Source organism: Myxococcales bacterium (assembly GCA_016706225.1).
Taxonomy (GTDB): Bacteria; Myxococcota_A; Polyangia; order Polyangiales; family Polyangiaceae; genus JADJKB01.
Genome location: JADJKB010000021.1, coordinates 1084047 through 1199389, shown reverse-complemented (window position 1 = coordinate 1199389; position 115343 = coordinate 1084047). Strand labels below are relative to the sequence as shown.

91 protein-coding genes and 2 pseudogenes (2 of these 93 cut by a window edge) are annotated in these 115343 nt (G+C 67.0%); 51 read left to right on the top strand and 42 right to left on the bottom strand.

Translation table 11 applies throughout. The features are described from left to right. The 6 genes from IPI67_30010 to IPI67_29985 all read left to right on the top strand — a co-directional run. Nucleotides 1-2766 carry the 3' portion of a trypsin-like serine protease gene (locus IPI67_30010; protein ID MBK7584427.1) on the top strand. 228 nt of this gene lie to the left of the window's left edge, so 2766 of the gene's 2994 nt are visible here — the last part of the coding sequence; its start codon lies off the left edge, out of view; the stop codon is at nt 2764-2766. Beyond that, entirely contained in the window at nt 2763-4208 is a 1446-nt protein-coding gene (locus IPI67_30005) for a hypothetical protein (protein ID MBK7584426.1), read from the top strand. Before IPI67_30010 ends, IPI67_30005 begins: the two co-directional genes overlap by 4 nt. 1341 nt (nt 4209-5549) lie before the next feature. Then, complete coding sequence (locus IPI67_30000) at nt 5550-8444, top strand: thrombospondin type 3 repeat-containing protein (GenBank protein MBK7584425.1); 2895 nt, start codon at nt 5550-5552, stop codon at nt 8442-8444. Continuing rightward, a complete protein-coding gene (locus tag IPI67_29995; GenBank protein ID MBK7584424.1) occupies nt 8429-9913 on the top strand; it encodes a hypothetical protein in 1485 nt (494 codons plus the stop codon). Before IPI67_30000 ends, IPI67_29995 begins: the two co-directional genes overlap by 16 nt. Nucleotides 9914-9920: 7 nt before the next feature. Then, nucleotides 9921-10583 (top strand): hypothetical protein, encoded by a 663-nt coding sequence (locus tag IPI67_29990; protein MBK7584423.1) that lies wholly within the window; start codon nt 9921-9923, stop codon nt 10581-10583. 431 nt (nt 10584-11014) lie between these two features. Beyond that, nucleotides 11015-11245 (top strand): DUF559 domain-containing protein, encoded by a 231-nt coding sequence (locus tag IPI67_29985; GenBank protein ID MBK7584422.1) that lies wholly within the window; start codon nt 11015-11017, stop codon nt 11243-11245. A 159-nt stretch (nt 11246-11404) separates the two neighbouring features. Here the strand turns inward: IPI67_29985 and IPI67_29980 are convergent, their stop codons facing one another. The 5 genes from IPI67_29980 to IPI67_29960 all read right to left on the bottom strand — a co-directional run bounded on the left by IPI67_29980 (nt 11405) and on the right by IPI67_29960 (nt 16041). Then, on the bottom strand, nt 11405-13069 hold the full coding sequence (locus IPI67_29980; protein ID MBK7584421.1) for a L,D-transpeptidase: 1665 nt from the start codon (nt 13067-13069) through the stop codon (nt 11405-11407). A gap of 68 nt (nt 13070-13137) precedes the next feature. Further along, nucleotides 13138-13713: a hypothetical protein gene (locus IPI67_29975; GenBank protein MBK7584420.1), complete on the bottom strand. Its 576-nt coding sequence runs from the start codon at nt 13711-13713 to the stop codon at nt 13138-13140. A 157-nt stretch (nt 13714-13870) separates the two neighbouring features. Further along, entirely contained in the window at nt 13871-14248 is a 378-nt protein-coding gene (locus IPI67_29970; GenBank protein ID MBK7584419.1) for a VOC family protein, read from the bottom strand. A gap of 79 nt (nt 14249-14327) precedes the next feature. Further along, complete coding sequence (locus IPI67_29965; protein MBK7584418.1) at nt 14328-14732, bottom strand: hypothetical protein; 405 nt, start codon at nt 14730-14732, stop codon at nt 14328-14330. A gap of 58 nt (nt 14733-14790) precedes the next feature. Next, a complete protein-coding gene (locus IPI67_29960) occupies nt 14791-16041 on the bottom strand; it encodes an SIR2 family protein (protein ID MBK7584417.1) in 1251 nt (416 codons plus the stop codon). 856 nt (nt 16042-16897) lie between these two features. On the opposite strand from IPI67_29960, the gene IPI67_29955 reads away from it, so the two are divergent. After that, nucleotides 16898-17383: a hypothetical protein gene (locus IPI67_29955; protein MBK7584416.1), complete on the top strand. Its 486-nt coding sequence runs from the start codon at nt 16898-16900 to the stop codon at nt 17381-17383. After that, a complete protein-coding gene (locus tag IPI67_29950) occupies nt 17380-17532 on the top strand; it encodes a hypothetical protein (GenBank protein ID MBK7584415.1) in 153 nt (50 codons plus the stop codon). The genes IPI67_29955 and IPI67_29950 overlap by 4 nt, the downstream gene beginning before the upstream one ends. Before the next feature lie 49 nt (nt 17533-17581). On the opposite strand, the gene IPI67_29945 is transcribed toward IPI67_29950, so the two are convergent. The 9 genes and pseudogenes from IPI67_29945 to IPI67_29905 form a co-directional block, all read right to left on the bottom strand. Beyond that, nucleotides 17582-19471, bottom strand: a complete 1890-nt coding sequence (locus tag IPI67_29945; protein MBK7584414.1) for a PAS domain S-box protein — start codon at nt 19469-19471, stop codon at nt 17582-17584. Between the two features lie 241 nt (nt 19472-19712). Next, nucleotides 19713-20000 (bottom strand): annotated as a pseudogene (locus tag IPI67_29940) (response regulator). 30 nt (nt 20001-20030) lie between these two features. After that, complete coding sequence (locus IPI67_29935; GenBank protein MBK7584413.1) at nt 20031-20567, bottom strand: response regulator; 537 nt, start codon at nt 20565-20567, stop codon at nt 20031-20033. A gap of 20 nt (nt 20568-20587) precedes the next feature. Next, nucleotides 20588-20800, bottom strand: a complete 213-nt coding sequence (locus tag IPI67_29930; GenBank protein MBK7584412.1) for a response regulator — start codon at nt 20798-20800, stop codon at nt 20588-20590. A gap of 242 nt (nt 20801-21042) precedes the next feature. Then, nucleotides 21043-21639 carry a hypothetical protein gene (locus IPI67_29925; GenBank protein MBK7584411.1) on the bottom strand — a complete coding sequence of 199 codons (597 nt, stop codon included), beginning with the start codon at nt 21637-21639 and terminating at the stop codon, nt 21043-21045. After that, entirely contained in the window at nt 21636-22913 is a 1278-nt protein-coding gene (locus tag IPI67_29920) for a PAS domain S-box protein (protein MBK7584410.1), read from the bottom strand. Before IPI67_29920 ends, IPI67_29925 begins: the two co-directional genes overlap by 4 nt. Before the next feature lie 518 nt (nt 22914-23431). Beyond that, on the bottom strand, nt 23432-23665 hold the full coding sequence (locus IPI67_29915; GenBank protein ID MBK7584409.1) for a hypothetical protein: 234 nt from the start codon (nt 23663-23665) through the stop codon (nt 23432-23434). Beyond that, a complete protein-coding gene (locus IPI67_29910; GenBank protein ID MBK7584408.1) occupies nt 23662-24639 on the bottom strand; it encodes a hypothetical protein in 978 nt (325 codons plus the stop codon). The genes IPI67_29915 and IPI67_29910 overlap by 4 nt, the downstream gene beginning before the upstream one ends. 419 nt (nt 24640-25058) lie before the next feature. Continuing rightward, entirely contained in the window at nt 25059-26009 is a 951-nt protein-coding gene (locus tag IPI67_29905) for an adenylate/guanylate cyclase domain-containing protein (GenBank protein ID MBK7584407.1), read from the bottom strand. Between the two features lie 508 nt (nt 26010-26517). On the opposite strand from IPI67_29905, the gene IPI67_29900 reads away from it, so the two are divergent. Then, on the top strand, nt 26518-29046 hold the full coding sequence (locus tag IPI67_29900) for an ATP-dependent Clp protease ATP-binding subunit (protein MBK7584406.1): 2529 nt from the start codon (nt 26518-26520) through the stop codon (nt 29044-29046). 9 nt (nt 29047-29055) lie between these two features. On the opposite strand, the gene IPI67_29895 is transcribed toward IPI67_29900, so the two are convergent. Beyond that, nucleotides 29056-30498 (bottom strand): diguanylate cyclase, encoded by a 1443-nt coding sequence (locus IPI67_29895; GenBank protein ID MBK7584405.1) that lies wholly within the window; start codon nt 30496-30498, stop codon nt 29056-29058. Further along, complete coding sequence (locus tag IPI67_29890) at nt 30495-30908, bottom strand: cupin (protein ID MBK7584404.1); 414 nt, start codon at nt 30906-30908, stop codon at nt 30495-30497. Before IPI67_29890 ends, IPI67_29895 begins: the two co-directional genes overlap by 4 nt. A 26-nt stretch (nt 30909-30934) precedes the next feature. Here IPI67_29890 and IPI67_29885 point away from each other — a divergent pair, with 26 nt between their 5' ends. Further along, nucleotides 30935-31786: a patatin-like phospholipase family protein gene (locus IPI67_29885; GenBank protein ID MBK7584403.1), complete on the top strand. Its 852-nt coding sequence runs from the start codon at nt 30935-30937 to the stop codon at nt 31784-31786. Between the two features lie 110 nt (nt 31787-31896). Beyond that, nucleotides 31897-33546, top strand: a complete 1650-nt coding sequence (locus IPI67_29880) for a metallophosphoesterase (GenBank protein MBK7584402.1) — start codon at nt 31897-31899, stop codon at nt 33544-33546. 1 nt (nt 33547) lies between these two features. Here IPI67_29880 and IPI67_29875 read toward each other — a convergent pair whose 3' ends face one another. Beyond that, nucleotides 33548-33823, bottom strand: a complete 276-nt coding sequence (locus IPI67_29875; protein MBK7584401.1) for a hypothetical protein — start codon at nt 33821-33823, stop codon at nt 33548-33550. A 121-nt stretch (nt 33824-33944) separates the two neighbouring features. Between IPI67_29875 and IPI67_29870 the strand changes: the two genes are divergently transcribed. Beyond that, on the top strand, nt 33945-35408 hold the full coding sequence (locus IPI67_29870) for a protein kinase (protein MBK7584400.1): 1464 nt from the start codon (nt 33945-33947) through the stop codon (nt 35406-35408). Between the two features lie 814 nt (nt 35409-36222). Here IPI67_29870 and IPI67_29865 read toward each other — a convergent pair. Next, nucleotides 36223-37626, bottom strand: a complete 1404-nt coding sequence (locus IPI67_29865; GenBank protein ID MBK7584399.1) for a sigma 54-interacting transcriptional regulator — start codon at nt 37624-37626, stop codon at nt 36223-36225. Between the two features lie 186 nt (nt 37627-37812). On the opposite strand from IPI67_29865, the pseudogene IPI67_29860 reads away from it, so the two are divergent. The 3 genes and pseudogenes from IPI67_29860 to IPI67_29850 all read left to right on the top strand — a co-directional run bounded on the left by IPI67_29860 (nt 37813) and on the right by IPI67_29850 (nt 40703). Beyond that, nucleotides 37813-38091 (top strand): annotated as a pseudogene (locus IPI67_29860) (hypothetical protein). Nucleotides 38092-38588: 497 nt separating this feature from the next. Next, complete coding sequence (locus IPI67_29855; GenBank protein ID MBK7584398.1) at nt 38589-39626, top strand: 2-dehydropantoate 2-reductase; 1038 nt, start codon at nt 38589-38591, stop codon at nt 39624-39626. A 48-nt stretch (nt 39627-39674) separates the two neighbouring features. After that, nucleotides 39675-40703, top strand: coding sequence for an aldo/keto reductase (locus IPI67_29850; GenBank protein MBK7584397.1), 1029 nt, complete (start codon nt 39675-39677; stop codon nt 40701-40703). 22 nt (nt 40704-40725) lie between these two features. Here IPI67_29850 and IPI67_29845 read toward each other — a convergent pair whose 3' ends face one another. Both IPI67_29845 and IPI67_29840 read right to left on the bottom strand, forming a co-directional pair. Next, on the bottom strand, nt 40726-41550 hold the full coding sequence (locus IPI67_29845) for a hypothetical protein (protein ID MBK7584396.1): 825 nt from the start codon (nt 41548-41550) through the stop codon (nt 40726-40728). A gap of 148 nt (nt 41551-41698) precedes the next feature. Then, nucleotides 41699-42751 carry a hypothetical protein gene (locus tag IPI67_29840; protein MBK7584395.1) on the bottom strand — a complete coding sequence of 351 codons (1053 nt, stop codon included), beginning with the start codon at nt 42749-42751 and terminating at the stop codon, nt 41699-41701. A gap of 305 nt (nt 42752-43056) precedes the next feature. On the opposite strand from IPI67_29840, the gene IPI67_29835 reads away from it, so the two are divergent. Together IPI67_29835 and IPI67_29830 are read left to right on the top strand one after the other, a co-directional pair. Beyond that, nucleotides 43057-45558 (top strand): hypothetical protein, encoded by a 2502-nt coding sequence (locus tag IPI67_29835; GenBank protein ID MBK7584394.1) that lies wholly within the window; start codon nt 43057-43059, stop codon nt 45556-45558. 110 nt (nt 45559-45668) lie between these two features. Further along, the gene (locus IPI67_29830; protein MBK7584393.1) at nt 45669-47060 is read left to right on the top strand and encodes a sigma-54-dependent Fis family transcriptional regulator; all 1392 of its coding nucleotides are present in this window, start codon (nt 45669-45671) and stop codon (nt 47058-47060) included. 30 nt (nt 47061-47090) lie between these two features. Here the strand turns inward: IPI67_29830 and IPI67_29825 are convergent, their stop codons facing one another. The 3 genes from IPI67_29825 to IPI67_29815 all read right to left on the bottom strand — a co-directional run bounded on the left by IPI67_29825 (nt 47091) and on the right by IPI67_29815 (nt 51329). After that, the gene (locus IPI67_29825) at nt 47091-48233 is read right to left on the bottom strand and encodes a VWA domain-containing protein (GenBank protein MBK7584392.1); all 1143 of its coding nucleotides are present in this window, start codon (nt 48231-48233) and stop codon (nt 47091-47093) included. A gap of 154 nt (nt 48234-48387) precedes the next feature. Continuing rightward, nucleotides 48388-49728: a beta-galactosidase gene (locus IPI67_29820; protein MBK7584391.1), complete on the bottom strand. Its 1341-nt coding sequence runs from the start codon at nt 49726-49728 to the stop codon at nt 48388-48390. A gap of 50 nt (nt 49729-49778) precedes the next feature. After that, the gene (locus IPI67_29815; GenBank protein ID MBK7584390.1) at nt 49779-51329 is read right to left on the bottom strand and encodes a hypothetical protein; all 1551 of its coding nucleotides are present in this window, start codon (nt 51327-51329) and stop codon (nt 49779-49781) included. 89 nt (nt 51330-51418) lie between these two features. Between IPI67_29815 and IPI67_29810 the strand changes: the two genes are divergently transcribed. The 4 genes from IPI67_29810 to IPI67_29795 all read left to right on the top strand — a co-directional run bounded on the left by IPI67_29810 (nt 51419) and on the right by IPI67_29795 (nt 55632). Next, the gene (locus IPI67_29810) at nt 51419-52648 is read left to right on the top strand and encodes a metallophosphoesterase (protein ID MBK7584389.1); all 1230 of its coding nucleotides are present in this window, start codon (nt 51419-51421) and stop codon (nt 52646-52648) included. Nucleotides 52649-52761: 113 nt separating this feature from the next. Beyond that, a complete protein-coding gene (locus tag IPI67_29805) occupies nt 52762-54264 on the top strand; it encodes a tetratricopeptide repeat protein (protein ID MBK7584388.1) in 1503 nt (500 codons plus the stop codon). A gap of 44 nt (nt 54265-54308) precedes the next feature. After that, complete coding sequence (locus IPI67_29800; protein MBK7584387.1) at nt 54309-55043, top strand: hypothetical protein; 735 nt, start codon at nt 54309-54311, stop codon at nt 55041-55043. Nucleotides 55044-55299: 256 nt separating this feature from the next. Beyond that, the gene (locus tag IPI67_29795; GenBank protein MBK7584386.1) at nt 55300-55632 is read left to right on the top strand and encodes a hypothetical protein; all 333 of its coding nucleotides are present in this window, start codon (nt 55300-55302) and stop codon (nt 55630-55632) included. A gap of 134 nt (nt 55633-55766) precedes the next feature. On the opposite strand, the gene IPI67_29790 is transcribed toward IPI67_29795, so the two are convergent. Together IPI67_29790 and IPI67_29785 are read right to left on the bottom strand one after the other, a co-directional pair. Further along, a complete protein-coding gene (locus tag IPI67_29790; protein MBK7584385.1) occupies nt 55767-56753 on the bottom strand; it encodes a hypothetical protein in 987 nt (328 codons plus the stop codon). Nucleotides 56754-56790: 37 nt separating this feature from the next. Beyond that, a complete protein-coding gene (locus IPI67_29785; protein ID MBK7584384.1) occupies nt 56791-58254 on the bottom strand; it encodes a hypothetical protein in 1464 nt (487 codons plus the stop codon). A 56-nt stretch (nt 58255-58310) separates the two neighbouring features. On the opposite strand from IPI67_29785, the gene IPI67_29780 reads away from it, so the two are divergent. After that, entirely contained in the window at nt 58311-59384 is a 1074-nt protein-coding gene (locus IPI67_29780; protein ID MBK7584383.1) for a hypothetical protein, read from the top strand. A 31-nt stretch (nt 59385-59415) separates the two neighbouring features. Then, entirely contained in the window at nt 59416-59838 is a 423-nt protein-coding gene (locus tag IPI67_29775) for a MerC domain-containing protein (GenBank protein MBK7584382.1), read from the top strand. A gap of 22 nt (nt 59839-59860) precedes the next feature. Here IPI67_29775 and IPI67_29770 read toward each other — a convergent pair whose 3' ends face one another. Continuing rightward, entirely contained in the window at nt 59861-62425 is a 2565-nt protein-coding gene (locus IPI67_29770) for a hypothetical protein (GenBank protein ID MBK7584381.1), read from the bottom strand. Nucleotides 62426-62744: 319 nt separating this feature from the next. On the opposite strand from IPI67_29770, the gene folK reads away from it, so the two are divergent. The 7 genes from folK to glmS all read left to right on the top strand — a co-directional run bounded on the left by folK (nt 62745) and on the right by glmS (nt 70413). After that, on the top strand, nt 62745-63290 hold the full coding sequence (gene folK / locus IPI67_29765) for a 2-amino-4-hydroxy-6-hydroxymethyldihydropteridine diphosphokinase (protein ID MBK7584380.1): 546 nt from the start codon (nt 62745-62747) through the stop codon (nt 63288-63290). A 154-nt stretch (nt 63291-63444) separates the two neighbouring features. Next, on the top strand, nt 63445-63912 hold the full coding sequence (locus IPI67_29760; protein ID MBK7584379.1) for an ATP synthase F0 subunit B: 468 nt from the start codon (nt 63445-63447) through the stop codon (nt 63910-63912). Further along, a complete protein-coding gene (locus IPI67_29755; protein ID MBK7584378.1) occupies nt 63912-64676 on the top strand; it encodes an ATP synthase F0 subunit B in 765 nt (254 codons plus the stop codon). Before IPI67_29760 ends, IPI67_29755 begins: the two co-directional genes overlap by 1 nt. Continuing rightward, nucleotides 64673-65215, top strand: a complete 543-nt coding sequence (atpH, locus tag IPI67_29750) for an ATP synthase F1 subunit delta (protein MBK7584377.1) — start codon at nt 64673-64675, stop codon at nt 65213-65215. Before IPI67_29755 ends, atpH begins: the two co-directional genes overlap by 4 nt. Nucleotides 65216-65912: 697 nt before the next feature. Further along, entirely contained in the window at nt 65913-67595 is a 1683-nt protein-coding gene (locus IPI67_29745) for a F0F1 ATP synthase subunit alpha (protein MBK7584376.1), read from the top strand. Between the two features lie 9 nt (nt 67596-67604). Beyond that, on the top strand, nt 67605-68513 hold the full coding sequence (gene atpG, locus IPI67_29740; protein MBK7584375.1) for an ATP synthase F1 subunit gamma: 909 nt from the start codon (nt 67605-67607) through the stop codon (nt 68511-68513). A 67-nt stretch (nt 68514-68580) separates the two neighbouring features. Beyond that, a complete protein-coding gene (gene glmS / locus IPI67_29735) occupies nt 68581-70413 on the top strand; it encodes a glutamine--fructose-6-phosphate transaminase (isomerizing) (protein ID MBK7584374.1) in 1833 nt (610 codons plus the stop codon). A gap of 33 nt (nt 70414-70446) precedes the next feature. Here glmS and IPI67_29730 read toward each other — a convergent pair whose 3' ends face one another. Further along, nucleotides 70447-71490: a hypothetical protein gene (locus IPI67_29730; GenBank protein ID MBK7584373.1), complete on the bottom strand. Its 1044-nt coding sequence runs from the start codon at nt 71488-71490 to the stop codon at nt 70447-70449. 152 nt (nt 71491-71642) lie between these two features. On the opposite strand from IPI67_29730, the gene IPI67_29725 reads away from it, so the two are divergent. Continuing rightward, a complete protein-coding gene (locus IPI67_29725; protein MBK7584372.1) occupies nt 71643-73163 on the top strand; it encodes a serine/threonine protein kinase in 1521 nt (506 codons plus the stop codon). Between the two features lie 27 nt (nt 73164-73190). Here IPI67_29725 and IPI67_29720 read toward each other — a convergent pair whose 3' ends face one another. After that, nucleotides 73191-74834 (bottom strand): hypothetical protein, encoded by a 1644-nt coding sequence (locus tag IPI67_29720; protein ID MBK7584371.1) that lies wholly within the window; start codon nt 74832-74834, stop codon nt 73191-73193. Between the two features lie 20 nt (nt 74835-74854). Between IPI67_29720 and IPI67_29715 the strand changes: the two genes are divergently transcribed. The 3 genes from IPI67_29715 to IPI67_29705 all read left to right on the top strand — a co-directional run bounded on the left by IPI67_29715 (nt 74855) and on the right by IPI67_29705 (nt 77844). Further along, complete coding sequence (locus tag IPI67_29715) at nt 74855-75604, top strand: hypothetical protein (protein MBK7584370.1); 750 nt, start codon at nt 74855-74857, stop codon at nt 75602-75604. A gap of 40 nt (nt 75605-75644) precedes the next feature. Next, a complete protein-coding gene (locus IPI67_29710; protein ID MBK7584369.1) occupies nt 75645-76415 on the top strand; it encodes a hypothetical protein in 771 nt (256 codons plus the stop codon). Between the two features lie 169 nt (nt 76416-76584). Beyond that, nucleotides 76585-77844, top strand: a complete 1260-nt coding sequence (locus IPI67_29705; GenBank protein MBK7584368.1) for a beta-lactamase family protein — start codon at nt 76585-76587, stop codon at nt 77842-77844. A gap of 78 nt (nt 77845-77922) precedes the next feature. On the opposite strand, the gene IPI67_29700 is transcribed toward IPI67_29705, so the two are convergent. Then, nucleotides 77923-78117 (bottom strand): hypothetical protein, encoded by a 195-nt coding sequence (locus tag IPI67_29700; protein MBK7584367.1) that lies wholly within the window; start codon nt 78115-78117, stop codon nt 77923-77925. A 123-nt stretch (nt 78118-78240) separates the two neighbouring features. Here IPI67_29700 and IPI67_29695 point away from each other — a divergent pair, with 123 nt between their 5' ends. The 5 genes from IPI67_29695 (at nt 78241) to IPI67_29675 (ending at nt 82307) form a co-directional block, all read left to right on the top strand. After that, nucleotides 78241-80082, top strand: a complete 1842-nt coding sequence (locus IPI67_29695) for an IgGFc-binding protein (protein ID MBK7584366.1) — start codon at nt 78241-78243, stop codon at nt 80080-80082. Nucleotides 80083-80166: 84 nt separating this feature from the next. Further along, the gene (locus tag IPI67_29690; protein MBK7584365.1) at nt 80167-80442 is read left to right on the top strand and encodes a hypothetical protein; all 276 of its coding nucleotides are present in this window, start codon (nt 80167-80169) and stop codon (nt 80440-80442) included. Between the two features lie 221 nt (nt 80443-80663). Next, entirely contained in the window at nt 80664-81179 is a 516-nt protein-coding gene (locus tag IPI67_29685) for a DUF1993 domain-containing protein (GenBank protein ID MBK7584364.1), read from the top strand. A gap of 32 nt (nt 81180-81211) precedes the next feature. Continuing rightward, entirely contained in the window at nt 81212-81481 is a 270-nt protein-coding gene (locus tag IPI67_29680; protein ID MBK7584363.1) for a YtxH domain-containing protein, read from the top strand. A 58-nt stretch (nt 81482-81539) separates the two neighbouring features. Then, nucleotides 81540-82307 (top strand): 3-hydroxyacyl-CoA dehydrogenase, encoded by a 768-nt coding sequence (locus tag IPI67_29675; protein ID MBK7584362.1) that lies wholly within the window; start codon nt 81540-81542, stop codon nt 82305-82307. 71 nt (nt 82308-82378) lie between these two features. Here the strand turns inward: IPI67_29675 and IPI67_29670 are convergent, their stop codons facing one another. Further along, nucleotides 82379-83698, bottom strand: coding sequence for a hypothetical protein (locus IPI67_29670; protein ID MBK7584361.1), 1320 nt, complete (start codon nt 83696-83698; stop codon nt 82379-82381). After that, nucleotides 83695-85065, bottom strand: a complete 1371-nt coding sequence (locus tag IPI67_29665) for a hypothetical protein (GenBank protein ID MBK7584360.1) — start codon at nt 85063-85065, stop codon at nt 83695-83697. The genes IPI67_29670 and IPI67_29665 overlap by 4 nt, the downstream gene beginning before the upstream one ends. A gap of 131 nt (nt 85066-85196) precedes the next feature. Here IPI67_29665 and IPI67_29660 point away from each other — a divergent pair, with 131 nt between their 5' ends. From IPI67_29660 to IPI67_29645, 4 genes are read left to right on the top strand one after another with little or no spacing between them, the layout of a single operon-like run. Then, nucleotides 85197-85862, top strand: a complete 666-nt coding sequence (locus IPI67_29660; protein MBK7584359.1) for an outer membrane beta-barrel domain-containing protein — start codon at nt 85197-85199, stop codon at nt 85860-85862. Nucleotides 85863-85906: 44 nt separating this feature from the next. Next, a complete protein-coding gene (gene gpmA / locus IPI67_29655; protein ID MBK7584358.1) occupies nt 85907-86650 on the top strand; it encodes a 2,3-diphosphoglycerate-dependent phosphoglycerate mutase in 744 nt (247 codons plus the stop codon). Beyond that, complete coding sequence (locus tag IPI67_29650) at nt 86647-87168, top strand: GAF domain-containing protein (GenBank protein MBK7584357.1); 522 nt, start codon at nt 86647-86649, stop codon at nt 87166-87168. Before gpmA ends, IPI67_29650 begins: the two co-directional genes overlap by 4 nt. 53 nt (nt 87169-87221) lie before the next feature. After that, nucleotides 87222-87782, top strand: coding sequence for a hypothetical protein (locus tag IPI67_29645; GenBank protein MBK7584356.1), 561 nt, complete (start codon nt 87222-87224; stop codon nt 87780-87782). 84 nt (nt 87783-87866) lie between these two features. Here the strand turns inward: IPI67_29645 and IPI67_29640 are convergent, their stop codons facing one another. From IPI67_29640 to IPI67_29625, 4 genes are all read right to left on the bottom strand, one after another. Next, nucleotides 87867-89651 (bottom strand): DUF2330 domain-containing protein, encoded by a 1785-nt coding sequence (locus IPI67_29640; GenBank protein ID MBK7584355.1) that lies wholly within the window; start codon nt 89649-89651, stop codon nt 87867-87869. A 15-nt stretch (nt 89652-89666) separates the two neighbouring features. Next, nucleotides 89667-91430 (bottom strand): DUF2330 domain-containing protein, encoded by a 1764-nt coding sequence (locus IPI67_29635; GenBank protein ID MBK7584354.1) that lies wholly within the window; start codon nt 91428-91430, stop codon nt 89667-89669. A gap of 136 nt (nt 91431-91566) precedes the next feature. Continuing rightward, nucleotides 91567-92190, bottom strand: coding sequence for a hypothetical protein (locus IPI67_29630; GenBank protein ID MBK7584353.1), 624 nt, complete (start codon nt 92188-92190; stop codon nt 91567-91569). Next, complete coding sequence (locus IPI67_29625; protein MBK7584352.1) at nt 92190-93182, bottom strand: hypothetical protein; 993 nt, start codon at nt 93180-93182, stop codon at nt 92190-92192. Before IPI67_29625 ends, IPI67_29630 begins: the two co-directional genes overlap by 1 nt. 281 nt (nt 93183-93463) lie before the next feature. On the opposite strand from IPI67_29625, the gene IPI67_29620 reads away from it, so the two are divergent. Both IPI67_29620 and IPI67_29615 read left to right on the top strand, forming a co-directional pair. After that, nucleotides 93464-94228: a hypothetical protein gene (locus IPI67_29620; GenBank protein MBK7584351.1), complete on the top strand. Its 765-nt coding sequence runs from the start codon at nt 93464-93466 to the stop codon at nt 94226-94228. Continuing rightward, entirely contained in the window at nt 94228-96444 is a 2217-nt protein-coding gene (locus tag IPI67_29615; GenBank protein MBK7584350.1) for a hypothetical protein, read from the top strand. Before IPI67_29620 ends, IPI67_29615 begins: the two co-directional genes overlap by 1 nt. Nucleotides 96445-96465: 21 nt before the next feature. Here the strand turns inward: IPI67_29615 and IPI67_29610 are convergent, their stop codons facing one another. From IPI67_29610 to IPI67_29600, 3 genes are read right to left on the bottom strand one after another with little or no spacing between them, the layout of a single operon-like run. After that, complete coding sequence (locus IPI67_29610; GenBank protein MBK7584349.1) at nt 96466-96837, bottom strand: hypothetical protein; 372 nt, start codon at nt 96835-96837, stop codon at nt 96466-96468. Between the two features lie 3 nt (nt 96838-96840). After that, entirely contained in the window at nt 96841-98238 is a 1398-nt protein-coding gene (locus IPI67_29605) for a VWA domain-containing protein (GenBank protein MBK7584348.1), read from the bottom strand. Nucleotides 98239-98291: 53 nt separating this feature from the next. Beyond that, nucleotides 98292-99245, bottom strand: coding sequence for a hypothetical protein (locus IPI67_29600; GenBank protein ID MBK7584347.1), 954 nt, complete (start codon nt 99243-99245; stop codon nt 98292-98294). A 213-nt stretch (nt 99246-99458) separates the two neighbouring features. Between IPI67_29600 and IPI67_29595 the strand changes: the two genes are divergently transcribed. Further along, nucleotides 99459-101852 (top strand): hypothetical protein, encoded by a 2394-nt coding sequence (locus tag IPI67_29595; protein ID MBK7584346.1) that lies wholly within the window; start codon nt 99459-99461, stop codon nt 101850-101852. A 63-nt stretch (nt 101853-101915) separates the two neighbouring features. On the opposite strand, the gene IPI67_29590 is transcribed toward IPI67_29595, so the two are convergent. Continuing rightward, nucleotides 101916-102986 carry a radical SAM protein gene (locus tag IPI67_29590; protein ID MBK7584345.1) on the bottom strand — a complete coding sequence of 357 codons (1071 nt, stop codon included), beginning with the start codon at nt 102984-102986 and terminating at the stop codon, nt 101916-101918. A 146-nt stretch (nt 102987-103132) separates the two neighbouring features. On the opposite strand from IPI67_29590, the gene IPI67_29585 reads away from it, so the two are divergent. Beyond that, nucleotides 103133-103540, top strand: coding sequence for a nuclear transport factor 2 family protein (locus tag IPI67_29585; protein MBK7584344.1), 408 nt, complete (start codon nt 103133-103135; stop codon nt 103538-103540). A gap of 69 nt (nt 103541-103609) precedes the next feature. On the opposite strand, the gene IPI67_29580 is transcribed toward IPI67_29585, so the two are convergent. The 3 genes from IPI67_29580 to IPI67_29570 form a co-directional block, all read right to left on the bottom strand. Beyond that, a complete protein-coding gene (locus IPI67_29580; protein ID MBK7584343.1) occupies nt 103610-105397 on the bottom strand; it encodes a hypothetical protein in 1788 nt (595 codons plus the stop codon). Between the two features lie 120 nt (nt 105398-105517). Beyond that, nucleotides 105518-106222, bottom strand: coding sequence for a hypothetical protein (locus IPI67_29575; protein ID MBK7584342.1), 705 nt, complete (start codon nt 106220-106222; stop codon nt 105518-105520). Nucleotides 106223-106386: 164 nt separating this feature from the next. Further along, a complete protein-coding gene (locus IPI67_29570) occupies nt 106387-108351 on the bottom strand; it encodes a VWA domain-containing protein (protein MBK7584341.1) in 1965 nt (654 codons plus the stop codon). Nucleotides 108352-108438: 87 nt separating this feature from the next. Here IPI67_29570 and IPI67_29565 point away from each other — a divergent pair, with 87 nt between their 5' ends. The 4 genes from IPI67_29565 to IPI67_29550 form a co-directional block, all read left to right on the top strand. Beyond that, entirely contained in the window at nt 108439-109401 is a 963-nt protein-coding gene (locus tag IPI67_29565) for a hypothetical protein (protein MBK7584340.1), read from the top strand. Nucleotides 109402-109524: 123 nt separating this feature from the next. Further along, nucleotides 109525-112950 carry a tetratricopeptide repeat protein gene (locus IPI67_29560; protein MBK7584339.1) on the top strand — a complete coding sequence of 1142 codons (3426 nt, stop codon included), beginning with the start codon at nt 109525-109527 and terminating at the stop codon, nt 112948-112950. After that, nucleotides 112947-114053 (top strand): tetratricopeptide repeat protein, encoded by a 1107-nt coding sequence (locus IPI67_29555; GenBank protein MBK7584338.1) that lies wholly within the window; start codon nt 112947-112949, stop codon nt 114051-114053. Before IPI67_29560 ends, IPI67_29555 begins: the two co-directional genes overlap by 4 nt. A gap of 95 nt (nt 114054-114148) precedes the next feature. Next, nucleotides 114149-115343, top strand: partial view of an IgGFc-binding protein gene (locus tag IPI67_29550; protein ID MBK7584337.1) — the 5' portion only. 629 nt of this gene lie beyond the right edge of the window; only the first 1195 of its 1824 coding nucleotides appear in the window; it begins with the start codon at nt 114149-114151; its stop codon lies beyond the right edge, outside the window.

The following is a 115343-nucleotide window of genomic DNA, read 5'->3' as shown; positions in this document are numbered from 1 at the left end:
GCCAAAGGTCAGAGCGACATGCTGGTGGTGAAGCTCCCCGGGCCGGTGCCGAAGGGGTTCAGTCCGATCCCTCGGCACCCAGGGCACAGCACGAAGTTCTTCGAGGACAAGACGACCATCGTTGGTTACGGGCTCACTGGCGCTTGCACGCCCAACAACGCCGACGAGCGCCGCTTTGGCAACCAGCTGAGCGCAAACACCCTGTTCAACGGCTTCACCATCGACTGGACGCTCGGCGGCGAGGAATCGTCCGCCGACGCTGGCGACTCCGGGGGTCCGCTGCTGGTGGGGCCGGTCGGTGCTCCCCGTATCGTAGGGGTCTTCTCTGACTTCCTCGTGGACGCATTCGCTCTGAGCTGCAATCCAGTTACGAATCAGTGGGCGAGCGTCGTTGCGCAGAAGGCCTGGCTCGACAGCGTACTCGCCCCACCAGGGTTGGACTCCGACGGCGACGGAGTTCCCGACGAGTGCGACGAGTGCGCGCTCGGCAGCGACTACGACCGCTGCGGTCCCAACTCGGCCGCACCAGGCGTGCCAAGGGCCTGCGCGCCCCCCTGCGGGTGCGAGCCCGACACGGACCACGACGGCATCTGCGACAAGGAAGACGCTTGCCCGAACACGCCGTCGACTCTTGCCGTCAACGCGAACGCGCTCTCCGAGAGCTTCCACAGCCCGACCGAGCGCTGGCCCGACCTCTGCGATCCAGTGCCCGTTCCCGCCGCGAAACCGGTTCCCAAGGACATTCCGCTCCCTCCCGCAAGCAACCCGCCGTGCGCGGATCCGGTCTGCTACGTCAAGAAAGGCACCGACAGCTCGTCACTGCGGGTGACCCCCGTGCGTTCGAATCGCGCGCCGGTTCTGGTGGGCTCTCCGTCGTACTGGAATTTCCTTGGGCTCGCGACGAACTTCAGGTTCTGCCAGGAGAAGATCCTCAACAGCGATCCCGCATGCGATGACCAGCTCGCGGTCTTGGATGCCCGCCTCACCGACGCCGCGACGGCCGCTCAGGAGCAGCGCGCCCAGCCCTACCACCGCATCCGCATCGACCGGGGTCTCACGCAGCTTCCGCGAGGGGCCAGCAGTCCCTTCGACTACCTCAACGCCCACTCGTTCGATACGAAGCAGCAGTACGACGTGAAGTGGGCCTATCTGGAGGACTTCGCGTTCTGGCAAACCAAGGCAGGGACGCTCGCCGAATTCATCGCCTTGCCGAGCCCCGGCTTCCCCGACGGCAGCGTGGCGAGTGGTCTCGACGGGAAGATGTGGCTCAACGCCGCGACGCCGGTCGGGGACACCGTCGATGTCGGAACCGGCTTCCATGGCGAGCAGCTCGCGAACGCACACTTCGACCTCGCGCCGGAGAAGTTCCTGCTCGTGGGCACGGCAGGTCCGCTGATCTGGCCGACCTTCGAGGGCGACAATCCGATCCTTTGGCCGCTGGCGGCGGATCCGATCAAACAAAACTGGCAGCCGTTTCCCGACGAGCCAGCGGGCCAAGCGCGCGTTGCCTTCTGGAACTCGGTCGCGCACGGCCCCTTCGTGCTCACGACAGGCGGGGACGCTGTCGATGCTTCGGACCGCGTCAGCCCTGCGCTCGCGGCGTCGCTTGGTGTGGGCTCGCGCGTATTGAATGCGGTCGAGCCTTATGGCGCGTGGTGGTCCGCAAACGAGCGGGTGGCTGTGCTGTTCGCTCGCGACGCTACGAGCGTGATTGACAGCGTGGCGGTCGGAGATGACGGGCATCTCGTCGGAGGCGCCGACGACCGTCAGGTCGGGTGCACGGCCGGGCAAGTGCTCATGCGCTGTGCGACCGGACTCAAGTGTTCGATCCCATGCAATGAGGTCGTCGGGGACGACGGCGGCAACCCAGGTCCCGGCGATCCCTCCTGCACCCTGGCCGCGGCGCCCGGAAGCGACGGTGTCACCGACGAATCGGCGATCACCTGCCAAGCGGAGTCCGGAGCGCTCTGCGCGGCCGGCAGCATGGCGTGCAGCTCGAGCTGCTTCGTGCCGTGCGATGGGATCGTCGGTTGTGTTCCGGATGGTCGCTTCGGGGACGAGCAGCCTGATCTGTGCGGCGACAGCGCCGCGGGGGCCACGCTCGCCGTGGCACAGAATCCCGGCGTGCCCGCGCTCCCGGAGCCACGCACCGAATTCGTGGGCATCTACTCCCGCTCTCTCGACAGGTTGTTCGTCGTCGGGGGGCGCAGCCTCGCTGGAGAGCGGCTGCACGACATCTGGACGGGTCGTCCGATGGGCCACTTCGTCCGACTCCCGCTCGCTCAGAGTCTCGGCGATGTGCTGGCGGGCACCTACGACTTCGCTGAGCGGGCGTTGTACGTGCTGGACCAGGTCGCACCACCCGGGAGCAAGTCCAAGAAGGGCGGCAAGCCACCCCCTCATTTCTTGCGCTTGCTCCGCGTGGACCCGTTCGATGCAAGTGTGACGGTGCTCACGACCTGGCCGGCGGTTGGCGCGTTTGATCGCTTCTTCCTCGTCGCGGACAGTGATCGTCAACTGCTGATCGCTGCCACCAGCACTCTCTCCCACAAGTACGCCATCGTGCGATTGGTCACGTCGTCGTTGCAGGTCACCGGTGTGAGGCTCGGGTCGAGCCAGTTGGTTGCAGGCCCCGTGGTGGACCCAGTCGGTTACCTGCTGGTAACCCATGACAAGAAGAACCAACGCCTGACGACAGAGCGATTCACTCTACAGAGCGCCGCGGGCGCGCAGGCCAACCCAACCATCAGCCAAGTCCTCCAATGAGCCGCAAGATTTGGCTCGGAGTGCTGGCGATCGCGCTCGGCGCGGGATGCTCGGGCGCGTGCACCTCGGAGGGGGACGGCGCGAAACCAAAGCCGGACGACGCAGGAAACGATACGGGTGTCGGCGGGAGCAGCGGAGCTGGGTCGGACGCGGGTGCGGGCGGTACGCCCGCCGACTCCGGCGATGCGGACGCGCCATGCATCCCTCCGCCCAAGCCCGATTTCGTCCCCGACGGCTGGGACGCCTACACCGACTTCTCTTGCGCGCAGCCGTTCTACGTGCCGTCGAGTGAGAAGTACTTGCCCGAGCCCATCCTCTGGGAACCGTGCCCTTCGCCGTCGCTGCTGAGCAAAGGCTGCCAGTGGATGAAGGTGACGTGGGCAGATCCGACTGCGCTCCAGATTGCGAAGCTCGCGCCCAGCCAGTCTGGCCCGCCTCTGCTCTCATTCATGCGTATCGTGCGTCCCGAGGGTGGAGCTGGTCACTCGTATTCACTCGTCGCGGAAGCGAACGGAGCGATCCGTTTCGCCCTTCTGAACCCGAGGACACCGCAGGAAGGCACGGTCGACCTGATAGTGGACGTGAATGAGGACCGCTTCGCGGTCGAAGTCGCGGGCGGCGAAGGGTACAAGCAAAACGCCTTCGACTCCGACCGCAGAGGTGTGCTCATCGGCAAACTCGGCGAGCTCCGACCCACGCTGTTTCATTTCGAGGTCACGCCGTCGGTCTACTCGTGGCGCGTGAGCGGCAAGCTCGCCGTTCGGGGCGAAGCGCCCGCACTGCGCTTGACGGCGTTCCCGCTCGATGGCGCGCCGGCGTTCGAGCTGGCGTCGCCTTCCACCGACCCGGACGGGCTTCCCCCGCATCTGCCCGTGGTGCTCGGGGACAATGTGCTGTTCGATGTGGGCACCCTCTTGTCCCAAGGCATCATGGTCCACGACCCGGTGCTGAAAACGCAGGCCCTGGTCCGTTGGTATGGGGACACCTCGAAGGGCGCCTACAACGTCGGCACCGACGGCAAGGACCTGGTGTGGACCTACGGCGAGGTTCATCCGCCGACGGGAGGCAGCTACGAGAAGCGCAGTGTCTGGACCTCCCCGTTCACCACAGATCCGGCGAAGCTCGTCCCCAAGCGCTTGCGTTCGGATCCGGAGACCGCCTTCGACGTCAACTTCGTCGTCGGGTGCGGCTACGCGGCGCACAAGCTCCAGCCGCCGGACGGGATGCTGGTCGTGCGGTTGTCGGATGGCGTTTCGTGGATCCTACCGAACAATCTGACCGCAGCAGACAAGACGGGCTGGCATTGGCAGAAGGGCATCGGCATCACCTGTGACGAGGTCTTCGCCACCGTTGCTGTGATCAGCTCGCCGACGGCGAAGCTCGTCTACACGGTCGCGCGAGTTCGGCTCGACGCGCTGGGTCCGGGCGTCCCACCAGATTGAGCCCTTCCGAGTGCGGCGATGGGTGAGCGTGAACTGCGGACGGACCCCTCATCGAGCGGGCCTCGCCCCCCGTCGTGCTTTCGCCAGCGCAAGTGACGAGCGCCGCCGAGCGCGCAGCGCCTCAGCCCACACGCGGCCTCCTACGCTTCGCGCACGGGGTCACCCCCGTGCACGCAAGGACTGGCCTTCCCGACTGTGGACTCTTGTCGGGGCAGGACTTGAACATCGATTCTCATCTTCTTTCTCACCTGCTTCCTTCTGCCGGTCTTTCCCGGCGCATCCCTCCACTCGCCTCGCTGCGCTCGGCGGTCTCCCCCAACGCCGGTGCGCGCGGGCGGAGGCGTCGTGCCAAGACTTGCGAGCGCCTTGCTGATGCCCGCGCGCACGCGGCGGGGGGAGACGGGAGGGCGAGTGCGGTTTCAGAACGCTCGCCCGTGCGAGCCGAACTGACGGTAAGTCGGAATGGGGTTCGTGTCGTGGTCGGACCGCCGGCGCGTCAGAGACAGCCCTCGCTCCGCCCGCAACGGAAACCAGCGGTCGCACAACGAACGCTAAACGAACGCTCCGTTGACTGCCGCGACCCCATCATCTCCGCCTGGCGACCAGCACCTGCGGCAAATCGTCGCCGGGTACGTGGCGCACCACCGTCGCGAGAGAGATCATCAGGGCCTCGGCAGTGAACTGAGCGAATCGCCGCCCGCAAACTCGAACGGCGCGCGGACGATTCGATGTCGGGACCGGCTCGGCGGAACGCTTCGCTACTAGCACGGCGCATGCGGCTTGATTTCGCGCGGACCAGTTTTCGAACACGGCGGCGTTGCGATCGTCGCGCTGCTGCGCCGTTCGCCATCTCCGCGCGCACAGAGGTGAGTGCGAATGCACCCAGTGCGACGTGACGTACCGGCATGTGGGTCGGCATGCGTCGATTCACACCCTTGACCGTTCGCGGGGATTCCGGTGAACTGGATCGCGCTGATCCCGAGAGGTGGAGCATGACAGGGGCGGTCGGATTGCGAATGATGGCACGACGTTCGCAGGGGGGGGGCAGCGCGTGCGCCGTTAGCTGCGGTCGCACTCGCTGCGTTCGGAGCGGCGGCGATCGGCTGCTCGACGCATGAGCCACTCGCGGACGGACCCACCGCGGTCAACGCGCAGCAAATCTACGGCGCTGGTGCCGCAGCGGACACGACATCGACGACGGGCTTCCGCGCGCCCGTGGGGCAGTTGTCCACCACGTCGTCGAGCTGCTCAGGCACCGCGGTGAGCGCAACGACGGTCATCAGCGCCGCGCACTGTATGTGCAACTGGGCTACCGGCCAGTGGCTATGGCAATCAGGCGCAGTGATGTCCTTCTTCCTGCCGCAAGCGGGCGGGTGGAAGTCGAACGTGCTGAGCGCGGTAGTGCTTCCAGGTTCGGTTTGCTACATGAACAAGAACGGGGCCCCGCCCTTGATCGGTCCTGGTGACCTTGCCGTTGCCACACTCGCAACGCCGATTCCATTTGCCGTCCTTCAAGAGTACCCACGCGTTCACTTGGGGCCGGCGAAGGCCGACTGGGACTCTGGAAAGCTCCGCGACGTCGCGTCGAACTTCCAGCCTGGCGCGTTCATCGTCGGTTTTGGCGGCACAGTGAACTTCGACTCGAGCGCGGGCGGCGGGACGCGGCGCTTCGGCCAGATCTACCCCGAGCTCTTGAAGGACCCGTGTCCCTCCAAGCTCGGGTACCAGGTCGGCCTCGGTTCCCTCGTGGGGCACTGCAACGACTACTTCGAATGGGAAGCGTTCACCAACGCCGCGGTCGGCGCTGTCGCCGCCCCCGGCGACTCTGGCGGGCCCTTGTATGTCACGGATTCTTCCGACGACTCGCTCGTGCTCGCGGGTGTGTTCTCTGGTTATTACGACTACGATCAGCCGACGGCCGGCGGCAAAGCCAATCCACCCTGGCCCCGCAACGTATGGGCTCCAACGGGGGATACCGGGGACGTTGGCAGCCACACCTTCCTGATCGCGGCCCTTGGGGGCGACTCCGAACCCGACGGCGTCCCCGACGCCATCGACAACTGCCCGGGCAAGTACAACCCCGACCAACTGGACGAGGACGGCGACAACATCGGAGACGCGTGCGACAACTGTCCACCGAGCTACTGCGTTGTGCTGGTGCCGTCGCCCTTCATCACTTGCAAGAACCCATCACAGCAGGACTTCGACAAGGACGGCGTGGGCGACACCTGCGACCTCTGCCCGGAGAAGAAGAACAGCGGACTGCTTGCTGCGGACTCCGACGGCGATCAGGTTGGCGACGACTGCGACACCTGTCCGCTCGCGAACGCCTACGCTTCGTGCGCGCAGAACACCCAGTGCGCCGCGGCCAACGCAGGCTTCTGCGTTCTCGACTCTGCCGCCGGCGGCTCGTTGCTGTTCGGGCGGTGCAGTCGTGTCGATGATGGCGACGGCGACGGAATCCCTGATACGTGCGATGCCTGTCCGAGCTTCCCCAACACCTCGACCAAGAACACCAACGACCTCGCCGAGGAGCGAGAGCAAACGCTCAACTCGTCGATCGCGAGCCTCGCGGACGACTGCGACCCCGTGCCGATCGTGCGGGTTCCCGCCCAGAAGCCCACCGTCATGGACGTCGTCGGCCACAACAATTTGAACACCAGCAGCGGGGACGGGCCGGACGAGGTAGTGGACATCCCTCAGGAGCGCTGGCTGGGAAGGCAGACGCCGAGCGAGGCGCCCGGGAGCGCCCTTCAGGAGGCGTGGGGATATCGGGCTTGTAGTTGCTTCACAGCGAGCGGCTTTCCTCTACCTCTGAGGGACTGCGTAAAGCAGAACAGCCAATGTTCCTACCTCGCGCCAATGACCAAGCCATTGAGTTGGCGCATTCCAAAAGTCACGCTCACGAACGGCACTCCCATCCTCGACGGCAACGGGGTCACGCTGCTTCAAGGCGACTTCTACCGCGGCATGGCCCAATCGATGACGCTGAGCTGGCGCTGGCGCGACGACGTGAAGAGCGCCAACGTGAGCGGCAAGGGCACCTGTGGCGTTGCGGTCGAGTCGTGCGCGGCTCACGTTGCGATATTCACGACCACGCTGGGGCAAGTCGCGAGCCCGCGCGACGGCAGCGCGTCGCTGCGCGATGTGTTTCAGATCATCGATGCGCCCGCCATCAAGACCTATCTGACGTTGCCCTACGCGGTTCTACCTCCAGGATGCCAGTCCATCCCGTGCCTCGATTGGTACAACCCGAAGCTCTACCTCTTCGATCCCGCGCTGCACGACTTCTCCGAAGCCTTCGCGACGCCGGTGCTGCTCGCGAGGAGCGGCGCCAGCGTCGGTGCAGTCACGCAGGCGACGGGAACACACGACGTGACCAGCGCGATCTCAGCGACCGTGGCCGGCCTGATCGGAGCTACAAACCGAATGTGGCTCACTCCAGCCGAGCCCGCTCACCGAATCAGGCGGCTCCCCCGTCGCGGCGGCGTCCAAGCGGTCTCGTTCCCCCGCGACTACAGCCCCACGGCGAGCATCGACGTCGTATTCGGCAGCGGTGCCGGGCTGTTCACCGACCGGCGCATTGGCGACGGAGACTTCGGGGCTGCGGCGGTGACCCTCGGCGGCTACGGGCCTCGTGCGCGGTCGGACGTCCGAGCCGTGCTGTCCGGCGTCGAGGAGGCGATCTACATGGTGGGCGGCCGCACGCAGAGTGGCCTGCCAAGCCAGGCCATTTGGCGGTACACCATCGCCGATCGCGCCTGGCAAATCGTCGCCGAGAACTCCGCCCTCGTGCCGTCGTCGCGTGTGCTCGCGGTAACTTATGACGAGCCCAACGCGAAGCTGTACGTGCTCGACCTCGACGACGAGCCTCACCCCGGGAACAAGACCACTGCGCGCTTCACGAGCTATGATCTTCGCGCGGGCACCGCGGAGCAGCATGCAACCTGGCCGTACACCGGCAGCTACGAGCAGCTCTGGCTTGCGGCGACGGAGGATGGCGACGTCCTCTTGTTTGCAGCCAAGCAGAAGACCTACAAGGTGTGGCGGCTCCGGCCGAAAGTGCTCAGCGTCAAGTACGCCGGGAACCACACCGGTGTCGGTACTCTGCTTGGTCAGCCCGTCGTGGGCGAACGCGATCCGGTCGTTGCAGTCGTCAACGGCGCGGGCACGGTAGAGTATCGGACCCTCACACCTGCCGACTTCGTTGGCCCGCAGCCGTGCTCCGCACTTTGAACGCCCGAGTCGGGCTCGCGGTGTCTGCGCTCGCGCTGCTGCGCTGCGGGTCGTGCACCAGCGAGTCCGACGGCACATTGGGCCGCACCGGTGGCGGCGGGTCGGGTGCCGCGCTCGGCGGTGGCGGCAACCCCGACGCACCGTCGGGCGCGGGCGGAACGGTCGCCGACGCAGCCGCGGACGGGCCAGGGGCGGGCGGCACCGTCAGCGACGCCGGGCTTTCGCCCGAACAAACCTGGCTCGCCGATCCGGAAGCGTGGATGCCCGTCCCGGGGAGTGAGTTCACACAACCAGCCTGTTCGGTGCTCGAGGCGAAGGAGGGCAAGATTGGGTTTCCCAAGCTGATCTGGAAGTCTTGCGGTGCAGGCTGTGAAGCTGCCGAGCTGGCCGAAGGTTTTGGCTCGAAAGGAGCCCTGCCGACGGCGACGACGTATCAGCTCGCGGGCGGGGACGCGGCGTTTCTGACGTACGACGTATGGGTCAACACGGCTGAAACGTCACACTACGTGCGTCGCGTGGTGCGGCTCGAAGATGGCACGACGGTCGGCGCGCTCGTCGGGCGCCAGAAATCGGCCGCGCCGGTTGCAGGATGCGTGTTCGGCAATGGTCGCGAAAGCGCGCGCGCAAACGCGCTGATGGGTGGGGACCCGGGGAGCCAGATGTACGCCCTGGCACCACTCACCGGCGGCCAGTGGGTGTGGTCGCAGCCGCCGACTCCCCAATCCGGGGCGCCCCCCGCGCTCGTCGAGTTCGACATCGACGCCAGCGGCGGCGCGATCTTCTATACGGGCAAGGGCGGAGTCTGGGCGCTGCTCGACCCCAAAGCGAACGTCTGGAAGCCACTTGAGGTGCCCTCGGCCTCGTCAGTGGGCGCGGGTCAAGGTGACCTTGCGGTCTGGACGGACTACCCGGCCGGCAAGCCCGAGCGAATTCGCGGGTGGGCCACAGACGGGAAGGGCGTTCGAACGTTGCTCGACCCAGCACCGAAAGGCACCTGCCGGCTGAACGTGTCACCGACTGCAATCGTCGGCATAGCACTGGACGGAAACACGGGCTGCGACAACCTGCCGCCCGCGCCCAAAGCGCGCTTCTGGTGGTCACCTCGCAAGTATGATGCTTCCGGTTCCCCAGTCACGTTGGGTCCAGACTTACCCGGGAGCGCCTTCGTCCCGGTGCCGATCGTGTCGGTGCGCGCGTGGGGCGACTACGCGGGCGTCGTATTGAACGTCGTCAACGATGCGGGCGCCCTCGACGGCGGCGCCTACTTCCTCCTGGCGAACCTGGCGACCGGAAAGATCTGGAGGCTCGACGGGACGACCGGGCATGAGCTCCACGAGGACGCTTGGACCCTGACGCCGACCCACTTCTACTTCGCTGATCGCGTCGCGGGCGACGGGCCTTTGATCGTCCGCCGCATGTTCAGGTACGAGCTCGCGAAGCTTGACCAACTCGCCAGCCCGCAAAACTGAGGCTGACGTGAAGCTGTTGCGCGTTCTCGTCGTGTCGTGCCTGTTCGCGGCTCGTGCACGCGCCGACCTGGCGCCCGTCGTCGCGCACCCGGAGCCACCCCCGCGAGTCTTCCCGCGGCGCATGTTCGAGCTGGCGACGCACGGCGCCGGCGCGGCGAGCGAATGCGCGCAGTCTTGCAACGGATTGACCCGCGTCGGGTTCGGCGCGGGCTTCACCGCGCTGCTTCGGCCACTTCATGGGATCGCTTTCCTCTACGGTATCGACCGGAGCTGGTTCCGCTGGAGCCCCGACGGCCGAGAGACGTTCACCGCGCACGTGACCACCAGACGGGTGGGCATGAGGGGGTACGTCCTCGAGACCGAGAACCTGGACGGTTGGCTCGAGGCGGTGCTCATCAAGCCGAGCTGGGGCGCTTCGACGGAGGTAGACTCGCCCGGCCCAGGCGCTGGCCTGGGCACCGGCGCTGGCGTCGAAATGTACCTGCGGGAGCACTTGAAGCTTGGCGCACGGGCGCAGTTCGACGTTTTCGGTGAAGACGGGGGCCCGCACGAGGGCGGCGGCACCAGCGCGGCGACTGGCACGACTCGTGAAGCGCCGTTGATTCGCCTGGTGTTTCAGCTTGGGCTGACGGTAACCATTCCGTTCGGACCGAAGCTCGCGGTCGACTAGCTTCCCGGCTCGCGCGTTCCCGGACAACCGCCTTGATCGGTATCGTCGCGCCGTGCTCTGACGTGGCGGACCGTCCTCACCGTCCCCAACGTGAGAGCCAGTGCCGCATGACTGGCCTCCCCATGCGACAACTACCCTAACCAGTCCCGGCCGTCTGGCTCCGCTCAGCGGCGCACGCTATGCGCCACGCCGCGTACTGAGGTGAGACGAAGCGGTGAGTTCGAGCGCGTGTGCAAGCACGAAGGCGTCGCAGGCGGTGTGTCTCAGAGCCTGCGCCATGGGTCGCGAAGCCCGCGCACCGCGCCGGGCCTCGGAGGAACCCATGCTCGCTCGTGACCGTCATCAGCTCCGGCGCCGCCAGCTCCTCGCCGGCCGCGGCGCCGCGATGCGCGTCGCGCCCACCGCTTCGAGCGCGTCAGCTCGGGGTCGAGGTGCGGCGCCAAGTGGTGATTGCGGACTTCATCGCGGACCTCGTGGTGCCCGCTGCGTGGCTCGTCATCGAGGTGGACGGTCCGTTCCACGCCAGGCGCGCCCTGGCGGATGCGCGGCGCGACCGTGAGTTAGGTCGCCGCGGGTGGCGCGTGCTGCGGCTGCCGGCGGAGCTCGTGGAGCGGGAGATCGAGGAAGCCCTCGCGCGCGTGCGCGCAGCGCTCGGCGGGTGAGCCGCGGGTGGCCTCTTCGCTGGCTTCGCACGATCGTTTTGGTCGGGCTAGACGCGACGTCACCCCTCCCGCGCGAGCGGAGCGAGTGCTTGGGAGGGGTCGGCCGCGCGCAAGGCGGCGTAGCCGCCGCGCACGGACGGGGGTGGGCACCTCGCTACCTCACCGCACTCTGACCAACGTCCCCATCCCCCGCGCATCCCCCGAGCGCACGCCGTGCCACGCCGCGGGCACGCTCGGCTCCGTCCACTCGAACAGCCACTTTGCGTCGCGCGGGGAGAGGTTCACGCAGCCGCCGCTCTTGGGTTCGCCGAAGCGATCGTGCCAGTAGGCGGCGTGCAGGGCGAAGGGCATGTGGAAGAACTGCGTGAAGGGGACCTCGGCGAGGTAGTAACTCTTGCGCAGTGGGTCGGGGGTCATGGTCGTCGAGCGGTGTTTCCACTCGATGCGGAAGGTGCCGGTGGGCGTGGTGAACTTCGCGGGCATGCCGTCCTCGCGCTTGTAGCCGTTGGCGCCGGGGGAGATCAGCGTGGCGAAGACTGCGCGCTCGCCTTCGTACGCAACCAGGGTGCCCTTGAAGATGCTGATGTCGACCCACTTCTCGCCGTCGGCCAGGGCAAATCCTCGCGGGGGCTGCGCTTCGACCAGGGTCGCGTCGCGCTCGCGCATCCAGTACCCGTCACTCGTCTCCAGATAGCGATGGTGCCGCTCCTTGCGGTAGCGACCCGTGAGCCCAGCCCACGCGAGCCGCGGCCAGCTCTCCCGAGTCTCCAGCATCGTCCCCGGTGAGGTGTCCTCGCGGTATCCCGCGAGGGGGTCGGGATCGTCCGGGTTGGGTTCCTCCACCGCCAGCTCGTCCTCGAAGCTGACCGGAGTGAGATCCGACGCCGTGGCCACGACGCGGTACTTCACCTTGTCCTCGTGACGCACGAACGCGATCGGTAGCCGCACACTCTCGTCGTCGATGAACACGCCGGCGAACTTCGACGGTTCGAGCGGCACCAGCTTGTCCTTGGGCGCGATCAGCAGGTCGTCCGTCAAGACGAAGCTTCGGCCACCCGACACGAACTCGTCGGTCCACGCGATGGCGGAGCGCGCCGGGATCCACTTGGCCTTCGCGCGGGTCTCACTCGGGGTGTTGGCGAGCGCCCACGGCGAGAGGTTGCCCGGCCCAAACGGGATGGGTGCGTCGGCTTTCGCGGGGAGCAGATCCACGTCGCGCAGCGCCGCGGGCACTCGACCCGGATCGGTCCCCGCCGCGCGGGCCTCGCGGAGTTTCTCGAGTCGAGCCAGGTGGCCGTCGAGATCGAACTCGGACTCGCGCTGCTCTTCGGGCGTGGGCACCTTGCGGTAGAGCACGCCCTCTCGCGATACACTCCAGCGGAAGGGCACCGCGCTGTCGAAGCTGCCGTGGTGAGCGCGCTTGGTGACGAGCAACGGGTGAGTGTCCACCTCCAGCGTCGTGCTCGCGTCCAGGCACACGTAGCCTTCGGGTTCGACCGCGAACCAGCCTTTCGCACAACCCTCGGTGCCGGCCGCGGTGGCTTCGCGCAGAGGGACCACCGCGCCGACGTGGAGCACTCCGATCTCGGGGCTCGTCGGGCGCGGATTCTGGCGCACGAACACCCGCGACGAGAGCGCGCCGATGCGCGGAGGCAAGACGGGCGCGGTCGCACTCGCGGGTGCAACCTCGGCGGTCGGCTGCGTGTTCGCGGTGGCAGGCTCCGCGGGCGGCGGGTCGACGTGCTCGCGCGGCGGTTCCGGCGCACGCCGGCACGCAACGAGCGCGAGCGCCGCGCCGAGGGCAAACCGACCGCGGGGGGACATCGCCCGAATATCTCGGACGCCTGGCCAAATGGCCTAGATTCCGGCGACGCGAGCCTGCCCGCCGGCGCTCAGCCGCCCCCGCCGTTCAGGTACATGTCCTGACAAGTGCCCGAGCTGCCCGCGGGATCTGCATCACAACCTGCGCCGGCGGGCTCCTCACACGCGATGGCCGGGCAACCGATGCCCTCTCCGCATTTCTGTGTGTCCCAGAAGTATTTCAGATCGCCGAGGGTCTTCAGCGCTTCGGCGGCGCCCGCATTGACGAAGGTTCCCCCGCAGGGGCAAGCGAGCGCATCCGGCACCTTCTTCGTGCACTGCTCCATGTCGATCATGGGGTTGCAGACCTTCGCCTTTTTCAGCGTCTCCACGTAGCCCTGCTCGAGCGAAGCACACGGTGCTCCGCCGCCGCCCGGCGCGCCGCCCGAGGCGCCAACCCCACCGCCTCCGGCCACCGTGCCTCCGGTGCCACCGTCGACCGCGCCGGAGCCTCCACCGCCGGAGACCGCGCCAGTGCCGCCCCCACCCGAGGCGCTTGCTCCCCCGGCTCCGGCTGCTCCCCCCGTGCCTCCGGTTTCGGACTGCCCGCCGCACGCCACGAGGCCGGCGACGAGGGACAACGCAAACCAACGACGATTGTTCGACATCTGACTCTCCAAGAAGAAGTGGCGCGACTTGTGCCAACTCGGATCCGGTTGCCCGGGGCGAACCTTGATTTCGAGGTCCTGGTGACACGAGGAGCAATGCGCGTGCCGAACGTTGAACGTGGCACGTCCCCGTCGTCTGGAGGGCGGCGGTCGGTGCTCAGCTCGAGTGCAACGCCACGCGGTTGCCTTCGCTGTCCCGCACGATGGCTCGAAAGCCGTGGGGGCCGATGGCGTGTTTCGGTTGCAGGATCTCGCCGCCGTTCGGCGCGACGGCGGCGATCGCGTCGTCGAGGCGCCCATCACAGTTGAGATAGATCAGCACCCCGCGCTCGGACGGCGCGTTGTCCTTCATCACGGCGAGGCAGCCGCCAACGGCTGAGCCTTCGTGAGGAAGGATCCCCATCGAGAATCCGGGCCCGTCTTGCTTCGGGATCTCACACCCGAGCACAGCCCCATAAAATTGGATTGCGCGATCGAGCTCGACACACGGCACATCGAACCAAACGACCTGACTCTTCACGCTCTGGGCACCCATGGCATCCCTCCGCGCTCGGCCATAACACGCTCGGGACTGAGCGCCATCGAGGATGTGGAGTGTCCCGATGCGCGGCGACTCAGCTGCCGCTGTCCGGTGGCGGCAACGACAGGCAGACCTGCGGTCCGTCGTCGCCAGCATCGTCGGGTGGTGGAGCGAGACACGGCTGCGGCTCGGCATCCGCATCGAAGCCCGCGTCTCCGGCGCTGCCTCCGGTGTTCGCACCGCCCGCGCCGCTGACGCCGCCGGTGCTCGAGCCACCCGCGCCGCTGGCGCCGCCGGTGCTCGAGCCGCCGGTGTTTGCGCCGCCGGTGCTCGAACCGCCGCCGCCCGTCGTCGCCGCGCTGCCACCGCCGCCGCCGTTGTCGGAATCTCCGCCGCAGGCAGTGGTGGCGACCGACGCGACGCCGGCACTCGCGAGCGCCATCGCCACGAAGCGCGCGCGCCGGGCCAAGATCAGACGCCTGCTGTCTCCATCCGTCATGACCGCTGCATGATGCGCCAACGCACTGGGCTACGCAATCCTCGGAGCGCCCTCCGCGTCATGTCGTGCGGAAATCCTTGGGCGCGCCGCGGAGCGTCGCGAGATTGAGCTCCAGCGCCGCGACCCCTCCGGCCTGGCGTTTCACCTCCGCCCCAATCGTGAACGCGCCCCACACGGTGAGCTCGAGCTCCGCGCGCCCCGCCGACAGCCGCACGCTCCGCGTGTTGGGTTCGAACGTGTCGTGCAAGTGGAAGGTCACCGTGCCTGCCTCGGCGCGCAGCCCGCGCTTGCGCCGCACCACCACCCGCAGATCGTACCAGCCCTCGACGGCCCTGGAAGAAACGCGCGCTTCGATCACGTAACCGCCGTTCGAGGTGGCGCCGCCCCAGCGGCCCTTCTGAGGATCGTCGGGGTCGCGCTCCTTGCTGGTCGCGGCGGTGGCCCGGGTGAGCACCTCGACGAGCGGAGCGTGGCGGTCGGGTGGGGGGCCCAGTGCAAAGAAGATCGGCTCGATGGAGTAGCGCATCTCGAGCTCGGTCTTGCGCGCCAGGATGCTCTCTTCGTCCTCGCGCTCGGGGTCGTAGTCCAGGATCGCGAAGTGACGGGGGCGCCACTCGTCGAAGGTCGCGGTCTGCTCCCGGAGCAGGGTGTTGATGTCCTGATCTCTGAGCGAGAAGCCGACGAACAGGAGCTGGCGTCGGAAGAGCAGCATCAGCAAGCGATGCCGGTGTTCCTGGCTCTTGAAATAACGCTCGCGGTAGTCGCTCTCGGTGAGCACGACGGTCTCCGGTCGGGTGTACACGCCGTGCAAGTGAAAACATGGCTTCGGAGGCATCGGGTGGCGGTCGAGCAGGAAGGAGTTGACCGTCGGCCCGTCCGTCCAGTCGACGGTCTCTAGTGGCTCACGGACGTGGGACTCGTGGGCGCGCTCGATCGCGAGGTCGTAGTTGGTGGTGGCGAAGAAGGCGAAGGGTGCACGAGTGAGGAGCGCGTGGGGTTTCGAGCGCTCGATGCGCGCGCGCTTGTTGGTGTCGGCGAAGATGGCGCGGAGCGCGCTCGCGTACTTCGAACCCATCTTCTTGCGCAGGAGATCGGCGCGCAGCAGGCTGTCGCGAGTGCTCTCGGCGCGCCCGGGATTGCCCGCGCGTCGTGAGAGCTCTTCGATCAGCTCCCGCCACCCCGGGTAGCCCAGCGACTGGCTCAAGCCTGCGCCGACCAGCACGCCGAGCTGACCCGAGCTGACCGCGGCGGCGAGGCGAGCGAGGCCCGCTTCATTGATGATTCGCGGGCGGGACGAACGGCGTGGCATGGTGGGAGGCTACACGAGCCAGGAGGAGCCGCGCACAGCGAGGGTCAGGGCGCACCAACACGACCTCGCTGCTTGCACACCCACGAAGAGGAAGCTCTGGCCGGGACGGCGACGGACTGTGTCGACGCTGGTGGGCCCCCCGCCCTTGGGTCGCCGCGCTGCCGGAGTGGCTTGGTTTTGGCTCCGGTGCCGTGCCCCCGGTCGGCGGTCGTTTGACGCTCCAGGCGGGGTGCGCTTAGGTGGGCGCTAATCAGGCGCTGTCGACACGGATCAAGGGAGGCAACCCGAACCTGAAGCTGGACGGCGCATCACGCCGGCTGCCCAAACCGAGACTCGCACCTGGCACCTCTCACCCAACACCCCAAAGCTGGCGCCTTCGCCCTCCACCGCAAAGAGTATCGGTGACCGTCACCAGGTTGGAGGTCTTGCAGCTCATGGCTGCGCCCCAGGCGTCGCACTGATCTTGCGTGTAGGTCGCCGGCGGGCAGGCCGAACAAGACGCCGCCTGGCCCTCCCCGCGAGTATGACTCCATTTAGTCTTCAGCTCTCTGCGCGAACAAGACGCCGCCTCCCTCCGGACCCGCAGCCGTGGAGTACGAACAATGCGATGGCCGAGGCGCGGATAGTTCTCGGGAGATTCCGCATCCGGTGAGGCTATTGGGGATCGGGAAGCCCTGACAAACGAATTGCGCGGCGGGCCGTCAGCGCCAGCACGGCTTGCCGCCGGAACGGGCAGGCCAGCAGGCAAGTCCTTCGATGACGGCTCTGTACGTCTGCGGCGCGAAAAACCGCTGCCTTGCGCCCACTTCTCGGTCGTGGCCCGAATCGATCGGGACTGAGGCTCGCCCGGCCCCACATGCCCAACCGGACCCCGACTTCTCGCCACGCGGGCGCTTATCGACGAAGCAGGGCGCTCGCGCCCGTCCCGCAGCCCTTCGCCTTCGGCATCGGAGAGCGCCTGGTCCTGTCCTTTTCACTCCCGGTCGAAGAGGTCGTGCGGCGCCTCTCCGCCATCACGGTGCCGGACGCTTCGTGGAACAAGGTGCAGAAGGGGAGCGTGCGTCTCGTGGGCACGGTGCAAGCACCCGAATTTCGCGTGACGCTCAACGGGCCGACCGGCCAAATGACGCAGATCCACGGTCGAATCAGCACCGATGCCGACATGACCCAGCTAAAACTGGAGACGATCGTCAATCCCGTCGCTCCGGCGGTGGTCGAGTCCTGGCTGCAGCTCTGGTGGCGACCGCCGCTGTGGATCCCAAGCACCGGGGCGCGCCCTGGTTCCTGGGCGTCGCTGCCTTCGTCGCGTTGGTGCTCAGCCTCCTCGCATACCGCGCCGTGATTCGCAATAGCCTGCCTCGCGCCCGCAAGGTGATGCTGAATGCTCTGCTGCCGGAGCGCGATCCCGAGGAAGGCGACGCCGAGCTTCCCCCGACGGTGGAGGAGCTGATCGAACGCGTCGAGTCGCGCGTCCACGATCACCGCGACTGACGCAGTCTTTGGTTCCGTTGCGATCGTCCTCCCGCGCTGCGCCCTATCGTCAGCACACGCGTTCATTCACGAGTGCTCGCAGGTCCCGAACCTGAAATGGCTTCTCGATCAGGGTATTCGAGACTCCATCGAGAAACACCCGTGCCGTCGCGGTGAACGCGCCACCCGTGAGAAACACGATACGGTCGGCTTGGTTCGGGAACACGCGCCCAAGCTCGCGATGGAACTCGACCCCCGTCATGTGAGGCATCATCACGTCGCACAGGATCACGTCGAATTGTTCGCCAGTCACGATGCGGTTCAGTGCCTCACGTGCAGACGTCAGCGGGACGACATCGTGTTCGTTCATGAGGGCCCGGCGCACCGCGGCTCCGATCATCGGGTCGTCATCGAGCAGGAGCACGCGGCCACGGCGACGCGCCGCGCGGGCGAAGGGGAGTGGAACCTCGTCCTTCTCCTCTCGCTGCGCAGATCGAAGCACGACGCGAAACACGGTGCCTTCCCCGACGACGCTGGTCGCCGTGATCTCTCCGCCAAGGTCCGTGATGATACGTCGACAGATCGTGAGGCCCAGGCCGGTGCCCTCGCCGGGAGCCTTCGTGGTGAAGAACGGTGTGAACAGCTTTTGGAAGATCTCCGGTGAGATGCCAGGTCCGGTGTCTCGAATCTCGGTGACCACGTCTCCCCGCTCGTCCGTGCTGATCGTGATCGTAATCTCGTTTCGGTCCACGTGACCCTCGGGAATCGCTTGTGCTGCATTGATGATGAGATTGAGGAACGTTTGCCCGAGACGCGATTCGTTCGCGTCGACCCTCGGCACGTGCTCGTAGTGCTTCACGAGCTTGGCCCGATGGCGGATCTCGTTCCAGGCCATCCGCAGCGTCGACTCCATCACGCCCTCGAGATCGACCGCGCGAAGAGTGTCCTCCTCGGTACGCGAGAAGATCTTCAGGTCCTTGACGATCTGCTTGACGCGGTCAGCCGCGTACAGGGCTTCGCCGAGGCTCTCCTGCAGCTCTACCATCTGTGGTGAAGCTCCGTCTTCCACGGCCATCCGCGTCACCGCGTTGACCCCGAGCTCCAGGTTTATCGTCACGGCAGCGAGCGGATTGTTGATCTCGTGCGCGACGCCGGCAGCCAGGCTACCGATGGATGCCATCCGGTCAGAGACCATGAGCTGGGTCTGAGCCTGCATCTGCTCCGTCACGTCGCGACCGATAGTGAGCAGGATGGTCTCGCCCTCGATGTTCACGGGGGCGCTCGAGAACTCCATCATCGCGCTTCGGCCATCCCTGCATCTGAGCTCGACCGGACGTGCTCGTCCAGCGCCCGCCAGGACCTGCTCCTTGAACAACTCGATGATCTCCGGTTCGCGACCCGGCAGTGCAAGATCCCAAACCGCACGCCCGACGAGCTCCTCCGCCGAGTACCCGAGAATTTCGGAGCATCGGCGATTCGACTCGCGAATGATGCCATCGAGCGACACGAGCACGATCGCATCGTTCGCGTTCTCCGTGAGCGTTCGATACCGCAGTTCGCTCGCCGCGAGACTCTCGAACGAGCGCGAGAGACCGATCGCCTGGCCCATCTGCGCTCCCAGCACGCGCGCGAATGCGAGCGCGTCTTCTCCGCCAATATCCTCGATACGGGCTCCGAGGAGGATCGCGCCGAAATTCCGGGTTCCCCACCCGACCGGCACCACCAGGAGCGCCGTGGTGCCGGCCTCGACCAGCAGTTGTTGCGCGATCGCGCTCGGCACATCTTCCGAGGGGAGCAGCACCACATTTCCGCGCAGCGCCAGCTCCGCGAACAGTGCCTGGCAGCCAAACGCGACCCGGAGTCGCTGGTCCTCGCCCGGTGAGAACCCGATCTGATGCTGGAGCGCCAGCTGTCCCTCCGGTTCGGTCAGGTACAGCGCGCCCTTGGAGATCCCCGCCATGTCCAGACACGAAGCCAGCGCATCCCCAGTCCGCGTTGTCGAGCTCGTTCGTCGCGAGCGACTCGGCGACGCCAGCCAGCACGGCGAGTTGCGCCTCCTGCTGTGCAGTGCGCTGCAACAGGCGCGCGTTCTGGAGCACCTGCCGCTCGAGCTGCCACAGACCTCGTCTTCCCCGTTCGACCTCGAGGACGTCCGCCATCTCCGTCGGAGGTGCCGGCGGTGGCGCCTCGAGCGCCGACGCGACCGCGGTCATCACCGCTTCGAGGCCATCGGCCTTCGCGACCATGGCGCTGGCGCCGACCCGCATCGCGAAATCGCGATCGGCGACGTCGACGTAGGCTGCCGAGCACAGCAGGACTGGAACATGCGCGACTCGGGGGTCGGTTCGAAGCGCCAGACACAGCGCGAACCCATCCATCGTCGGCATGAGGACATCTGCCACCACGATGCTCCGGGGCGCGCTGCGCCATCGCCAGCGCCGCGTGCCATCCTCGGCGATGCTGACGTCAAGCCCGCGGCCGTGAACCAGATCTTCGAGAGCTTCCTCTGGAGTGGATCGTCATCGACCACGAGCACTCGCCGCCCCTGGCCGAACTGCGCGTCCGCCGAGGGAAACGTGGTGAGGTGGAGCCGCGCGATCAGGGGGTGCGGGTCGATGGGCGGACTGGGAAAGTGCCTTCGCCCCGCTTCGTCGATGCGCAGGAACCCGACGCACGTCGGCCACGGCATCCCCTGCCCGGGCTGCGGGCCAGGTCAGGCCGTCCATGTCCGGCAGGTGCAGATCCTGGATGATCAGCGCCGGGCGGCAATGCTCGACGAGGGCCAGCGCCGTCCTGGCATCGTGCGCCTCGACGACGCGATATCCGGCGCTCTCGAGCGAGATCCGGAACATCTTCCGAGTCGTCGGGTTGTCCTCGATGACCAGGATCGGCAGCTGGTCGTCCACCCGGGGTAACCTGGCCTCGGCGACCGCCGTTGGCCTGGAACCGGACACGGGGGGCCTGGGCGGCAGGTCGCCCAGGTACTGACCGACTTGACCTGGCAACAGGATCGGGTCGATCGGCTTCGTGATGTAGCCGTCGCATCCCACCTTCATCGCCCTCTCGCGATCACCCTTCATCGCGTTGCGGTGACGGCTGTGATGGTCGCGTTCGTCTGCTTGACCCCTAGGCCGGCGCTGAGTCCATCAGGATGAGCTGGTGCCCGGCGCACGAGCTCGATCGCAGCCTCGCCGTCGGTTGCGGTCCGTACCTCGAACCCCTCGCACTCCAGGGCGACGCGCGCGAGCTTCAGGTTCTGCGGGTTATCGTCCACGATCAGGATCGGCATCTTCAGCCCCCCACCGGCTCGGTGACGACAACGTGGCTTCCCGAAGAACACGCTCCCGCTCCAGCCACGCTCTCGACACCGACCCGCCCCCTGCGCTTCGACGATGCCTTGGTGGCGCAGGCCGGCGTCCTGATCAGTTGGATGCGCCATCGAGCTGCGGACTCGTGAACAACAGGCTCAGATCTGCGGGACTGATGCCGATGCCCGTGTCTTCGACCTCGACGCGAACCATGTCGTCGTCTTCAGCCCGCGCACCGACTCGCCCGGGTAAACAGCGTTCGAGAAAGTTGTGGGACCTGCTTGAGCTTCCCGGGGTCCAGGTGCAGCACCTCGCAGGTCGGAGCGATCTCGACCTCGATCTGGATCTGCTTGGCGGCGGCCATCGTCCGGAGGATGTCCCGCACCTCTTTGAGGAGGTGAGACAACACGGTGGGCTTGGGATCGAAGTCCATCTTGCCGGCTTCCACCTTCGCGAGGTCGAGGACGTCGTTGATCAGCTGGAGCAGGTGGCTCGAGCTCTTGATGATGTCCCCCAAGTACTCCTGGTGCCGCGCGGATACCGGCCCCACTTTGCCGTGGGCCATCAGCTTGGCGAAGCCGATGATCGCGTTCAGCGGCGTGCGCAACTCGTGCGACATGTTCGCGAGGAACTCGCTCTTCATCTGATTCGCCGCCTGGGCACTCCGCTTCTCAGCGTCGAGGTCTTCGAGGATGTTGAGGATCGCCCGCTGCGTCTCTTGAAGGCGCACGCGCTCGTCGCCGAAGTCATCGAGGATGTTGAGCAACGCTCGTGCGTGGTCGTCACCCGAGATCACCGGCTCGGCTTCGACCGAGCTCACTGGCTGGCCGGCTTCCTCAGGTCCTCGATCTCCTTCTTGAGCTCTATCATCTTCAGCTCCCGACCCACGGTGTGTTTCTGGAACCGTTCGAGCTCGGCGATCCTCTCCAACGCCTTCGTCCGTTGATCGGCGACCTCGGCCTCGGCCTTGCGCTGTGCGGTCACGTCACGCGCGGCCGCGCCGCGCACGTCCCCGCGCGCGTCCTTGTAGACCGCGTTGTAGAGCACGTTCGTGACCTGACCTCCCTCGTGCCGGATCGTGAGCGGATAGTCGGTGACAAAGCCCTCTGCAAACACCTGCTGATAGCCAGCACGTGCGCGCTCGGGCTCGGTGAAGTAGTCCGAGAAGTCCGTTCCAATGAGCTGCTCTCGCTGCAGGCCCGTCACCTTCACCGTCGCCGCGTTGACATCCATGATCTTGCCCTTGGGACTGATCGTGACGAGCGGATCGAGCGACGCCTCGATCAAGCTTCGCGCGTACTGAGACGCTTGCTTCTGCGCGGTGACGTCGCGGGCCGCGGCAAAGATGCCGAGCGCCTTCCCGCTCGCATCCTTGTAGAGTGTGGCGTTGTAGAGCACGTCCGTGAGGTGGCCATCACGGTGGCGGATCGTCAGCGGATAGTCGGTGACCGAGCCTTCAGAGAACGCCTCGCGATAGCCGGCTCCTGCCTTCAAGGGCTCGGTGAAGTAGTTCGAGAAGTCGGTCCCAATCAGTCGCTCGCGCTCGACCCCCGTCACCTTGATCGTCGCTTCGTTGACATCTGTGATCTTGCCGTCGGCTCGGATCGTGACCAACGGATCGAGCGATGCCTCGATCAGACTTCGCGCGTACTGCGACAGTTCGCGTGCTTGAGCGTCCGCGCGCAGGCGCTCGGTGTTGTCGCGTGCGATCGACGATGCACCGACGATCGCTCCGCTGGTGTCGTGGATCGGAGCTTCGGTCAACGAGATCGAGACCAGCTCGCCGCCCTTCTTGACCCGGACCGTCTCGTAGTGCTGGATGTGCTCACCGGCGCGGATCCTCGTGAGGATCATCGCCATCTCGTCGGGCCGGTCTCGGTGGGTCAGCACGGACATCGGTCGGCCGACGATCTCGCGTGCGGTGTAGCCATACAGGCGCTCGGCACCGTGGTTCCAGCTCGTGACGATGCCGTCGAGATCCTTGCTCAGGATTGCGTCATCGGACGAGTCGATGATCGCCGCGAGGAGCGTGAGTCGGGACAGGCTGCGGTCGTGATCGGCCGCCGAACGGCCGTTCGAATCCATCGTTTCCATGATCGCTCTCCCCAACTCGGGACGTGCTCGCAACGCATCCCACCACCGGACCAACCTGAGGTATCAGGGAACCGGTGGCTCAGGGTATCACGTGCAGACATCGGTGCTGGCGCGGATCCTCAACCGCTTGACTCGATCGCGCGACGCACGGAGCGCCCGACGCGCCGAACGGCAGGTTCAATCGCGAGAAACACGTCGGTGCAGCTCGCGGCCGAGGGTGTGCCGCCCGGGACCATGACCCCAGCATCAGGGCAATCTGGGTTTGGTAGGCTATTGGCCGACAATTTCGTCGAGCCCCGACGATCCCGGCCCGGACGCCCGTCAGGCGGGCGGGCCGTCCGGCACGACGCCGAGTTGCTGCAACAGGGGCAGCATGTCGGCGATCCCCCAGTGCGCACACACGAGGCTCGAGCCTTCGAGTCACGGCTCGCAGAGCACGCGCGCGAGCTCCGGCGTGTCCTCGGCCAGTCGGGCCGCCCGGCTCACCGTGCGATTGTCCTCTCCGATGAATGAGGAAGTCAGCGGTAGTAAAGCTCACCGTATTCGTCGTTGCAGTCGCAGTCGTTCAGGTAGCCGTGGTCCGCGTTGCCGCAGCTTCCGCCGACGGTGGCGCCGAGCTTGAACGCACCCATGCACCAGTAACCATCGCCGTCGAGCTCGAGGCCCCAGCCGGTGGTGCCCAGGCAGTTCTGTGAATAGAAGAACGAGTCGCAACCGCCCTCGGCACCGTTGCCGCAGTAGGTCTCGCTCAAGTGGTCGAGAGCGGCTGCCAGGCCGCCTTGTTCTGGCGCAGCGTCTTCTTGTCCCGGAGGGCTCCGAGCACTGCGTTGCTGATGACGGAGCCGTCGAACTGCCAGATGCCCCGCTCATTGCTGGGCAGCTCGCGGACCAAGAGGTGGTTCGGCGTCGCGGCCGCCGGGATGCGACCGCGGCACACCTTGGCGGAAGGCGGGCACTGCGACAGGTCCTGGCCGAGCGGATCGGCGCCGACGGGGTACGCGATCTCGAGCCAGTTGAACCGAGTCCACCCGCCGCCGTCGATGCTCATCTCGCAGTACACGTCGAGCGCGGCGCCGCTGCCCCCGCCGTCGGGATCGATGCTGAAGACCCCGGACGCGGCGCTCGCGTCCTTCGTCTTGATGTCCTTGCAGCTGGCAGGCGCGCAGCCCTCGTTGAGCTTGCCGTCGCAGTTCTCGTCCACTGGCGTGGAGCACACGTCCTTCGCCTGTGGAAGCACCTCGCCGTTGCAGGGTCCGAAGCCGTCGCCGGTGGAATTGCAGATGTGCGTGCCCCCCTTGCAGCTGCCGACGCCTTGCGTGCCGCTCGGCCCCGTGTAGCAAGCTTCGCTGAGGCCCGGCGCGCACGTGAGCGTCACGCACTTGGCGGAGACGCAAGACTGCCCGCTCGCGCAGGGATTGTTGCACTGCCCGCAGTGCGAGGGGTTGTTGTCGGTTGCGACGCAGACGCCGCCGCAGGGCGTTTGCCCCGAGCCGCAGGTTGCTCCACCGCTGCCGCCGGTCGGCACGCCACCCGAGCCGGCGACGCCGCCCGCGCCTCCCGTCCCGGTGGCGCCGCCCGCGCTCGAGCCGCCGGTGCTGGAGCTCCCTGCGCTGGAGCCGCCCGTGCCACCTGTGGCGCTGGACTCGAAGGCGTCGCCGCTGCACGCGGTCGGAACGAGGGCCCCGATCGACGCCAGCACCAACGCTCTGGCGAGGCGACGGACCATTGGCTCCATGGTCTCAGTTGCAGCGAGGTGAGTCAATCGCGGGTGGTCGTGGCGGTCGTCAGGTCGACGGGCGATCCGGTCTGCGACGGAGCGCCGTGTGACGAACGCGACGGGGACCTCACCCCACCTCTGGAGTTCTGCTTTGGCCGCCGAGCGTCGGTCCTCTCAGGGCGAGCAGGCCTGCGTGATGTTGCTGCAGCAATCACCGTACTGAACGCAGGCCGCGTCGCAGTAGCATTTCGCTCCGGTCTGGCTCACGCGGGTTTCGCGATCGGCGGCAGCAAGGCGTCGCCGTGCGCAACCTGGGGTGCGCACGGCGGTGGGACGCTCGACAGTGCTCTCCTGCTCAGGCGGGTTCGACTTCGGTGAGGGCGCACGGGGTCGAGCCATCATTGGCCTGGCGCTTGGACTCGAGCGAATCACGCCACCGGCGGCGGCCGCAGACTCGCCCGCGGCCCCACCAGCACGTACGTCTTCATCTCGCCCTTGCCCTTCACGTCGATGGTGCCCCGCAGCTCGAAGTGAAACTGCGTGCGCAGGCGCTCGTAGGTGCGCTCCGTGACCTGGATGGTGCCGGGCTCCGCGTGGGCCTCCATCCGGGCTGCGGTGTTCACGGTGTCGCCCCACAGATCGTAGGAGAACTTCTTGGTGCCGATGACGCCCGCCACCACCGGTCCGCTGTTGATCCCGATGCGCACCTGGACCGGCTCCCCGGTCGGAGTGCGGAACCCGGTGGCCACGTTGCGCAGCTCGAGCGCCATGCTGGCTACCGCCACCGCGTGATCCTTGCGCGGCGTCGGTACGCCGGCCACGGCCATGTAAGCGTCCCCGATGGTCTTGATCTTCTCGAGCCCGTGCTTTTCGGTCAGCGCGTCGAGCTTCGAGAACACGTCGTTCAACATCTCGACCAGCTTGCCGGGGGCCATCTTCGAGCTGAGCGGCGTGAACCCCACCAGATCCACGAACAACACCGTCGCCTCCAGAAAACCTTCGGCGATCGCCGACTGATCACGCTTCAGCCGCTCCACGATCGACGCGGGCAAGATGTTCAACAAGAGCTCCTCCGCGGCCTCCCGCTCCCGCTCGAGCCCCCACTGCGCCCGGTACTCCCGCTCCCGCAGCTGATCCGCAAAATGCGTACCGACGCCGGTGATGATCGTCGCGCTCGACACCAGGAAGACTCCCTCCACCAACCAACCGGCATCCACCGCCCGCAGGTGAGACAGGCCCGCCGCGAGGTACATCACCAAGATCACACCCAGCACGGCCAGGATCTGCCGGAGAGTGTAGGGGAAGGCCCAGCCCGTGAAGACGATGAAGAGGACCAACATGCCGTGGTCCGAGCCGCCCGCCACGCCGTAACGCAGCATTGGCAAGATCGTGTACGCCGCGTTGCCGATCGTCAGCGCGACTGAGAGCGGGAACGCCCAGCGCTCGAGCCGCGGCAGGTACGAGAGCGCGGCGAAGGTGAGCGCGAACAAGATCGCGACCGACCGCTGGATCGCCGCGTCTCGAACCGGGCCCACCCCGAACAGTACGAGCACCGCCAGCGCCAGACCGTGCACGGCCGCGTAGACCATGCCGGCAACGCGCAGGCGCCGGAAGATCTGAGCCCGGATTTCCTGTCGGAATGCCGCGTCGAGCCCGATCGGCGCCTCCGGTCGGAGCAGCACCGAGCGCACGGAGCCGGGGAAGAGCTGAGAGGTCGGGGGTGGAAGCACGGGTCTGACCGGTTTGTCCGGGCATATCACCCTTCAATGAGTCGGGGCGAACGCCCGGCTGCCGGCTGCCCGTGGGGCGCCCGGAAACTTGGCCGGAGGGGGTCGAAGCTGACAATCAACGAACGCCCCAATGGGCGTAGTGCCCGGCGTGTCCCCCATGAGCACTCGCATCGAGCCCGAGCTGGTTGCCCTCAGAAAACTGGCGGAGCAATTCGCACAGAATCGCAAGGAGCGTGTGACCACGGCGCACCTGCTTGCCGCCATCGCTGGCCGGCCCAGTGTTGCCGCCGATCTGCTGACCGAACGCCGGCTCAGTGACGAGATCTTGCTGCGCGCGACGCGGGCCGCAACGGACGACCAGGACGACGCCGTGCGACGCGGCATCCAGCGTGCACGGGAGATTGCCTCGCGCATGGGTGGCGCTGAGCCTTCGGCCTTGCACCTGCTCGTTGCGCTGGTGGGCGACCGCCAATGCGCGGCTCACCGCGCGCTCGATCAACATGGTGTGGATCTGGCCCGGCTTCGCGCGGCTGCCATGAGTGTAGGGCTCGGGTTCGTCGGACGGCGTCGCACACCCGCGCGCCGCGAGGCCGAGGAACAGCCGAAGGTTCAGGCGAGCGCCCGCGGGCGGATGCCGAGCGGCACGACCATTCCGCTCTTTCCGCCGACTCTCGAGAAGAAGTCCGCCGGGCGCTCCACCGCGACGCTGGTGCGTGACCCCAGCATGCCGAGCGAGCCCCCGCCGAGCTTGCACGCGAACGAAGCTCCGAGCGCACCCCGCTCGAGCGAGCGCGCCCTCAGCCTCGACTTCGAGGCGGCGCCGAACAACTCTCGCAAGGCCGGCGCGAAGAAGCGCACTCGGGTGAGCGCCGCCGAGCGCTACACCCTCGACCCGCAGAAGTTCCCGACCCTGTGTGGGCTCGGAAAGAACCTCACGCTGGCCGCGGCGCGCCGGGAGCTCGATCCGGTCGTCGGGCGCGACACCGAGGTCGAGCAGGCGCTCGACGTTTTGGCCAAACGTCACGGGAACAATCCCTGTCTGATCGGCGCGGCGGGCGTCGGCAAGACGAGTGTCGTGCGGGGCATCGCCCAGCGCATCGTCGAGGCCGACGACGTGCTCTCGTTGGACGAGCGCATCATCGTCGAGATCCCGCTGAGTGAGCTGATCGCTGGCACCGGGGTGCGGGGCGCGCTCGCGACCCGGCTCGGTTCTCTGCGCCGCGAGGTATCCGCATCGAGCGGGCGTGTGGTGCTCTTCTTCGACGAGATCCACCAGCTCTTTGCCGGCGACGCTGCCGACGAGATCGGTGCCGATCTCAAGCTGTCCCTCGCCAAGGGCGAGCTGCCCTGCATCGGCGCGACCACCCGAGAAGAGTACGCCAAGATCATCGAGGCCGACGCCGCGCTGGCTCGGCGCTTCAGCGTCGTCGAGATCGACGAGCCGAGCCGCGAGGACGCTTATCTCGTGCTCGAGGCGCTCGCGGAGAAACTCTCCGCGCACCACGGCCTTCGCTACGACGAGGCTGCGCTCGCGCTCTGCATCGGCTGGAGTGTGCGTTATCTGCCGGGCCGGGCCCTGCCCGACAAGGCCGTCAGCATCGTCGATCTTGCCGGCGCGCGCACCCGCCGGCGCGGCGGTGACGTCGTCACACCGGAGGCCGTCGCCGAGGTCGTGGCGGAGCTCGCGGACATGCCCGTCGAGCGGCTGCTCGAGACCGACGCCGAGCGATTTCTTCATCTCGAGGAAACCCTCGCCGAGCGCGTGGTCGGGCACGGTGACGTGCTCCGCCGCATCGCGCGCATCCTGCGCCGCAACGCGGCCGGCCTCGGCGCGCACCGCCCCATCGGCACGTTCCTCTTGCTCGGCCCGACGGGGGTGGGCAAGACCGAGACCGCGAAGGCCGTCGCCGAGGTGCTGTTCCACTCCGAGGGCGCGATGACCCGACTCGATCTCTCCGAGTACGGCGAGCCCCACGCGGTCGCTCGCTTGATCGGCGCGCCTCCGGGCTACGTTGGCCACGACGCCGGCGGCTTCTTGACCGAGGCCGTGCGCCGGCGGCCGTATCAGGTCGTGCTCCTGGACGAGATCGAGAAAGCGCACCCCGAGGTGCTGGTGACGTTCCTCGCCGTGTTCGACGAGGGTCGCATGACCGACGGCCGCGGCCGTACGGTGGACTTCACCAACACGGTCATCCTGATGACCTCGAACATTGGTGCGGAAGAGTCGGGCAGCAGCCCCAAACGCCGGGTTGGTTTCGGTGCCGAAGGAGGGCCCGAGACCGGTGAGATCGACAAGCGTGTGACCGCAGCGGCCCGCAGCGCCCTGGCGCCGGAGCTCTTCAACCGCATCGACGAGGTGCTGGTGATGCATCCGCTCGGCCGCGGGGAAGTCAAGGAGATCGCGCGACGTCTGCTGCGGCAGGTGAGCCGCACACTCGAGGCGCAGCGGGGGGTTCGACTCGAGGTCGAAGACGCGGCGATCGAGCTCTTGCTCGACTCCGGTGGTTACGATCCGACCCTCGGCGCCCGGCCGATGAAACGCACCATTGCGCGGACGGTCGAGGCGCCGCTCGCAGAGCAAATCTTGAAGGGTGCGCTCAACTCCGGCGACGTGGCGTTCCTCACCGTCGAGGACGGTCAGCTCTCCATCGACGTGCTCGCCGGCGCCGAGTCCGCCGCCGAGTGAGCGTTCGCGTCAGCGCACGCAGTTGCGGCCCGCGTGTTTCGCCTCGTAGAGCCGCGCGTCCGCGGCTGCGACCAGCGGTGAGAGCTCGGTCGCGTCCGTCGGCAGCTCCGCCACGCCGATGGAGACGGTGAAGCGGGGCAAACCCTGGCGCGTGCGCCCCACGTGCTCACGCAGCTCGTTCAGCAGCTTCAGGGCTGCGACCTTGGTGGTCTCGGGTAGGATGAGCAAGAACTCCTCACCGCCCCAGCGCCCCGCGCAGTCGGTCTTGCGCACGCGCGCCGTGAGATCCTCGGCGAACGCCCGCAGCACCGCGTCTCCGGTCTGGTGTCCGTGTTCGTCGTTCACCAGCTTGAAGTGGTCGAGGTCCAGCATTGCCAGGCTGAACGGGCGGCCGCTGCGGGCTGCTCGGGCGATTTCCTCGCCCAGACGCTCGTGCAAGTGTCGCCGATTGAAGAGCCCGGTCAGTGCGTCGCGGTTCGCGAGCTCCCGTAGTCGCTCCTCGCTCGCGCGGAGCATCGCCTCCACCCGTCGCTGGTGGGTGACGTCGCGGTAACTCCACACGCGCCCGATCACCTCGCCCCCCAGGCGCTGGGGTCGACTCGTGCGCTCGATGCTGCGCCCGTCCCGTAGCTCGATGAGATCGGTGGAGTCGCTCTCCGGGTCGCTGAAGATCGCGCGCGCGCGCTCGATGAATGGCTCGGGCTCGGTGGTCTGCTCGGCGAGGTAGCGAAGTCGCGCGCCACCGTCTCCATCCCGGCCGAGCAGCTCCTCGGACACCCCCCAGAGCTCGACGAAGCGCTGATTGTGGGTGACGGCCTTGCCGGCTCGGTCCACCGCCAGAATGCCCTCGCCCGTGGCGTCGAACGCCGCGCGCAGCAGCGAAAGGGACTCCGCCAGCTCTTTTTCGGTCTGCAGTCGCCGCTTGAGCTCGAGGGAGAGGGACACCAGGCTCGCCAGGTAACTCGCGGTGTTCTGCTCGTCGATGAAGAACTCGCGCTCCGGGCCGATGTGTTCGTGGCACAGCACTCCGACGATGCGACCCCCCGAGCGAATCGGCGCGTCGAGCATCGCGCCGATCCCGAGCGGCGTCAGGTAACTCTCACTGAACTCGGATGTTCTCGGATCGGTGTGGGCGTCCGTGGCGGCGATGACCTCCTCGGAGCCGAGCGCCTCGAAGTAGCGGGGATAGGTGCTGGCCGAGAGCTCGACGCCACGGCTGTGGCGGCTGGCGTTTCGTTCGTACAGATCTTCGCAGACCAGTCTGGCGCGAGCCTCGTCGAGCAACCAGACGCTGACACGCTCGACATCCATCGCCGAGACGGCGGTCTCCGTGATGACGCGCAACGCGTCGTCCAGATCCGCCTCGTGGTGACGCCAACCAGCGCCAATGGCGAGCAGCGCCGCCTGCTGGCGCTGGACACGAGACGGTAGGGAGCGAGGAGGCGAAGTCACGGGACCCCTGTCCGGGACCGGATCTCCGTACCAAGGCCCGCGGTGATGAAGAGCGCGGTGGCTTCGGCGTTCACGTCGGCAGTGTGCCAGACGCCGGGCGGGTTCACGATGGCTTGGTACGGTTCAAGGGTGACGGTCTTCACTGCCCCAGCGCTCTCCTGGTGCAGCACGATACGGCCCGCGAGGCAGACAACCAGCTCTTCGCCGTTCGGATGCATCTCCCACGAGTCCCAGGCTTTGCTGAAACTGTGAATCGCCACCAGGCGCCCTTCGGCGCCGTCGCCGGCGTTGCGCAGGCCGTACGCCTCGTACCAGCTCATGCCCGTGAACTCGGGTTGCCGTGCCACAGTGGCACCGAGTCCCAGGTGAACCGGGAATTTCGAGAGATCGAAGCTCGGGTCGGTCGGCATGTCACTCTAATATCACCGGAGAGAGCATGAGGGATCTGGGCTTGACCTTCGCTGGCGGCGGCAACCGGGCATTTTACCAGCTCGGGCTGATGAATCGCTGGCAACATCAGCTCTTGCCTCGCACGCGGGCTGTCGCCGCGTGCAGCGCCGGCGCCTGCGTGGCGGTAGTGCTGCTCTCGGGTCGGCAGGACGAGACCCGGGAGCGTTGGCACGAGCTCAGGAAGGGCCTCGACAAGAACTTCGACCCGCGGCGTTTGCTCGAAGGAAAGAACCCGGCGCCTCACGCGCGCATCTACCGGGAGCTTCTGCTGCACGCCATGCGCGACGGAGGACTCGAGCGTCTGCGTGCGCAACCTTTTCCCGTGCTGGTGCTCGCTTCCGGCATCCCGCGGCGCCTCCCGACTGCCGCGGCGCTTCTGCTCGGACTCGGCATGTATCGGCTGGAGCGGCGCCTGCACCCCGAACGGCTGCACCTGACGTATGCCCTGCGAGCGGGCTTCCGGTCCGTGGTGCGTGACGTGCGCGAATGTGTGACGGCCGAGCAGGTCGCCGACATCGTGCTCGCATCGTCCGCGACACCACCCTTCGTGCCGGTGGGGCGCGCCGGCGGTGAGCGGCTGATTGACGGCGGGCTGATCGACACCGCCCCAGCCTTCGTCGCCGAGCAGGTCGCGGGGGTTCGCCGCAATCTGGTGGTGTTGACCCGGCCGTGGACGCTCGCATCTTCGGCCAGCCACCGCTTCTATATCGGACCTCGGCGCCCCATCCGGGTGAGCGCTTGGGACTACACCGAAGGCCAGCAGGTCGAGCAGGTCATTGCTCAGGGCGAAGACGAGAGCCACGCCCACCAGCCCACGTTGAGCGAGCTGCTTGGCTGAGAAACCACCGGGCCTTTCAGGGCCTGTCGTGCCGACGCAGAGCAGGATACCTTCCGAGCGTGACCAACTGGCTGACTTTCAGTAGCGACGGGCAGACCGCCGACAAACAAATGCGCGCGGTCATCTTCTACCTGACGACCTTCGGGTACATCGACGGCGACTTCGATGACTCCGAAAAGACCTTCGTCCGTGGCTACATCCGAGAGCTCGTTGGCCATCGGGTCGCGGGCGCGGTCGCGGAGGACGACCCGGCGCTGCGGGCGGAGCTCACGCAGAAGTACACCACTCACTTCACCGAAGTGTTCGAGGGCATCGACCGGCAGGTGCGCGAGCTGTTCCACGAGGCGGTCGCCGCGGCCGAGAAACAAAACGACTTCGTGCACGCCAAGCTGAAGCTCCAGTGTTTCGAGATCTTCAAGAGCTTCGACAAGGAGAACCAAGAGCGGCTGATGGACACGGTCGATCAGTTGATCAACGCCGACGGGCACGTGCATCCGGCGGAGGCCAAATTCCGCGGTGAGCTGGCGGACTTGCTCGAGGAAGATCTTGGTGTCGAGCTGCTCGAGGACGGCGCGGAGCGACCTCCCGTATCCATCCATGGGGACACGACCATGATCCCGGTGGTCGAGAATCATCCGTTCTTCGACCAGTTCGAGCACAACTACGTTGCGCACCCGGAGCGGCTGAAACAACAGGTGCAGGCCGACGAGCAGCTCATGGACCGCTTCATGGCGGCGCTCGACGCTCAGCGGGCTGCAGCTCGCGGGACGCTCGCCGGGAAACAGAACGTGAGCGAGCTTGCCGGTCAGGATCCGTTCTTGGACGGGCATGTGTACGTGTGCCCCACCAAAGCAGGCGAGGACTACGAGCTCATCGTCGTGGGGGATCTGCACGGCTGTTACAGCTGTCTGAAGGCCGTGCTCATGCAGACCGACTTTTTTGGCAAGGTCGCCAGGTACCGAGAGAATCCGGCCACCAATCCGAACCCGAAGCTCGTCTTGCTCGGCGACTACATCGACCGCGGCATGTTCAGTTATCAGGGGGTGCTGCGCTCGGTGCTGCAGATCTTCGTCACCGCACCCGATCACGTCTACGTCTTGCGCGGCAACCACGAGTACTACGTGCAGCACGAGGGCAAGGTCTACGGAGCGGTGCGACCGTCCGAGGCCATGAACACACTGAAGCCCCACCTGTCACAGGAAGTGTTCGCCCACTACATGCAGCTCTTCGACGCCATGCCGACGAGCCTGTTGTTCGAGCGCTTCATCTTCGTACACGGCGGCCTGGCCAGGGATCTCACCCTGAAAGAGAAGTACAAGGACCTCTCCAGCCTGAACGACTGGGACATTCGCTTCCAGATGATGTGGAGTGACCCATCGAGCGCCGACGTGATCCCGGCCTCTCTGCAGGAGCAGTCCGCGCGCTTCCCGTTCGGGCGGCTGCAGAGTCAGGCGTTTCTGCAGCGCATCGGCTGTCACACGCTGGTGCGGGGTCACGAGAAGGTCGACGAAGGGTTCCGGCGTGCGTACGACGATCAGAACCAGCTGCTCCTGACCGTGTTCTCGGCGGGCGGCGCCACCAACGACGACTTGCCCGCTGACAGCAGCTATCGGAGCGTCACGCCGAAGGCGCTGATCATTCGCTTCAAGGATGGGCAGAGCAAACTCACGCCGCTCGAGATCGACTACGAGAGCTACAACGATCCGACGAAGAACCGCTTCTTCCAGGCGCCGATCGAGATCGAACACCGCTCGGGTTGAGTCAGGCTTTGTCGGGCACCAGGAACCAGAGCACGGCCAGGCCGACGCAGCTCAAGAGGCCGAGCAGGCCGACGTACCAGGGTTGGCCCTTGGCGCGCGCGAAGTTGATGCAGCCGAGCACGAAGATGACGTTACCGAACGTGATGAGCAAGGCAAAACCCTGCGCCAGACGCGGGCTCACGCCACCCAGTACGGCGTTGAGCGCAAAGCCGGCCAGCGCGATGATGAACCCGAGCCACATGCCGCTGAGGGCGGTCTTCTTCAAGGCGATGATCATGGAAGCCTCCGGTCGGGACCGACCCTAACATCGTCACAGCGCGAGCGGGAACGACGGCGGGGGGGCGAGTGAGCGGGAGGTGCTGGCCAAAGACCGGGCCGGCGCGCCATCATGCGGGTGAATGTCCGCGTCCGCCCGAGTGATCGAGTCCGAGGGGCGACGTTATCTGGTCGGTGACGAGATAGCGGCCGGCGGCATGGCGCGCGTGCACATCGGCGTGCAGCTGGGCGCGGGAGGATTTCGGCGGGTCGTGGCCATCAAGCAGCTGCACCCACACTTGGCGAAGGACCCCGAGTTCCTGACGATGTTCCTGGACGAGGCGCGCATGGCCTCGCGCGTCCATCACCGCAACGTCGTGCATACACTGGACGTCATCGCGAACGGCACCGACGTGCTCTTGGTGATGGAATACGTCGCCGGCGCGAGCCTCTCCGCGGCGCTGCTGCAAGCGCGCCGCAAACACGAGAGCGTGCCGTTCCCGATCGCGGTGGCGATCACCTGTGATTCGTTGCGGGGACTGGCCGCTGCCCACGGTGCGCTCGACTCACGAGGGCATCCGCTCGAGCTGGTTCATCGCGACGTCTCTCCCCAAAACGTGCTGGTAGGCCTGGACGGCGTCTCCCGCCTGGCAGACTTCGGCGTTGCAAAGGCGCGGGGTCGGCTGCAGGTCACCGAGGAGTCGAAGCTCAAGGGAAAGCTGGCCTACATGGCGCCGGAGCTGCTTCGCGGCGAGGAGGCCAGCCCCGCGAGCGACGTCTTTGGCATGGGTGTCGTGCTGTGGGAGATGCTGGCGGGGCGCCGGCTCTTTGGTAGCAAGAACGAGGCGGAGACGATCGGCAAGATCCTGAGCGCGGCAGTTCCGGCGCTGGGAAGTCTGCGCGCGGATGTGCCGGACGTGTTGGACCGGACCGTGCGACGCGCGCTCGACGCGGTGCCCGAGGCTCGCCCACGCTTGGCCGACGAGCTGGCTCGTGAGCTCGAGAGCAGCGTGTCGCCCGCGAGTCCCGTGGTGGTGCAAACTTGGCTGGAGGCGTTGCTCGGCGAGCCACTGCAAGAGCGAGCGGCGATCCTGGCGCGCGCTCAGGCGATGGGTCTGCCTGCAGTCGTCGAACATCCGGAGCCGCCGAGTGCCCCTGCTACTTCGCTCCCCACCTCGCCCGTTGGAACAGCGACCCCGTCGCGGCGTGTCCCTGTCTTGGTCGTCGTTGGCACAGCGCTGCTCGCTACGTGTGCACTCGCGGTCGGGCTAAACTGGCGCCCGACTCGTCCAGTTGCGCTCCCCTCGACGTCCGGAGCGCCGTTACCCGATCCTCCCAGCCCAATCGCGTCGGCTCTTCCGCCTGCGTTGGCAATCGCGAGCATCGAGGTCGAGCCGCCCACTCCGCCGTCGGCCTCGGCGCTCAGCAGTGCCGTCGGTCAGGTTCGGGCGCTGCCCGCCCGACGACCCGTGAAGAGCGCAGCCGGCGCGAGGCCAGCTCCCACGAGCCCGGGCGGTGCGACTCCTCCGGGCGGGACCAAGCGCGATCCTCGCTGCTACTCCGTCGACGCGAACGGGATCTGGAAGATCAAGCCCGAGTGCCTGTGACTCGTGCGTCGAGCTTTACCTCCCACCACAACGCGTGAAAGGCTGTGCTTCTTGCTGCGTCGCGCCGTCTTCACCACCGTACTGCTCTCGGCCTCGCTCTCGGCCGCTGCGGAGCCGAGCAAACAGGCCTGTGTGGATGCCTATGCAAAGGGGCAAGAGCAGCGGAAGGGCGGCGCGCTCGTCGAGGCGCGCGACGCGTTCCGGACCTGCAGCGCGGAGGCCTGCCCCGGCTTGGTACGGAATGACTGTGTGCAGTGGCTGAGCGAGGTGGAGGTCGCGTTGCCCAGCATCGTGGTGGCCGTGCGCGACGCTCAGGGCCGCGATGTGCCTGATGCAAGCGTGTTCTTGGACGACAAGCCGGTGGCAGGTTGGTCGCGCGGCAGGGCAATCGAGCTCTCGCCGGGGCAACATCGGCTGCGGGTGGAGCGGGGGGCTGGCAGTGCGGTCGAGCAGTCTGTCGTCGCGAGCGTCGGCGAGAAGAATCGCCTCATCAGGATCACCGCACCCGAGCCCGTCACTCGGACCAGCCCTGCAGCGTTACCGACGTCCGACTCTCGCAGCGGACCACCGACCTGGTCGCTGATCGTAGGGGGCCTGGGGCTCGGCGCAATCGGCGGCGGCGCGGTCGTCGATGTCACAGCCAGCTCGCGCCTGCGGAGCCTGCGCGACGACTGCGCGCCGCGCTGTACGGAGAGCGAGGTCGACTCGGTGAAACGACAGATGCTGATCGGCGACGTGTTGATCGCAGTCGGGGCGATCGCTGTTGGCGTCGCGACCTGGGGCTGGCTCGGCGCCGAGCGGCAGCCGGCTGGGGTCAGCGCGAGCGCTTCGAGGGGGGAGGGGGTGGCTCCACGCCCACTCCGGATGTCGGCTCGGCTTCGGCGCGACCCCGGATCCCGTACTCCGCCATCAGCCGATGGAGCGAGCGGCGGTGAACGCCGGCGAGCTCCGCGGCGCGAGTGACACTGCCTGTCGCACGGCGCAGAAGTCCGGTCGTGTAGAGCTGCTCGAGGTAAGCGTTCCAGACTTCTCGTGCCTCTTTGAGCGGCAAGTCGAAGGGGATGAAGGCCTCCAGGCCCGGGGGCGTCGGCGCCTGCTCGCCAGCTAGGCCTGGTGTTCGGTTGCCGACGCCGCCGAGCGCAACGCTGCGCTCCATGAAATTCCGGAGCTCACGCACGTTGCCCGGCCAGGCACGCCCGAGCAGCCCGGCAACGAAGCCCGCCGGAAGCCGGTCCTTCGTGCCGGACAGCTCCTCGAAGAAATGTTGCGCGAGCATGGGGATGTCCTCGCGCCGCGCGCGCAGCGCGGGCAGCTGTACCTCGATCACCGCCAGGCGGTAGTAGAGATCTTCGCGAAACGTCCCGGCGTTGATCGCGCGTGCGAGTGGACGGTTCGTTGCCGCCACGATTCGTACGTCGACACGGCGGGGTGCGTTCGAGCCCACCCGTCGAACTTCGCGAGACTCGAGGGCCCGCAGCAATTTGGGTTGCAGTGAGACCGGCAGCTCACCGATCTCGTCCAGGAACAACGTCCCGCCGTGGGCCTCTTCGAACAAACCCGAACGATCGCTGATTGCTCCACTGAAAGCGCCGCGCACGTGCCCGAACAACTCGCTCTCGATCAGATTCTCGGGAAGTGCCCCGCAGTCGACGGTGACGAATGCGCCCGCACTGCGAGCCGAGGCATCGTGCAGGGCGCGAGCCACGGCTTCCTTGCCCGTCCCCGTCTCGCCTTGCACCAGCACGGTCGCGTCGGTGGTCGCACAGCGCTCGAGCACGCCGTACACGCGGCGCATGGCGAAGCTTGCGCCCAGCAGCGGGCCAAAGCGGGTGGCGAGAGAGAGCGCGACCGGAACTGGTTCGGTCGCGAGCTCGATGCGCAGAGCGGTCGAGCCCAGCACGAGGGTCGAGCCTGCGCGCAGCTCGGCATCGTAGACTCGTACGCCGTCGAGCAGGACCCCGTTGGTGCTGTCGAGGTCGATGATGCGTGCGCCCTGGGGTTCGATCTGGATCTCACAGTGGAGTCTTGAAACGGTGGGATCGGGGAGCTGTACGTCGCAGCTCGGTGCGCTGCCGACGCGGGTCGCTCCCGAGGCGAGGCGCCAGGACGTGCCTAGACCCGCGCCCGAGAGCACGTGCAGGTCGAAGGAGGCGACCGCGACGCCCGACATTGATCCGAGGTGCTGGGTGACGGTGTCGTCGCTCGGGTTCGGCGGCATGACGCGGCGCTCAGCTTTGCGCCAACCGCGCGAGCGGTCCACCAAATCAACCCCACCAAAATGGTAAGCTGTCCCCTCGCCATGGCAGACGCCCACCGAACCCCCGCGCGATCGTCAAAGCTGGCGCTGATCCCGGTTCTAGCCGGGCTCTCCCTCGGCTGCTCCCTGGTCTCGGATTTCGACGGCCTGAGTGGCGCCGAAGGCGCGAGTGGGGGCGTGTCGGGTCAAGGCGGCAGCGCAGGTAGCTCGGGCGGGAACGCAGGCGCTTCGGGTGGCGGCGGCTTCGGGGGGAACAGCGGCTCGGGCGGCACGGGTGGAGCAACGGGCGGCACGGGCGGAGCAACGGGCGGCACGGGTGGAGCAACGGGCGGCACGGGTGGAGCAACGGGCGGCACGGGCGGAGCAACGGGCGGCACGGGCGGAGCAACGGGCGGCACGGGCGGAGCAACGGGCGGCACGGGTGGCACGGGTGGAGCAACGGGCGGCACGGGTGGTACCACGGCGCCGCTCAGCCTCGTGCCGACGTCGGACGTCGCGAAGGTCGATGTGTACACCGCGGGCGCGTGTAGCAACCCAAACTACTTCGCGTGTGTCGACGACGGCACGACCTTCGTCGCGGCCGACGCTGCTGCATCGTTCGTGCGACTTGCTACCGGATTCCTCACGGGGTCTCACACCTGCGGGTACGTGTCGGCGCCTTCGGCGGGGCACTCGAAGGTCACAGTGAACTTCCGCGGTCGCGGCAACGGCACCACGGGCACGGTGAAGCTCACCGTGTACGACGGCAGCACCAAGCTTGGTCAGACCGGCACCATCGCGCTTCCGGATGCCTGGACCGACGTGACCCAGTCCTTCCCTCTGTCGAGTCCGCCCGCTACGCTGCAGCTCCGCACCGAGGCGCTGTTCACGCAGGCCAACGCGGCCGGTTGGGTTGGTTACACCATCATCTGGCTCACGCTGGAGTGAGCCTGGCCGTTCAAGTGCTGAACATCGGTGTCATCGGGGCCGGATCGATCGGCTGCTGGGTCGGCGGCATGCTCGCCAGCGCAGACGTGGGTCACGTCACGTTCGTGGGCCGGCAACGGGTTCGTGACGAAATTGCGGAGCACGGGCTGATCGTTCGCGGCATGGACGACGCTGGAGCGCCGGTGCCACCGGAGCGGTACAGTTTCGTCACCGATGCGAAGGGGCTCGCCGCTTGTGAGCTCGTGCTCTGTTCGGTGAAGAGCGCCCAGACCGACGAGGCCGGTGCGACCCTAGCAGGAGTGCTCGGGAGGTCCGCGGTCGTGGTCAGCCTGCAGAATGGCCTTGGCAACGCCAAGGCTCTGCGTTCGAAGCTGGGCGACCGACGCGTCGTCGCGGGCATCGTCGGCTTCAACGTCGTGTCGCGCGGAGGCGGTGTATTCCAGCGCACGATGAGCGGCCCGTTGACGTTCGAGCGTTGTGAGCACCCGGGTTGGCGCGCGGCGCTCGACGGGCTCGGGCGCCTCCGGGTCGAGCTCGAAGAGCTGGATGACATCGCTCCGGCGCAGGCGACGAAGCTCTTGATCAACCTCAACAACGCCGTCAGCGCGATCTCCGGGGCGCCGACTCGTGAGCTGCTGGCGTCGGCCGGCTACCGGCGGATCGTGGCGGCGCTCGTCGAGGAGGGTCTGCTCGTGCTGCGCGCGGCGGGTTACCGTCCGGCGCGCCTGCGCGGTGTCCCGGTGGGCTGGATGCCGCCCGTGTTGCGCCTGCCGTCGCCCATCGTCCGTGTCGTGCTCCGGGCGCAGATGCGGGTTGATGCCGAGGCACGCTCGTCGATGTGGGAAGACCTGACGCGCGGTCGTCCAACCGAGGTCGACTGGCTGAACGGGGAGATCGTGCGACTGGCAGACAAGTCGGGGGTGAGCGCGCCGCTCAATCGCAGGCTGGTCGAGCTGGTTCACGACGCCGAGCGCGCGGGTCGCGGCCCGGTGGGCATGAGCGCCGAACAGCTGTGGAGGGCGCTGACGGCCTGATGGCGGAGCGATGAGCTCGGCGCGCGAGATCGGGTATCGTGCTGCACCATGGAATACCGGAATCTCGGCAGCAGCGGCGTCAAGGTCTCTAGCCTGTGTTTCGGCGCGATGACCTTCGGTGAGGCGGACGACAAGTCCTTCATGCACCAGATCGGGAGTGACGAGGCCACGAGCCACGCGTTGCTCGACCGGGCCCTCGACGCGGGGGTCAACTTCATCGACACCGCCGACGTGTACGGCCAAGACGGCCTCTCGGAACGTGTGCTCGGTGCGTGGTTCGCGAAGGGCAGCGGACGGCGAGAGAAGGTCGTCCTGGCGACCAAGTTTCGCTTCACGATGGGGGACAGCGCGAACAAGAGCGGCGCCTCTCGCTATCGCATCGTGCGCTGCGTCGAGGAAAGTTTGCGCCGACTGCGCACGGACCGCATCGACCTGTATCAGATCCACATGCAGGACATCACGACTCCGGAGGAGGAGACCGTGCGCGCGCTCGACGACCTGGTGCGCGCGGGCAAGGTCGTCTACCTCGGAGCGTCGAACTACGCCGCGTACCGGCTGGTCGACAGCCTGTGGATCGCAAAGCACGAACACCGCGCTCGTTTCGTGACGCTCCAGGCCCAGTACAGCCTCGTGGTGCGGGACCTCGAGCGCGAACACCAGCCGCTCTGCCGCGCGTTCGGCCTCGGGATCTTGCCCTGGTCTCCGCTGGCCGGAGGTTTTCTCAGCGGCAAATATCAGCGCGGGGCGGCGGCGCCGGAGGGGTCGCGCTTCAAGAAGCTCGAAGCCCGCTACGCCCGCTTCGACACCGACAAGAATTGGAAGATCGTCGATGCCGTCGCGAGCATCGCGAAGGAAACTGGTGCCAGCCCGTCCCAGGTGGCGCTGGCGTGGGTGCTCAGCCGAGATTGTGTGTCGAGCGTCATCTTCGGCGCGCGTTCGACGGCGCAGCTCGATGACAACCTGGCGGCTGCGTCCCTGGTGCTCGACGCCGAGCACCGGCGCTTGCTCGACGATGCGAGCTCCATCGAGCTCGGCTATCCCTACGGTTTCATGTCCGACATCCAGGGGCGCTGGTAGGGCTTGCGTGACCCTGCGTCCGTCAGCCGTCGGTCACGAAGCGCACGGTCGGCGGGCGAGCCTTGAAGGGCGGCGTCTTCAACAGCAGGTGGAGCAGCGTTGCGGCGCCCAGGAACTCGCCGTTCGAGCCGAGCACGATCACGTTGGCACACCGCCCCCCCGGACCGGCGCAGCGAGTGGCCACCCAGCTCGCCGCGGCATCGATACCGAGCGCTTGCTCCGAGGTCTGAACGAGCACGGAGTTCTGCTTGACCTGCGCCAAGTAGCGCCCGCTGTCGTTGCGCGTCACCCAGAGCTCGGTGGGCGCAAGATCCTCGGCGTCCGGACGCGGCGGACCCGGCACGTCGTAGTACAGCTCGAGCTCGATGCCGCCGGAGCGAAAGCGGAGGTTCGGGTAGCCCGCGTACGCGGTCGTCATCAGAGCAGCCGCGCCCGTGCCAAAGTCGCACATGGGATCGATGTCGAGCTTGGGACGAGCGTCGAAGCTCTGGCCCGGGTGGCTCTGCTTCCAGGTCTCGCGATTCTGCTTGAGGGCGCCAAAGAGGCCGTTGATGCGGCGGGCCTTGCCGATCGGCAGAGCTGCCTCCGTTGCGACGAGCTTGCCGTTCAGGCGCACGCCCTTCGGTCGGACCTCGATGCTCGGCTCCAGGTGCTCCGGACAGGGGTACTTGTCGTCCGCCGCCAGCTCCTGCAGGCGCAGCAGGTCGTCTCGGTCGAGCTCCCCCGCGCATTTCGGGGTTCGCTTGCAGGCGACGCACACCGAAAGCGCGAGCAAGAAACTGAGCACGAGCGCGAGGCCGCGGAGCGCGGTACCAGAGTCCCGGAGTGTGTGGCCCGACCGCGCCATGGCCGGACCAGCTTCGCACGAACTCGATGTCACCGGCTCGTCCGGAAACCTGCGCGGCCCCCCGCCCCAAACGCTGACCCACTACTGGGTGCAGAACTTCGGCAGCCAGTGAGGCGTGGCTCGCGCCTTCGCGCTCGCGCGCGTGGATTCACGTCGCCGGGCACCCGGCCTTCGTCTGCGGATAGTACTTGGTCGATTTATTGATCGCGCAGTTGGCGGGGCCGAGGGCAGGCCCGGGTTGGCTCGAGCAGAGCAGCGTCCCGGTCACCTTGCCGGCGCCGCATTTGTCCCCCTCTTGGAAGTAGACGACGGACCCGCCGTCGTTCGCGACGCATCCGCGTGCGTCCCCGCCCGCCATCGTGATCTGGCAGCCCACTGCGTAGGGCGCTTGCGGTGGGCACTTGGCCGTCACGCAATCGCCGTCGATGTTGACCGGGAGATCGATGGTGCAGCCCTCGTCGATCTGACCGTCACAGTCGTCGTCGATCTTGTTGCCGCAGATCTCCGTGGTCGGCATCACGCCGCCCTGGCAGTCGCCCCAGGTCCCGTTCACACAGGTGTGGGTGCCCGGCGTGCAAGCGCCGGCTTGTACGCCGCAAGGTTGGACGTCGCCGTTGCAGCAGCCGCAGCTCTCGTCGATCTGCCCGTTGCAGTCCTCGTCCACCGAGCCCTCGCAGACCTCCATCGTGGGGGGCACCCAGCCCGTGCACGGCCCCCACTGTGGGAACTCCCCCGTCGTCGCACATTGCTGGGTCGCCTTGACGCACTTGCCCTGTCCGGCTGCCCACGCCGGCCCTCCATAACAAGGCTGGCTCGAGCCGGCCACGCACGAGCAGCCCTCGTCCACGAAGCCGTTCGCGTTGTCGTCGAGCCCGTTGCCACACTGTTCGGGACCGCCGTTGCCGGCACCACCCGGTCCGGTCGCACCGCCACCGTCGCTCTGACAACCGATCTGGCCCCCCGCGCCAGCTGACGCCGCGCTGCCGCCCGCGGCGCCGCCGCTGGAGCTCCCGCCCGAGTTGTTGCCGCCCAGCGTGATGCCACCACCGCCTCCGCTGCTCGCGCCTCCGCTGCTCGCGCCTCCGCCGCCGAGGTTCACCTGGCCGCCTCCCCCGGCGATGCCGCCCTCGTCGTTGGCGCCCGCGCTGCACGCGGTCGCGAAGGCAAGTCCGAGCAGCCATGCGTAGAGACCCCGTTGCATGTCTGAAGCCTACGCTCTTTTCTCCGCACTGGCCGGAGGCTCGCGCTCCCTTCCACCGCGATCGGTAGGACCCAGGCCCCCTGAACCGCGCGAGTGCAGGCGGTTGCACTCCGGCGCAAGGCGCTGCAGCCGGACCGGTGCACGCTCTTGCACACGCGCCTGCGACTCCGGCATTTACCGGGGATTTTCCCCGGAAAGAAGGCCGGCACGGCGGTTGCTCTAGTCCCCTTCGAGCACGGGGAACCGAGCGGGCCACGGCGGTCCGCAGGGCCTCGTGCACCCCGCGAATTAGGAGACACACGAATATGGTCCGCCCGCACACGTACTCATCCCTGGTCCTCTTGGCTGCTCTCGCAACGGCTTGCTCCGGTGGCGTTGGGTCGTCGTCGAACGCATCGAAGGACCCGACCGCAGCCGGCGCCGAGGATCCGCACTCGGACAGCGACGGCGACGGCGTGATCGCGGCGGACGATCACTGCCCCGGTACGAGCACCGACAAGAGCAAGTGGGCCGACAGCCAAGGTTGCTCCGAGAGCCAGGACGGCGACAACGATGGCCTGTCGACGGATGAGGATCTCTGCCCGAACACGCCGGCGGGTGAGCAGGTCGACGGCAATGGTTGCTCCGACTCACAAAAGGCGGCGGCCGGGAACGGCAGCGGCGGAGCTGGTGGCGCCAGCGCCGGTGCCGGTGGCGCCAGCGCGGGCGGCGGCGGTTCGAAGTCCCTCAAAGACTGGCAGCCGAGCGACGACGGCAAGGCGGCCGCTAACGGCTTCGTCACCTTCGTGCTCGATCCGAAGGGGCCGGTCCCCGCGGTGCTGAAGACGCTCGAGAAGAACGTCACCAAGCTGGCGAACGGCTTCGAGCTCAGCGGAACCATCATGGTCGACGCGCCGAACAACGAACACATCACGCTCGCCGAAGCCAAGGTCAAGCTCGGGTACGACTCGACCAAGGGTGAGGGCCTCCAGAGCTTCGAGGGCACCGTTCGGGTCCCGTTCCCGGGCAGCGGCTTCATGCAGGGCGTCAAGGTCGACGATCTCGTCTATGCCTCCGTTGGCTACCAGCGCGGCAAGGACATCCAGAACGTCGACGCGCCGCTGAAGGACGAGCGGAAGTACTTCTACTTCACGTTCTCGGCCGGCCTGTCCGCGAGCATCGGCGACATGAGCATCTCGGCTGCAGGTGGCCAGAGCGTCACCATGACCCTGGACCCGTCGGATCCGTCCTTCTTCCTTCGGGCTTCGCTGGCTGGATTCATGGGTCCCGTCGACGACGCGAGCGTCGGTTTCTCGCTCGGCGGGCACCTGCCTTTCACGCCGGAGAACACCTGGGGCCTCGACGCGAGCAAGGCGACCTTCGACGGTCACATGTGGATCGGCGGCAAGCTCAACCTGAACTTCGCCAAGCTGCCCATCGCCATCGGCGGCAACACGGTCGTCGACTTCGACCCGAACGACGACGGCAAGACCATGTTCCAGGGGGCGACCGATGGCGCGACCTACGGCTCGAACGCCGAGATCGACGTGAGTGTCGACGCGAAGGTCTTCTCCATCGAGCTGCCCATCGCCAAGGCGACCACCGTTGCTCACGTCGGTCAGGACGGCGCGTGGGCCATGTACTCCGGCAAACTCCAGGGTGGGAATGCCTGGATGCCGCAACAGTACGTGCCGATCAAGTACACCGCCGAGCTGAAGGTCGCGGGTTACGCCTCCAGCGACATCGAGCAGAGTTACTTCTCGGCCGAGGGCGAGATGAGCCTGAACGCCCAGAAGCTCGGCGAGTGGACCGGTCTGAACCTGTCGGAGCTCGCCATGGTGCAGGCATCGCTGCACGCCGACCGCAAGGGTGTGCTCCTCACGGGCAAAGCGGCCACCACGCTCAGCCCCGGTCTCGGTCTGAATGGCGACGTCGACGCCGAGGCCTTCTTCAACGGCAACCCGAACGACTGGTACGTCACCCTGGACGGGCAGCTCGCGGTCAAGGGGATCGATCTGTCGGCGAACGCTCACGCCAAGCTGAACAAAGACGGCCTGTTCGTCAGCGGCAAGATGAGCACGCCGATCTCGCTGATCGAGATGAGCGGCAACATCACCAGCGCTGGCGTCGATCTGACCGGGCATGCCGAGGTCGAAATTCCCATCGTGGCGGGCAAGGAAGTCGCGCAGTGGGTGACCGACAAGGCCGTGTGTGGCGCCGAGGTGATCACCGACGCGGCGGTCTGCGGGTACCAGACCGTGACTAGCGGTGCACAGTGCGGCGTCACGGCGGTCACCAGCGTGGCTCAGTGCGGGTCGAAGACCGTGACCAGCGCGGCTCAGTGCGGCACGCAGTACGTGACCAGTGGTGCCGTGTGTGGTTACAAGACGGTGACCAGTGCAGCTCAGTGCGGCGTCAACTACTTCTCCGACCTGGCGCACTGCGGCTGGCAATGTGTATCGACCGGGAACTGCTCGTGCAGCGCGCCCAAGACCTGTCAGGTTGCCGCGAGCTGCAATGCACCCAAGACCTGCAGCGTGGCGGCAACCTGCAACGTGCCGAACACCTGCAGCGTTCCCGGATCGTGCGAAAAGGTGAAGACCTGTGAGCAGAAGCTGATCGTTCCGGACTTCGACTACGGCACGTTCAAGGGCTCAGTGACGGTGAAGATCGGCAACAGCGGCCTCTACGGCAACGCGAGCGGGCAGTACTGCCCCAAGAGCGGAAGCTGCACCACGATCGGCAGCGGTACGGTCAAGGCGACGAGCGGCGGCCCCGAGGCGTGTGTGACGATCGCCGGGCTCGGGGAGTTCTGCGCAAAGATCTGAGGCGAAGAAAACGAGACTGAGGACGCGGCGCCGGTTCCCGAGAGGGAGCCGGCGTCGGTGCGTTTGTGGTGATCGCTCCGAACGGTGACTTGGGTTACAAGAGCATTGACATGCGCCCGCGCAGCCTGAGCCTTCTGATTGCAGCCACCGACGACGCTGCCGCCCACGAGCTGGCGGGGCTAGCGGCGGACGCAGGCGTCGCGCCGCGGCGGGTGCAGAACGGCGGGAGCGCCCTCGAGCTGCTGCGCGCGGGTGACTTCGATGCGCTCGTGTGCGACCTCACGTTGCCGGACATGGCGGTGGCCGAGCTCGTGGCCGAGGTGCAAAAGCTCGATGCGAGCCTGCCGGTGGTCGTCATGGTCGAGGCCGGGCGCATCGGTGAAGGGGTCGCCGCCGTGCGGGCCGGGGCCAGCGACTTCCTGCGCAAACCCCTCGACCGTGAGGAGGTCAACTACGTCGTCGACAAGGTGCTGCGCGGCGCGACGGCGGACGACGACGAGCCGCCGCGCTCCATGGTCATGCCGCCCGAGCTGCGGATGATCGGCGGGTCGAAGGCGATGCTGGACCTGACGCAGACGCTGAGACGCGCGGCAGACGGCATCGCGACCGTGCTCATCCGGGGCGAGAGCGGCTCCGGCAAAGAGCTGGTTGCACGCCAGGTCCACCAGCTCAGCCCGCGTCGCAGCGGGCCCTTCGTGAAGGTGCACTGCGCCGCGCTGCCCGACAACCTGCTCGAGAGTGAGCTGTTCGGGTACGAGAAGGGTGCGTTCACCGGGGCGACCGCGCGAAAACCGGGGCGGGTGGAGCTGGCCGAAGGCGGCACGTTGTTCCTGGACGAGATCGGTGACATCAGCGCTGCGACGCAGGTGAAGCTGTTGCGGGTCCTGCAAGACCGACAGTACGAGCGGCTGGGCGGCACCGAGACTCTCGACGCCGACGTGCGTTTCGTCGTGGCCACCCACCGCGATCTCGACGCGATGGTGCGTGAGGGCAGCTTTCGCGCGGATCTCTTCTACCGCTTGAATGTCGTTTCGCTGGAGGTGCCGCCGCTGCGAGCGCGACCCGACGACATCGAGCCTCTCGCGCTGCACTTCTGCGACAGCGTTGCGAAGGCCAATGGGCGGGCGGGGGTCGCCCTCGACGTGGACGCGCTCGGTGTCCTCCGGCATCAGCCGTGGCCAGGCAACGTGCGCCAGCTTCAGAACTTCATCGAACGGCTGGTCGTCTTGAGCAAGGCGCCCCGCGTGCGCAAGAGCGACGTGGAACACGAGCTCTCGCGCCAGGCCGGGCCCGCGGGGTTTGCCGAAGCGGAGGGGCTTGCACCAAAGGTCTCGCTCGAGAGCACGGCCATCGATCTGTCGCAGGCCGTCAGCAAGGCCGAGCGTCGTGCCATCGCTCGCGCCCTGGAAAAGGCAGCCGGCAACCGCAACCTCGCCGCGCGCTTGCTCGGGATCAGCCGCCGGAGCCTGTACTACAAGCTCGAAGAACACGGCATCGAGTAGCGGCGCTCGCGTTCGCGCCAGCGCTGGGAATCAAGACGGTGTCGGCTTGCTACAGGCGTAGATCACGTCGATAGCCGTGACTTTTCCTTGCTGGATCTGCGCACACGACGCCCCGTTGAACGTCAGCGTGTTGCTGGCGGCGTCGTAGTCGAAGCCGTTGTTCGGGTCCTTTGCGATCCCGGTCGGGTCCTTGTCGAAGAACACCCAGAGAGAGCCAGAAGGCGGGACCTGGTCGAGCTTGAAGGTGCAGGTCGCGACGTTGTTCGCGATCTGCGAGAGCGCTGTATCGAGCTGGGTTCCGGTATCAGCCTGAAAGTAGGGCGCAGTGCCGGCGGCCTTGGCGATGGCCGTGAGCTCCCCCGCGTTCACATCTCCCGAGAACCCCACGACGTAAGTCTTCACGGGCACCGCTTGGGCGAGCAGCTGAGCCGCGGCCTTGGCCCCCCCACCCCCGCAGTTGTCCGCTCCGTCCGTCATCAAGACAATCACGTTCGGCCGGTCCGCGACCTGCAGGCTCACCTCACCGATGAGTCCATTCAGCGTCCCGCCAATCACCGTCTCGGCTTTCCCACTGTTGCAGAGTTGCGAGGCAAGAATGCTCTTCTGGATGTCGGTCGTGTAAGACCCGATGGGGTTCGAGATCTTGCCCGGCGCGCATCCCGGCCCGTTGCAGGCGGAGAACATCACGAGGCCGAAACCGATCGTGTCCTTGTAACTGGCAAACAGCTTGTCGAGCGCGGCTTGCGCCACCTGCCAGCGGCTCTTGCCCGCCCCCGGCACGCTCTTGCCCATGCTCCCGGAGCGGTCGAGCGCGATCAGCACGTTGGGCTTGAGGGCCGTGATCTGGAAAGGTTTTGCGCCACAACCCCCGCCCGGCGTGCACTTGCCGAGCGTCGTGTCGCAGGCGAGCCCGGCGGCACAGTCCGCGTCGACACTGCAGGTTCCGTCGGCGATGCACTGGCCGCTCGGGCTACAGAACGTCCCGCCCGGGCAGGGACCCCCGCAACCCAGGGTCGGAGAACCTCCACCGTTCGGTGCACCTCCGAAAGCGATCGCCGCGTCGCCGGACCCACCCGCTCCGACCTGGCCCGACGTCCCGGCCGCCTCCTCCACGGGCCCATCGGTTGGAGCCGCCCCACAGGCGAGCGCCAGCAACAGGGCTGGGGAACCCAAGCACAAAGCTCGAAGCAGCATCCGATGGGCCTCGTTGGATCGACACCAATCCGGAGCCGTCTTGCATGCGGCTCGAAGGATTGTCTGCTCGAAGCATGAATGGGCGCTGAATGAGCGACCGCGCTCGTGCCCGCGGGGGTCCGCACCACGCCGATCAGCGCCTACGCAGCCTGCGCAACGCCAGCGACGCCGCTGCGAGCAAGCTCAACCACGCGCCGGTCGCGGGTGCCCGCGGCACGCTGCAGCCGCAGCCGCCGTCGTCGTCCGTGGTGCCGCCGGTTGCCCCACCTGGGCCGGATGAGCCGCTCGTGCCACCGGCTGAGCTCGCGCCGGTGCCGGCGCTACCGCCGCTCGCCGAGCCGGACGCGCCCCCGCCGCCTGGAGTGCCGCCGCTCGCCGTGCCCGCGGCGCCACCGCTGGCCGAACCGGCTGCGCCGCCGCCGCCAGGACTGCCGCCGCTGCCGGTCGGGCTCGATGCAATGCACGTCTTCAATTCGTCGAACGCGGGCTTGCGCTGGAAGTTGTCGGCGTAGCTCCCATCGGGATCGTGAGTGCGCAGCGCGAGGCCCCAGTGGATGTCGGGCCAGAGCCCGTTCGGGTGCTCCTCCGTGAGCTCGTAGATGAACGTCTTCTGCCACCACGTGCGCTTGTTCTGCGCCTGCATCACGCGTTCGGTGTACTTGCGTTGGGTCTCCAGCTCGGTCGCGCTCGTGACCTGCGCCTCGCGACCCGTCTCGGTGATCCACACGGGCAGACCGCCAAAGCCCTTTGCCAGCAGCGTCTCGCGCACGCTGAGCGGCCCTTCGTAGACCGTGGTCGTGCCGATCTTGAGCACTCGATGGGCGTCGAGCTTGTTGTAGAAGCTGTCCTTGCTGGTGCCGGCCGCCGGGTCGTCTTCGGGGAACGAGGCGTAGATGTGCCAGCTGACCGCATCGAGATCCGAGCCGCGCGCCGCCAGCGCTGCGTCGAGGTACTCCGCGTACTTGTCGCTGATCGTCGCGAGCTCGGGGCCCACGATAAGGCAGCTCGGGCAGCCCTGTTTGATGGCGTCGATTGCGGGGATGAAGGCGTTGTCGATCCACTGTTGCTTCGAGCCTTCAAAGAAGTCCCCCAGGTTCGGTTCGTTCCACGTGCCCCAGGCGGCAACCCGCCCGTCGGCATAACGCTGCGTCGCCGCGAGCACGAACGCCTTGTAGGCCGCGGCGTCTGGCACGTCGTTGTTGTTGCCGTCCCCTTTCGCATTGCCGAGGCTGGCCCACGCGGGGGTGTAACCGATGGTGGCGAACACCTTCAGGTTGCGGGCCTTGGCGGCGTCGAGCACCTTGTCGAACACCGTCCAGTCGAGCTTGCCCTTTTGCGGCTCGCCGATGTCCCAGTTGAAGTCGATGCGGATCCACTGACCACCGAGCTCTTGGGCCAGATCGAGCGTGTCGCTCGGCGGCAAGTGAACGTTCATGCCGAGAGTGGCGGCCAGGCACACGGCGGAGAAAGGCATCGGATGCTCCTCGGCTCAGAGTCGCACTTTTTGGTGGGCGAGGCGACCGCTCACGGCGTGCACGCACACTGGGAGCTCCACTGCTCCTGGAACACGTCGGCGCAGCCCCCGGTCTTTGTGGGGTTGTCCGGCGAGCAAGCGTCGAAGCTCGCCTGGGCCGAGCGGTGGCTGCAGCTCGGGTGCCCGAACACACAACACACCTGTTCGCAGGTCACACCGGGAGCGCTGGCGACCTGACCGATGTGTTGGCCATCTGCGCAGGGGACGAAGTGCGACTTGATGAAGTCGGTGTAGGCCCCGGCGCACGTCGCCGCCGGGCAGCTCACGGGCTTGGGGAACGAAGCGCCCTGGCTCGTGCCGTTGCCCAGCTGACCGACCCCATTGCCTCCCCAACACACGAGGCCCTGACTCTGATCGAGCGCACAGCTGTGTTCGCTGCCGGTGGCGACCCGCCAAGCGTTCGCGAGACCCACCACGGTCACCGGTGTGTTGTGATCGATGGTGGTGCCGTCGCCGAGTTGGCCCGAGTAGTTCCGCCCCCAACACGAGACACTGCCGTTTGCGCGCACCGCGCAGGCATGGCTGTCGCCGGAATCCAGCCACACGGCGTCGTCGAGTCCGACCACCGGTGTCGGTGTCGGGGCGTTCTCCACGTTGCTGCCGATCCCGAGCTGGCCGGACCCGTTGTAACCCCAACACGAGACGCTGCCGCCAGCGCGGCGAGCGCAGGCGTGGTGATTGCCAGCGACGACCTGCACCGCATCGCTGAGCCCGGGGACCGTGACTGGCGACGTGTACGAACCGGCGTTCGTGTTGCCGAGGCCCAACGAGCCGCTCGCGTTCCAGCCCCAACACTTCACACCACCGCTCGCGAGCGCCGCGCAGGAGAAGATGTAGCCGACCGCGATCGACACCGCGTCGGTGATGCCAACGACCTTCGTCGGCGTGTAGCTCTTCGCCAAGCTGCCGTCGCCGAGCTCGCCGTGGCCGTTCTCGCCCCAGCAGCGCACACGGCCTGTTTGCTCGAGCGCGCAAGCGTGAGTCGTCACGATGCCGCGCGCAGTACGCACGACCTGGCTCAGCCCTTGGATCGGGATGGGCACTGCACTGTCTTGGGTAGTTCCGTCCCCCAGGGCTCCCAGGGCGTTGTGCCCCCACGACATTGCCGTGCCGTTGGCTCGTACTCCGGATGAATGGAATTCGCCGCCGCTCAGCGCAACGAAGTCCGTGGGCCCCGCCAGGGGAGTCGGGATCGGAACGCCGGTCGTGGCGTTGCCGGCCCCGAGCTGGCCGAACTGATTGGCGCCAAAGCAGTGGACTGCGCCGCCTTGAAGCGCGCAGGTGTGGTTCCCGCCGGCCACTACTTCGTCGTAGTTGCAGGCCGACGCGCCCGAGGAGCCGCCAGCGCCGCCGCTCGGACCTCCTCCGCTGGGGTTCCCGCCGCTCCCGCCGCTGCCGGCGCCCCCGCCGAAACCCGCGACGCCGCCCCCGCCGGCTCCGGCGGCGCCCGCGATCGAGACGCCGGGTTCGAGCAACCGCGAGCGCGAGCCGCACGCCACGATTCCGAGGCCCAACACGAGCGTCACGCCGACGCGCATCATCACAAAACCATAGGGGGGGCGCGCCCGGCGGGCCACAGCCAAGCAACGCGACCTTTGCTTCCGGCCGCGATTGAGGCGACAATTCGCGCATGACACAGCGCCTCGAGGTCCTGTTACCGGTCGCCATCTTGGCCGTTGCCCTGAGTGGCGCCGCGGTGTCGTGTGGCTCCGATGGCGATGGCGGCGGCAAGGGCGGCTCGAGCAGTGGTGGAACCGGCACGGGAGCCTCGAGCGGAACCGGTGGCACGAGCTCCGGTGGCACGAGCGCGGGTGGCACGAACGCTGGCGGCACGGGGGGCGGGGCCGCGGGCGCTGGTGGGACCTCGTCGGGCGGGGGAGCGGGTGCGGGAGGTGGAGCGGGCGCGGGCGGTACGGCGAGCGGTGGTACCGGCGCAGGGGGCACGGGCACGGGTGGTGCTGGCGCAGGGATCCCGCCGGACAAACAGAACCTGCGCATTGCGTTCTTCGGTGACAGCAAGAGCGGCACCAATTTCAAGAATGTGCTCGGCATCGCCAAGACCGAGAAGGCCGACGCCATCATTGGCCTTGGTGACTACGACTACAGCGCGAACCCGTCGGCGTGGCTGACCGCATTGACCAGCGTGGTGGGCCCAGATTTCCCGGTGTTCGGCGCGGTGGGCAATCACGACACGGGGACCTGGGCGCCGTACGCCACCGAGTTCAAGAGCCGAATGCAGAAGGCGGGCGTCACGCCCGACAGCGCGGACTTCACCGACGAGAAGTTCTCTTTGGTGTTCCAGGGCATCAAGCTGGTCTTTGTCGGCCAGAACGGCAAGAACGCCGAGTTCGCGACGTTCATCAAGGATCAGTTCTCGAAGGATGATCACATCTGGAAGCTGTGCCTCTGGCACAAGAACCAGACGGCGATGCAGGTCGGTGGCAAGGGCAACGAGATGGGCTGGGAGGTCTACGAGGCCTGTCGTGCGGCCGGTGCCATCGTGCTCACCGGTCACGAACACTCCTACGAACGCACCAAGACCCTCACTGACATCACGAATCAGGTGGTGGACACCACGTGTTCGGACGGCAAGAAGCTGTGTGTCGGGCCGGGGCGTACGTTCGTGGCCGTGGCGGGGCTGGGCGGCAACGATGTGCGCGATCAACTGCGCTGCCTGCCGGCGACCCCACCCTACGGCTGCAAGGGTGAGTGGGCGCTCATCTACACGAATCAGCAGAGCGCGACCTTCGGCGCGGTGCTGATCGACTTCTACGTGAACGGCAACGCCAAGGCGGCGCGCGGCGTGTTCAAGAACGTCAAGAACGAGACCGTCGACACGTTCGACATCACGAAAGACTGACCTCGCCGGGGGTTCCGCGCATCGTCGGGTCGGTCTGGGACAAGCTCGGCCAGGCGAGCGCGGGCATCCGCGCGCTGTGGGTGCTGGCGGCGGCCATCGCGGCGCATGCAACCGTGCTTGGAGGCGGTCTCATCTGGCTGGACCACGCTCACATCGAGGCCGGACTCGCCCTCCGCCCTCCGGCGGAGTGGCTCGCGCTCTTCCGTGAGCCGTTTGCCGGCACCGGTTATTACCGGCCGCTGACCGCGCTCTCCCTGTCGATCGACGCGCTGTTCGGCAGCGTGGCGGCGTATCACCTGACGAACCTCGCGCTGCATGCCGCTGCGGCGCTCGGGCTCGTTCACGCGGCGCGGGCCCTCGGCGTCGGGCGGCGCGCGGCGACGCTGGGCGGCTTGCTGTTCGCGGTGCACCCGGTCGGCTCGCTCGTGGCCGGTGCGATTGCCTTTCGGTCCGAGTCGCTGGTCGCCCTCGCATTGTTTGGTTTGATCGTCGCGCATCGCCGCGGACGCCCGGTGTGGGCCGGCGTCTGTGTGTTGGTCGCCGGTCTGTCGAAGGAGACCGGGCTGGTTCTGGCGCCGCTCTACCTGGCTGCGCTGGAGATCGCCGCGGGTCGACCGCCGGTGACGAAAGCGGAGCGACCGGTGAGGCGTGGTGTCTTCGCGAGCGAGGCGCTGCTCTGGTTCGTTGCCCTGGGCCTGAGACTGAAGTTCGCGCCGCCCTGGCTCGGACACTTCCCGGATTTATCCGCGAGCGAGCAGGTTGGAACGCGGCTCGCAGCGCTGACCAAGAGCGTGGCGTCGGTCGTCGTGCCGATCGACGCTCGGATCTGCGATGCGTTCCCGATCTCCGGCGCCTCGGCGCCCGCGGCGTTGCTGGGCGCTGCCTTCGCGCTGGTGCTGCTGGTGGCCGCGCGCCGCGGTGGCGCGGTTGGCCTATTGACGGTGCTGTCCTTGCTGCCGTCGCTGCAGCTGGTTTCGACGCTGCGCTGGTGGTCGCCCCACTATCTCTACCTGGCCGCGGCCTGGTTTCTGGTCTTCGTCGCGGAGCGCCTCGTGCGTCGCGGCGCGGTGCCCGTCGCGCTGGCGCTGGTGGTGACAGTGTTGCTCGGCGTCGGGTCGTGGCGGGCGGGCCGTCGTTACCGGAGTGACGAGAGCTTGTGGCGGGCGGAAGTTGCGGCGGAGCCCGCGTGCCGCGAGGGGCAGTTCTACCTGGCCGAGGTCGCTCGCTCGAAGGAGGACTTCGCGCTCGCGGCGCTTCATTATGAGGCGGCGCTGCGTTCGGCTCCGGGACTGCTCGCCTTCGTCGATCTGGACGCAACACTCACCAACTACGGGCTGGTGTTGTTCAGGCTCGGGCGGCTAGACGAGGCCCGGCGGGTTTTCGAGGAGGCGCTGCAACAACCATCCGACGAAATCACGCGGCGGCGTGTCACGCACGATCTCGCCGCGGTTGCGCTGGCGAGCGGCGATGCACCTCGAGCGCTCGAGCTGCTGGGCCCCGAGCTCGAGCGGGCGGATGTGCTCCCGGAGTCGCTGGTCATCGGCGCCCGCGCTCTCGAAGCACTCGGCCGCGACCGAGAGGCGACGGAGCTGCGCGCGCGCAGGACAAAGCACTGAGCGCGCGCCGAGCGTCGTGCCCGAAGCTTGACCCCGGAGCGCCCGTGTCGTCACCTCTGCGCATGGCTGATCACCCGGCGGCCGAGCCGCATGGTCCAATTCAGGAAATTGCCGATGGTGTCTTCTGGGTGCAGGGCTCGGTCCGCATGGGGCCCGGTGTGCGCATCCCGCGCAACATGGTCGTCGTGCGCGCCGGCGAAGATCTGACCCTGATCTCCGCCGTGCGCCTGTCCGCGGCCGGCGAGGCCGAGCTCGAGCGCCTGGGCAAGGTCCGGCACGTGGTGAAAATCGGCGCTTTTCATGGGATGGACGACGCTCACTCGGTGGAGCGGTTCAAGGCCTCGTATTTTGCTCTGCCGGGCGGCACACGCGAGTCCGAGCCGAAGCCCGACCGAGAGTTGTCGCCGACGTCGTTGCCGTTCGACGACGCCGAGCTCTTCTGCTTCGAGCAGACGAAGAAGAAGGAGGCCGCGCTGCTCGTCAAACGTGACGGCGGCATCCTGATCACCTGTGACGCCGTGCAGAACTGGCCCGACACGAGCGGGTGCAGTCCGATGGCCAAAGTGGTCACGCGGCTCTTTGGCTTCACCAAACGGCCTGCGCAAATCGGCCCTCCATGGCGCAAAGGAATGACCCCGGAAGGGGGCAGCTTGCGCGGCGACTTCGAGCGCCTCGCCGCGCTCGAGTTTCGTCACCTGATCGGTGGACATGGTGCGCCGCTGCGCGACACCGCGCGCACGGATCTCGCCGCCACCGTGCGCGCGACGTTCGCATCTTGACGCCGGAAGTTACGTTCGCACCGCATGACAAAGATGTCATGGGTCGAGCGGGGATGACATTCGTGTCATGCGTGACGCGGCGTTCAGCAGGCGCTGGTTGATCATCACGAAGGCGTAGTGCGTTTGGCGCTCCGATTCGCACCGCCGAGCAGCGCATGCTTCTTGCCACTGCTACGCTTCAGCTAACTCGCGAAGAACGTACGCGCGCTCTCCCCCGAGCAAGCGTGCAGTCGAGCGGGTCTTATTGGAGGTAAATATGCGTTTCAGAAACCTGGCTTTTGGCGTGGCTTGTGTCACCGCACTCGGCGCCGTCGCGGCGGGCTGCAGTGATGACAGTACTGATGACAAAAAAGGGACCGGTGGCGCCTCGACAGGCGGCACCGGCACTGGCTGCGCGGCGACCGGCGGCGCGGCGGGCTCGAGCACCGGCGGTGCTGCGGGCGCGGCGACCGGCGGCGCGGCGGGCTCGGCGACCGGCGGTGCAGCCGGCTCGAGCACCGGCGGCGCAGCGGGCTCGGCGACCGGCGGTGCAGCCGGCTCGAGCACCGGCGGCGCGAGCGGATCGCCCGGCGACGCGGGAACGGACTGACCCGTGACCAGGCGATCGCGGCGAGCCGGACTTGCCGTGATGCGTGCACCCTCTGCGGCGCCCACGTGGGCGCCGCAGTCTATTTGAGCGTGCGCCGGTCGCGGAACCTTCGCTGCGCATCCCCAGCAGTGCGCTCACTTCGCGTTCTGCGCTGCCAGGTTGACCAGCGTCGGATTCGACGGGCTGTAGCCGCTCATCTTCTTGACGATCTTCATCGTGCGCGGGTCGATGATGATCCCGAGCGGCAGGCCGTTCGAGCCCGAGTTCTTGAAAGTGAACGCCGGATCGGCCACCACGCTCCAGCTCTTCGCCTTGAAGGTGTTCTTCCAGGCCTCTGCGTGCTTCAACTGGGCGGGGTTCCCCGAGTTGTCCTCGATGAGCAGGGTCAAGACCCGAATGCCCTTCTGAGTCCAGCCGCCGGCCATCACGTTGTTCAGATCTTGCGCCTCCTCCTGACACGCGCCGCACCACACGGCCGACTGCGCGAGGAAGACCGCATGGATGCCGCGCGTGCCGTCGCAGTCGAAGTAGTCTTCGATCTTGATGGTGGTCGCCGTTGCGGCGCCCTCGAAGTACCCTTGCCACGAGAGCGAGGGGTTCGGGACCGAGCCAACAGACGTTCCGTAGGGACCCGGTGGATAGGTGCAGTTGCCGCCGACGGGTCCGCCTCCGGAGCCGCCGCCACCGCTCGTGCCGCCGTTCCCGCCGCCACCGCTCGTGCCGCCGTTCCCGCCGACGTTGCCGCCGCCGCCGTTCCCGCCGACGTTGCCGCCGCCGCCGCCCGGATCCCAGCCGCCGCCGCTGCCGCCGCCACCCTCCGGAGGGGGGCCGCCGGGGGTTCCGCCTCCGCCTTGATTTGGGTCTGGCGGCGGGGAGCCACCCGGTGGGCCGCAGGATTCGACACAGCCGACTTTGTCGCCGGTGGCGCAAATGCACTGTGCGATGCAGCCCGTACACGACGAGCACCCGCTCTCCGGTTTGCACTCCGGTCCACTCGTCCCGCCGCCAAGCCCGTATGAGCCTTGGTCCTCCTCTCCAGCGCCCGTGGCCGTCGCACATCCGACGAAAAGGATGCTCGCGAGGACGGCGACACCCGGCGCCCATTTCTTGATCGCCGCCATCGCCGTAATGACCCGGCCCGGCGGCGAGCTTGCACAATCAGCTGGGATTATTTCGGTCGAGCCGATTTCTGCGCCGAAAACCCCAGAGCAGCGCCAGGCCCATCAGGGCGACGGGCGCCTCGGTCGGGCCGCCTCGGGGGCGGCAACCACAGCCCCCGTCATCCCCTGCCTCGTCCGCAGGTTTGAGCCCGGCGTCGACCGGAGGCGCATCACCCAGACCCTCTCCGGTGAGGGTGACCATGAAAAATCGCTCGTCCGGGTCGTTGGTGACCAGCGTGAGCACCGAGCTCTGTTTGCCGACCCTGTCCGGGGTGAAGCTCACCGAGAACGTCGCGCTCTTCTGGGATTCGACGAACACCTCGGTCTTGGGCAGCGCGAAGACCTTCGACTTGGAGGCGTCCAAGAAACCCGTGGCGCGCGCCTTGGCCTCGCCGATGTTGGACAAATCGAGGCTCAGCGTCTTGGTCTCACCGACGGCGAGCTGTCCGAACGAGAGGCTCTCTGCCACGCCGTCGAGATCCGGAAGTGGCACGTGCACACGCACGGGATCGAACACGAAGTCCTGTTTCCCTAGCGGCACGGCCACGGGAATGTCGACGAGCGGGAGGCTGAAGTCCTTACCCAACACCTTGATGAAGAAGGTGGGGATCAGGTGCAGCGCGCCCTTGTAATCGACTCTTCCTTCGGGGAAGACGTCGTACTCGACGAACGCGCCTCCAGTAAACTCACGCTCGGTCGTTCCTCCAGCACTGGTGATGGCGGATTCGGTCACCTTCGCGGGTTCGATGCGGATGCGATCGGTGTGATAGGTCGCGCTCAGATCACCCGCCACGTCGAGCGCAACCCCGCCCTTGCTGAGCTGGCTCGGGATCCCCACGAGGTCGAGCAGGTTGACCTCGAACATGCGCAGCTTCGGGCTCGAGCCGGTCGCCGTGGCGACGTCGGGCTCGAACGCCCATGGCGTGAACGTCTTCTCCGCCTTCAAGTGGAAGTTCACCTGCGGCACGAACGGGATGTCCCCCTCCCACTTCACGGGCACGCCGATCACGTTGACGTCGAGCTTGGCCTTGGCACCGAGGTCGAGGCCGTAGTCGAACTTCAGGAGGCCGTGGCTGCCGCCCGGTGTGGCAAGCGTCATCGCTTGCGGCCACTTGGTCTGGAGGAATCCGTCGAGCTCGACCGTGGTGCTCGCGGGAACCTTCAAGAAGAAACGCAGCTGAAGATCACTGCCCTGGGGCACCCAGCCGGTGTCGAAGTCGAACGCAATCGGCAGTGATACCGTCTTCTGGTAGTCGAGCTTCGCCAGCGTGCACTCGAGCTCGGTGTCACTGCAGTACGCCGCCAGCACGTCCCAGGGCCCGAGGCTCGCGTCGGCGCCGGCGTCCGTCGAGCCGGCCTCCGCCGCGTCGACACCCGCATCGGCGTCGGCTCGCGCCGGAGCGTTCCATGACAAAATCGCCGGCAGCGCCGCTGCTGCCAACACACGAGAGAGCACGCGCACCTGCAAAAGCTACCACGGATTTCGCGTGCCCGGCGCCTCACGCTATGCTGTCCGGCATGGTCTGGGCCGCGCGCACGCTGAAACTGCGTCCCCAGGCGCTTGCCACGCTGGCCGCGTTTTCGCTGGTGGGCTGCGGTGGCGACGACCCAGCCGAAAAGAAGAGCTTCGTGTATCCGAAGGACACCGAGCTGCGCATGAATCAGCTGCAAGCGAAGGGTTCCCACAATAGTTATCACGTGGAGGTCGAGGGCATGACCGTGGCGGCCCTCAAGTACACTCACGCGCCCCTCGACGTGCAGCTCCGCGACCAAGGGGTACGGCAGTTCGAGCTCGACACTCGCTACGACGCTGACGCGGAGGAGTTCGTGGTCTTCCACATCGGAGTGATCGACGAAAACTCCAACTGCCGGCGTTTTGTCGACTGTCTGGCCGCGCTCGCGGGCTGGTCGCGCAAGAACCCCGCGCACCACCCGATCTTCGTGCAAGTCGAACCGAAGGACGGGCTGCCCGCGGACGTCGAGAGTTACTTCACCAAGCTCGAGAGCGAGATCCTCTCCGAGTGGCCGAGGGAACGCATCGTCACGCCGGACGACGTGAAGGGAGACGCGGCGACGCTGCGCGAGGGCATCTTGCAGCGCGGCTGGCCGACCCTCGGGGAGGTGCGGGGGAAGATCCTGTTTTTCGTCGACGACGCCAGCGCGTGGCGGGACGCATACACCCACGGTGATCAGAACGTCGACGGCCGGCTGATGTTCGTCTCGTCGAAGCCCGGCGCGGCTTACGAGGGAACCTACGTGCTCAACGACGCAAACTCGGCGGCGATCGGTGACGCCGTCACCCAAGGGTTCATCGTTCGGACTCGGGCTGACTCCGACAACGTGGAGCCGTTTGCCGGCGATACCAGCACCCGCGACGCCGCGCTGAAGAGCGGAGCGCAGCTCGTCAGCACCGACTACCCCGCGCCCGTTCAGGGCGTCGACTACGTCGTCGAGATCCCCGCGGGCACGCCCTCGCGTTGTAATCCACTCGTCGCGCCAGCGGATGCGGCTCCGAGGACGTGGAGAATCCCGAGTTCATCCAGTGAGCATCGGCAGCCGCCCGGGCGGCCTGCTGCCTCCAAGCTCGGGTAAACTCTGTTTGAACGATGGGGTCTCGTGAGCTATGGAGCACGACTCTTCCGTGACCGCCAGTGAAGCCGAGATCGAGGGCCGCGTCCGTCGCTGGGACACCCTGGGCGTGATCGTGTCCGCGGCCTGTGTGGTGCACTGCATGGCGATGCCGCTCGTGCTCAGCCTGTTGCCAGCGCTCGGGTTGTCGTTCCTGGCGAACGACGGCGTACACGAGGTGCTGGCGGTGCTCGTGGTCCTGCTCGCCGTCCTGGCATTCGTGCCGGGCTATCGCGTGCATCATCTCAAGTACGTGCCGGTCATCGGAGGGTTCGGCGTCATCGTGCTCGCCGGTGCGGCGTTCGCGCCGGGCCTGGGCCTCGTCGTCGAGTCGGTCCTCACCGCCATCGGCGGTGGCGTGCTGGTGTTCGCGCACGTGATGAACCGGCGAGCGCTCGGTCGCGCGCACATCCACTGAGCAGCGTCGGCCTGCGAACCGGCTACCCGGGTGTGGCCTCGAGGGCTCGGCGGTAGCGATCGCGGCGTAGTTGGTCCGACAAGATCTCGTAAGCTTCGTCGAGCACCTCGATGATCAGATCGACCTCCGGGCGCAGGTTCGCGGTGCTGGCGGTGAGGATGCGGCTCGGCTCGAACTCCTTGCGCAGCTCGGCGTGGGCGCGCTGGACGTCGTAGCTGGTCGCGCTCTTCGCCACACCGAGCAGAGCGAAGTAGTCACCCTCTTCCACGAGCGCTTTGCGCGCGAGGATCCGCGCGCGCAGAGCCTGTTCGTCGAGCGCGTCGTAGACCGGTGCCTGGGCCCGGCTTTTGTCCGGCGCCGCCGCTGCGGGGGACAGGGCTTCGAGCACCCCGAGCGCCACCAGCGCGTACAGGACCGACGGTACGTCCGGGGGCGCAGCGGGAGAAATCACCTCACCCAGGGTCGCGGCCTTGGCGCGATTCGTCATCATGGTCTCTTCGGGTGAGAGCGCGCACTCCCCGAGCAGCGACGGGTTGGGTCCGTCAACCAAGCGTGCGCGAGGGCCGCCCAGGCGCGACATCGCCTCGTCTGGTGCCACCACGCGGCGAACGATCTCGACGTAGACCTCGGCGCCCGTCGCGCCCCCGAATACGGCAGGCTCGGCCTGCAACCTCGCCGGCACGTCCGCTTCGAGCCCGGCGGAGCCCGCCGTCATTTCCAGCACCCGACCCACGAGCCACTCGGCGTGAGATCGGAGCACGGGCCAGAGCTCGTCTTGCCGCAGGTGTCCGTGGGCGATGAGCGCGGCCCCGGCGTGGCGTCCGAACGGAGGAAGTTTGTGGCCGAGCGACTTCTGCACCTCGGGCCCGAGCGTGCCTCGTTCGGTCAGGAACGCGACCAGCGACTCACTCGCGATGCCCGATGCGGCAGTCACGAAATCGCCGTCGCGCAGCACGATGCGCCGGATCCCCGCGTCGCTCTCGAAGGCCAGCGCGCCCGTGAAGCGCGAACGGATCGCGCGGGCAATGCCGACCGCGCTGTCACCACGGCCGAGGGCCTGCGGGATCTCGAGCGGACCGACGGGTTGGGGTGTGGACACGGTCCTTGGTGGTGGAGGAATGACCAGCGGCTGCGGTAAACGCAGCCCGTCGGGAGTCGCGGAAGGTGGCAGCGGGGTTGGCCGCAGCACCGCCGTGTGGGCGTCTTGCTCGCCCGCGCGTGCGCTGGTCGGTTTGCTCTCGACGCTGGTCATTGCGCTCGGAGCGTTCATGCTCGGAGGCCAGCTCGCCGGATCAGGCGGCCGAGTGCCTCCCGCCGGAGGGGTGTTGGGCGGTTCTTCGACTCCCGCCATCGGCATCACGCCGTCGCCACTCTGGCCGCGGCGTGGAGGAGGGGCCGTGAGTCCAGCGCTGCCTCTCGAGTCCAAAGCTTGAGCTGGAACCGCGGCCATCGCCCCGGTGCCTGCGGCTGCCAGCGCCCCGGCGCTGGTTCCGACGCCGGTGAGCATGCCCGTGCGTGCACTGCCACCGCCGCTGCCGGTGCCAGTGCCACCGCTGGCATCCTCGTCGTCCTCGTCGTCGATACCGAGGGGTTCGTCGAGCGCCGAGAGCACGTCCGCGGGCAATACTGCGTCGACCTCGGCCTCTGGGGTCAGGCGGAGCGACGCGGGAGCCCGCGCCGACCCGCTGCTGCCGACCCGCTGCTCTGCTCGCGCCAAGATGCCTTCGAGCTCGGCGCTGATTTCCGATTGCGGGATCTGTCGCCCGAGCGGAGACATCACCGGCTCCGGGTCCGCGCCAAAACCGAGCGGGATGGGCACGGGCAAGCTGGGTTCTGGGGCAGGCAACGAGCTGCCGCGCCGCGGCGGTTCGGACGAGTGCGCCGGTGGCAATGAGCTCGGGCCAGAGTCCGGGACCGGCGAAGGGAGCTCGGGAACGCGCGCGGGAGCTCGGGGTGGTGTGGTCGAAGCCGCCTGGGCTGGCGGCGCCGGCGAGGACGGCACCGGAGGCGCCGTGCTGATCGCGGCAGGTGCCGAACGCGCCGAGTCCGGTGCGCTGCGCGGCGCGGAAGCAGCGGGTGAAATCGAGCTGGGCGTGGGGCGCCCGGACTCCGGGGCATTACGCGGCAACGAGGGCGGCGGTCGACTCGACGGGCCCGACATGGGGCGTCCGCTGTGCGGTGATGCCGGCGGGCCGATCAGCGCTTCGACCTTCCTCAGGAGGCCGAAGGTATCGACCGGTCGAACGAAGAACCCACTCGATTCGTGAAACACCTCGTCGCGCAGCTCGTCGAGGGTGCGGCTCGGTTCACCAAAGAAGATGATGTCGACCCCGTTGCCGCCAGGGACCTCGCGCAAGCGCTTCACCTGTTCGAGCGCCCCCACTGCGTCGACGTCGCACAAGATCAGCGAAGGCTTCTGCACCGACACCCGGCCCACGAGCAACGTGAGCGCAACATCCACCACCGCGTAGCCGCGACTCCTGAGCGCGCTCATCAGCCGCTCGGCTTCAGCCGACGCGTCGCTCATGAAGATGAGCGGCTCGTCGCGCGGCGCGTCGAACTCGCCGCCCGAGAATTCGGATGCCACGGTGACTATCCACGTTAGAGCGGCTTTTCCCGAGACGGAACTGCCGCGGCGTGGGGTCAGCCATTTCCCTCGGATTTCGCTCGAGCCAGCGCCTCACCCGGCGGCGGGCATGCAAGGGGGTCGGGTCAGTCCCTCGGCGCCCGCGGCGAGCCCGACGAATCCCGGCGTTTTTCGGCGATTAGGCCGCCGATTGTCGCGCCCAAGCTGGGCCACCACCCCGCGGTGACCACGGCGATGACCACGAAGCCGACCACGACCACCTCTCCAGGCGTCAGACCGAGCATATGCCTTCGATATCGCGCTAGCCTGTCGGTCCGCAATGGCGACGCCGATTCGGTACGTGATTGGGCTCGGATCCAACCTCGGCGACCGGCTCGCCCTGCTGCGAAGGGCCGTGATCGAGCTGGCCGGAGTCGGTCCGCTCGCCCGAGCCTCCCGGCTCTACGAGTCGGACCCCTGGGGCGGTCCGGAGCAGGGGCCCTTCTTGAACGCCGCCGTTGCGCTCGATTCCGGTCTCGGGCCAGCCTTGCTGCTCGAACGCCTGCTCGAGATCGAGCGAAAGCTGGGGCGAGAGCGACGTGAGCGGTGGGGCCCTCGAACCATCGACCTGGACTTGCTCTGGGCGAGGGGTGTGACCCACTCCGCACCCGGGCTGCGCGTTCCCCATGAGCGGCTGACCGAGCGCACCTTCGCGCTCGGGCCCTTGCTCGAGGTCGAACCTGACGCGGAAGCCCCCGCCGGACAGGAGAGCTACCCACTCGTGCTGCAACGTTTGCGGGCTCCGATTCTGCGCCCGGTGCTGGGGTCCGACTGGACAAAAGCAGGTGAAATATCCGCCGCTCAGCCGCATCACGCACTGCGCTAGACACGCCCCACCCGATGGTGTACTTCGCGCGCGCCGCCCGGTGAGGGTCTGAGCGCGTCGTAGACGCATCCTCAGCCTTGGACCGGTACGGCGGAACCCGACTCCCGAAAGCTCCCGATACTCCTCGGGACTTGGCCAGGTGACCACCGTGACCCTGAATCCCATGCTCGGCGCCGCAATGAGCGGGGGGATCAGTATCGACTTCGACAAGACGTTCGTCTTGCAGATGCTGATCTTCGCCACGCTGATCGTCGTGTTGAAGCCTCTGCTCTTCGATCCCGTCCTGAAGGTGTTCGAGGAGCGCGAGAAGCGCACCGAAGGCGCTCGCGCCGAAGCTCGCGAAATGCAGGAAGAGGCAGGGCAGCTCCTGCGCCGATACGAGGCTGAGGTCGAGAACATCCATCGTGTGGCCTCCGAAGAGCGCGACCACCTGCGGGCAGAGACCAGCAAGCTCGAGGCAGAAATCTTGAATGATGCTCGGGCGCTCACCACCCGCGTCGTCGAAGACGGACGCAAGAAGATCGAGACCGAGGTGAACGGCATTCGCTTCGACCTCGGGCGGCAGACCGAGCAGATCGCTCGTGAGGTCGCGGCGCGAGTGCTCGGGCGGGAGGTGCGCTGATGAAACGCTTCTCTTCCTGGCTTCCGCCGCTCTTTGCGCTGCTGGCGCTGACCCTCACCAGCCTGGCCTGGGCGGAGAAATCAGCGCCGGGCGCGGGCCACGGTGCAACGGCGCCTCACGGCGCGGATTCCGCGGAGGGGGCGGCGCCTTCTGATCCCGGCGGTGAGCACGGCGCGGATCACGGTCCGGGGCCCATCAACTGGTATTACGGCATGATCGCCGAGTCCGCGGACGCCGAGCCATCGGTCCTGTTCCGTCCGAAGGGCATGCAGCCGCCGCTCCTGGCAATGCTGCTCAACGCCGGCATCCTGTTCTTCGTCGTCATTCGCGTCGCGCGCCGCCCTGTCGCGGATGCACTGAAGAAGCGCAAGGCCTCGATCATGCACGGCATGGACGACGCCGCCCGGATGAAGAGCGACGCCTCCGACCGGCTCGCCGAGTACGAAGACAAACTCGAGCATCTTGACGAAGAGATCGAGAGGGTGAAGCGTGAGATGCGCGAGGCGGGCCAGGCAGAGCGGGCGCGTATCCTCGCGGAGGCAAAGGAGCGACGCGCGCGCATGGAGCGTGATGCGCGGTTGCTGATCGAACAAGAGCTCGCCGCGGCGCGCCAAGCGCTCGTGCGGGAGGCAGTCGAGGGCGCGGTCAAGAGCGCGACGGAGCGGATCAGCAAAGAGATTGCTGCGGCCGACCATCAGCGCGTGGCAGATGAGTACCTTGCCGAGTTGGATCAGGCGTTCGTTACCCGAGGAGGCAAAGCGTGATCGGTTCACCCGTCGTCGAACGCTACACGCGGGCGATCTTCGAGCTGGCCGTCGAAGCCGGTCAGCTCACGCAGCTCACCGAGCAGATGCGCAGTTTCGCCGCCGCCTACACCACGAGCCGCGAGCTCCGCTCCGTCGCCATCAACCCCCTGATTGTCGACGAAGAGCGCGACGCGGTGCTCAAGGAGATCGGGCAGCGGCTCGGGGTGGGTGAGCTGGCGATCAACGCCGTGCGTGTCCTGGCCCGCCGGCGCCGACTCTACGCGCTACCGGACATTGCCAAACGACTGGGCGGCATGGCGGACGAACAGGCCGGCATCGTGCGGGCCACGGTCATCAGCGCCAGCGCGCTCTCCGAGGACTTCTACGCAAGACTCGTCAAGAAGCTCGAGGCCAACACCAAGATGAAGGTGGTCGTCGAGCGCGAGCAGGATCCGAGCCTGATCGCCGGAGTGGTGACCAAGATCGGGGACAATACGATTGATGGATCTTTGAAGGGGAGGCTCCGGGCCATCGAGCGGAGTTTGCTCCCGGGGTGAGCGGATCTGGTCTGGGTTCTTTCTCTTCTCTTCTTTTTTTCTCTTCTCTTTTTTTCTCTTCTCTCGACGACTGTGAAGCCCCGCGACTGTTCCAACCCGCAAAACAGCGTTCCACCGGCCTCGAATTTAGTTTTCGCCCTGGCGCCCGAACCGCCCCGCGACTGTTCCAACCCCCCAAACAGCGTTCCACCGGCCTCGAATTTAGTTTTCGCCCTGGCGCCCGAACCGCCCCGCGACTGTTCCAACCCCCCAAACAGCGTTCCACCGGCCTCGCCGGTTCTTCTTCTCTTCTCTCTCTTTTCCGATCGTGATCTGACTTTCCAAGACTGTTGACGTTGTTCCAGTCACTCGGGCAGGCCCGAGTGACGGTCTGACCTGAGTGGTCTGGGATTTTGACCTGAAAGCTCTTCGATTCTGACCTGAAAGCTCTTCGATTCTGACCTGAAGGGTTTTCGATTCTGACCTGAAGGGTTTTCGATTCTGACCTGAAGGGTTTTTGATTCTGACCTGAAGGGTTTTTGATTCTGACCTGAAGGGTTTTTGATTCTGACCTGAAGGGTTTTTGATTCTGACCTGAAGGGTTTTTGATTCTGACCTGAAGGGTCTTGGTCCTCTGACCTGAAAGCTCTTCGATTCTGACCTGCGAGGGTCCCCGTTTTACCGGGCCAAGCCGGCCCATAGCCCCAGCGAAAAAGCCATGCAGCTCAGCGCCGACGAAATTAGCCAAATCATCAAGAAGCAGATCCAGAACTTCGAACGCGCCGCCGTGGTCACCGAGACCGGGACAGTGCTCACGAGTGGTGACGGCATCGCACGCATCTACGGCCTCGAGGGTGCGATGTCTGGCGAGCTGGTGGAGTTCCCGGGTGGCACCTTCGGCCTCGTGCTCAACCTCGAGCACGACAACGTGGGCGTCGCAGTACTCGGCGACGCAACCGCCGTGATGGAAGGCGACACCGTCAAGCGCACCGGCCGCATCGCCGACGTGCCGGTCGGGGAAGCCGTGGCGGGCCGCGTGGTCAACGCCCTCGGTCAGCCCATCGACGGCAAGGGCGCCATCGAGAGCAACCAGCGCCGCCGCATCGAGGTGAAGGCGCCGGGCATCATCGGGCGCCAGCCGGTGAAGGAGCCGCTCCAGACGGGTTTGAAGGCCATCGACGCCATGATCCCCATCGGCCGCGGCCAGCGCGAGCTGATCATCGGCGACCGCCAGACCGGCAAGACCGCCATCGCCATCGACACCATCATCAACCAGAAGGGCAAGGACGTCTTCTGCGTCTACGTCGCGATTGGCCAGAAGGCGTCGACCGTGGCTCAGGTCGTCGACAAGCTGAAGGCCCACGGGGCCATGGATTACACGACGGTCGTCGTTGCAACGGCCACCGAGACCGCACCGCTGCAGTTCTTGGCGCCGTACACCGGTGTCACCATCGCTGAGTACTTCCGGGACACTGGGCGCCACGCCCTCTGCATCTACGACGACTTGTCGAAACAAGCCGTCGCCTACCGTCAGATGTCACTCTTGCTCCGCCGCCCGCCGGGCCGCGAAGCGTATCCGGGCGACGTGTTCTACATCCACTCTCGCCTGCTCGAGCGCGCGGCAAAGATGGCCCACCGCTGGTTCGTCGTGAAAAAGGGCCAGAGCGTGCCGGCGGGTGACTGGAGCTTCCGCGGCGTGGACGGCCAGACCCACCTCGGCGAAGAAGGCAAACACGCGGCCGAAGCGGCCTTGGCCGCCCTTCCCAACAAGGACGAGCTCGAGCTCGCGCGCGACCCGCACTCGGGTGGCTCGCTGACAGCGCTGCCGATCATCGAGACGCAGGCCGGCGACGTGTCCGCGTACATTCCGACCAACGTGATCTCGATCACCGACGGTCAGATCTTCCTCGAAGGCGACCTCTTCTACTCGGGTGTTCGTCCCGCCATCAACGTCGGCATCAGCGTGAGCCGCGTTGGTGGCAACGCACAGATCAAGGCGATGAAGAAGTACGCCGGCACCCTGCGCCTCGATCTGGCGCAGTACCGCGAAATGGCGGCCTTCGCCCAGTTCGCCAGCGACCTGGACGCCTCGACCCGTGCCCAGCTCGAGCGCGGTCAGCGGCTCACCGAGCTGCTCAAACAAGGTCAGTACGTGCCGCTCGCGGTCGAGAAGCAGGTCGTGATCGTCTACGCCGGCACCAACGGTTTCGTGGACAAACTACCGGTGGCGTCGCTGAAGGCCTTCGAGAAGGAGCTCTACAGCCACATCGACGAGAAACACCCAGATCTCTGGGAGGACATCCGCGAAAAGCGAGAGATCACCGATGACGTCAAGAAGAAGCTCGACAAGGTGCTGAAGAAGTTCGTCAAGAACTTCGTGGCCAGCTCCGAAGAAGAGTGAGAGTCGATCGTGGCCAACCTCAAAGCCATCCGTAAGCGCATCAGCTCCGTCAAGAGCACGCAGAAGATCACGCGTGCGATGAAGATGGTGGCGGGTGCGCGCCTCAATCGCGCGCAGCAGAAGATCCTCGCGCTCAGGCCCTACGCAGTGAAGACCGGGGAGGTGCTGGCGGAGGTCACGGCGGCGGCCAGTCGGCGACTGGAGGAGGGCGGCGGCGGCGGTATCGACGCCGATCACCGATTGCTGGCGCGGCGCCCCGAGAAGACGGTCATGATCCTGGTCATCACCAGCGATCGCGGGCTCTGCGGAGCGTTCAACACCAACATCTTGCGGCTCGCGGAGCGCCAGTGGCACGAGCGCGAGGCGGACGGGCAGAAGGTCCAGATCGCGGTCATTGGCCGCAAGGGTCGCGACTACTTCAAGCGCCGTGGCGCCCCCGTCGTCCACGTCTTCTCGGGGATCTGGGATCGACTGGATCTCGGTCAGGCGAGGGACGTCGCTCGCGTCGTGCTCAAGCCGTTCGTGTTGGCCGACGTCGACTCCATCTATCTGGTCTACAACGAGTTCAAGAGCGCGATGACCCAACGAGTGGTGTGTGAGCCGCTCTTCCCGCTGCCGCTCAAGAAGCTCGAAGAGGCCGCCGAGCCGGTGTACGAGCGCGAGTTCATCTTCGAACCCAACAAAGAGGCGCTGCTCGAGCGGCTGGTGCCCATGTACGTCGAGATCAGCGTGCTCCGGGCGCTGCTCGAGAGCATGGCCAGCGAGCTCGGCGCTCGGATGACGGCGATGGATTCCGCCACCAAGAACGCGTCCGAGATGATCGACCGCTTGACGCTGGTCTACAACCGCGCGCGGCAGGCAGCGATCACCACGGAGCTGATGGAGATCATCGGCGGCGCGGAGGCCCTCAAGGGCTGAGACCAAGCTTCGCCATGAAGCGAGGGGCACCTCCGCGCAACGATCGACTCGAGAGGAACTCATCGGCATGTGCGGTATTGTCGGATACGTCGGTCCACGGATCGCGGCCCCCATCCTGCTCGATGGGCTCAGGAAGCTCGAATACCGCGGCTACGACTCGGCGGGCCTCGCGGTGCAGGGTGCTGAACAGATCGAGATCGTGCGCGCCGTTGGCAAGCTCGAGAACCTGGCGCGAGCCCTCGAGACCCGCCCGCTCCAGGGCACTACCGGCATCGGGCACACCCGCTGGGCGACCCACGGTCGGCCCAGTGAGCCGAACGCCCATCCACACTCCGCGGGCGACGTGGCCGTGGTGCACAACGGCATCATCGAAAACCACCTGGAGCTGAGGCACGAGCTCACCGCTGCGGGCGTCCGCTTCACCAGCGACACGGACACCGAGATCGTCGCGCACCTCGTGCACCTCGAGCTCCAAAGCGGAGCGGGTAGCCTGTTTCTCGCCATGCGCCGGGCGCTCTCGCGTGTGCGCGGCGCGTTTGCGCTCGCTGCCATCTGTCAACGGGAGCCGGGCCGCATCGTGATCGCCAAGAACGCGTCCCCGCTGGTGGTGGGGCTCGGCGAAGGGGAGATGCTCTGCGGCAGCGACATTCCGGCCTTGCTCGGCAGCACCCGCAACATGTCGTTCCTCGAAGACGGAGAGATGGCAGAGCTTCGCGCCGACGGCCTGCGCATCGAGACCCTCGAGGGCGTGGGTGTCGAGCGCAAGCCCAGGCACATCGATTGGAGCCCGGTTCAAGCAGAGAAGGGCGGCTTCAAGCACTTCATGCTCAAGGAGATCTTCGAGCAGCCGCGGGCGGTCGAGGACACCCTGCGCGGCCGTTTGAACCTCGAAGCCGGCGAGGTGGTAGAGGGCGAGCTCGGCCTGGACGCCGATGCCGCTGCGCGCATCGAGCGCGTGGTGCTGATTGCGTGCGGCACCAGCCATCACGCCGCGTTGGTCGGACGTTATTACCTCGAGCTCTTGGCGCGTGTGCCCGCTCACACGGAGCTCGCGAGCGAGGTCCGCTACCGAGAGCCGGTATTTGGGCCCAAAGACCTGGTGATCGCCGTCAGCCAGTCGGGTGAGACGGCGGACACCTTGGCCGCGCTCAAATCAGCGCGCGAGGGCGGCGCTCGTATCCTCGCCATCGCGAACGTGCAGGGCAGCGCCATTCCCCGGGCCAGCGACGGTGCACTCTACACCCACGCGGGCCCCGAGATCGGCGTGGCCTCGACCAAGTGTTTCACGACGCAGCTCGTGGCGCTGCTGCTGCTTGCGGTCTACCTCGGGCGACGGCGCGGCATCCTCGACGCGGACCGCGCGCGGGAGATCTTCCAGTCCTTGCTCGAGCTGCCGAACGACATGCGCTGGGCGCTCGCCCGCAAAGAGCAGGTGCATGCCGCTGCCAGGCACTGGCACTCGGCCACACATATGCTCTTCTTGGGCCGCGGGCTCGGTTATCCCATCGCCCTCGAAGGGGCGCTCAAGCTGAAGGAGATCAGCTACGCCCACGCGGAGGGGTACGCCGCGGGCGAGATGAAACACGGCCCCATCGCCCTCATCGACGAGCAGATGCCAGTGGTGATCGTGATGCCGAAAGACCGGCAGTACGAGAAGACCTTCTCGAACTTGCAGGAGGTTCGAGCCCGCGACGGTCAGGTGATCGCTCTGGTCACGGAAGGGGACACCGAGGGCAAGAAGATTGCGCAGTTCAGCATCGAGCTGCCGAAGATGGCGGAGCTCACGCTGCCCATCGCGGCAGTCATCCCGCTCCAGCTGCTGGCGTATTACATCGCGGATCTGAAGGGCACCGACGTCGATCAGCCGCGCAACCTCGCGAAGACCGTGACGGTGGAGTGACGCCGCCGACGGCGACGGCGTCACTCCTCACGCTCAGTCGTCTTCGCCGGGACCGTCTGCGCCCGGGTCGTCCCCACGCCCGCCGGGGCGCCCCATGCCGCGTCCGTGGCGGCCGCCTGGGCCGCCCGGGCCTCGCCCGAAGCCGCCGCGGGGCCGCGTTTCCAGCGTCGCGGCCAGCTTGTCGCGCTGCTCCGGCTTGATCACGCCGAGCACCGCGTTCAGGTAATCGACGCGCTTCTTGGTGCTCTCGCGGAAGCGCTTCGAGTCGGCACCGAAATCGAGCTTCGCCGCGCTGAAGGTCTCCTTCTCGAACGCCGTCAGCAACGCGTCGACGCGCTTCTTCATCTCGTCCGGCGGGCCCCCCTTCTTCCAACCGCCGCGCTCGTCGCCTTGCTTCGCGATGATGGGCTCGAGTTTCTTGGTCTGGTCGGCGTCGAGTCCGAGCTCCTTGGCGAGGCGCTCGACTTTGCGCTTGCTGCGCTCGGCGCTCTTCTCCTTGTCGTCCTTGTCGTCAGCAGGCTTGTCGCGATCCTTGAAGCGAGCCTCCCGGTCCGCTTGCTGTTTCTTGATGGCGTCCACCAGGGCCTTCCGCTGCGTGGCGTCCAGCTCCTTGTGCAGCGCTTCGAGCGCCTTGACCTCCGCCTCTTTGCGGGTGGCTGCCGCCTTGTCCATCGTGACGAGAGTGGGCTCGAGCTTGCTCATCTCGACCTTGCCGGCCTTGACGCCTTCGGTCAGCGCGGCCGTGAGCTCCGCGTGCGTCTCTGGATTCATCGGCTTTGCGGCCTCGAGTTCTTCGCCCAGCTTGTCGATGCTGGCTTTTTTGTCAGCCGGTAGCTCGAGGTCACCTACTGCCGCGTAGAACATGCCGGCGAGGCCTGCGCGATCGCGGCGCTGCGGGCGCGCAGTCGGAGCGGCGCTCTCGGCCGGCGCGGCGGACGCACTCGGCGCTGGCGTCAGCGCAGGCGCGCTGCTCGGCTTGACCTCGGCCGTGGCGGTGGGATTGGGCGTCGCCTCTTTTGCGCAACCAAGCGCGACGAAGAGCAAGACGGGACTGACGAAACGCAGGTTAGCTTGCATTGTGGAACTCCTCTTGAAGCGCGCTGACGCTACTCCTTGATTGTTGCGGCGCCCACTCACCTGAGTCCGGCCACCTGGCCGCTGATCGGGACAGGAGCGCTCGTGCCTGGCACCCCGCGGCGGTCCATGTCAGGTCTCCCCACGGGGATGACGTGAGTTTGACGGTAGGACAGGTCGTCGGCGGTCGTTACCGCATCGACGGAATGCAAGGAGGAGGCGGTTTTGGCGCCGTCTTTCGCGCCACGCAGCTCAACCTGAACCGCACCGTCGCGCTCAAGGTCCTGCACGCGGGACTTGTGGTCACCGAGGGCGCGCTCGAGCGATTCCGCCGGGAAGCGGAGCTGGCGCAGCAACTCAAGAGCCCTAACACCGTGCGGGTGTACGACTTCGGCACGACGGATCACGGGCTCCCTTTCATCGTGTGGGAGTTCCTCGAGGGTCGCCCGCTCGATGCGCTGATCGCAGCCGAAGGCCCGATGCCTCCCGCCCGCGTGGCGCACGTTGCCCGGCAGGTGTTGAAGGCGCTGATGGAAGCACACGCCGCCGGCATCGTGCACCGTGACATCAAACCTGCGAACCTCGTGCTCACGGATTTTCCCGGCGAGCCGGACTTCGTGAAGGTGCTCGACTTCGGTGTCGCCAAGACGCTGGACGCGAGCGCCGCGCCGATGACCGTCGGCGCCTCGCCCATCGGCACACCGAGCTATATGTCGCCGGAGCAGGTCAGGAACGAGCCGGTCGGGCCCGCCGCAGATCTCTACTCACTCGGTCTCACGATGGGCGAGCTGCTCGCGGGGCGTGTCATCGTGATGGGGCGTTCGATCGTCGACGTGTTCTTGACGCACTCGTCGGCGGAACCGCTGACCTTGCCGCACGAGGTCGTTGCGAGCCCCCTCGGCGGCGTGATCCAGCGAGCGACCCAGAAATCACTGCAGCTCCGCTACGCCTCGGCTGCCGGGATGTTGATGGACCTCGAGCGCGCGATGGGGGGCGCCGTCGGAGCGTCCGTGCCCGCGATGGGGCTCGCCGCGACGCTGAACGCCCACGGGACCGAGCCGCCGCCCACGCCGCTCTCGCCGTATTACCCACAGCCTTCGGCGACGCCTGCGCAGACGGGCGGCGGGGCCCAGATCATCAGCCAGGCACCGGCCGCGGGCGGCGGAACGAACATCGCGCTTGCGCTATTTGCCGGGTTCGTAGCCCTCGGGCTTTTTGTCGTGGTCGCGGCAGCGGGAGTGATCTTTTTTCTGCGACCGACGTCGACCCCGACGGCGTCGCCCGCCCGCGCCCCGGCTGCGGGCGCAGGCGTGGCGCCCGCCAACGAACAACCAACGGAGCTCGGCGCCCGGAGTGGCAAGGGCTTCGACGGCCTCGGCGCAACCACGGTGGGCATGCGCATCCACCCCGCCGGCTGGAAGCTCGTCGGAGAGCCCATCAAGAACCTCGAGGGCACCTACACGTCGTCGCAGATGGAGATCAGCCGCGGCGTCGACAAGGGCACCGTCACGATCTACCGCTTCGACGACGAAGAAGAGGCGAAAAAGACCCAGAGCATCTTGCGGCAGAAGCGCGGCTCCGCGGTCGAGCGGCAGAGTGCGGCAATCATCGAGGTGCTGGTGCCTCAGAACGAGACCGAGGCGGCGAAGCTGTTGCAGTTGATCAAGGGTGCTTGAGAGCGCGCTCTCACCAGCCCAACAACATCACGGGAGCTCCAGCTCATTCGCTAGAACTCCCGGCGCGCCGACGCCTGTGCCCACCGTCTGTCCGCCCCCGTCGGCGCCACCGCCGGCGGCGGTCGGAGCAATCTTGATGCTGCCGCCGGTGCGAGTGGGCTTCGAACCCTTGAACGCGATGCCAATGCTGGGTCCGCCCGCACCGCCGCCGCCGTGGCCGGCCGTGCCGCCCTTGCCGCCGCCGCCGCCGCTGCACGCTCCGGCTCCGCCGCTCGCGCCGCTCGATGCGCTGCCGCCGAGCTGGCCCGCGCCACCTGCGCCACCGCTTCCGCCGCTGCCGGCGCTGAGCTCACAGTCCACCAACGTGACCTCGGATTGGAATGACGTGACGGCGATGCTCGCGCCTCCGCCCTTGCCGCCCTCTCCACCGATGCCGCCGCAGCCGCCGCTTCCGCCGCTGCCACCGGACGCACCAATCGCCGGACTCGGGCCGCCCGGACAGCTCGCGGGCGCCTTGGTCCCGCCACCCCCGCCGCCACCTTGGCCGTGACCGCCATCGGTGCCGAAACCGCCGGCCGTCGAGGTCCAGCCGTTGCCCGCGAGTTTGCCGGTGCTCGTGCCGCCGAGTCCAGGCACGCCGTTCTTGCCTGCGTTTCCTGGATCTCCAGCGCCCACCCCTGAACAGCTCCAGCCGCCCGGCAGTGCAGGATCTTCGCCGACGCCCGCGAGCCCGCCGCCCAGGTTCGGTTGGCCGTCGACTCCCGAGCCCCCCTTCTGCGCTCCAACCCCAGCCGGCCCACCGTCGCCGCCGATGCTCTCGGGAAAACCACAACCCGTGCTGACTGACGCGCCGCCCGTCGAGCTGCTGCTGCAAGCGTTCTTGCCGGGGTTGCCCGGTTTGCCCGGATCGGCGATGCCCGGCGTCGTGTATCCGACCACTCCGGGCGCACCGTTCTGCGCCGTCACCTTCAATCGGCGGAGCACGATGTTCTTCGAAGTACCAATCACGACGCCCATGCTCGCCGCGGCGGGTGAGGTGGCGTTCTCCGCGGTGAGCTCGAAATCTTCCACGGTCACGCCTTTGACCAGGCCTTCGAGCTTGATCACTCCGGCCGCCGGTCCCTTGAGCTGAGTGCGGATCGGACCGTTGTAGTTCCAGCTCGCGCAGTCGAAGGCGCCGTACAGCGAGACGCCGTCCGCGTTGGAGTCCATCGTGATCTGCTCGTCGAACGCACCAGATGTCGCGCAGGCGTAGACACGTTTGTTGGCTGTGGCGGCCGTCGAGATGGCGAGATCGAAGCTCTTGAAGGGTTTGCCTCGGCTTCCGTCCCCCTCGAGATCGTCCCCCGCCGGCGACACGAAGATCGCGAAGTTTTCGTGGATCACGCAGGCGTCCTCGGCCGGCGACTTCGTGCCGTCGCAGTTGGGGCCGCCGCCGCCGAAGTTTCCGCTTCCTCCGCTGCCCGAGCCGTTGCCGCTGCCGCCGTTGCCTGAAGAGCCGGTGCCGCCGTTGCCCGATGAGCCGGTGCCACCGTTGCCGCTGCCGTTTCCGCTGCCGCCGACACCGGGGTTGTTCGGGGAGTAACCGCCGTTCTTTTTGGAACCGCAGCCGAAACCGAGCACACAAGCCGTGCTCAGGACCGAGACTGCGATCCGCGATTCGAAGCGCATCCGGGCAGTATACTGGGGTCGTGCAGTCTCCGCTCGTGGTCGTGCTCGTTCTCTGCGCCCTGGGCCTGTTCGCAGGGGTCTTGGTGGTGAGTCAGGTCGCGGGCGGGGCGCTCCGGCGTGCGCTGACCTTCTCCAGGCTCGCAGCGCGTGCGACCAAACCCATCGGTGAGCTGACCTCCGGTCCGCGCCGCGTGCAGGGTTTCGTTGGGTTGGCCGCATCGCAATCCGAGCGTGAGCTGCTGCTCACCAGCCCCATCAGCGGTCGGCCCTGCCTGGCCTATTCCCTCCGGCTGTTCGCCAGTGGTCGGCCTTGTTACTCCGAGCGCCAGAGTTTGCCGTGTGTGCTGCGCGACGGCTCCGGCGAGCTCGAGCTACCGCTCGGAACTGCCGAGCTCGAGCTCGAGCGAGGAGAAACCTGGAAGGGGTCCCTCGAGCACAACGCGCCGCCCGGTGTATCGGAGGCGCTCAAACACAAGTTGGTCGCTGCCAAGAACGCGTTTCAGGCCCGCGAGCGCCTCGACGTGGGTGTGCCGGTCGAGCTCAGCGTCGACACCATTGGCAGCGGGGACGTGCTCCACGTCTCGGGTGAGGTGATCCAAGGTGGTCAAAGTGTCTCCTTGATGGAGGGGCGCCCGGTGATGGTCAGCAACCGCCCTTTTCCTGAAATTGCCAAGCGTGAAGGCCTGTTTGCCCTCGGTGGCGTGACGCTCGCGCTCTTCATCGTGAGCATCGTCGTCGCCGTGGCCACGCAGATCATCGGTCGAACGTAGCTTGACGACACGTCGGGTGTTCGAAAAACTAGGCGGTCTCATGTTGCGCCATACCCTCATCGTGTCCCTCGCCGTGGCTGCGGCTTGTGGTGGTCAGAAGGCTCAGGACTCGTCCGCCAAATCGCCGGGCATCGAGGAGAAGTCGAGCGAGCCCGGCAAAACCGAACCCAAGCTCGACGAAGAGGCCGCGGCGAAGGCCAAGGCTGACAACGCGCCCATCACCGAGCTCCCCACCGAGTGCGCGAAGAAGGACGACAAACTCTGCGTGCCCTCGTCGGCGTTCACCAACCGCCTCTGCCAGGGCAACTTCCCCAGTGTGGCGCTGGCCATGTTCAAGAAGGGCTCGCCGTGGACACGCGGATACCTGACGCGCAAGACCAAAGCCTGGAACGCGTCCGGCGGCGCCGCGTCCAGCGACGAGCTCGAGTTCGACGAAGAGGTACTGGTGCTCCGGCACCGCAGTGACGATCTCGGTGGCATGCAGGTCAGCGGCGCCGGAGGCGGCTACGACGCGCTGCGCTGGAACGGCTCGTGTGTGACCTTGGCGAAAGAAGAGCTGACGCTGAGCTCGCCGCCCAAGGCCAAGAGCGCGCGGGTCGAGTGGCGCTTGATCGACGATGGCATGCGCGACGTGATGCGCAACGACGCCAAGCTCGACAAGTCCTTCAAGGACCGACAGAAGGAGTGCAAGGGCGCCACCATGGGTGACGTCACCGCCAAGTGCGTGAAGCTCGACAACGCACTTTCCGAGGCTGTGGTCGGATACGTGCGCAACGGCGGCGATGTCGGCAAGCCGGCTCGACTGCCGTAGCGATCACGACGCGCACGTCGACTCCGCGGCTCGAACCCGGGCGCTACGGTATCCTCAGCGTCCGGCGCAAGTGAGCGTGGAGCTGGGTGAATGAGCTGCAGTGGTCGGTCCGGCTGCCGAGAACACAGGTGGCGATGGACCGGCAACTGAGGCGAGACTATGGGACGCCATGCCGAACGGGCGAATCGACGTGCCATCGGATCCCGCGCAGGTGAGCGCGCGGCGGACGATCGACGCCGCGGTCCTGCGCGAAGCGCGCATGACGCGAGCGGCCTGTGACGCAATCTGGCGCAGCGTGGAGCGCCTGTACCGGACCGGCGTCCACCCGGCGATTGGACTCTGCATACGCCGTCGCGGGCACGTGGTGCTAGATGGCGCCATCGGGCATGCTCGCGGAAACGGGCCGGACGAGCCGGCTGCCGCGCGCGCCGTGCTTGCCACGCCAGCGACGCCGTTCGGGCTCTTCTCGGCATCCAAGGCGGTGACCGCGATTGTCATCCACTTGCTCGAAGAGCGCGGCGCTCTGCGGCTCGAGGATCGAGTGGCGGACTACGTGCCCGGCTTCGCAAGACACGGCAAGGGTGGAGTGACCATCGCGCATTTGCTCGCTCACCGGGCGGGCGTGCCGCGCGTGCCGGGATCGAGCGAGCAGCCGGAGATCTTGTTCGATCTCGAGGAGTGCGTAGAGCGACTGTGCGACGCCAAGCCCAGCCATGCCCCCGGTCGCAGGCTGGAATATCACGCGCTCTCCGGGGGCTACCTGCTCGGCGCCATCGTGAGACAGGCGACGGGCCACAGTGTGAACGAGGTCGTCCGAAAGGAGATCCTGGACCCGCTCGGCTTTGATCTCATGGGTTACGGTGTGCCGCGCGAGCGCGAGGACGACGTGGCCAAGAACCACGTCACCGGGCGCAAGATGGCATTTCCCCTCTCGATCGTGACGCGGCGTGCGCTCGGCCTGACCTGGGAGCAGGCGACGCGGCTCTCGAACGATCCGCGCTTTTACCGGCGCGTCATCCCCTCGGCGAACGTCATCGGCACGGCCAACGAAGTGAGCCGCCTGTTCGAGCTCCTCTTGCGCGGCGGCGAGCTCGGCGGCAAGCGCATTCTCGAGGCCCGGACCCTCCAGCGCGCCTACGCGGAGACCGCGTACATGGAGCTCGACCGCGTGCTCTTGTTCCCGGTGCGCTACGGGCAGGGGCTGATGCTCGGCGCCCCGCGCATCAGCCCCTTCGGCCCCGGGCTCGGCAAGGCCTTCGGTCACATCGGCTTCATGAACGTCTTCTGCTACGCCGATCCCGAGCGCGACATCGCGGTGTCGTTGATGACTACGGGCAAGATCCTCTTCGACACACACCTGCCCTTTCTCGTCGACGTGCTGTGGAAGATCGCCCGGCAGTGCACACCGATCCACGCCGCCGCTGCTTGAGCGTCATCGCGCTGGTCAGGGCTTTGGTAGCGGTCGCCGAAGCCAGAGCTCGGCCGTCAGTTCGCGCTTGGGGCGCGCTCAGCCTTCGGAGACGGCGCCGCTGGACGTCTCCGGAGAGTGCTCGAGGGGATCCGGGAGCGGGATCGCGTGCGTGGCTTCCGATGCTTCCAGCGCATGTTGCTCCCCGAAGGCAAGGAGCGCGGGTGCGCGCACGACGGCGTCACCTCGCCGCACCGCGCCGGTCACCAGGAACGTCTCGACCTCCGGGCTCACGCCGAGAGCACATCAGCCGTGCCGCGGTCGAGCGAGGCTGTGCGCGACGGGCACGACCTGGCGTGGCGCGCTGCCTGCGAGCCCCGCGCTTGGTTCGACGCCCACCGGGCGCTACGCTGCGCCATGGCCAAGGTTTGGAGCGGGCGCTTTGTGCACACTGCGTTCGGGATCGGGTTGGGCGCGCTCTTGGTGTGGAGTTGCTCGGCCGGAGGCAACGGCGGCGGCGGACCGGGCCTCGGTGGGAACGCGGGGGTCGGCGGAACGGCCGGCGACGCCAGCGTCGACGCGCCGCCCTTCGACGGGGCGGGGGGCAACGCCGGGGACGGCGCGCTGAACCTCGACGCCATCGGCGGTGACGGCTGTGTCGCCAAGTGCTCCACGGATTTTCACAAGGTCCTGAGCTGTCAGGGGGTTGAGCTCCAGACGTGCAGCGGAGCGAACGGCTGTGATCCCGGCAGTGGCAAGTGCGAGAACGCCTGCAGTGTCGCCGAGAAGACCAAACAGTCGGTGGGCTGTGAGTACTTCCCCACGTTCATGGAGGTGAACGACTCCAGTTTCTGGAAGGGGGACCAGATCTGTTTTGCGGTGATCGTGGCCAACACCTGGGACACGCCCGCCAAGATCAGCGTCGAGCTGAACGGCGCGCCCATCGACATCGACAAGTACGCCTACGTGCCGCAGGGGTCCGGTCCGAGCTTGAAGCTCAACGCCACCAGCGTGACCCAGGGGATCGCGCCAGGCGGCGTCGCGATCCTCTTCCTGGCGGGCGCACAGGGCACGGAGAAGGCGCACTGTCCGGTCCCTGCGGCCATGACGACCGGCCCTATGGTGCACGGCACGGGCAAGAGCCACGCGTTCCATCTGAAGACGGACGTGCCAGTGGTCAGCTATCAGATCAGCCCCTACGGCGGTGGCAACGCTGCGGTGACAGGGGCGTCACTGCTGATCCCGACCAGCGCCTGGGACACGAACTACATCGCCGTGAACGCCTACAAGTACGGCATCGCGCCGCCGTCCATGAACGTGATTGCAAAAGAGGACGGAACGGACGTGACGCTGGTGCCGGTAGCGACGGTGACGGGCGGCGGTGGCTTGCCGAGCGGCGCGGCCAACACACCCATCACGTTCAGCCTCGACGCCGGCGAGATGGCGCAGTTCTCGCAGAACGCGGAGCTGACCGGCAGTGTGCTCTCGTCGAACAAACCCATTGGGCTCATGGGCGGTCAGATGTCGATGAATGTGCCCGTGGGAGTGCCGTATGCCGATCACGCGGAGCAGATGATCCCGCCGGTGCGGGCGATGGGCAGCGAGTACGTCGGCGTGATGCACCGCCCGCGCAAGACCGAGCCAGCGGTGTGGCGTCTGGTCGGGGCGGTCGACGGGACGAACCTGACGTGGACGGGCGGTGTGACCGGTCCTGCGACGCTCGGCCGGGGCGAGGTGGCGGAGCTCCAGACCGGCACGCCGTTCGTGGTCAAGAGCCAGGACGACCAGCATCCGTTCATGCTCTTCCAGCTGATGACGGGCTCGACGTTCGTGTCCGGTATGGACGGGTACGGTGACGCCGACTTCGTGCTGATGGTCCCGCCACAGCAGTACATGCCCCGCTACGTGTTCTTCGCCGATCCGACCTATCCGGAGACGAATCTGGTGCTCGTGCGCGGCAAGCTCGGCGGCCAGTTCGCGGACGTCACCCTCGACTGTGCCGGTGTGGTGAGTGGCTGGCAGCCGATTGGGGACTACGAGTGGACGCGCGTGGATCTCTCGACGGGCAACTTCCAATCCGTCGGCGGCTGCTCCACCGGTCGCCACGAGATGTCGAGCGACGCGCCGTTCGGCGTGACGGTCTGGGGCTGGGGCACGCCGCTCACCTCGACCTTCACCAGCAACGTCTCTTACGGCTACCCCGCCGGCATGAACATCGTGCCGATCAACCCGGTGGTGGTCCCGCCGATCCCGAAGTAGCTGCCGCCCCTCGCAGGTGCTCGCCGCTGACGCGACTGCGCGCCTGCGGTTTCGCAGCGCGGCGACCCGCGATATGATGGGTCGGTGTCCGAGTATCGTGACGACCGCCAGGCGCTCTTGCAGCAGATCGCCGACTTGGAGGCCGCGCTCGAGCGAGCGGAGCGGCGCGCGCAACACCACGTCGAAGATGCCCTGCGAGTGGGAGAGGTCGAGAACGACAACCGGATCTTGCTGGAGAAGCTGCGTTATCTGGAGCAACCCCGCGTTCCTTTGCGCAACCTGGGCCTGCCGATCGCGGCGGCCGCCATCGTCATCTTCACCCTGATGATTGCCGTCCTCGCACTGCTCGTTCGAAGGTGACCCGGCGCGCCTCCGCTCGCGGAGTGGCTCACCAGGCTCGCCGCAACGTGCTCGGCGCTAGCAGTCTTGCGACAATGGCTCGAGGTCGACGCCGAGCGCGACGAGCTCTCGCTGGAGCTCCGCTCGACTCGCGGTCACCGGGGGACCGCGCTCGGGGCCCTTGGCCGACGCGCGCGAGCCCCCTTGACGCCGCCGGCTCACGGCCTCAAATCCCGCCTCCCATGCAGGAAATTTATCACGCGAACATCGTTCAGATCTCCAAGCTGCTCGGTAACCTCGACGCCTGGCTCGACAAGGCCTCCGAGCAAGCAACCAAACGCAGCTTCGACATGCAGGTGCTGCTCAACGATCGCCTGGCCCCGGACATGTTCCCGCTCATCCGACAGGTGCAGTCCGCCTGCGACGCCGCGAAGTTCCTGGCGGCGCGGCTGGCCGGCAAGGAAGCGCCCAAACACCCGGACACCGAGCAGACGCTCGACGAGATCAGGGTGCGGGTCCGCGCGGTGCGCGAGTACCTGGGCAGCTTCAAGCCGGCGGACTTCGCCGAGGCGGACTCCCGGGTGGTCCCGCTCACGTTCATGGAGGGCAAGGGGCTCAGCGGGCGCGACTACATGATCGAGTTCGCCGTCCCGAACTTCTTCTTCCACGTCACCACCGCGTACGCGATCCTGCGGCACAACGGCGTGGACGTGGGCAAGTACGACTACATCGGTGCCATCAACCTCCGCGACCTCTAGACTGCCGGCGCCTGCCGAGTAACATGCCGGCCATGGTGGTCGACGTCGCTGCGGAGCTCGGGAAGATCGCGGTGAAGAAGCTCGCGGAGGTCAAACCCGAGGACGCTGCGCGAGCCGTGCGTGCAATCGGAGGGACCTCACTCCTCGTGCCCGGTGCGGGTGCCTTTGTCGTCGGCGTTGCAGTGGGGGCGGGACTCGGCGTGATTTTCGCGCCGCGCGCCGGACGCGAGACCCGCCGCGCGTTGCGCGCTCGGGTGCGCGCGGAGATCGACGCCTTCCGCGCCCGGCGCTTCGCCCGCTGACACGAGCACCGAGGCTGCTAAGCTCGGCCGCCCGCCTCAGCGCGGACAGGAGGAAAACGTGGACGCGAAAGGCAAAGTTGCACTCGTCACCGGCGGAGCTTCGGGTCTCGGCAGAGCCACCGTGGAGGCCCTGGTTGGCGCCGGCGCCAAGGTCGTGATCGTCGACCGCGCCAAGGAGACCGGCGAGGCACTCGCCAAAGAGCTCGGCGACGCCGTGCGTTTCGTCGAAACGGACGTGACCAGCGAGCCGGCCATGCTCGCCGCCATCGCGACGGCGAAGAAAGACCTTGGCGGTCTGCACATCGTCGTCGGGTGTGCGGGCATCGGCACCGCGGGGCGGCTCGTCAGCAAGGGAGGGCCGCTGCCGCTCGACCTGTTCGCGCTCACCATCAGCGTGAACCTCATCGGCATGTTCAACATGATGCGCCTGGCCGCCCACGCCATGCAGGACAACGAGCCGAGCAGCGAGGGCGAGCGCGGGGTGATCGTGACCACCGCGAGCATCGCAGCGTTCGATGGTCAGATCGGACAGGTGGCGTACAGCGCGTCGAAGGCCGGTGTGTCCGGCATGACCTTGCCAGTCGCCCGTGAGCTGTCGCGCACCGGGATCCGCGTCGTGTGCATCGCGCCCGGGCTGTTCGACACCCCGATGATGGCGGGGCTGCCGGAAGAGGCACGCAAGAGCCTCGAAGCAACGGTGCCCTTCCCGCCGCGACTTGGGCGGCCTGCGGAGTACGCCAAGGTCGTGCTCGCCATCGTCGACAACCCGATGCTGAACGGTGAGACGATCCGCCTCGACGGCGCATTACGCATGGCGCCGAAGTGACGCTGAGCCGTCCCCGTAGCGTCTGAACGAAGCAATTCGCACGGCGCTGCGGCTGAAATTCTGGGCTGTTGTCACTTGCGCCAGACGGCGCCCAGGTCGAACGCGGCGAGCTCGTGGAGGCCCGCCGCGTGGGCGCCCGTCGCCCGGAGCTGACCCACGACACCAACTGACAGGGTGGTGGTCACGTCGCGCGGGTTGCCCGAGCTCGTGAGCACGGGTTTGCGCGCCAGCGCCGGGTTCGCCGCGGTGAGCATGGCGAGCTGACCAGCCGCGCCGCCCGAGCCCACGGGACGTGCGAAGTCGAGCATGACCGCGAAGCGTCCGCGCTCACGCCGATACTCGACCTCGGTGCGTGGGCGCATGGCGACCCGAAGCTCGTGACCCGGCCGGGAAAGAATGGCTCCGAGCTCTTTCGCGATTTGCTCCAGGTGGGTTGCGCCCTCGGTGACGACGATCTCCGCGGCGTCGCCTCCCCAGGCTGCGTCGCCGCCGCGGCCTCCGCTGGCGTTCGTGATCCCGAGGTGAGCAAGCCGCCCAGTGGGTATCGCGTCCAGGAGTTTCTGCGCCACCCCGGGTGCGCCCCAGACTCCAGCGTCCTTGCCCGTCCGGAGCACGACGTAGCCGATGGCCCCCGCGTCGAACTTCACCGCGCCGGGCCGCGGCTTGTGCAAGAACTCTCCGAGCCAGCTGGCGTCGCTCTCGCCTGCCTCGAACGCGCGAAGTGCATCCGCCAGATCCGACGCTGCGCGGATCTCGATGCGGTCCAGGAAGGCCGCGCCGCGGGCCGCGTTCGGGTTGCGCCGAAGCACACAGCGATCGCGCCCGACCTCCGCCACAAAAGCCCCCGTTCCATCGGGTTTTGTCCGGGAAAATCCCCGGGGCAAGATCGAGAGTAGCGGGCTCGAGAGCTGCGTCGCGCAGAGAACTGGGTCGGGCTGCGAGAACAGGAATGCGAGGGAGTCTTTCGGATCCGGCGCGGGTTTGCCGAGCGCCGCGAGCAGACCAGCCCCACCCGTGCGCTCGGCTCGGTTGAGTGATGCGAGCACGTCGCGCACGTCGAGGGGAAGGCCGCGTCCGGAGAGGAGGTTGGGGCGGAGCACCACGCGTGTGCCGCCCTTCACGGCCTCCGGTAACTGCGCGGCCAGCGCCGGATACGGACGCCCGCTCGGGTCGAGCGCGAACAGCGGATCGGCGATGGCCGGTCCGAGCAGCGCCGACGCGCCGTCGTCGGCTGCGTGTGGATCGAGGATGTCGAGGGGCCAGGGCCAGCGCAGCTTGAGCACACCACCGTAGGGTTTGCGTCCGAGCGCGAAGGTCACGCCCGGCGCGATGAACGCCGAGGCCAGCGCTGCACCCGCTGCCAAGACGGCGCGACGGGTGGTTCCGATCAACGGATCACCCACAGCTCACCTGGGAGTGCGACCACGACCGGCGATAGACCCGCGCCTTCCGGAGGACAGACGGCCAGCGCCCGCACACCGCCCTTGACGGCGATGCGCATGCGCTCCACCAGCTTCGAGTCGTCCTGCCAGGTGTGAACGATCAGCGCGTCCCCGCCATCGTCCAGCGTGTCGGCGCTGGTGAGGATCTCCGGTTGGCCGTCACCGTCCAGATCCCCCACCGCGAGCTGTGCGCCTGCCCCCTCCAGCCTTGCCGTGTGACCCGCGTCGTCTCTCAAGAGCACGGTGCTCTCGTTGAACGCCCGCATCGCCCGCACCTTTCTGGCTTTCCCGTCGCGGCCGACGAGGTTCGCGCCGCCGAGCGCGTCGCTCGGTCGCTCCATCGGGCTCACGACGGGCGTCGAGTCGCCGACGACACAAGCGTCGATTTCTGGGCGCACACTCGTACCCTGGATCTTCGCGCAACCGCCGCCGGGCCATGGCAGGCGCCGCCCCAGCTTGCCTCTTGCAGCGAAGCTCGCGTCGAGCCGCACGGCGTCGAGGCGGTCGGAGAGCCCAACGTCCACCCAGCGGCCGGGCTCGATCCAGGCGCTGCCGATCGGCTCTCGCAGAGGGGAACGCGACAGGGGTGAAAGCTGCGCCCACGTCGCGGTGGCCGACGCGACGAAGCGGCCAGCGCGCACCCGACCGAGCTGCACGCGACTGCGCCCGACGAGCACCAGCTCGAGCGATCCATCGCCGTTCACATCGCCACAGGCCACAGCGACCGGGCTCTGCTCTCCGCTGGTCGCCTTGTCGGTGCGCTTCGCGACCAAGGGCACTGGTGGCAAGAAGGTGCGCAGCTCGGCGTCGAGTCGCCGGCTCGCAAAGGCGTGTGCGCGTGGGTTCGGTTCGGGATCTCGCACGCGATCCCAGAAGCTCTTGGGAACGGGATAGACGTCGACCGTCAAGCGCAGCTCGCCGCCCCGGATCTCGGGCACCAGATGGACCAAGGTGCCGGCCTGGGACGCCAGCGTGCGCGCGCGCGCGAGGGTTGCGGCTTCGCTGCTGCTCTTCAGGCCGAGGGCCCCCGCGAGCACACTCGTGAGCCGAGTCGTGAAGGCATTGGCGTCGAGCAGCTTGGTGTCCGTCGTCAGCGGGGCGGATACCACCAGGGCGCCCGCGGGCAGCTTGGTGAGCGCCCGGCCCACCTCACACGCAAGCTCCGAGAGCGCGCCCTGCCGGCCGCTCGAACAGTCCTTGGTCGCCTCGGGCGCGGGTGGGGCCCCGGCGGTCGCCCCGGGCTGAGTGTTCCCAGGGCGCGCAGAAAGCGCGATCGCGGCCAGCACGGCCAATTGGACCGGGGTCTTCTTCGGCATCGCCTGTCCTCGGGCCCGGAGGGGGCCGGCTCGGCTCCCCCAAAAACGGGGCCGCCCCAGCATAAACGAGCCGCGCCAGCGCCATCCTATGATATCGGTGTCTCGGCTTGGCCCCCCGACTTCTGCTGATAATGGCCCTTTCGGCCAGCCTGCTCGTGGTGCTCGTCCCGTCGCGGGCGGAGGCGCAGTGCGTCGACGAGGCCCTCAAGGAGCAGCTCATCGGCAAGCGGGCCTACCGTGGCGTGGTTCCCCGGCTGTTCAAGAAGGCGCTCCGCCACGAGCTCTCTCCGATGGGTGGCTGGTACGCAGCCGACCTCGCGGACGGCGCGCCGGTGTACGGCGGCGCGTACACCTTCCACTTCTCCGAGGACCTCGGGCTCGAGGCCTCGTACTTCCGCACGCGACAGAAGTACGGGTTGCTTCAGGCCATCATCGATCGCCAGCAGGGGCTCGTGCAGTTTCAGGAGTCACCCGAGGAAGACGTGCAGCTCTTCCTGGGTCACCTGATCTGGTCCATGGCCTACGGCAAGGTGCGCTGGTTCGGCGGCGCCATTCACCGCTTCGACTTCTACTTGTCGCTCGGCGGCGGTGCGACCGATACGAGTGAGACCGGCGGCCTCGGCCTGACGGGCTCCGGCGGCTTCGGGCTCAAGTTCTATCTCGCCCAGTGGCTGGCGTTCCGGCTCGACGCGCGGGATCACGTCCGTAACCACCGCGCGCCGTTCGGTGTCGAGAAGATCGTCAATGACGTCTCGCTGATGGGCGGGCTCAGCGTGTTTCTTCCCTTCAGCAGTTGAACGCGAGCGTCTGGGCTCTCCGCAGGGGCCTGAGAGGAGTGGTGATGAAGAGTCTCGTCCTTTTGCGACACGGGCAGAGCCAGTGGAACAAAGAGAATCGCTTCACCGGTTGGGTGGACGTGCCGCTCAGCCCCGAGGGGGTCCTCGAGGCCGAAAACGCCGGCAAGTTGCTGCGCGCACAAGGGCTCGTCTTCGATCGGGCGTACACCTCGTACCTCAAGCGGGCGATCAAGACCCTGTGGCTCACGCTCGAAGGCCTCGATCAGATGTACATCCCCGTGCACAAGACCTGGCGCCTCAACGAGCGCATGTATGGCGGGCTCCAGGGGCTCAACAAGCTCGAGACCGTGCAGAAACACGGTGAGGCCCAGGTGAAGATCTGGCGGCGGAGTTACGACGTTCCTCCGCCGGCGATGGAGGCCGACAACCCTGGGTTTCCGGGCAAGGATCCGCGCTACGCCGGGCTACGCAAAGAGGAGATCCCCGCCACGGAGTGTCTGAAGGACACCGTCGAGCGATTTCTGCCGTACTGGGAGTCCGAAATTGCGCCGGCGCTCCGGCGAGGTGAGCGGGTGATCATCGCGGCGCATGGCAACAGTCTTCGGGCGCTGGTCAAACACCTCGATGGCATCAGCGAGACCGACATCGTGGAGCTGAACATTCCGACTGGGATCCCGCTGGTCTACGAGCTCGACGACGACTTGAAGCCGATCAAGAGCCGCTACCTCGGTGACCCAGAGGCCGCGGCCAAGGCGGCGGCGGCCGTTGCCGCGCAGCTCAAGGCATGAGCGGCAAGCGCGAGCCGCTCGCGTTGGCGGCAACCCCCGCTGAGCGTGAGGGGCGCTACCGGGAGGTGTTCCTGACGGTGCTCTCGCTGCTCGAGGGCGAGGACGACTGGGTCGCGGCGATGGCCACGACCGTCGCCGAGCTGCATGGGGCCTTCGCGTACTTCGCCTGGACGGGGGTGTACCGCCTGGTTCGCCCCGACCTGTTGGTGATTGGTCCCTATCAAGGCGGGCACGGCTGTCTCCGCATCAGCATCGACCGAGGCGTCTGCGGCGCGGCGGTGCGAACGCGCAGCAGTCAGCTGGTCCCCGACGTGTGTGCTTTTCACGATCACATCGCCTGCTCGACCACGACGCGCTCGGAGCTCGTCGTGCCGATCATCACGCCGAACGGCCGCATGCTGGGTGTGCTCGACGTGGACTCGGATGACCCCGCGGCCTTCACCGAGGTCGACCAAGAGCACCTCGAAGAATTGTGCCGGGAGCTGGGTGCCCGATTCGAAGGCACCCCGACCCTCTGACGAATGCGGAGAACGCACGGCGTGCGTCCGGCGCGGTGCGGTATGCTCTCCGCGTGGTGAATGCTCAGGTGCCCAGCGTTTCCGGCGCGCTCGCCTGCGGCCTCAGGGATGTCGCGGCGGAGTTGGTCGGCGATCAGGCGGTGATCGAGCGCGCGCTCGCGCGGCTCTCCGAGGAAGCGCGGACCCGGTACTCCACGGCGACGGCCATCGAGTGGATGCCCATCGACGTGATGGAGGCGGCGTTCACCGAGATCGCCGGGGAGATCGGCAGTGACGTGGCAACCTTCCACGAGCGCGTCGCGAACATCAGCATCGAGCGGACGCTGCGTACGGTCTGGCGATTGCTCCTCCGGCTGACCAGCGACCGGGCGCTGGTTTCCCGCACGCCGAGTGTGTTCGCCCGCTCCTACAACCGCGGACGGCTGGTCGCCGCGATCCCCGAGCCCGGGCGCGGTGAGATCAGCTTGCTGGACTGGCCCGGGGCGCCGGCCTGGCCGATCCGGGCCACGCGCATCGGCATCGCGACGGTGTTGCGCGTCGCGGGGCGAAATGACGTGCGCGTCGACGTCGGCACCACTCCGACTGGCGCCCGGTACATTGCGACCTGGCGGTAGCTTCCGAGCTCGGACGGCACGCACCCATCCGCATCGGCCGTGCGTGGCTCGGCGAGCCGCCGTGGCACCGCGTTCAGCCCGCGCTCATCCGCGGCGGCGCCGGCGCAGCAGCCCGAGCAGCCCGATGCCACCGATCACGACCGCACCGGTCAGCGGAGAGCTCGTTGTCACGCCGCAGCCCCCGCCACCGGCAGGCTCCATCTTTGCCGAGCCGGAGCTTCCGCCCGAGCCACCCGAGCCGCTCGACCCGCTCGACCCGCTCGAGCCACCCGAGCCATTGGCTCCGCTGCCGCCCGAGCCGTCGCTCGGCGGCCAACCCTGTTTCTGGTTCCACTCCGTCAGCAGGGCATCGATCTTCTTGGTGTTGTCCACCAACGTGATCTTCGTCCCGCCGACCGGGTACTCCTCGATCTCTTCGACCCAGGGCATCAGGCTGTCCCAGGGTGGCCACGCCAGGCCGTCGAGGGCGACCTCGCGCGAGTCGGGCAAGATCATGCCGCGCTGTCCACTGCACGTGATGCGTTGCACGGCGGTCTGAATCGGCGCAACCGGAGGCTCACCGGGAGCAGGACGGAAGATCGGATCCTCGGTCATCTCGGACGGCGAGATCGTGGTGAACAGCCGGGTCAGGTACGGCCACTTCGCGAGCAGCGCCTTCGCGTGCACGGCCGGGTCGATGATGCGCAGCTTGAAGGCCGCGGCGAACTCGGCCGCGTTCCACTTGGTGGTGTCGATCTGCGCCTGGTAACAGCTCAAGCAAGTGTAGAAGTCGTCCTCCTTCACGCCCGTCGGCACCGGCAGATACTGATGCAACAGGCTCGAGACGAGGGGGTGCTGGTAGATACAGGCATTGCCCGTCGAGCAGTACGCGAGCCCCTGTTTGTTGAGCTCGTCGACCACTTTTTCAGGTAAAATGGTCTGAAACGGGAGCTGGTTCCAGGTCGCGCTCCACACCCCAAAGGTCTGGATGATGTTGCTGGCCCCCGCGTACTCGGTGACGAACGCCTTGCCATTTGCGATCGCGCTGTCGGCGGCGTGGCTCACCGCCTGGGTGTAGTTGTCGACGAATCCGGGCCAGTTCAGCCGCGCCGGATTCAGCGTGACGTGTTTGTAGTTTGCCGGAACGACGCGATCATCACCCAGGAAGAACGCCCGCACTCCCATGTCCTCGGTTGCAGCGACCCGCGTCAGCTTGAGCGGCACACACGGTTCGTTGCCCGGATACTTGAAGACGAGGGGATGGATCTCGTCGAGGCCGGCGCCCGCGGTGAGCTTGACCGCAACGAAGACGTACTTCTTGTCGGCGTACTCCTGGAGCACCGGCGTGGCGCCGGGGATGGTCTGGTAGTTGTTCGTGTTGAGCCAGCTGACGACCTCGACCGCGGTGCCGCCCTTGAGCACCACGACCTCGAAGGCGCCCACGGTCTTTTCGAACACGACCTGCGGCCCGCCGCCGCCGGCACCGGCTGCGCCGCCACTGCCGCCGGAGGAGGTCTGACCGCCGAAACCGAGACCGCCGCCGGCGCCGTTCGGTCCGCAGCTGTCGAACTGCGACTGGAAGCCATAGGTCGGGACCGTGCCCTGCAAGAGGCGCGTGAACAGCGGCTGCGAGCCCACGGTCACGTCCGGCACCTCGGGCATCGGCACGACCCACGCAAAGCGGTCGGCCGAGCCCTGGTACTGGATCTGCACGTGCGCCTCGACGCTGGTGCCATCCAGCGCGAACAGGATGTTCTCGCCCGATTGATCCACCGGCATCGCCTGCGGCCCGCTGTCGCAGAACGTCCCTCCGCAGGCGTCTGCTGCCCGGGGCCCCAGCGCTGCTACGGCAGTTAGACACGCCAACAATCGTCGAGACGTCGCTCTCATGGTTCCCCCCCGTGCTCAGCTGCGGCGGCGGCGCCGGCGCAACAGTCCCAGGCTACCCGCAGCCAGTGCAAACAGGGAAGCGGTGAGTGGGCTCTGTCCGCCCACGGCACAGCTGGGCACGGCGCCCGCCGTCTCGAGCACGTCGCCGGTGTCCTTCACGCCGCCCTTGGTGGCGCCGGTCTCGCAGGTGCCCTTGTTCTTGGCGTTCCAAGAGCTGAGCTGCTCGGCGATCTTGTGCTTGTTGTCGACGAGGGTGATCTTGTCACCGTTCAGCGGAAACTCCTCGATCTGATCGGCCCACGGCATGTTGCTGTCCCACAGCGGCCAGGTTCCGGTCTGCTTGTCGAGGGCGACGTTGACGTCGTCGGCGAGCTCCATCGTCGTCGTGCCGCAGCAGTTGGTGTGGCGCAGTCCGATCGCCCCGGGCTGCACCGGATCGAGCCCGGGCTGCGAGTGGAACTCCGGATCCTCGTTCATTTCCGAGGGTGAGATGGTGGTGAAGAGGCGCGTCAGGTAGGGCCACTTCGAGGTGATGTCCGCGGCGTGTTTCGCCGGGTCCTGGATGCGGAGCTTGAAGTCCGCCGCGAACTCCGTGGCGTTCCACTTGGTGACGTCGATCTTGTCCGCGTACAGCTTGAGGGAGCCGTAGAACTCGGCCGGGGAGAGACCCGCCGGCACCGGCAGGTACTGGGACAGCAGCGGTTTGACCAGCGGGTGACTGTACTGACAGTCGTTCTCCGGGTTGTAGCCGCCGCCATAGCAGTAGGCGAGCCCCATGTTGCCGAGCGCGTCGATCACGGACGTCGGGTCGATGGTCTCGAATACCGTCGAATTCCAGCCCGGGTTGTAGAAGGAGAACTGGCTCACCACGTTGCTCTGCCCTGCGTACTCGGTCACGAAGGCCTTGCCGTTCGCCACCGGGCTATCGACGGCGCGGGACACCGCCTGTTTGTAGTTCTGCCCCATGGTCGACCAGTCGAGCCGCGCCGGGTTGATGGTGACGTGCTTGTAGTTCGTCGGCACGACGCGGTCGTCGCCCAGGAAGAAGGTGCGCACGCCCATGTCCTCGGTCGCCGCCACCGCGGTCAACTTCAGTGGCACGCAGGGCTCGGTGCCCTCGTAGCGGAACACCAGCGGGTGGATCTCGTTGCTGTTGGCGCCCGCCGTCAGCTTGATGGCCACGAAGACGTAGTTCTTGTCCACGTAGTCCTTGAGAATCGGGGCGGAATTCGGCGCGTTCTGGTAGCTGTTGTCGCTGAGCCACTTGCTGACCTCGTCCGCCGTGCCGCCCTGAAGCACCACGACCTCGAAGGCGCCCACGGTCTTCTCGTACACGACCTGGGGTCCTCCGCCGCCGCCCCCGGCCGCGCCGCCGCTTCCGCCCGCGCTCGCGCCGCCCGCGCCGAAGTTTCCGGCCGAGTCCTTGTTGCCCGACAGATCCTCGCAGACATCGGTCTGCTGGGTGAAGCCGTAGCTCGGCACCGTGCCCTGGAGCAGCGCATTGAACAGCAAGGCGGAGCCGACCTGCACGTCCGGCACCTTTGGCATCGGCACGATCCACGCGAAGCGTTCCGCAGCTCCTTCGTACTGGATCTGCACGTGCGCTTCGACGGTCTTGCCGTCCATCACGAAGAGCACGTTCTCTCCGGATTGATCGACGGGCATCGCCGAGGGACCGGAGTCACAGAACGTTCCACCGCAGGCCTGGGCGGGCTGACTCTTGGCTGCGATCATCAGGGCCAGGGCTGTCCCGGCGATGGCGAGGTGGCTACGGCGCATGGGTCGATGTCCTTCTCGGGCCCTCCCTCTGATGTGGAGCCCGTGAGCGAACATACTGCAACGACAGTGCCAGGCCAGCGGCTAGTGATTTCCGTCAGTTGCACCCGTTGGGCACGGCACAGCCTGGCACATTGGCTCAGCCGTTGGTCGGGCTGGCGCACTTGCCGGGCACGTAGTCTGGCCCGCACTCGCACGTGCAGTAGTCCCTCGCAGGGCCCGCTTCCGATGGGCAGCGGGGGACGACGCCGAGACTGGTCGTGCCTTCGGAGAAGTCGCCATAGAGCTCGATGACCTGCACCTCGAGCAGCAGCTTCGCGCCGTCGATCCCGCGCCCGTCGTCCGCGGGGCAGAGGGGCACGTGAGCCATGTTGTACATGTTGGTCGGGTCTGGCTGCATCAGGCCGGGTGCGCCTTCCACCGGCACCATCGGCGCGGTGCGCGTTGCCTCGACGATGACCGTCTGGGTGTCCGGGTCCCGCGCACGGACGACGAGCTTTGCGGTGTCGGTCCCGAAGCCGCCGACCCGCGCGCCGATGCGGGACCAGTGCCCGCCCTGCGGCGCGCCCCACAGTTCGATCGGATCCCCCTCGTGCAGGAGCAACGAGCCGCTGCCCTCGGCAATGTAGAGGTATGGCTCCACGGTCAGCGGTGCGCCCCCCGCGCTGCCGCCTGACCCGCCGGTCCCGGGCGAAGGGCTCTCGTTACTGCACCCGAGCACGCCCGCCGCCGTGAACACGACGATGGCGAGCGCGGACCTCATCAGAAGCAGTTCTTGTCGGTGGCGCCCTTCGGCCAGTAGTAGACGAAAGAGTTGCAGTGCTCCTGGTACTCAACGAAGCCCCCGAAGGTGAAACAGCAGTCGTCGTTGGGATCCCCGCACTCGTTGGCCAGAGCCGAGAAGTCACACGTCCAGCTGATGCCACCGCCCTGCACGATGGGCACGGCCATGTCCTTGGTGAACGGCGGATCGTCCCAGACGTTGCTCTCGTAGAACTGAGTCCCCTTGCCATTGGTGGGATCCCAGGCATTGATGGTGAACTTCTGACCGCGACTATGGAAGTGCCCGTTGGCCGCGTTGACGGTCACTGGCCCGTCCGGCGCGATCTTGCAGGTGGCCTCGAAGGTCTTGTCCTTGTCGCCGGGGCAAACGCGGATGTTCTGGTTGGTGGCGAAGGACGTCCCCATTTCGTGCTCCACGTTCGCCTCTTCGGCGCCGTAGAAATTCACGACGACCTTGCCGCGAGTCGGGGTCTTCTGGGTGTTGGCGTTCACGTAGTGGCTCTGCAGCATGATCTTCTCGCCCGGCTCGAATTTGAGCGCGACGCCATCGGGGAGATTCCAGTCTTCCGTCTCGCCGCCCGACTGCGAGTTGGTGACCAAGGGCCAGTCGGACCAGTTGCCGCTGTTCCAGCACTCGCCGCCCTTGACCACATCGCCCGAGTTGCCGTCGAGTGGTTTCTTGCTCTTCACCCGGAACACGTTCATGTGGTGCGTGCCCTGGTTCTGAGCCAGCGTGATGCGATTCACGAAGACCGGTTTGTCGCCCGGCACCTCGAAGAAATAGCAGTCTTGCAGCTCCTCGCCGGACGCGACGTCGAAGGGCCCAGTGGTCCACTGCCAGCCGGTGCCGCCGGGCTCGGGCAGAGTGACGTCCTTCTTCTGCGTCTCGCCGCCGTCATCGCCGCCACAACCCACCAAGCCCAAGGCGCTAGCCAGCACCACGACACAGCTCCGCATCAATCGATGTTTCATGGTTCCCCGATCAGCTCCCAGCAATCAGCATACCAGACGAAAAGCTTCGAACAACTCGGGGGCTCGCTCGCTGGTTGGCACGGGCTGACACACGGGCACGTGCCCGTGTGTCGCGACTCGCGGACGGCGGGCAAATCTCCGGCGGACGTCGCGGCCGTGTCCGCCCGAGTGGACGGGACCCGACCCGGGCCCCGCCCGGTGTCTGCCACAAAGCCCTTGGATCACTGCGCTTTTCGGCCGGCGCGGGGGCCCCGCCCGCGTGATAACCTCGGAACCCGCTCATGCGCCAGAAAGCCCTGCTCGTTTCGGTCGCTTCGTTCATCGTGCTCTTTGCGCTCGTCGCGCTCGCGCAGCCCAAGAAGGGCGCTGCGCCGCCGAAAGAGCCGGACAAGAAGGCGGCCGACAAGGACGACAAAGACAAGAAGGAGCCCAAGGACAAACCCGAGGACCAGCCCGCCGTTCCGCCTGGCGCGAGCGCAGCCGATCTGGGTGAGCCGCCGCCAAAGCGGGCGGAAGGCCCTGACGAAAAGACCAAACCCTCACCGCTCACTCCGCGCGCCAACGAGTTTCCCGATGGCGGAACTCAGCCGGCGCCGGCGGAGTACGACCGACTTCTCGGCGACATCGCGGCGCTTCGCAGCCGCGTGGCCGCGCTCACGACGACGCTCTTCAAGAGCAAGCTCAAGGTCCTGGTGGAGACCGACGGAGACAACGCGCGCATCAGCAAGTTCGTCGTGACGCTCGACGACGGCGTGGTGTACGTCGCCGGCGATCGCTTCAGTGCCGACGACGAGAAGCCCGTCTACGAGCACGCCGTTGCGCCCGGGCATCACGTGCTCGGGGTCGAGATCGAGCGGGTGGACGCCCGTGGCCGCGAGTACAAGACCTGGCAGAGCACGAAGATGAGTATCGTGGTTCCAGAGAGCAAGACGGTGCAGGTTCAGGTCGAGCTCGAGGACGACTCCGACATGGCCGTGGACTTCCCGGACGATCAGGACGGCACGTACGAGCTCAACGTCAAGCTGCGCGCGAAGGTGGCGGATTGATGTTTCGGCGCCTGGCCTGGGTTTCGTGTCTTGTCCTGTCCTCCGCCCTTGCGGCTCCGGCAGGCGCACAAACCAAGGGAAAACCCGCGAAACCGGCAGGGGATAACCCTTATGGAGACGAGCCCGCCACGCCCGAGCCCAAAAAGGCTGGCGCAAAGAAGACCGGCGGCAAGAAGGACGACGCGAAGAAGGACGAGTCCAAGCCGGAAGACACCAAGAAGGAAGACGCCAAGAAGGACGGGGAGTCCAAGGCCGACGCGTCTGGCGAGACGGCTGCGAAGCCGGCCGAAGGCGAAGCGGGCGCAGCGGCAGAGGGCGGCGATGCTGCGGCAGAGCTGCCACCGAGCGTAGGCAAACCCGACACCCGCTCCGAGGGCATGCAGGCGTACCAGAAGGCGCTCGCGAAGCGGCAGCTCGCGGCCACCGCGCCGCTCAGCACGCAACGTCTTCGGGACGAGCTCGGGCCCATCGAAGAGAAGCTCGTCAACGGCCGCCGGGACGAGGCCATCGGCGACCTGGTGTACCTGGTCGAGCAGCCACGCTTTCTCCCATTCGCCACCAGCGCCGAGGGGCGCGCGGCGGTGTTCTTGCTCGGCGACGCGCTCGGTCGTGCGGGTGCGTACGAGCTCGCGCGGGGTTATCTCCTGCGCCTGCTCACCGGCGACGCGAAGGAGACCAACTACCGTCGCGCCGCGCGCAGCATGGTCGAGATCGGGCTCGAGAGTGAGCAGCTCGACGTGTTCCTGAAAGATCTGTCGCAGGTGCCGACGTCCGCTCCCGAAGAGCTGCGCGGCGACATTGCGTACCTGAAGGGGCGCGCGCTCGAGCGCAAGAAGGACAGGACTGGCGCTCTGGCTGCGTACGCGCAGGTCTCGCCGAAGTCCCGCTTCTGGGCTCAGGCGACCTACCTCTCGGGGGTGATCGAGGTCGAGCGCGGACAGCTGAAGAAGGGCGAGAACCTCTTCTGCAAGGTCGCCGACCCCAAACGCACGCCCAAGAAAGCCCCGCTCTTCGGCGGTAGCGACTTCTTTCGAGTGCGCGATCTCGCGCGGCTGGGCCTGGGTCGGGTTGCCCACGAGCAGTACCGCTTCGACGACGCGCGTTACTACTACTACCTGGTGCCGAAGGACTCCGATCGCCTGCCGGAGGCGCTCTACGAGGCCTCGACGACGCGCTACGAAGCCAAGGACTACGAGGGCGCACGTGAGGTGATGAGCGAGCTTCGGGCGATGAAGCTGAACCACCCGTACGAGGACGAGGCCTGGATCCTCGATGCGTACATCGATCTTGCGACGTGCAAGTTCTTCCGTGCCGACGCCAAGCTGCGCGAGTTCTTGAAGCGCTACGACCCAGTTCGCGATGCGGCGCGTCGGGTCTCGAAGGAAGACACCGCGGTCAAACGCCTGGTCGAGACCGTGCGCGAGGGCTCGGATCCGGCCACGGCAAACCTGGGGATCGACGCGGCGGTGGCGCGCACGCTCGGCGCACTGATGCGCATCGACAGCGGCTACGGCACTGCGTCGCGCCGGCTCGGCCAGCTCGACATTCAGCTCTCGGGTCTGCGCGGTGCGATGAACGATCTGGACGAAGCGGCGCGCAAGCTCGCGACACCAAAAGGGGTGCGCCCGCAGGCAGCCGGCCCCATCGGTGACTCGATTCCGGACAAGATCGAGCGAATCGAGGCGCAGATCGCCGAGGTCCGACGCTTGATGCGGGAGGCCGAGCGCACCAGCTCGAACAAAGCCGGGCTCGACGAGCTGAAGAAACAGCTCGAGGCACTCGAGCTCCGGGCGCGGGCCGGGCGCTCCGCCGTCTCGCCGGCGTCGGCCGCGGTCATGAAGGCCACGACCGATGTGGACTTGATGGGAGTGATCCAGAAGGACCGCGAGCGCGCGACGCAGCTCTACGCGGACGCCTCGAAGACGCGCGCGAAGGTCGAGACCCAGCAAATTGCGCTGGCAAAAGATGCCTTGGTGCGGCTCGACCGGCGGTTGTCGCGGCTCTTGCGCCGCGCGCGCCTCGGCCGCATCGAGACCGTGCTCGGCGAGAAACGCTCCCTCGAGGTCGAGGTCGAGGCCTTGTCACAGGGCCTCCTGCCGCAGACCATCGTCGACTCCCTCAGAGCCGAGCGCTGGCTGGGTGATGACGAGGAGTACTGGCCCTTCGACGGTGAGGACTGGGAAGACGAGTACGTTGGCGGCGAAGGCCTGCGCTGACCTCCGGCGTTCGCGCCGCGCTCAGTCCGAGCCTTCGTTCGCGTCCGTTGCGTCGGCGATGTCCGCGTCGAGCTCGGGTCCAGTCCCGGCGTAGCCTCCGGCGGGCGCGCTGAGACACGGCCCCGGCGCGCCAGCGTAGCCGGCGTAGCCTCCGGCGGGCATGCCGAGACAGGGTTCGGGTGTGCCGCCGCTGCCGCCGCTGCCGCCCGGGGGCGGAGACAGACAGGGCTGGGGCGTGCCGCCGCTGCCGCCGACGGAGGCGTCGCCCTTGTCTTTTTCGGTATCACCACCGCAGTTGGCGGTCGACACCACGAGCCCTGCGCTGGCGAGCGCCGCCGCGACGAAGCGCGCGCGCCGGGAGAGAATGGCCTTTTTTGCGTCGTCTTCGGACATCGCTCACTTGATGATCTGGGTGCAGCCCGAGAAGATCTCGACCTTGGCGTCTTTGGCCTTCGACAGATCCTCACACGCCTTGCCGATCAGCTCGATCTGTTTCTCGCCCTTGAAATCCCAGCACGGGCTGGTTGCGCAGGTGTCGGTCGGATCCGAGCGCTTCGGCAGGGTGTCCGTCTTGCCTTCGAGCGTCAGGTTCACGTTGGTCTTGTTCTTGTCGACGACCTCACCCGGGGGCGGCGTCGGAATGTCGAACACACAACCCAGCGCCTTGCCGCGGATCTGCTCGATGGCCGTTGCCAGCTGATCGGCGTTGAAGTTGCCGGCCTTCGACAGGTCGAAATGGCAGGCTTTGGTCGGCGCTGCCCCGGTTGGCGTGAACTTCGCCGTCTTGTCGCAGTCGGCCGGCACGGAGCTCGGCGCTCCCGTCACGGCGTAGGTGCTCAGCGCCAGGAGCATGTTGTACGGCGCCGTCGCATACGTGCCCTGCATGGCCCCGGTGCTGTCCGAGCCCGGCACCCCGACGATGAACGTGAAGATCGGCTTCTGCGGGTCGTCGTAGTTTTGTTTGATCAGCGCGTTCACGCTGTCGGGGTACTCCCAGTCGTTGCAGGCTCCGTCGGTGTAGCCGGGCCGCACCGGGTTCGAGACCGAGGTACACGAGAACCCACCGTCGGTGATCAGCACCATGATGCGCCGGTCGATGTTCTGCCCTCTGAGCGCGGTGTATCCGGCCGTCATTGCGTCGTAGATCGGAGACGCATCCGACGGGTCGGTGACCGGGCCGTTGCTCGGGCTGGCCAGGTAATCGTAGATCTGCTTGCGCACCCCACCCTGGTTGCTCTTCTGGGTGGTCGAGTCGCTGATCTGTACCTGCGGCAGGAAGGAAACCCCGCAGGCGATGCCGGTCGGGAACGCGAGGGCCTTGCAGGTTGCGATGTCGCAGCCGCCGAGGGGCGCGCAGGCGTAGTCACACAGGCACTTGGGCGGGTCGGTGAAGGTCGCGGGGAAGCGCACCAGGCCGAGCGAGGTGTTGTCGAAAGCGTCCTTGTCGATGGCCGCGATGGTGGCGGCCTGGGCGTTTCCCCACTTTGCGCTCTGCGCCATGCTGGCGCTGCCGTCGACCACGAACAGCATCGCCGCGGAGGCCTGTTTGGCCTCTTGGCTGTACTTCGCACAGGAGGCGTCCGGGTCGAGTCCACCGCCGCCGCCTGAGCCGCCGCCGCTGACGAGACCACCCGTAGCGGCCGAGCCATCCGGGCCTCCAGAGCCTCCGACGTTGGTGCCACCCGAGCCGCCGTTCGACGCGCCGGGGCCGCCGCTGTCGGAGGCCGCGCACGCAGCGGGGAGCAAAGCGCCAAGCAGAAGTGTCACCCCAAGACCAAGCACCAAGGACCGCATGAACAGGCCTCCCGAAAGCCAAAGCCTAACACGCCGCTCGCGGCACGGCGCGTTCAGCGTTCCGCGACGTTTTTCTCGGTCAGTCGCCATTCGTCGTGGCGTTTCTCGAACTCCGCGTGCCCGACGACCCCTTCGACCGGGAAGCGAAACTCGATGCGGGTCTTCGTCTGGCTCGACGAGAGCTTGGTGAACTCGAAGAAGGGGAGCTTCTTCTTCTCGGCCAGGCCGCGGTCGACGTATACGACCTTCGACCCAAAGAGGGTCAGCGGTGGAGTGCCGCTCACCAGCTCGTTCTGGAGCACGTTGAGCGGGTCTCGACCCGGCAGATCTCGGTGCCAGAAAGGCGCGAGCACGTCCAGATCGATCACCTGTTGCAGCAGCTTGGCCTTTTCTTCGGCGGAGATCGGCACGGGTTTGCCGTCGTCCAGCAGCATTTCACAGGTGTCGTCGAGGCGGGTGCCTGCTTTCGCGATCCTCAACTGAATGAAGTCGCCCATGCCCCAGCCCACACGGACGCCGCTCTGCTCACACTCCATGAACTCCCCGCCGGTGCGCGGTGGCGCGGGTTTGCAGTCCGAGAACAGCGCCAGCAGCTGCTCTCGCGCAATGCTGCGCTCGATCTTCTTGCCCGCGAACGTCAAACAGTCAGGGGCCTGTCGCAGATCGTCGAGCCAGATGTCGACGACCTTGCCACCGCAGAGCTCGACGTGGAATGGACCGACTTCGACGAACTCGGTGGCCTCGTGTTTCGACGTCGGCTTGACCGGTAAGCCATGCTGTTCGAGCTCGGCGCGACTCTCTCCGATGCGCAGGGGTCCCAGGGAGATGCCGGGTCTGAGCTCGAGGGGGCACTGGCCTTTCATCGGGGCAACAGCCGCGCTTGGAGTCGCGGCGTCCGGGCGTGAGGCATTGGCACCGGCAGGTCCTGATTCTGAAGGCGTGGGTTTGGTGCAGGCTCCAGCCAGCAGGGTCAGCCACAAGAAGCGGCGCGGAGGGGTGAGGGTCATGTCGATCTTTTCGGGAATGAACCGAGCGTGTGCAGCTCGTTCGAGGTGCGTTGGGTTTGTAACTTGGACGGACGTAGACCGCGAAAGTTGTGGAGTTGACGCGCCGCGCGTCACCAATGTCAGGGAAGCACTCACATGGGGTGGGTAGAAAAACGCACTGGGGTATCGACGCGTGTTTGATACGCTTCGGTGCTGGGGAACCGGAGGTCGGCGATGAAGCAGCTCGTGAAGTGGCTTGGCTTGTTCAGCTCGGTGCTTTGGGCCAGCGTGGCGATGAACGCCTGCGGCGGTGACGACGGTGCGGGCTCATCCGGCACCGGCGGAAAAGAGGACGCGGGAGGCGACGCCGGCTCGGGCGGTTCTTCGGCAACCGGGGGCACCGGTGGGACCGGCAACACGGGCGCGACCGGCGGCACCGGGGCGACGGACGGCGGTGGCTGCACGGGCGTCGAGATCGAGTGCGGCGGCGCGTGCGTCGACCCGAGCAGCAACAACACCCACTGCGGCGCCTGCGACAACGCCTGCTCCGGCGGCAGCGCCTGCGAGAACGGGGCGTGCGCCTGCGCGACCGGTGAGCTGTGCGGCGGGGCGTGTGTCGACACCCAGACCAGCCCGCAGAACTGCGGAGCGTGCGGTACCGCTTGCACGGCGGCGCAGGTCTGCTCCGCGGGTACCTGCAGCTCCAACTGCACGACCGGGCAGACGGCCTGCAGCGGCGCGTGCGTCGACACCCAGACGGACAACGCAAACTGCGGCGCGTGTGGCACCGCTTGCACCGGAGGTAGCTCGTGCGCTGCGGGCCAGTGCGGCTGCGGAACCGGTCAGACGTACTGCAACGGCGCCTGCGTCAACACCCAGACGGACAGCGCGAACTGCGGCGCGTGTGGCACCGCTTGCACCGGCGGGCAGGCCTGTGCAGCCGGGAAATGCGCCTGCGCCACAGGGCAGACGACCTGCAACAACCAGTGCACGAACACCCAGACCGACGCCGCGAACTGCGGGACGTGCGGGACGGTGTGCACCACGGGGCAGGTGTGCTCTGCCGGCCAGTGTTCGGCGAACTGCACCGGCGGCACCACCAAATGCGGAAACTCGTGCGTGAACCTGCAGACCGACACCGCCAACTGCGGAACGTGCACGAACGCCTGCGCCGCCGGGCAGAGCTGCACGACCGGCAATTGCACCTGTCCGAACGCCGGCACGCTCTGCAGCGGTGCTTGTGTCAACACCCAGACCAGCAACGCCAACTGCGGAAGCTGCGGCAAGACCTGCACCGGCGGCACGACCTGCAGTGCGGGAACCTGCAGCTGTCCCAGCGGGCAGTCCGCCTGCAACAACACCTGCGTCAACATGCAGACGGACAACAACAACTGCGGCGTCTGCGCCAAGGTTTGCCCGTCGGGCTCCACCTGTCAGACCGGCGCGTGTGTCTGTGGTTCTGGTCAGACTCTGTGCGGGAACGCCTGCGTGAACGCCCAGACGGACAACAACAACTGCGGGATCTGCGGCACGGTCTGCAGCGGCGGGGCCATCTGCACCGCGGGCAAGTGCGTCAAGACGGCGGTCTGCGGGGACGGCACGATCGACACCGGAGAGGACTGCGACGACGGCAACAAGTCGAACCTCGACGGCTGCGACTCCGTCTGCAAGTACGAGATGTTCACTCGGCTCTACGACGCCAAGATCTTCAAGGGCAACGCGCCGAGTTTCTGCACGTACACGGCCAACCGGCTCGGGCAGGCGCTCACCAACACCGCGGTCGGGCAGCTGAACACCGCGCTTCAGACCGGCATCGACGACGGCAGCACCAACATCATGGTCCAGGCCATGGGCCTCGATGATCTCAAGGGCGACAACGATCCGGCCCTGGAGCTCGGCATCGTGACGGGCATCTTGGACCCGGCCAAGGGCACCTGGCCCGGCAACGGCGCGGCGTCGCTCGACTGGTGGTTCAAGCTGGACGCGGCCCAGGTCGACGCCAACGGTCTCCCGACCGGAAGGCTCACCAACGGCGCGCTGGCCGCCACCGTGATCACCGCGGGGCCGAGCCAGGTGAACCTCACGCTGCTCTTGTCGGGTAGCCCCGCCGTGTTGCAGATGCGCGACGCCAAGGTCCGCGGCGTCACCGCGGGCACCGACAGCAAACCCTCCGCTCCACCGACGAACCTGGCGGCGGGGCTCGTCACCTTCCCCGAGGTCACGGCGAACCAGACGGGCCAGGGGCTCTGCGGAGCGATCACCGTCGACTCCCTCGCCAAGATCCCGATCCCCGAGGCCCTGACCACCGGTGCCGGTGCCTGTCAGAACTGTGGCGGCTCGAAGAAGTACACGTATTGCGGCACCGGGCAGCCGGTGGGGGCGACCTGCAACTCGCTGCTCGACGCGCTGGTCGGCGGCTGCAAGGTGAACTTCATCGCCTCGTGTGCGGTCACCGTCATCAACTCGACGCAGCCGGACGTTCCGAAGTCGGGCGGCTCGCTGACCCCGCTGGCGACCGCGGGGACCTACAACAAGGTGCCCGGAGGCAACACCACCGGGAACCAGGACGCCTACTCGTCGCACCTCACGTTCCGCGCGCGCCGAGCCCACGCCACCGGCAAACAGTGAGCTCGTAGGGGCTCGGGCCGCGGCAACGCGGCCGGCGTCACTCGGCAAAGATCGGGCTGAAGCTCACTCCGCGGGCGCGTCTTTGCTCTGCGCGTCGCGATAGTTGCCGGCCGCTGCGGCCGCCGCGTGTTTCTTCGTGAGCTGAACCAGTCCGTCGGCGGTCGTGCCCTCGCCACGCGGGGCCTTGCGACCGTTGGGGCGATGGCGCGCCATGTACGTGCAGTACTCGATGCCGGTCCGTGCCGCTTCGAGCGCCGACAGGCCGTGAAAGCCCGGCCAGAAGTTGTTGCAGGTGCCGCAGGGATCGATCTCACGGCGCTTGCCGCTCTTGTGCATGTGTCGGTACTTCACGGCCGACGGGTGGTTGAACGCTTCGAGCACGCTCATCTCGTTCAGATCCGCCCAGCCGTATTGGCCGTCCTGGTCCATGCAGCAAAGGGTGACCCGGCCGCTCGCGAGGATGTCCAGGCGGGCGACGTGCTCGCAGCCGTAGCTGGGCACCGGCAGCCCGCTGTTGATGTCGCCTTTGTAGTTGAACAGACCCACGATGAAGCACTGCACGCCGCGCTCTTTGCAGTAACGAACGAAGTCGTCCTGTTCCTGGAGGGTCGTGTCCCCCAGGCGGGTCATGCGGAACGTGATCTTGTTTGCCACCCGACTGCGGCGCGAGGGCTCGGTGAGGTAGGCCAGGTTGTCGAGGGTCCGCTGCAGGGGAATGCCCATCACCTGGCGATACTTGTCTTTGTCGAGCGTGTTCACGCTGACGTACAGGTGATCGATGCCCATGCCGAGCATCGCGTCGATCTTCTTCGGCGCCATGCCGTAGCCGTTGGTGTAGAGGCGCAGCTTGGTGTCGGGCAGGCGGCGGCGGATCAGCTCTAGCCGCTCCAGGATCTTGGGGTCCGAGAACGGATCACCCTGCAAGAACGGCTCGATGGCTGGGAGCGGAAACTCTCGGCACTCTTCGACGATCTTCTCGAACAGCGCCTGCTCCATCGGGCCCTTGTCACGCGCGAGGGCGTTGTTCGGGCAGAACACGCACTTCGCGTTGCAGTGGTTGGTGGTCTCGATCGAGACCATCCGCGGGTATTCGAGGGAGCCCGGCTTGCCGAACATGGCGACGGAAAGTGACACAACGTTACCCTCACGAGCAAGCTAGCGGCACATGCGTCCAAGCGGATGCGAACCAATTCGCGGCGTTGCATCGCTCGCCCGGCTGGTGAAAAAGCGGGTGATCCGGGTTGGTCCGTCGTTCGTAGGTACACGACGGAGGGTTCTTCATGAGTGATCATCTGGCAACGGTTTCGACGATCTATTCGGCGTTCGGCAAGGGGGACGTACCAGCGATCTTGGCCCACGTGGCCGACGACGTGCGCTGGGAGGACTTTGCCGACAACAGCGCTCACAAGGCCCGTGTCCCCTACCTGATCAAGCGCACTGGCAAGGCGGGTGTCGGGGAGTTCTTCAAGGCGGTGGGTGCGATGAAGATCACCGAGTTCCAGGTGCTCGGGCTGATGGCGGGGGGCAACAAGGTCGTCGCCGAGATTGCGATCTCGGTCGAGACCCCCGGCGGGCTGATGCGCGACGAGGAGCTCCACCTGTGGACCTTCGACGCGGCCGGCAAGGTGTCGAACTTCAGACACTACGTGGACACGGCGAAGCACATCGCGGCAGCAAAACAGGCGTGAACGCGTGTCCGCTGCTCCGGCGCCAGCGCGCGCCGTCGGGTGCAAGCAAAGGTCGTCACCTACGACGGCTCACCACGTCACCGACGCCGCGCCGCCCTTGTCGACCTTCACCCACAAGATGCGGGCCTTCGCCTCGAAGAACCAGCCGCTCGGCTGGGCGTCCAGCTGAGCTTTGTCGCTCGCGGCCGGCAGCGCAGTGCCATCGAGCTGCACGGCGCTCGGTTCTGCCTCGACGCGGACGCGAGCGGTGACGGTGGTCGCGCGACGCGAGAGCATCAGCTCACCGAGCTTCGCGCCGACGATCGTGGTCAAGTCGTCCGCATCGTGAATGACGAATTGGGTCTGGGTCGGTGCGGGAAAAACGAGCAGCGTCAGCTGACCCGCCTGCGCTGAGCTGCCCATCGCGGTCACCTCGCTCTCGACGGCCAGCGGCACGATGGCGCCTTCGCGGACGTAGAGCGGGACCCTCGCCCGATCCGGCTGGCTCACGGCCTTCAAGGTCTGGCCGCCGTCGAGCCACGCGCCGTCGAGCTGCCAGAAGTCGAGCCAACGCGCTCCCGACGGCAGGTCGACGTCCCGTACGCCCGAGGTGTCGAGGATCGGCGCTACCAGGAAGGCGTCGCCCAGCTGATACCGGTAGTCGCCCGCCCAGCTGGATTCGTCACCAAGGGGCTGCATCGCGACTGGCCCACCCTCGAGTGCTTCTTCACTCAGTGAGTAGAAGAACGGGACCAGCTCTCGGTGCAGGGTTGCCCAGTACCGATACAGCGCCACGGTCTCATCGACGTGGTCCGGCACGGTCCAGGGGGTGATGTTGGCGCGCCCGTGGAGCTGCATGAACGGCGTCAGAGCCCCGACCGCCGTCCAGCGCGCGAACACCAGGCCGTCGAAGGGGAGCTTCGCACCCAGCAAGTCTTCGTCGTCGGCGTCCAGGTAGCCACCGATGTCCGAGCCGATGTTCGAATAACCCGCCCGGGCAGAGCGGAAGAGGTGGTCGAGCGCGTCCGCCAGGCCGACATAGTCACGGCGGTTGTCCCCGACCCAAGCGACGGGCGCGTGCTCCGCGCGCGCGTAGAAGCGACCAGGAAATCCGTACGAGCGATCATACGGCCGCACCATGGTGACGAACTCGTCGCCGCGGCGTTTGCGGCCATAGGCGAAGTAGTCGCGGTAGTACTCCTCCGAATACTCCTGCCGATTCTTGTCCCCTGCGGCGGTCACGATTGGGTCGCTGTTGATGTACTGCTCGCCGAAGTCGAGCTTCCAGCCGTCGATGCCCTGGGCGTAGAGCGGGTCCTGCTGTTTGTGCCACCAGGCCACCGCCTTCGGGTTGAAGAAGTCGAGGGCTGCGCCGCTGCCCTTCCACCACTGGTAGCGCTCGGCTTCGTTGACGAAGAAACCACAACGCTCGCCCTCTTCCAGGTTAGGGCTCGCTCCGACGTACGAGTCTCCGCCCGGCTCGAAGTCGTAGGACGATACGTTGACCATCTGCGTCACCCACAGCACCACGCGGATGTCTTGTTGATGCAGATCGCTGACCATCTCAGCGAAGCCTGGATAACGCTCGGGGTTCGGTACGAAGGTGTTGTACTGGGTCTCCCACGGGCTATCGAGCACGACGGCGCCGACGGGGATGTCGCGGTCGCGAAACCCCTTCACGAACTCGCGGGTGTCGTCGGCGCTCGAAATGTCCTTGCTGATCCAGGGCTGGAAGGCCCAGCGCGGCGTCGAGAGCGGTGGCGTGGCGATGCTGGGCGTCGGGAGGTTGCAGGGATCTTCCGGGCCTTTCTCAGGGTCTTCATCGCTGCACGCCGTCGCCAGCAGACACGACAAGAGCGTCACTCCGATGCGTTTCACGGCGGGGAGTGTAACCCCGATTGGCGCCGGCCGACGTTCCTCGCCCTTCCCCCACAAAAAGAGCGCGGCGCCCGTTTCGGGGCGCCGCACCTGTCCTCGCTTCGCGCGAGGAACCGAACATCATTTTGCCGGGCAGACCGTGAAGTGGTTCGTCTTCGGCGAGACCGAGTCCTTGCCGATCATCACCTTCTTCGCCGTTGCGCCCGAGTCGAGCTGCAGATCGAAGCGAACACAGCTGTCCTTCGGCGCGCGGAAGTCGAAGCCGTCGACGTGCCCCTTGGTGCTGAAACGGAACAAGACCTCACCACCGGTGCCACGCTTGATGCGGTCACCGAACTCGGTGCGGGATGGGTGGACCTTGCCGATGGGCTTCTGCACACCCTTCACTCGGCCGCGGAACTCGTGGAGCTTCTTGGCGGTGGTGGTGCGGAGCTTCCAGATACCGGCGGCGTTGCGCCAGATCCAGAAGGCAGCCGGCGCGCCGGGCTCGATGCCCTTCGGTCGTCCTGCAGCCACACCGACGGCGAGCTCTTCGGGCATACCCTGCGTAGCCGGTGGCGCGTCCACGGGCTGCTGCGGTGGCAGAGCATCCGCGACCGGCGCGGCGTCCTCGGAGTCGGCAGGGATGTCGGCATTGGGATCGTCGACCGCCGGTGCGGGCGTCGTCGGTGCCGCGGTCGGCGTCGCGGCAGGCGCGGCGGCGGGCGCCGCAGGCGCCGCGGGCGCCGCGGGCTGTGCCGGGGCTGGATTGTTGTGGACCACGCAGGCGACGCTGGTCGTCGCTGCAACCATGAAAAAACCAAGCAGGGCAGTACGCAGATGCATGACATTCCTCCCGAATGAACGAGGCGCGCAGACTATAGCCTCGGGCGTTTGACGAAAGGGAAGGGGTGATGGTGCAACCGGGCACGCTTTTCGTCGAGCGCCCGGATTTCGGGAGAAATCCGCCAGATTCTCCCCGAATTGTGGCGGACGCCGGCCGCTCGGCGTCAGAGTTGGACCATCCAGGTCGTCCACTCCTCGTCGAATTGGGGGGGCAAGACCAGGTCCCAGACCGCTTCCGAGAGGCAGCGTTGGAGCAGCGGGTCCGCCGACGTGCTGAGCTCGACTCGGGTGACGTCGACGACCTCGGCGAACGTCGTCTCCAGCGAGACACTCGCGCTATCGGCCGTGCCGCCGCAAGCGATGAAGGTCGGCTCGAGTGTGTCCCGCAGCCACTGTTCGCGATCGAGCGGGGGCGCTCGCCCCGACGCTGACGTGGCACCCATACGCAGCTGCGGCGCCCGGCCGAATCCCGAACCCATCCCGCTCTCACTTCGCTCGAGTCCCTCCGTCGACGGGCGCACACCCGGCTCGATCGCGAGGTAGCTGGTGACGGGGCTCACCGCGCCGCCGGCGAGCGCGAGCTGCATCATCTCGGGCTCGGTGAGCTCGCTCCAGAGGGGGCTGCCGAACACGAGCGCCGCCCAGCGCTTGCCCGCCGCGGCGTCGGCATGAACGACGTGCTGGACCGATTTCGACCAGAGCTGGCCCTCGACGCGAACCCAGGCCACGTCGCGCTGGCTCATGAGGAGCTGTTCATAACCCTGCCCCTCGTCGAGGCTCTGCGGCGGCTCCGTGATTGCGCCCATCTCGAGATCGGGTGAGTACAACTTCAAGTGATCGATGCGCAGGGGGCGGGCCCACTCCTCGTACACGCTCGCCATTCGCTTGCTGTCGCTCCGCGCGTCGCTGGCACTCGCTTGCCAGACCAACCCGCCGGTCCTTGCGACGGCGTCCGCCCAGGCGTGAGTGTCGTCGCGCGAGAGGCTGACGCCGCGACTGCGGAGGACGCCGATGTGAGCCACCGCACCGCTTGCGCCGAGCGCCGCGCGAATGCGCTCCGGCTTGAGCTTGGAACGCACGATGGCATCGCTGACCAACACCAGGCGCCGGGCGCGGCCAGCGGGGGCGGCAGCCAAGATGGATTCCGCCTCGGCGAGCGCGGCGTCGATGGCGCTGCCGTTCTTCTGCTCGATCTTCTGTGTCGTGAGATCGCTGCGGGCTCGCGCCACGGGGACGAACGCGCCGTAGCGTCGGTGCAGCTTGCGATCGAAGCTGATGACCTCCACGCTAGCGTCTGGAAAGTGGGACAAATAGGCCGACAGGGCGGCCTGTTCGGCGGCCAGGAGGTCGCTCGAGAGGGAGCGCGAGGCGTCCAGGAGCACCACGATTTGAGCGGCGCGGGGGACCTTGGCGACACGGGGCGCCGCCTCGATGGAGAAATGCGTGACGAAACGCGAACCGGCCGCTGACACCGCGAGCTCGCCGCCGACCGGCTCCGTGGTCTTGGGGACGAGGCCGAGCTCGGTCGTGGCCCCGAGCGCTGCGCGAACGTTGGCGCCCTTCGCCGCGGGTCTGTCGTCCATCAGCAGCTTGTCCCCGCGCGCGGCTGCAGCGAGGCTCACCTGGGCAGCGAGCTCGGTCGTGCCGAGGCCAGGTAGTACGTAGCGGTGCGCCCCACGCTCGTAGTGGGTCGGGACGAGCAGCGTGTACTCGACGGACTTGGAAGTGTCGGGCGCGACAGGAAAGACCTGAAGCAGCAGCTGTCCTTGGTGGCGCCACGAGAGCAGCGCCGGATCCTTTGGATAGTACCCTCCGATCCCCGTCAGCTCTTTGTACTTCGCCGCGGCCGCCTCCGCTTCCATCAGCTCGCCGGCGAACCACACGGGGCGACCGGCAACGCTTCCGAGGGTCTTGAGCCCGGTGGCAGCGGCACCGTCCGGCAGTGTCAGCCAGAACATCGCCTGGTCGTGGCGTGCTCCTTGGTTTTCGACCGAGCGCCGCACACGCAGCTCGGCGTAACCGCGGTGCACACTGACCTCGACCTCGTGTTTGCGCTCGTAGAGCTTCTCGCTGCGAGTGCCGTGCACGTTGTCCTGTGCGCTCGCGCTGACCGCTGAACAGAGAACCAAGAGCCCGAGACGCGTGCTTTTCCCGCTCACCCGGCGACTGACAGCCCCGACGGCTCGGAGTTCCCTTTCCTGCTAGAATCCGCGGCGATGACCCAGTGGCAGCGCATGGGACTTGGGGTGGCAATGGCCCTCTGTCTGCGCTGCGGTCTGGAGGAGACGGGCGCCGCGTCGGGTGGCCCCGACGCCGGGGGCGGCGCCGGGGGCAGCGTCAGTACCACGGGCGGCGCTTGGGGGACGGGTGGCCTGGGCGGAGTCGCAGGGGTCGACGCCGGTGACGCCTCCGAAGATGGGCAGGCCGGCGCGGCGGGCACCGCAGGCAGCGGCGGTGTGCTCGCCGGCGGAACCGGCGGCGGTCTGAGCGGCGGTTCGGGTGGTATTGCGCTCGGCGGCACGGGCGGTGTCGCGAGCGGCGGCACGGGCGGTGTTGCGACCGGCGGCAGTGGAGGAACTGGCGCCGCCTGCGGCGTGGTGGGTGCGGTCTGCAGCGGCGACGTCGCTTGCTGTCAAGGTCATTGCGGACCGCTGGTCAGCGCGGACCCGAACGACTGTTACGTCTTCGGCAAGTGCGCGGAGTGCGACGACGACGGCCAGTGTGGTAGCGGACGTTGCGACGCTTGCAAGTGTGAGCCCAGCTTGGCATTCGGTGCGGTGTGCAATGAAAGTAGCGATTGCACGAGCAAGAAATGTGGGCCGTTGACGTTCACGGCTCCCAACGACTGCTTCGTTGCCAGCAAGTGTGCTGACTGCGACGCAAACAACCAGTGCCCGAGCGGGCGCTGCGACGCCTGCAAGTGCGAGCCGAAGCTGACCTTTGGTGCGGTGTGCAACGAAGACAGCGACTGCACGAGCGGAAGATGTGGCCCGCCGGCGTCGGTGGATGTCAACGATTGTTACGTGTTTTCGAAGTGCGCCGAGTGCGACGACGACGGTCAGTGCGGCAGCGGTCGCTGCGATGCCTGCAAGTGTGAGCCGAAGCTGGCGGACGGAGTCGCGTGCAACGAGAACAGCGACTGTCAGAACGGCTGGTGCAGCGGGAACAAGTGCAAATAGCGCGGCAGCGGGCTGACACGGGGGTGCGGTCAAAGGCTGCGATTTCGGCGGTCGTTTCAGCTTTTCTTGGGCCTACTCGTGGGATCCCCCGAGGACTAGGGCGTGATACGCTCCTCTGCCGTCGTGAATCGTTCGTCCCTCCGCCGTTGGTCCGTTGGCACCGTCCTCGTTCTCGTGCTGAGTGCTGGCGCCGCGTTCGCCGACGAGAACGATGCGCCCAGTGTGCCGGCCGCAGCCGGCGACAAGGGCCGCATCAAGCCCAAGGGTGAACGCCAGATCGGCGTTCGCGAGCGGCCGACGGTCAAGAAGAAGAAGGAAAAGACCCGCGAGGCCAAGCGCGAGGTGCGGCTGTCTCTGCAGATCCCGGAGCGGTTGCGCGCCACGCTGATGAAGAAGATCGATCAGCGCATCGTCAGGAACCAGGCCAAGGCGAAGAAGCTGCGCGCGGACGCGATGAAGCTGCTCGACAAGTTCATCACCGAGTCCCCCGACGACGAGCCAGAGATGGCCGAGGCGCTGATGCGCATGGGCGAGCTCGAGTGGGAGGACTCACGCGAGCAGTTCCTGGTGAAGTTCCAGGACTGGGAGAAGCGCCCGACCGACCAACGGGGTGACCCGCCCAATCCGGATTTCACTCGACCCCGCGCCCGCTTCCTGCGCGTGCTCAAGAACTACAAGACCTTCGAGGACTACGACCTGGCTTTGTACGTCGACGGTTTTCTGGCCAACGAGGAGGCCAAGTTCCCGGAAGCCCTGGGCCGCTTCAACAAGATCCTCGAGTGGTTCCCCAAGAGCCGTTTCGCTCCCGACGCCCACATGGTTCGCGCGGAGTTCGAGTTCACGAAAGAGTTCCCGAACTACGAGACGGCCTACAAGGAGTACGAAGAGGTCCTCCGCTACAAGGACAGCGAGCTGTACGACATCGCGCTGTTCAAGAGCGCGTGGTGTCTGTGGCGCCTCGATCGAGCGGAGGAAGCGGCCAAGCGCTTTCTGGCCGTGTTCAAGGCCACGGCCGACGGCAGCGCCGCGAAGGATGGCAAGAAACGCTCCGAAATCGACGAGCTTCAGGCCGAGGCGCTCAAGAACCTGGTCGCCGTCTTCGTCGAGGACGAGAAGAACAGCGCCGAGGACATGTACAAGTTCTTGGTCAAGGCCGGAGGCGACAAGTTCGCCGGGCGCATCGTGCGCGCGCTGGCCGAGGCGCTCTACGACCAGGCGCACTACGAGCGTGGCATCGAGGCCTATCGACTGCTGTTGAAGCTCGAACCGATGGCGCCGGACGCGTACAAGTTCGGTCTGGCGGTGGCGCAGGGCCACTCGACGATGGAGAGCTGGAGCAAGCTCCAGGACGACTACAAGTGGCTGCTCAAGGAGTACGTCGCGCCCGCGCCCAAGAGCAAACAGAAGCCAGGCGCGTGGGTGAAGGCCCACGGGCCCAAGACGGTGCAAGCGGCGTCGGACGCGATCGAGAAGCAGCTCCGCGACGACGCGATCGGCCTGCACGCCAAGGCCCAGGCCGACAAGACCAGCAAGGGAGAGTTCGGCGGCGCAGTGGGGCTCTACGAGGTCTACCTGACGCGGTTTTCCCAGGGCAAGCAGGCCTACGACGTTCACTACAACCTGGCCGAGATCGCGTTCTACCGGCTGGAGGACGCCAACAAGGCCGCCGACCACTACCTGGCTGCGGTGCGGCTCGACCCGAAGGGGCCGCGCTCCCGCGATGCGCTCTACAACGCGCTCGCCGCGCTCGAGTTCGCTCGTTACAAGGAGTTCGAAGCCAAGAAGGCCGCGGGCAAGAAGCAGGAAGAGTCGCCGACCGACAAGAAGCTCACGGAGGCGATGGAGCTCTACATCAAGACCTACCCCAACGACCCGGACATCCCGGAGCTGCTCTTCCGGCAGGGTAAGCTCTATTACGACTACGAGGTCTACGACCCGGCCGTGCGGCAGTTCGGGCTCTTGGTCGAGAAGTATCCGCGTGGGAAGTACGCGGAGGGGGCTGGCGAGCTGATCCTCGACAGCTTCAACAAGAGCAAGGACTACGAGAACATCGAGACCTGGGCACGACGCCTGAAGTCGGCGCCCGCGTTCATCGCGCCCGACAAACAGAAGCGTTTGAACGGGCTGATCGTGGTCGCAGTGTTCAAACAAGGCGAACAGTTCGCCGAGGCTGGAAAACACGACAAGGCCGCGTCGGCGTACCTACGCGCCGCCAAGGAGTTTCCGACCGAACCCCGCGCCGCCCAGGCCGCGGTCAACGCCGAGGTCGAAGCCAAGAAGGGCGGCGATCTCGAGACCATGAAGGCCGCGGTCGCGATCCTGATCGCGGACCACCGACAGCGCGACGAAGCCGCACAGGGTGCGTGGCTCGCGGCCAACACCTTCCAGGAGATCGGGCTCTTCAGCGAGGCCGCGGACTACCACGACGTCATCGCCGAAAATTTTCCGAAGTCGGACCACCACAAGGACGCCGCGTTCAACTCGGTCCTCCTGCGCACGACGGTCGGCGACACGCAGCGAGCCATCGATAGCGGCAACCGCTTCCGGAAGACCTACCCGCGCGACGAGGCCGCAGAAGAGGTCACCTTCCTCATGGGCAAGGCCTACGAGAAGGCGGAGAAGTGGAAGGACGCGGCGGGGATCTACGACCGGTATACCCATGCTGCCAAGACCCCGAACGGACAGATCGAAGCCTACGTGCGGCTGGCGTCCGTGCGCGTGAAGCTGGGGGAAGAGAAGGCCGCGGGGAGCGCGCTCAGCCGCGCGATGGACACCTACAAGCAGCGGAAGAGCCAGCTCGACGACAATGGCAAGTACTTCGCGGCCAAGGCCAAGTACATGCAGGGCGAGCGTATCTTGGCGGAGTTCGAGGCCGTCAAGGTCGAGGGTGACGTCAAACAGCTCAAGGATCGGCTCAAGAAGAAGGGTGAGCTGCTGAAGAAGGCGGCCGAGACCTTCCTGGGGACCGCCGAGATGGCCGTCGCCGAGTGGACGACGGCGTCGCTGTATCAGATCGGATTCACCTACGAGACGTTCACCAAGGCGCTGCTGAACTCTCCGCCTCCGCCGAGCCTGAGCAAGGAAGAGCAGGAGATCTACAAACAACAGATCGACGAGTTCGTCGTTCCGATCGAGGAGCGCGCGCTCGAGGCCTACGAGAGCGGCTGGAAGAAGGCCCTGGAGCTCGGCATCTTCAACAGCTGGACGGCGAAGATGCGCGCCGCGCTGGGGCGCCTGAACTCGGAGCTCTATCCTCCGCTCAAGGAGATCGGGTTCGAGCTGCAGAGCAAGGGTCCGGCACCTTTGCCTCCGCTGATCGACGGGACCCGTCGCACCAAGGGCAATCGTAGCGAGCCTTACCTGATTCCGGCGCCCGAGCTTCCGGAAGCGAAGGACAAGGGCAAGGACGAAAAGAAGGACGACAAGAAGAGCAAGGACGACAAGAAGGAGTCCGCGGAGAAGGACGCCGACAAGAAGGCCGAGGACGCCAAGAGCGACGAGAAACCCACCCTCAAGGGCAAGGGCGTCAAGAAGGGGGGCAAGAAGTGAGTCCCGGGGCGCGACTTCGCGCGCGACTCAGCGCGGCCGCGGCGGTCGCCCTCTTGGCGCTGGCGTGTGGCGGTTCGACGGCTGCGAAGAGTGCACCTGTGTTGCCGCCGGCGAACCCTCAGGCGTTGGGCAAGATGGCGCAGGCCGTCCAGTCCCCGAACGAGCGCCAGAAGGCCATCAAGCTGCTCCGCGAGGCGGTGAAGATCGACCCTAACCTGTGGGAGGCGCGCTACGACCTGGGAGTGCTCCTCGCCCAAACGGGTGACCTGGCTGACGCCGAGGTCGAGCTGAGCAAGGCCTCCAGTCTGGCGCCCAACGCCGAGGACGTCGTCGTGGCGCTCGCTGAGGTTCGACGCCGGCTGGACGACCCGAAAGGCGCCGTTGCGGTCCTCGAGCCGTTCGTGAAGTCGTTTCCGAAGGCAGTCGCCGCGCGCATCGAGCTCGTGAGCGCATTGCGCGAGGCGGGTGAGGTCGAGGCCGCCATTCGACACGCTCGTGAGGTGTTGGTGCGCCGCTCGAACGACCCGAACGCTCTCGCAGAGCTCGCCATGAGCCACCTGGAGCGCGGTGAGGTCGACACCGCGGAGCTCCTGGTCAAAGAGGCCGAAAAGGCCGCCCCGAACAACGCCATCGTGGTGCGCACCGCGGGCCTGGTCTCGCTCAAGCGCGGGGACGACGCGATCGCCTTCCGACGTTTTGCCAAGGCCAGTGAGCTCGATCCGAAGGACACGACAGCACGGTTGAACACCGGGACCGTGCTGCTTCAAGCTGGCATCTACGACAAGGCCGTCGCCGAATTTCGCGGCGTCATTGCCGTCACTCCCGACGACGCAGCGGCTGGCGTTGGTCTCGCCGCTGCGCTCCGGGGTACGGGCTCGCGCGACAAACAGGGCCCCTACCTCGAGGCCGAGAAGATCTTGAAGGGTGTGCTCGAGCGCGAGCCAAAGAACATCGCGGCGCTCTTCAACCTGGGAGTGTTGTACGCGGACTTCTTGAAGCGAGCAGCCGACGCAAAGCCGCAGCTGACGAAATTCCTGTCCCTGGCTCCCAAGGCCCACCCGGCCCGCGCCGAAGCCGAGAAGATCCTCAGCGGCACCAAGTAGCGGCCAGCTCCCAGTTTTTTCCGCCCACTCCGCTGCGCCCCGCCCACTCACCCGAGAGCCGGCGGATGTCGGCGGAGGCAGGGAGTATGACCAGGGTGAAACTCGGGAAAAGTCCGGCGAAGTCATGGGCGCTGGCGGGGGTGGTTGTGCTTGGCGCCTGCGGCGCGGTCCTGTCCGCGTGCGCCAGCACGGACGACGACCTGGGCGCCGACCGGGCCGGGGGACCGAAGATCGATTTTTGCGCGACGGGTGGCGACGGCTTTGCGTGCGAGGGGGCACAAGCCGTCGACTGCGCCGACAAGACCCATCGCGTCGATTGCGCGGCCATCGGCAAGACCTGTCACGAGGGCGTGGGTTGTGTGACCTGCACACCGGGGGCGGGCAGCTGCGAGAACGGGCAGGCCAGCGTCTGCCGCCCGGATGGCGCGGGTTATCTGAGCTACCAGTGTGACGAGAAACAAGGCATGACCTGCACGCCCGGAGGCTGTGTCGGCGCTTGTTCGTGGGGAGCGCTGGGTTCGAGCTATCTGGGCTGCGACTATTACCCGACCGTCACCTTGAACAACGGGGTCTGGGACGGCTTCGAGTTTGCGGTCGTGGTGTCGAACGTCGGCAAGGTCGCCGCCAACGTGCTCATCACGCGCGGCACGGATGAAATCCGGTCCTTGGTACTGGAGCCGGGGAAGCTCGAGACCCTGCGGCTGCCGTGGGTGAAGGAGCTCAAGGGGCCCGACCCGAATTTCATGGGGCAGCCGCAACCTCCCGGCACGAGCAGCCTGGTCAAGGGCGGTGCCTATCGAGTCCGGAGTGATCAGCCCATTGCGGCCTATCAGTTCAACCCGCTCGACTACCAGCTCGAGCCGAGGCCCAGCGACTGCCCGAAGGGTCCGAGCGGGGACGGTTGTTATTCCTACTCGAACGACGCATCACTGCTCTTGCCGGCGCACGCGCTGCGCGAGCGCTACACCGTCTCGACCTGGCCAACGCTCGGCTGCAAACCCGCATTTTTCACCATCACCGCGACCGCAGACGACACCGAAGTTCAGCTGACGCCGCGGGGAGATCTCGCGCCGGGTGGTGGCTTCGATTCATCGGGTCAGGGTTACGCCAAGCTGAGCCGAGGGGATGTGCTGCAGATGATCGGCATGTCGACAGGCGGGCCATTCTGCTTCGATTCGGCCGGCTCTGACGTGACCGGCTCGGTGGTCGTTGCGTCCAAGCCGGTGCAGGTCATTGCCGGGAACGGCTGCGCGAACATCCCGGCTCCGGAGACCCAAGCCTGCGACCACG

Coding starts and splice junctions, on each gene's coding strand:
- IPI67_30005 (MBK7584426.1), top strand. CDS start 2,763: ATGAGCCGCAAGATTTGGCTCGGAGTGCTGGCGATCGCGCTCGGCGCG.
- IPI67_29980 (MBK7584421.1), bottom strand. CDS start 13,069: ATGTCCCCCCGCGGTCGGTTTGCCCTCGGCGCGGCGCTCGCGCTCGTT.
- IPI67_29975 (MBK7584420.1), bottom strand. CDS start 13,713: ATGTCGAACAATCGTCGTTGGTTTGCGTTGTCCCTCGTCGCCGGCCTC.
- IPI67_29970 (MBK7584419.1), bottom strand. CDS start 14,248: ATGGGTGCCCAGAGCGTGAAGAGTCAGGTCGTTTGGTTCGATGTGCCG.
- IPI67_29965 (MBK7584418.1), bottom strand. CDS start 14,732: ATGACGGATGGAGACAGCAGGCGTCTGATCTTGGCCCGGCGCGCGCGC.
- IPI67_29960 (MBK7584417.1), bottom strand. CDS start 16,041: ATGCCACGCCGTTCGTCCCGCCCGCGAATCATCAATGAAGCGGGCCTC.
- IPI67_29955 (MBK7584416.1), top strand. CDS start 16,898: ATGCCCAACCGGACCCCGACTTCTCGCCACGCGGGCGCTTATCGACGA.
- IPI67_29945 (MBK7584414.1), bottom strand. CDS start 19,471: ATGGCGGGGATCTCCAAGGGCGCGCTGTACCTGACCGAACCGGAGGGA.
- IPI67_29935 (MBK7584413.1), bottom strand. CDS start 20,567: ATGAAGGTGGGATGCGACGGCTACATCACGAAGCCGATCGACCCGATC.
- IPI67_29930 (MBK7584412.1), bottom strand. CDS start 20,800: ATGCCGATCCTGATCGTGGACGATAACCCGCAGAACCTGAAGCTCGCG.
- IPI67_29920 (MBK7584410.1), bottom strand. CDS start 22,913: ATGGAAACGATGGATTCGAACGGCCGTTCGGCGGCCGATCACGACCGC.
- IPI67_29910 (MBK7584408.1), bottom strand. CDS start 24,639: ATGGTCCGTCGCCTCGCCAGAGCGTTGGTGCTGGCGTCGATCGGGGCC.
- IPI67_29905 (MBK7584407.1), bottom strand. CDS start 26,009: ATGCTGCGTTACGGCGTGGCGGGCGGCTCGGACCACGGCATGTTGGTC.
- IPI67_29900 (MBK7584406.1), top strand. CDS start 26,518: ATGAGCACTCGCATCGAGCCCGAGCTGGTTGCCCTCAGAAAACTGGCG.
- IPI67_29890 (MBK7584404.1), bottom strand. CDS start 30,908: ATGCCGACCGACCCGAGCTTCGATCTCTCGAAATTCCCGGTTCACCTG.
- IPI67_29885 (MBK7584403.1), top strand. CDS start 30,935: ATGAGGGATCTGGGCTTGACCTTCGCTGGCGGCGGCAACCGGGCATTT.
- IPI67_29880 (MBK7584402.1), top strand. CDS start 31,897: ATGCGCGCGGTCATCTTCTACCTGACGACCTTCGGGTACATCGACGGC.
- IPI67_29875 (MBK7584401.1), bottom strand. CDS start 33,823: ATGATCATCGCCTTGAAGAAGACCGCCCTCAGCGGCATGTGGCTCGGG.
- IPI67_29870 (MBK7584400.1), top strand. CDS start 33,945: ATGTCCGCGTCCGCCCGAGTGATCGAGTCCGAGGGGCGACGTTATCTG.
- IPI67_29865 (MBK7584399.1), bottom strand. CDS start 37,626: ATGCCGCCGAACCCGAGCGACGACACCGTCACCCAGCACCTCGGATCA.
- IPI67_29850 (MBK7584397.1), top strand. CDS start 39,675: ATGGAATACCGGAATCTCGGCAGCAGCGGCGTCAAGGTCTCTAGCCTG.
- IPI67_29845 (MBK7584396.1), bottom strand. CDS start 41,550: ATGGCGCGGTCGGGCCACACACTCCGGGACTCTGGTACCGCGCTCCGC.
- IPI67_29840 (MBK7584395.1), bottom strand. CDS start 42,751: ATGCAACGGGGTCTCTACGCATGGCTGCTCGGACTTGCCTTCGCGACC.
- IPI67_29835 (MBK7584394.1), top strand. CDS start 43,057: ATGGTCCGCCCGCACACGTACTCATCCCTGGTCCTCTTGGCTGCTCTC.
- IPI67_29830 (MBK7584393.1), top strand. CDS start 45,669: ATGCGCCCGCGCAGCCTGAGCCTTCTGATTGCAGCCACCGACGACGCT.
- IPI67_29820 (MBK7584391.1), bottom strand. CDS start 49,728: ATGCCTTTCTCCGCCGTGTGCCTGGCCGCCACTCTCGGCATGAACGTT.
- IPI67_29815 (MBK7584390.1), bottom strand. CDS start 51,329: ATGATGCGCGTCGGCGTGACGCTCGTGTTGGGCCTCGGAATCGTGGCG.
- IPI67_29810 (MBK7584389.1), top strand. CDS start 51,419: ATGACACAGCGCCTCGAGGTCCTGTTACCGGTCGCCATCTTGGCCGTT.
- IPI67_29795 (MBK7584386.1), top strand. CDS start 55,300: ATGCGTTTCAGAAACCTGGCTTTTGGCGTGGCTTGTGTCACCGCACTC.
- IPI67_29790 (MBK7584385.1), bottom strand. CDS start 56,753: ATGGCGGCGATCAAGAAATGGGCGCCGGGTGTCGCCGTCCTCGCGAGC.
- IPI67_29780 (MBK7584383.1), top strand. CDS start 58,311: ATGGTCTGGGCCGCGCGCACGCTGAAACTGCGTCCCCAGGCGCTTGCC.
- IPI67_29775 (MBK7584382.1), top strand. CDS start 59,416: ATGGAGCACGACTCTTCCGTGACCGCCAGTGAAGCCGAGATCGAGGGC.
- folK (MBK7584380.1), top strand. CDS start 62,745: ATGGCGACGCCGATTCGGTACGTGATTGGGCTCGGATCCAACCTCGGC.
- IPI67_29755 (MBK7584378.1), top strand. CDS start 63,912: ATGAAACGCTTCTCTTCCTGGCTTCCGCCGCTCTTTGCGCTGCTGGCG.
- IPI67_29745 (MBK7584376.1), top strand. CDS start 65,913: ATGCAGCTCAGCGCCGACGAAATTAGCCAAATCATCAAGAAGCAGATC.
- glmS (MBK7584374.1), top strand. CDS start 68,581: ATGTGCGGTATTGTCGGATACGTCGGTCCACGGATCGCGGCCCCCATC.
- IPI67_29730 (MBK7584373.1), bottom strand. CDS start 71,490: ATGCAAGCTAACCTGCGTTTCGTCAGTCCCGTCTTGCTCTTCGTCGCG.
- IPI67_29720 (MBK7584371.1), bottom strand. CDS start 74,834: ATGCGCTTCGAATCGCGGATCGCAGTCTCGGTCCTGAGCACGGCTTGT.
- IPI67_29710 (MBK7584369.1), top strand. CDS start 75,645: ATGTTGCGCCATACCCTCATCGTGTCCCTCGCCGTGGCTGCGGCTTGT.
- IPI67_29705 (MBK7584368.1), top strand. CDS start 76,585: ATGCCGAACGGGCGAATCGACGTGCCATCGGATCCCGCGCAGGTGAGC.
- IPI67_29695 (MBK7584366.1), top strand. CDS start 78,241: ATGGCCAAGGTTTGGAGCGGGCGCTTTGTGCACACTGCGTTCGGGATC.
- IPI67_29685 (MBK7584364.1), top strand. CDS start 80,664: ATGCAGGAAATTTATCACGCGAACATCGTTCAGATCTCCAAGCTGCTC.
- IPI67_29680 (MBK7584363.1), top strand. CDS start 81,212: ATGGTGGTCGACGTCGCTGCGGAGCTCGGGAAGATCGCGGTGAAGAAG.
- IPI67_29665 (MBK7584360.1), bottom strand. CDS start 85,065: ATGCCGAAGAAGACCCCGGTCCAATTGGCCGTGCTGGCCGCGATCGCG.
- IPI67_29660 (MBK7584359.1), top strand. CDS start 85,197: ATGGCCCTTTCGGCCAGCCTGCTCGTGGTGCTCGTCCCGTCGCGGGCG.
- gpmA (MBK7584358.1), top strand. CDS start 85,907: ATGAAGAGTCTCGTCCTTTTGCGACACGGGCAGAGCCAGTGGAACAAA.
- IPI67_29650 (MBK7584357.1), top strand. CDS start 86,647: ATGAGCGGCAAGCGCGAGCCGCTCGCGTTGGCGGCAACCCCCGCTGAG.
- IPI67_29640 (MBK7584355.1), bottom strand. CDS start 89,651: ATGAGAGCGACGTCTCGACGATTGTTGGCGTGTCTAACTGCCGTAGCA.
- IPI67_29635 (MBK7584354.1), bottom strand. CDS start 91,430: ATGCGCCGTAGCCACCTCGCCATCGCCGGGACAGCCCTGGCCCTGATG.
- IPI67_29630 (MBK7584353.1), bottom strand. CDS start 92,190: ATGAGGTCCGCGCTCGCCATCGTCGTGTTCACGGCGGCGGGCGTGCTC.
- IPI67_29625 (MBK7584352.1), bottom strand. CDS start 93,182: ATGAAACATCGATTGATGCGGAGCTGTGTCGTGGTGCTGGCTAGCGCC.
- IPI67_29620 (MBK7584351.1), top strand. CDS start 93,464: ATGCGCCAGAAAGCCCTGCTCGTTTCGGTCGCTTCGTTCATCGTGCTC.
- IPI67_29615 (MBK7584350.1), top strand. CDS start 94,228: ATGTTTCGGCGCCTGGCCTGGGTTTCGTGTCTTGTCCTGTCCTCCGCC.
- IPI67_29610 (MBK7584349.1), bottom strand. CDS start 96,837: ATGTCCGAAGACGACGCAAAAAAGGCCATTCTCTCCCGGCGCGCGCGC.
- IPI67_29605 (MBK7584348.1), bottom strand. CDS start 98,238: ATGCGGTCCTTGGTGCTTGGTCTTGGGGTGACACTTCTGCTTGGCGCT.
- IPI67_29600 (MBK7584347.1), bottom strand. CDS start 99,245: ATGACCCTCACCCCTCCGCGCCGCTTCTTGTGGCTGACCCTGCTGGCT.
- IPI67_29595 (MBK7584346.1), top strand. CDS start 99,459: ATGAAGCAGCTCGTGAAGTGGCTTGGCTTGTTCAGCTCGGTGCTTTGG.
- IPI67_29585 (MBK7584344.1), top strand. CDS start 103,133: ATGAGTGATCATCTGGCAACGGTTTCGACGATCTATTCGGCGTTCGGC.
- IPI67_29575 (MBK7584342.1), bottom strand. CDS start 106,222: ATGCATCTGCGTACTGCCCTGCTTGGTTTTTTCATGGTTGCAGCGACG.
- IPI67_29565 (MBK7584340.1), top strand. CDS start 108,439: ATGACCCAGTGGCAGCGCATGGGACTTGGGGTGGCAATGGCCCTCTGT.